This window comes from Cupriavidus phytorum, assembly GCF_003254285.1.
GTDB classification, from domain to species: domain Bacteria; phylum Pseudomonadota; class Gammaproteobacteria; order Burkholderiales; family Burkholderiaceae; genus Cupriavidus; species Cupriavidus phytorum.
Genome location: NZ_QKZN01000015.1, coordinates 1 through 83356 on the forward strand (window position 1 = coordinate 1; position 83356 = coordinate 83356).

76 protein-coding genes and 1 rRNA gene are annotated in these 83356 nt (G+C 68.7%); 50 read left to right on the forward strand and 27 right to left on the reverse strand.

Going from position 1 to position 83356, the window contains the following annotated elements; genetic code table 11:
- Nucleotides 1-179: 179 nt before the first annotated feature.
- A 5S ribosomal RNA gene (gene rrf / locus C7416_RS25490) occupies nucleotides 180-292 on the forward strand.
- 126 nt (nucleotides 293-418) lie between these two features.
- Nucleotides 419-706, forward strand: a complete 288-nt coding sequence (locus tag C7416_RS25495) for a GIY-YIG nuclease family protein (RefSeq protein ID WP_111521464.1) — start codon at nucleotides 419-421, stop codon at nucleotides 704-706.
- A gap of 62 nt (nucleotides 707-768) precedes the next feature.
- On the opposite strand, the gene C7416_RS25500 is transcribed toward C7416_RS25495, so the two are convergent.
- Nucleotides 769-1191 carry an organic hydroperoxide resistance protein gene (locus tag C7416_RS25500; RefSeq protein ID WP_012355022.1) on the reverse strand — a complete coding sequence of 141 codons (423 nt, stop codon included), beginning with the start codon at nucleotides 1189-1191 and terminating at the stop codon, nucleotides 769-771.
- Between the two features lie 51 nt (nucleotides 1192-1242).
- Nucleotides 1243-1719, reverse strand: coding sequence for a MarR family winged helix-turn-helix transcriptional regulator (locus C7416_RS25505; RefSeq protein ID WP_111521465.1), 477 nt, complete (start codon nucleotides 1717-1719; stop codon nucleotides 1243-1245).
- Between the two features lie 177 nt (nucleotides 1720-1896).
- Between C7416_RS25505 and C7416_RS25510 the strand changes: the two genes are divergently transcribed.
- Together C7416_RS25510 and C7416_RS25515 are read left to right on the forward strand one after the other, a co-directional pair.
- Nucleotides 1897-3363, forward strand: a complete 1467-nt coding sequence (locus C7416_RS25510) for a DegQ family serine endoprotease (protein WP_111521466.1) — start codon at nucleotides 1897-1899, stop codon at nucleotides 3361-3363.
- A 284-nt stretch (nucleotides 3364-3647) separates the two neighbouring features.
- On the forward strand, nucleotides 3648-3980 hold the full coding sequence (locus tag C7416_RS25515; RefSeq protein ID WP_018004792.1) for a hypothetical protein: 333 nt from the start codon (nucleotides 3648-3650) through the stop codon (nucleotides 3978-3980).
- Nucleotides 3981-4209: 229 nt separating this feature from the next.
- Here C7416_RS25515 and C7416_RS25520 read toward each other — a convergent pair whose 3' ends face one another.
- The 3 genes from C7416_RS25520 to C7416_RS25530 are packed head-to-tail and all read right to left on the reverse strand — an operon-like array spanning nucleotide 4210 to nucleotide 8140.
- Nucleotides 4210-6180: a transglutaminase TgpA family protein gene (locus C7416_RS25520; RefSeq protein ID WP_111521467.1), complete on the reverse strand. Its 1971-nt coding sequence runs from the start codon at nucleotides 6178-6180 to the stop codon at nucleotides 4210-4212.
- Entirely contained in the window at nucleotides 6177-7208 is a 1032-nt protein-coding gene (locus C7416_RS25525; RefSeq protein ID WP_111521468.1) for a DUF58 domain-containing protein, read from the reverse strand. Before C7416_RS25525 ends, C7416_RS25520 begins: the two co-directional genes overlap by 4 nt.
- A gap of 5 nt (nucleotides 7209-7213) precedes the next feature.
- Entirely contained in the window at nucleotides 7214-8140 is a 927-nt protein-coding gene (locus C7416_RS25530) for an AAA family ATPase (RefSeq protein WP_111521469.1), read from the reverse strand.
- Between the two features lie 264 nt (nucleotides 8141-8404).
- Here C7416_RS25530 and C7416_RS25535 point away from each other — a divergent pair, with 264 nt between their 5' ends.
- Nucleotides 8405-9226, forward strand: a complete 822-nt coding sequence (locus C7416_RS25535) for a phytanoyl-CoA dioxygenase family protein (RefSeq protein ID WP_111521470.1) — start codon at nucleotides 8405-8407, stop codon at nucleotides 9224-9226.
- Nucleotides 9227-9242: 16 nt separating this feature from the next.
- Here the strand turns inward: C7416_RS25535 and C7416_RS25540 are convergent, their stop codons facing one another.
- Complete coding sequence (locus C7416_RS25540) at nucleotides 9243-10082, reverse strand: IclR family transcriptional regulator (protein WP_111521471.1); 840 nt, start codon at nucleotides 10080-10082, stop codon at nucleotides 9243-9245.
- Between the two features lie 117 nt (nucleotides 10083-10199).
- Nucleotides 10200-11810 (reverse strand): MFS transporter, encoded by a 1611-nt coding sequence (locus C7416_RS25545; protein WP_111521472.1) that lies wholly within the window; start codon nucleotides 11808-11810, stop codon nucleotides 10200-10202.
- Nucleotides 11811-11871: 61 nt separating this feature from the next.
- Between C7416_RS25545 and C7416_RS25550 the strand changes: the two genes are divergently transcribed.
- On the forward strand, nucleotides 11872-12870 hold the full coding sequence (locus C7416_RS25550; protein ID WP_111521473.1) for a LysR family transcriptional regulator: 999 nt from the start codon (nucleotides 11872-11874) through the stop codon (nucleotides 12868-12870).
- A 48-nt stretch (nucleotides 12871-12918) separates the two neighbouring features.
- Here C7416_RS25550 and C7416_RS25555 read toward each other — a convergent pair whose 3' ends face one another.
- Nucleotides 12919-13479: a YggT family protein gene (locus tag C7416_RS25555; RefSeq protein ID WP_111521474.1), complete on the reverse strand. Its 561-nt coding sequence runs from the start codon at nucleotides 13477-13479 to the stop codon at nucleotides 12919-12921.
- Between the two features lie 190 nt (nucleotides 13480-13669).
- On the opposite strand from C7416_RS25555, the gene C7416_RS25560 reads away from it, so the two are divergent.
- Together C7416_RS25560 and C7416_RS25565 are read left to right on the forward strand one after the other, a co-directional pair.
- Nucleotides 13670-14128 carry a MarR family winged helix-turn-helix transcriptional regulator gene (locus C7416_RS25560; protein WP_111521475.1) on the forward strand — a complete coding sequence of 153 codons (459 nt, stop codon included), beginning with the start codon at nucleotides 13670-13672 and terminating at the stop codon, nucleotides 14126-14128.
- 131 nt (nucleotides 14129-14259) lie between these two features.
- A complete protein-coding gene (locus C7416_RS25565; protein WP_111521476.1) occupies nucleotides 14260-14931 on the forward strand; it encodes a glycine zipper 2TM domain-containing protein in 672 nt (223 codons plus the stop codon).
- Between the two features lie 5 nt (nucleotides 14932-14936).
- Here C7416_RS25565 and C7416_RS25570 read toward each other — a convergent pair whose 3' ends face one another.
- The 3 genes from C7416_RS25570 to C7416_RS25580 all read right to left on the reverse strand — a co-directional run bounded on the left by C7416_RS25570 (nucleotide 14937) and on the right by C7416_RS25580 (nucleotide 18123).
- Nucleotides 14937-16484, reverse strand: a complete 1548-nt coding sequence (locus C7416_RS25570) for an acyl-CoA synthetase (protein ID WP_111521477.1) — start codon at nucleotides 16482-16484, stop codon at nucleotides 14937-14939.
- Nucleotides 16485-16586: 102 nt separating this feature from the next.
- Nucleotides 16587-17297, reverse strand: coding sequence for a dienelactone hydrolase family protein (locus tag C7416_RS25575; RefSeq protein WP_111521478.1), 711 nt, complete (start codon nucleotides 17295-17297; stop codon nucleotides 16587-16589).
- A 109-nt stretch (nucleotides 17298-17406) separates the two neighbouring features.
- Entirely contained in the window at nucleotides 17407-18123 is a 717-nt protein-coding gene (locus C7416_RS25580) for a phospholipase D family nuclease (protein WP_240988239.1), read from the reverse strand.
- Nucleotides 18124-18354: 231 nt separating this feature from the next.
- On the opposite strand from C7416_RS25580, the gene C7416_RS25585 reads away from it, so the two are divergent.
- Nucleotides 18355-18561 (forward strand): dodecin, encoded by a 207-nt coding sequence (locus C7416_RS25585; protein ID WP_018004776.1) that lies wholly within the window; start codon nucleotides 18355-18357, stop codon nucleotides 18559-18561.
- A gap of 13 nt (nucleotides 18562-18574) precedes the next feature.
- Here the strand turns inward: C7416_RS25585 and C7416_RS25590 are convergent, their stop codons facing one another.
- The 4 genes from C7416_RS25590 to C7416_RS25605 all read right to left on the reverse strand — a co-directional run bounded on the left by C7416_RS25590 (nucleotide 18575) and on the right by C7416_RS25605 (nucleotide 25387).
- Nucleotides 18575-19378 (reverse strand): tetratricopeptide repeat protein, encoded by an 804-nt coding sequence (locus tag C7416_RS25590; protein WP_111521480.1) that lies wholly within the window; start codon nucleotides 19376-19378, stop codon nucleotides 18575-18577.
- A gap of 84 nt (nucleotides 19379-19462) precedes the next feature.
- Nucleotides 19463-21670 (reverse strand): TonB-dependent receptor, encoded by a 2208-nt coding sequence (locus tag C7416_RS25595; protein ID WP_220085023.1) that lies wholly within the window; start codon nucleotides 21668-21670, stop codon nucleotides 19463-19465.
- A 284-nt stretch (nucleotides 21671-21954) separates the two neighbouring features.
- Nucleotides 21955-23622 carry a ShlB/FhaC/HecB family hemolysin secretion/activation protein gene (locus tag C7416_RS25600; RefSeq protein WP_111521481.1) on the reverse strand — a complete coding sequence of 556 codons (1668 nt, stop codon included), beginning with the start codon at nucleotides 23620-23622 and terminating at the stop codon, nucleotides 21955-21957.
- Between the two features lie 178 nt (nucleotides 23623-23800).
- Nucleotides 23801-25387, reverse strand: a complete 1587-nt coding sequence (locus tag C7416_RS25605; protein WP_111521482.1) for a collagen-like triple helix repeat-containing protein — start codon at nucleotides 25385-25387, stop codon at nucleotides 23801-23803.
- Between the two features lie 690 nt (nucleotides 25388-26077).
- Here C7416_RS25605 and C7416_RS25610 point away from each other — a divergent pair.
- From C7416_RS25610 to C7416_RS25675, 14 genes are all read left to right on the forward strand, one after another.
- Nucleotides 26078-27277, forward strand: coding sequence for a collagen-like triple helix repeat-containing protein (locus C7416_RS25610; RefSeq protein WP_111521483.1), 1200 nt, complete (start codon nucleotides 26078-26080; stop codon nucleotides 27275-27277).
- Between the two features lie 375 nt (nucleotides 27278-27652).
- Nucleotides 27653-27829: a Flp family type IVb pilin gene (locus C7416_RS25615; RefSeq protein ID WP_012355044.1), complete on the forward strand. Its 177-nt coding sequence runs from the start codon at nucleotides 27653-27655 to the stop codon at nucleotides 27827-27829.
- Between the two features lie 23 nt (nucleotides 27830-27852).
- Nucleotides 27853-28326, forward strand: a complete 474-nt coding sequence (locus tag C7416_RS25620) for an A24 family peptidase (protein ID WP_111521484.1) — start codon at nucleotides 27853-27855, stop codon at nucleotides 28324-28326.
- A gap of 72 nt (nucleotides 28327-28398) precedes the next feature.
- Nucleotides 28399-28875 carry a TadE/TadG family type IV pilus assembly protein gene (locus tag C7416_RS25625; protein ID WP_111521485.1) on the forward strand — a complete coding sequence of 159 codons (477 nt, stop codon included), beginning with the start codon at nucleotides 28399-28401 and terminating at the stop codon, nucleotides 28873-28875.
- Nucleotides 28876-28918: 43 nt separating this feature from the next.
- The gene (gene cpaB, locus C7416_RS25630; RefSeq protein WP_111521486.1) at nucleotides 28919-29869 is read left to right on the forward strand and encodes a Flp pilus assembly protein CpaB; all 951 of its coding nucleotides are present in this window, start codon (nucleotides 28919-28921) and stop codon (nucleotides 29867-29869) included.
- Nucleotides 29870-29888: 19 nt separating this feature from the next.
- Nucleotides 29889-31301: a type II and III secretion system protein family protein gene (locus tag C7416_RS25635; RefSeq protein WP_111521487.1), complete on the forward strand. Its 1413-nt coding sequence runs from the start codon at nucleotides 29889-29891 to the stop codon at nucleotides 31299-31301.
- Between the two features lie 47 nt (nucleotides 31302-31348).
- Nucleotides 31349-32608 carry a CpaE/TadZ family protein gene (locus tag C7416_RS25640; RefSeq protein WP_111521488.1) on the forward strand — a complete coding sequence of 420 codons (1260 nt, stop codon included), beginning with the start codon at nucleotides 31349-31351 and terminating at the stop codon, nucleotides 32606-32608.
- 1 nt (nucleotide 32609) lies between these two features.
- Nucleotides 32610-33926, forward strand: coding sequence for a TadA family conjugal transfer-associated ATPase (locus C7416_RS25645; protein WP_111521489.1), 1317 nt, complete (start codon nucleotides 32610-32612; stop codon nucleotides 33924-33926).
- Nucleotides 33919-34845 (forward strand): type II secretion system F family protein, encoded by a 927-nt coding sequence (locus C7416_RS25650; RefSeq protein ID WP_025582895.1) that lies wholly within the window; start codon nucleotides 33919-33921, stop codon nucleotides 34843-34845. Before C7416_RS25645 ends, C7416_RS25650 begins: the two co-directional genes overlap by 8 nt.
- A gap of 22 nt (nucleotides 34846-34867) precedes the next feature.
- Entirely contained in the window at nucleotides 34868-35944 is a 1077-nt protein-coding gene (locus C7416_RS25655) for a type II secretion system F family protein (RefSeq protein WP_111521490.1), read from the forward strand.
- Nucleotides 35941-36789 (forward strand): tetratricopeptide repeat protein, encoded by an 849-nt coding sequence (locus C7416_RS25660; protein ID WP_111521491.1) that lies wholly within the window; start codon nucleotides 35941-35943, stop codon nucleotides 36787-36789. Before C7416_RS25655 ends, C7416_RS25660 begins: the two co-directional genes overlap by 4 nt.
- Nucleotides 36786-37145, forward strand: coding sequence for a DUF3613 domain-containing protein (locus C7416_RS25665; protein WP_111521492.1), 360 nt, complete (start codon nucleotides 36786-36788; stop codon nucleotides 37143-37145). The genes C7416_RS25660 and C7416_RS25665 overlap by 4 nt, the downstream gene beginning before the upstream one ends.
- Nucleotides 37142-38848, forward strand: a complete 1707-nt coding sequence (locus C7416_RS25670; protein WP_111521493.1) for a TadG family pilus assembly protein — start codon at nucleotides 37142-37144, stop codon at nucleotides 38846-38848. Before C7416_RS25665 ends, C7416_RS25670 begins: the two co-directional genes overlap by 4 nt.
- A 38-nt stretch (nucleotides 38849-38886) precedes the next feature.
- On the forward strand, nucleotides 38887-40251 hold the full coding sequence (locus C7416_RS25675; protein ID WP_111521494.1) for a sigma 54-interacting transcriptional regulator: 1365 nt from the start codon (nucleotides 38887-38889) through the stop codon (nucleotides 40249-40251).
- 12 nt (nucleotides 40252-40263) lie between these two features.
- Here C7416_RS25675 and C7416_RS25680 read toward each other — a convergent pair whose 3' ends face one another.
- Complete coding sequence (locus C7416_RS25680) at nucleotides 40264-40620, reverse strand: YgiW/YdeI family stress tolerance OB fold protein (protein ID WP_111521495.1); 357 nt, start codon at nucleotides 40618-40620, stop codon at nucleotides 40264-40266.
- Between the two features lie 135 nt (nucleotides 40621-40755).
- Here C7416_RS25680 and C7416_RS25685 point away from each other — a divergent pair, with 135 nt between their 5' ends.
- The gene (locus C7416_RS25685) at nucleotides 40756-41904 is read left to right on the forward strand and encodes an exonuclease SbcCD subunit D (protein ID WP_111521496.1); all 1149 of its coding nucleotides are present in this window, start codon (nucleotides 40756-40758) and stop codon (nucleotides 41902-41904) included.
- Complete coding sequence (locus C7416_RS25690; protein ID WP_111521497.1) at nucleotides 41901-44963, forward strand: AAA family ATPase; 3063 nt, start codon at nucleotides 41901-41903, stop codon at nucleotides 44961-44963. The genes C7416_RS25685 and C7416_RS25690 overlap by 4 nt, the downstream gene beginning before the upstream one ends.
- Before the next feature lie 16 nt (nucleotides 44964-44979).
- Here the strand turns inward: C7416_RS25690 and C7416_RS25695 are convergent, their stop codons facing one another.
- A complete protein-coding gene (locus C7416_RS25695; protein WP_111521498.1) occupies nucleotides 44980-45198 on the reverse strand; it encodes a hypothetical protein in 219 nt (72 codons plus the stop codon).
- A gap of 526 nt (nucleotides 45199-45724) precedes the next feature.
- Here C7416_RS25695 and C7416_RS25700 point away from each other — a divergent pair.
- The 8 genes from C7416_RS25700 to C7416_RS25735 all read left to right on the forward strand — a co-directional run bounded on the left by C7416_RS25700 (nucleotide 45725) and on the right by C7416_RS25735 (nucleotide 52492).
- Nucleotides 45725-46387 (forward strand): 3-oxoacid CoA-transferase subunit A, encoded by a 663-nt coding sequence (locus tag C7416_RS25700; protein WP_092316195.1) that lies wholly within the window; start codon nucleotides 45725-45727, stop codon nucleotides 46385-46387.
- 22 nt (nucleotides 46388-46409) lie between these two features.
- Nucleotides 46410-47048, forward strand: a complete 639-nt coding sequence (locus tag C7416_RS25705) for a 3-oxoacid CoA-transferase subunit B (protein WP_111521499.1) — start codon at nucleotides 46410-46412, stop codon at nucleotides 47046-47048.
- Nucleotides 47049-47090: 42 nt separating this feature from the next.
- Nucleotides 47091-48293 carry a 3-oxoadipyl-CoA thiolase gene (gene pcaF, locus C7416_RS25710; protein WP_111521500.1) on the forward strand — a complete coding sequence of 401 codons (1203 nt, stop codon included), beginning with the start codon at nucleotides 47091-47093 and terminating at the stop codon, nucleotides 48291-48293.
- A 194-nt stretch (nucleotides 48294-48487) separates the two neighbouring features.
- Nucleotides 48488-49219, forward strand: a complete 732-nt coding sequence (locus C7416_RS25715; protein ID WP_062802297.1) for an SDR family NAD(P)-dependent oxidoreductase — start codon at nucleotides 48488-48490, stop codon at nucleotides 49217-49219.
- Between the two features lie 199 nt (nucleotides 49220-49418).
- On the forward strand, nucleotides 49419-50426 hold the full coding sequence (locus C7416_RS25720; RefSeq protein WP_111521501.1) for a Bug family tripartite tricarboxylate transporter substrate binding protein: 1008 nt from the start codon (nucleotides 49419-49421) through the stop codon (nucleotides 50424-50426).
- Between the two features lie 255 nt (nucleotides 50427-50681).
- On the forward strand, nucleotides 50682-51353 hold the full coding sequence (locus tag C7416_RS25725; RefSeq protein ID WP_111521546.1) for a CsgG/HfaB family protein: 672 nt from the start codon (nucleotides 50682-50684) through the stop codon (nucleotides 51351-51353).
- A gap of 42 nt (nucleotides 51354-51395) precedes the next feature.
- Nucleotides 51396-51839 (forward strand): DUF4810 domain-containing protein, encoded by a 444-nt coding sequence (locus tag C7416_RS25730; RefSeq protein WP_111521502.1) that lies wholly within the window; start codon nucleotides 51396-51398, stop codon nucleotides 51837-51839.
- A complete protein-coding gene (locus tag C7416_RS25735) occupies nucleotides 51836-52492 on the forward strand; it encodes a DUF799 domain-containing protein (RefSeq protein ID WP_111521503.1) in 657 nt (218 codons plus the stop codon). The genes C7416_RS25730 and C7416_RS25735 overlap by 4 nt, the downstream gene beginning before the upstream one ends.
- Nucleotides 52493-52526: 34 nt before the next feature.
- Here C7416_RS25735 and C7416_RS25740 read toward each other — a convergent pair whose 3' ends face one another.
- Together C7416_RS25740 and C7416_RS25745 are read right to left on the reverse strand one after the other, a co-directional pair.
- On the reverse strand, nucleotides 52527-53573 hold the full coding sequence (locus C7416_RS25740; RefSeq protein WP_111521504.1) for a phytoene/squalene synthase family protein: 1047 nt from the start codon (nucleotides 53571-53573) through the stop codon (nucleotides 52527-52529).
- A gap of 316 nt (nucleotides 53574-53889) precedes the next feature.
- Entirely contained in the window at nucleotides 53890-54546 is a 657-nt protein-coding gene (locus C7416_RS25745) for a dienelactone hydrolase family protein (protein ID WP_111521505.1), read from the reverse strand.
- A gap of 212 nt (nucleotides 54547-54758) precedes the next feature.
- Between C7416_RS25745 and C7416_RS25750 the strand changes: the two genes are divergently transcribed.
- On the forward strand, nucleotides 54759-55685 hold the full coding sequence (locus C7416_RS25750) for a LysR family transcriptional regulator (protein WP_062802302.1): 927 nt from the start codon (nucleotides 54759-54761) through the stop codon (nucleotides 55683-55685).
- Between the two features lie 11 nt (nucleotides 55686-55696).
- Here C7416_RS25750 and C7416_RS25755 read toward each other — a convergent pair whose 3' ends face one another.
- The gene (locus tag C7416_RS25755; RefSeq protein ID WP_111521506.1) at nucleotides 55697-57280 is read right to left on the reverse strand and encodes an aldehyde dehydrogenase (NADP(+)); all 1584 of its coding nucleotides are present in this window, start codon (nucleotides 57278-57280) and stop codon (nucleotides 55697-55699) included.
- 253 nt (nucleotides 57281-57533) lie between these two features.
- Nucleotides 57534-58466, reverse strand: a complete 933-nt coding sequence (locus tag C7416_RS25760; protein WP_111521507.1) for a dihydrodipicolinate synthase family protein — start codon at nucleotides 58464-58466, stop codon at nucleotides 57534-57536.
- A 113-nt stretch (nucleotides 58467-58579) separates the two neighbouring features.
- Between C7416_RS25760 and C7416_RS25765 the strand changes: the two genes are divergently transcribed.
- The 4 genes from C7416_RS25765 (at nucleotide 58580) to C7416_RS25780 (ending at nucleotide 62928) form a co-directional block, all read left to right on the forward strand.
- Nucleotides 58580-59536: a LysR substrate-binding domain-containing protein gene (locus C7416_RS25765; RefSeq protein ID WP_111521508.1), complete on the forward strand. Its 957-nt coding sequence runs from the start codon at nucleotides 58580-58582 to the stop codon at nucleotides 59534-59536.
- Between the two features lie 108 nt (nucleotides 59537-59644).
- Nucleotides 59645-60622 (forward strand): Bug family tripartite tricarboxylate transporter substrate binding protein, encoded by a 978-nt coding sequence (locus C7416_RS25770; protein ID WP_111521509.1) that lies wholly within the window; start codon nucleotides 59645-59647, stop codon nucleotides 60620-60622.
- A gap of 16 nt (nucleotides 60623-60638) precedes the next feature.
- Nucleotides 60639-61661, forward strand: coding sequence for a 4-hydroxythreonine-4-phosphate dehydrogenase PdxA (locus C7416_RS25775; RefSeq protein WP_111521510.1), 1023 nt, complete (start codon nucleotides 60639-60641; stop codon nucleotides 61659-61661).
- Between the two features lie 91 nt (nucleotides 61662-61752).
- Complete coding sequence (locus tag C7416_RS25780) at nucleotides 61753-62928, forward strand: L-rhamnonate dehydratase (protein WP_062802308.1); 1176 nt, start codon at nucleotides 61753-61755, stop codon at nucleotides 62926-62928.
- A 24-nt stretch (nucleotides 62929-62952) separates the two neighbouring features.
- Here the strand turns inward: C7416_RS25780 and C7416_RS25785 are convergent, their stop codons facing one another.
- On the reverse strand, nucleotides 62953-63894 hold the full coding sequence (locus C7416_RS25785; protein ID WP_111521511.1) for a LysR substrate-binding domain-containing protein: 942 nt from the start codon (nucleotides 63892-63894) through the stop codon (nucleotides 62953-62955).
- Between the two features lie 248 nt (nucleotides 63895-64142).
- Here C7416_RS25785 and C7416_RS25790 point away from each other — a divergent pair, with 248 nt between their 5' ends.
- Both C7416_RS25790 and C7416_RS25795 read left to right on the forward strand, forming a co-directional pair.
- The gene (locus C7416_RS25790; RefSeq protein WP_111521512.1) at nucleotides 64143-65888 is read left to right on the forward strand and encodes an IlvD/Edd family dehydratase; all 1746 of its coding nucleotides are present in this window, start codon (nucleotides 64143-64145) and stop codon (nucleotides 65886-65888) included.
- A gap of 67 nt (nucleotides 65889-65955) precedes the next feature.
- Nucleotides 65956-67299 carry an MFS transporter gene (locus C7416_RS25795; RefSeq protein ID WP_111521513.1) on the forward strand — a complete coding sequence of 448 codons (1344 nt, stop codon included), beginning with the start codon at nucleotides 65956-65958 and terminating at the stop codon, nucleotides 67297-67299.
- Nucleotides 67300-67339: 40 nt separating this feature from the next.
- On the opposite strand, the gene C7416_RS25800 is transcribed toward C7416_RS25795, so the two are convergent.
- Nucleotides 67340-67576, reverse strand: a complete 237-nt coding sequence (locus tag C7416_RS25800; RefSeq protein WP_018004736.1) for a hypothetical protein — start codon at nucleotides 67574-67576, stop codon at nucleotides 67340-67342.
- Nucleotides 67577-67855: 279 nt separating this feature from the next.
- Between C7416_RS25800 and C7416_RS25805 the strand changes: the two genes are divergently transcribed.
- The gene (locus C7416_RS25805) at nucleotides 67856-69001 is read left to right on the forward strand and encodes a hypothetical protein (protein ID WP_111521514.1); all 1146 of its coding nucleotides are present in this window, start codon (nucleotides 67856-67858) and stop codon (nucleotides 68999-69001) included.
- A 118-nt stretch (nucleotides 69002-69119) separates the two neighbouring features.
- On the opposite strand, the gene C7416_RS25810 is transcribed toward C7416_RS25805, so the two are convergent.
- Entirely contained in the window at nucleotides 69120-69341 is a 222-nt protein-coding gene (locus C7416_RS25810) for a hypothetical protein (RefSeq protein ID WP_018004733.1), read from the reverse strand.
- A 314-nt stretch (nucleotides 69342-69655) separates the two neighbouring features.
- Here C7416_RS25810 and C7416_RS25815 point away from each other — a divergent pair, with 314 nt between their 5' ends.
- On the forward strand, nucleotides 69656-70201 hold the full coding sequence (locus C7416_RS25815) for a PadR family transcriptional regulator (protein ID WP_111521515.1): 546 nt from the start codon (nucleotides 69656-69658) through the stop codon (nucleotides 70199-70201).
- Nucleotides 70202-70220: 19 nt separating this feature from the next.
- On the opposite strand, the gene C7416_RS25820 is transcribed toward C7416_RS25815, so the two are convergent.
- Both C7416_RS25820 and C7416_RS25825 read right to left on the reverse strand, forming a co-directional pair.
- A complete protein-coding gene (locus C7416_RS25820) occupies nucleotides 70221-71216 on the reverse strand; it encodes an NAD(P)H-dependent flavin oxidoreductase (protein ID WP_111521516.1) in 996 nt (331 codons plus the stop codon).
- A 68-nt stretch (nucleotides 71217-71284) separates the two neighbouring features.
- Nucleotides 71285-71713 (reverse strand): nuclear transport factor 2 family protein, encoded by a 429-nt coding sequence (locus tag C7416_RS25825; protein WP_111521517.1) that lies wholly within the window; start codon nucleotides 71711-71713, stop codon nucleotides 71285-71287.
- Between the two features lie 205 nt (nucleotides 71714-71918).
- Between C7416_RS25825 and C7416_RS25830 the strand changes: the two genes are divergently transcribed.
- Nucleotides 71919-72947 (forward strand): tyrosine-type recombinase/integrase, encoded by a 1029-nt coding sequence (locus tag C7416_RS25830; RefSeq protein ID WP_111521518.1) that lies wholly within the window; start codon nucleotides 71919-71921, stop codon nucleotides 72945-72947.
- 156 nt (nucleotides 72948-73103) lie between these two features.
- Nucleotides 73104-74123: a UDP-glucose 4-epimerase GalE gene (gene galE, locus C7416_RS25835; RefSeq protein ID WP_111521519.1), complete on the forward strand. Its 1020-nt coding sequence runs from the start codon at nucleotides 73104-73106 to the stop codon at nucleotides 74121-74123.
- Between the two features lie 82 nt (nucleotides 74124-74205).
- On the opposite strand, the gene C7416_RS25840 is transcribed toward galE, so the two are convergent.
- On the reverse strand, nucleotides 74206-74514 hold the full coding sequence (locus C7416_RS25840; protein WP_062802319.1) for an H-NS histone family protein: 309 nt from the start codon (nucleotides 74512-74514) through the stop codon (nucleotides 74206-74208).
- 544 nt (nucleotides 74515-75058) lie between these two features.
- Here C7416_RS25840 and C7416_RS25845 point away from each other — a divergent pair.
- The 6 genes from C7416_RS25845 to C7416_RS25870 all read left to right on the forward strand — a co-directional run.
- Nucleotides 75059-76882 (forward strand): methyl-accepting chemotaxis protein, encoded by a 1824-nt coding sequence (locus tag C7416_RS25845; RefSeq protein ID WP_111521520.1) that lies wholly within the window; start codon nucleotides 75059-75061, stop codon nucleotides 76880-76882.
- A 115-nt stretch (nucleotides 76883-76997) separates the two neighbouring features.
- Nucleotides 76998-78971 carry a putative bifunctional diguanylate cyclase/phosphodiesterase gene (locus C7416_RS25850; RefSeq protein ID WP_111521521.1) on the forward strand — a complete coding sequence of 658 codons (1974 nt, stop codon included), beginning with the start codon at nucleotides 76998-77000 and terminating at the stop codon, nucleotides 78969-78971.
- Between the two features lie 174 nt (nucleotides 78972-79145).
- Nucleotides 79146-79538, forward strand: a complete 393-nt coding sequence (locus C7416_RS25855) for a response regulator (RefSeq protein ID WP_111521522.1) — start codon at nucleotides 79146-79148, stop codon at nucleotides 79536-79538.
- Nucleotides 79539-79680: 142 nt separating this feature from the next.
- Nucleotides 79681-80157: a chemotaxis protein CheW gene (locus tag C7416_RS25860; protein WP_111521523.1), complete on the forward strand. Its 477-nt coding sequence runs from the start codon at nucleotides 79681-79683 to the stop codon at nucleotides 80155-80157.
- Nucleotides 80158-80276: 119 nt separating this feature from the next.
- Entirely contained in the window at nucleotides 80277-81920 is a 1644-nt protein-coding gene (locus C7416_RS25865; protein ID WP_111521524.1) for a methyl-accepting chemotaxis protein, read from the forward strand.
- 115 nt (nucleotides 81921-82035) lie between these two features.
- Nucleotides 82036-83356 (forward strand): methyl-accepting chemotaxis protein (locus C7416_RS25870; protein WP_111521525.1); only part of this gene is annotated, 1321 nt, incomplete at its 3' end.

The following is an 83356-nucleotide window of genomic DNA, read 5'->3' on the forward strand; positions in this document are numbered from 1 at the left end:
GCAGTAATGCGTTAAGCTAACCAGTACTAATTGCCCGTAAGGCTTGATCCTATAACCAGTGTGTTTCACCTGGTGTGTGTGATCGTGTCTGTGCCCCTCGGTTGGCACAATACGCACAACCCCAACTACATCCCGATTCGTGACGCTGTCCCAACCCGACAGCGCCACAACCCCTCATGCCTGGTGACCATAGCGAGCTGGAACCACCCCTTCCCATCCCGAACAGGACCGTGAAACAGCTCCGCGCCGATGATAGTGCGGATTCCCGTGTGAAAGTAGGTCATCGCCAGGCTCTTATACTGCAAAACCCCTCGACAGCGTGTGCTGCGAGGGGTTTTGTCTTTGACGCGGCCAGAACGCTGCGCTCGCTATTGCCGTAACGCCGTAATACCATTCCTGCAGTTCACCATTTCCGCCCATGTCAGCTGACTGCGCCTGGTACCTCTACCTGCTCGAATGCACCGGCGATTCCATTTACACCGGAATCACCACGGACGTGGCGCGCCGTTTTGCCGAGCACCAGTCCGGAAAAGGCGCCAAATATACGCGCTCGCGCAAGCCGCTTCGCGTGCTCGGCCAGTTGCGCTTCGCCACCAAATCGGAAGCGTTGAAGGCGGAGCTCGAAATCAAACGCATGAGTTCGGCGCAGAAGCGATCATTTTGCGCCCAGCTGCCGCCCCTAGCCGCGGAGCAGCAGACGGCGTGATATCAAGAAAAAACGGCCCGCATCGCGCTTGCGATGCGGGCCGTTTCTTTTGGCTTGCCGCTTCAGACCAGGGTCAGCGTAACGTCGATATTGCCGCGAGTCGCGTTCGAGTACGGGCACACCTGGTGCGCCTGCTCGATCAGCTTCTCGGCAGCTTCACGCTCGAAGCCCGGCAAGGAAATCTTCAGTTCGACCTGGATGCCGAAGCCCTGCGGGATCGGGCCGATGCCGACCGCGCCCTGGATCGATGCATCGGCGGGCACGTTGATCTTCTGCTGGCTCGCGACATAGCGCATCGCACCCAGGAAGCAGGCCGAATAGCCGGCAGCAAACAGCTGCTCCGGATTCAGGCCGTTGCCGGCGCCACCCATTTCCTTGGGCACCGCCAGCTTGGCGTCGAGCTGGCCGTCGGACGTGGTGGCACGGCCATCGCGGCCGCCGGTGGCGGTGGCATGGGCGGTATATACGACTTTCTCGAGTTTCATCTAAGGCTCCGGTTTGGTTGCCCGCAGGGGCGCCATCATTAATGCCCGCCGTCAGTCCGGCAAGCTGGAATCGGTCCGCGCTTGTTCGAGCGTCGACCGCAGTGCATGCAAGCGCCGCGTCAGTGCCTGGATCTCTTCGACCGGGCATTGCGTGGCACATAACATCTGTTCAGGAATCCCCTCGGCGCGCCGACGCAGCGCACGGCCGGCGTCAGTCAGGCTGACCAGAACCCTGCGCTCGTCAGCTGCGTCCCGCGTGCGGGTCACCAGACCTGACGCGGCGAGCCGCTTCAGCAACGGCGTCAGCGTGCCCGAATCCAGCGCCAGGCGGCTGCCCAGTTCCGAGACCGACAACGTTTCCGTCTCCCACAAGACCAACATCACAAGATACTGTGGATAAGTAAGCCCAAGCTCACTTAATAGTGGCTTGTACAGCTTGGTCATCGCCAACGAGCTCGAATACAGCGCAAAGCATAGTTGGTGGTCCAGCAAAAGCCAGTCGGTGGCGGCGTCGTTGTCGCGTTCCATAGCGATATATTAGACGCAATTAGATTGTGCGCAAGAGAAATTTTCGTGCGCCTCACAGGATGGCGCGTACGGAGACGTGGAAACCGAGCCTTAAGTCTGTTTTAAGTCTTGGTCGCTAGCATGACGGTGTTGCGTCGCATCGTGCCGACGCCAGATGCTAAAAGGAAAGGAACACCTATGATGCGCCAGACCATTGCTCGCACCGCCATTGGTATCGCAGCGCTGGCCGCGCTCGGCGGCGGCTATGCCTATCTGCAGCGGGAAGTCATCACCCCGGGCTACGCGGCTCCCACGCCCGTGGTCGCTGCCGCCCAGCCGGCGGCAGCCGTCGCCACGCCGATGGACTTCTCCGGCATCGTCGCCCAGTACGGGCCCGCGGTGGTCAATATCAGTGTCACCGCGCGCGCCCAGCGCACCGCGGTGCAGATGCCGCCCGGCATCGATCCGGACGATCCGCTGTTCCAGTTTTTCAAGCGCTTCGGGCCGCAGTTCCAGGGACCGCAGGGTGGCCCGCAGCAACTGGTGCGCGGGCAGGGCTCGGGTTTTATCGTCAGCGCGGACGGCCTGATCCTGACCAATGCGCACGTCGTCGACGGCGCGCAGGAAGTGACCGTCAAGCTGACCGACCGCCGCGAGTTCAAGGCCAAGGTGCTTGGTACCGATCCGCAGACCGACGTGGCAGTGATCCGCATCGATGCCAGGGACCTGCCGACCGTGCGCCTGGGCGATCCGTCGCAGGTGCGCGTGGGCGAGCCGGTGCTGGCGATCGGCTCGCCTTACGGCTTCGAGAACACCGTGACCGCGGGCATCGTCAGCGCGAAATCGCGCTCGCTGCCTGACGACACCTATGTGCCGTTCATCCAGACCGACGTGGCGGTCAATCCCGGCAACTCGGGCGGTCCGCTGTTCAACCAGCGCGGCGAGGTGGTCGGCATCAACTCGCAGATCTACAGCCAGACCGGAGGCTACCAGGGCCTGTCGTTCGCGATCCCGATCGACGTGGCGACCAAGGTGCAGCAGCAGCTGGTGGCGCATGGCAAGGTCACGCGCGGGCGCCTCGGCATCAGCGTGCAGGAGGTCAACCAGGCGCTGGCGCAGTCGTTCGGCCTGCCCAAGCCGACCGGGGCGCTGGTGAACTCGGTCGAGCCCGACAGTCCCGCCGCGCGCGCGGGACTGAAGCCCGGCGACGTCATCGTGCAGCTGGACAACGACGTGATCGATCATTCGGGCGACCTGCCTGAGCACGTGGCCGATATCAAGCCGGGCACGCAGAGCTCGCTGAAGATCATCCGCAAGGGGCAACCGATGACATTGTCGGTGACGGTCGGCACCGCGCGTGACCAGGCGGTGGCGCAAAAAGCGGGCGGCAAGGAGGCCAACGGGCGGCTTGGCCTGGCGGTGCGCCCGCTGTCGCCGGCGGAGAAGCGCGAAAGCGGTATCGAAGGCGGCCTGGTGGTCGAGGACGTGACCGGTCCCGCCGCGCGCGTGGGCATCCAGCCCGGCGACGTGATCCTGTCGCTCAACGGCACGCCGATCGCATCGGTCGATCAGCTGCGGACGCTGGTGGGCAAATCGGGCAAGCAGGTGGCGCTGCTGGTGCAGCGCGATGATGCGCGCATCTTCATTCCGCTCGATCTGGGTTGATCCTCGCGGGCACCGCTGTGTGCCCGCAAGTCGTTAACCAGCAAGGCTTTGGCGTCATCGCGGGTCGTATACCTGCACGTATACCGCCACGTTTACGAGTGGGTATACGGGCGGGTATACGGGCAGGTATACGGCCCGCTAAGCCTTACCGGAGGCGGGATTCAGCGCAACGAACTGCTTACAGAAAGCGCGCCAGCAGGTATCATCTCGACTGCGATGCACGAAGCATGCGGCGGCATGCCCCCGCCGGCCCTGGTTCTGCTGAATCGACAAAGAGGAAGTCTATGCAGTTGGATTTCACCCGTGCCCCGATGCCGGGTACCGATAGAGCGCGGCGACTGACGTCCACGACGTCAGCCACCGGCTCCGCGCCGAAGCCCCGGCGGCGCAAGAAAGAGGTCGCCCCCCACTGGGAGCGCGGCTACCGTTCGCACTTCTACCGCAACGAGCGCGGCGACAAGCTTGGCGAAGTGCGCCTGTCCGAACGCGGCGAGCTGCCGGTGGTCTACCACTGGGCCGCCGGCAATTACTCCGGCGCGGAAGGCTCGCTGGCCCACGCCCGTGCACGCGTGGAAGAGACCATCGGTTTCGGCATGCGCCAGCTGTCGCTGTTCTGAGCAGGATCTTCGCCGGTGCCGCATTCGCCGGCACTGCGACCCGTCCGCGCCCACCCTTCGCGCGCGGTGCCTTCGCTTCTCCCTGATCTTCCCGGTAGTTTCTGCAGTCCCCTGGCGTAGCCTGCGGCCGGCACAGTTCTGGCCAGTGCGGCAATCAGCCGATAGATATCCTCGCCAGCGATTGGTGTGGCCTGTTGCGTGATCGGCGCGACCAACATGCACGTGCCCGTTACCGACGCAATGCCGCCGAGATCCCGCGGATGCCCGCTCGCATCGACGCCAGAACCTGAGCCTGCGTGTCGGCCGGCAGGTTGCCGTAGCGCAGGCTGACATAGGCGGCGCTGACCGCGGCGATCGCCTCGCCGGCGCGTGGCAATTGCGTACTGGCCCGCGCCGCGAAGTCCTGCGGGCCTTCGGCCGGCGCGCGCGTGCAGCCGTGGCGGGCGAGTACGGCGCAGAAGCGCGCATAGGCCGCGCCGACCGGATCCGCGGGCGCGCGCCGCCGCCACAAGGGCACCAGTGCCAGCAGGCACAGCATGCCAAGCACGGCCGCCAGCAAAGGTCCGGCACCGGCGCTGGTGCCGAGCGCCTGCAGCAGCCGCTGCTGCCGCGCGTGGTCGTACTGCAGCACCCAGCGCTGCCAGGTGTAGACCATGCCCTCGTAGGCCCAGCGCAAATCCTTCAGCCATGCTGGCTGCCGCGACGGACGCCAGTCAGCGGCTTCGTTGCCGACCACCGCATCCAGCCCCTGCTCGATGCGGCTGGGCGCGACTGCGCTGGTCGGGTCCACGCGGATCCAGCCGCGGCCGTTGAGCCAGACTTCGGCCCAGGCATGCGCGTCGGACTGGCGCACCGCGTAGTGGTTGGCCATGGGGTTGTACTCGCCGCCCTGGTAGCCCGTGACCACGCGCGCCGGCACGCCGGCAGCGCGCATCAGGAACACGAAGCTGCTGGCGTAGTGCTCGCAGAAGCCGCGCCGGGTGTCGAACACAAAGCTGTCGATCTGTTCGGCGCCCAGCGGCGGCGGGGCGAGCGTATAGGCGAAAGGCGCCGCCGCGAACAGCCGCAGCGCGGCCTGCACGCGCGCCGCGGGATCGGCATGGCGCTGTGCCCATTGCGCGGCCAGTGCACGGGCGCGCGGGTTACCCGGCGGCAGGCTCAGCGCCAGCCGCAGCGTGGCCGGCGACAACGATTCGGCCGGCGGCGACAGCATGGAATGCGTGCGATAGCGGATGCGCTGCTCCACCGCCCGGCGTGCCATGAACTCGCCGTCGGCCGTGATGGCGGCATCCGCGCCGGTGGACAGTGCATGGCCGCGATCAAGCACGAACAGCCAGCGTTGCCGGCTGGGTTCCAGCGTGATGCTGATGTCGATGTCCGCAGTGCCGCCGGTGCCGGCCGCCGGGGCCAGTTGCTGCCGCCGCAGCCGCGACGGGTGCCAGGTGGTGCCGTCGTATTCCCACAGCACCAGCGCGCGCCAGTAGAGCGCGGACGCGGGCAACGGCGGGCCGGCGATTTCGGCACGCAGGGCGATTTCGGGCGAACGGATCAATTGCCCCACGCTGCCCGGGCGCATGGTGTCGCTGATGCCGGTGGTGCCGCTCTGCACCGATTGCGGCAGTTGCCACAGCGGGTGCTCCAGGCGCGGGAACAGCACGAACAGCGCCAGCGCCCACGGCAGGCCCAGCAGCGCCATGCGGCCCAGCAGCGGCCAGATCGCCAGCCGGCTGCGCGCCTCGGGGTGATGCAGCAACAGCCAGTTGCGCAGCACCCAGGCGCCGATCGCCAGGCTGTACAGCGCCAGCCAGAACGGCTGGTCGGACAGGTACAGCGTTAGCAGCAGGTAGAACGACAGCTGCGTGACCAGTGTGGCGTCCGACAGCGCACGGCATTCCAGCAGCTTGAGGATCACGAAGGCGCCCAGCAACGCCACCGCCAGCTCGCGCCCGATGCCGCCCCCGTCCTGCCACACCAGCGCGCATGCCACCAGCAGCACCAGCATCGCGGTGGTGCCGAGCATCCAGCGCGACGGCAGCGGCGCGCGCCGCCGCCACAGCAGCCAGCGCCACGCCAGCAACAGCACCAGCAGCAGGCTGACCGCCACCGGCAGCGTGCGGGCCTGCGGCGCCAGCACCAGCGCCAGCTGTCCTAGCAGCAGGCCGTGGTCTTCATGCCGCAGCGGCCGGGGCGCGGGTTTCATGCGTGTTCCGCAGCGCGCGCTGTGCCAGGACGCTGCGGCCACAAGGCCAGCGCCTCGAGGCACGCGCGCCGGTGACTGGCGCCGCGCGCCGGCGGCAGCTCGATGCCGGGCAGGCGCAGGCCGATCTCGGCCTCGTCGCCGGCGGCGAGCAGCCACGCGCATAGTCGCGACAGCCGGGCCTCGGACTCCATGCCGGCGGGCAGCGCGTGCCAGTCCAGCCAGCGCGCCGGCTGCCGCGGCGGATCGCCGGCGCGGCTGAGCCAGCGGCCGGTGCGCGCGCTGTGCTTCCAGGCGATGCGGTGCAGCGGGTCTCCGCTGCGGTAGCGGCGCAGCTGGTCGATGCCGTCTTCGCTGTGCGTTGTGCCGGGTCCAGCGCGCGCGTCGTCGGCATCGTCGGGGCGGTGCGCGGGCGGCGGCGGTGGGGCGTCGGCTTCCGGCGCGGGGTAGACCAGCGTCGACAATTCCAGGTCCGCATGGCTCCACACATGGAACAGGCCGAACGGAAAGCGGCTGGCGATCGTGACCCGCGGCAGCACCAGGCGGCCGCGCCGTGGCGCCGGCACGTGCAGCGCCAGCATGCCGCTGGCATTGGCATCGAGCGTCAGCGTTGCGGCGGCGACTTCCGGCATGGCGGACAGGCGCGCCTCGATGCCGATGCGCGCGTCGCCGCCACGGCTGTCGACGCGCAGGTGGAAGACGGCATCCTGCCCGGCATGGACCGCCGCCACCGGCCCCGCGGCCACGGCGAGGTCGAGCAGGTTGCGGTAGGCCAGCCACATGCACGACATGCCGATACCGGCGAGCATGAAGGTCAGCGCAAAACCCAGGCTGATGTTGTAGTTCAGCGAGGTCATCAGCATCGCGGCCAGCACCACCGCAAAGCCGACCCCGCCGCGCGTCGGCAGGATGTAGAGATGGCGGCGGTCCAGCAGCACCACGCCGCCAGCGTCACCAGCAGGGCGCCGGTCTGTGGCGCGGCGCCGGGCGAGGCGTGGCGTGCCGCCGAGCACGCCCTTGCGCGCCGCCATGGCGCTCAGGGGATCGCCACGCCGGCCAGCAGCGCGGCCAGCTGGCCGTCGACGGCGGCGTGGCCGCCGGCGCCGGCCGGCAACAGGCGGTGCGCGGCCACGGCCATGAACACCGCCTGCACGTCTTCGGGCAGCACCAGGTCGCGCTGCGCCAGCAGGGCCCAGGCGCGCGCGCATGCCAGCAGCGCCAGCCCGGCGCGCGGCGACAGTCCCGCGGCAAAGCCGCCGTGGCTGCGCGTGGCCTGCACCAGCGCCAGCACGTAATCGACCAGCGCCGGACTGGCGTACACCTGCGCCGCCGCTTCCTGCAGCGCCAGCACCTGGCTGCCATCCATCACCGGCGGCAGCTCCGCCGCGCTGGCGCCGCCCAGGTACAGCACGCGCTCGAAGGCGGGGTCGGGGTAGCCCAGCGACAGGCGCATGGTGAAGCGGTCCAGCTGGGATTCGGGCAGCGCATGGGTGCCGATCTGCTCCAGCGGGTTCTGCGTGGCGATGACGAAAAACGGCGACGGCAGCGCGTGCGTGGCGCCGTCATGGGTAACCTGCCCCTCCGCCATCGCCTCGAGCAGCGCGCTCTGGGTCTTGGGCGGCGCGCGGTTGATCTCGTCGGCCAGCACCACCTGCGCAAACACGGGGCCGCGATGAAAGCGGAATTCGCCGGCGTCGCGCACAAAGACCGACACCCCGATCAGGTCGGCCGGCAACAGGTCGCTGGTGAACTGCACGCGCTGGTAGTGCAGCCCCAGCGTACGCGCCAGCGCATGCGCCAGCGTGGTCTTGCCGACGCCCGGTACGTCTTCCAGCAGCAGGTGGCCGCGTGCCAGCATGCAGGCCAGCGCCAGCCGCACCTGTTGTGGCTTGCCAAGGACAATGCGGCCCAGCTGGGCCTGGGCCTCGGCCAGCGAAGCGACGATGCGGGGGCGTGCAGTCACGTGGGACCTCGGCGCGGAGCCTGAAAAAAATCGCGGTGGATGCAGGAATTATCGGGCAAAGACCAGCGCATTGTAGCGGCGCGCACCGCAGTCGCGACCGTCTGTTGCCGTACGCACGTGCCCGCTGGCCGGGGCGGAGTGCAGGCTGCGGATGCGGCGCCTGCGCCAGATGGCGCCGCTTCTGGCATCATGAGCCTGTCGGGCCACCGCGGCCCCTGTTTCTGTTTCCGCCTCTTTGCGCGGCCGTGCGCCGCACCTGCTGCAATGACCTCGCTGGATCCCTGCGCCGACCTGCCCGCCTCCACCCTGTCCGCCGATGCCGGCGCGCTGCCGCGCCTGGTGCAGGCCTTCCACGCCAACGGTTTCGTGATCCTGCGCGGCTTTGCCGACGAGCCGGCGTGCGCGGCACTGGAGGCGGTGACGCGCCAGCATCTCGCCGCGGCGGTGCCGCCGGTGGAGTTCGAGGCCGACCTCGGCTATCCGGGCGCCCCGGCCACGCGCGACGCCGCCGGCGGCGGCACGGTCAGGCGCCTGCGCCAGGCCTACGGGCGCGATGCGGTGTTCCGCCGCTGGGCCAGCGATCCCAGGCTGGTTGCGGTGGTGCAGGCCCTGCTGGGCGAGCCCGCCCGCATCACGCTGGCGCATCACAACTGCGTGATGACCAAGCATCCGCACTACGGCAGCCAGACCGGCTGGCACCGCGATACCCGCTACTGGTCGTTTGCGCGGCCGGAACTGGTGACGGTGTGGCTGGCGCTGGGCGACGAGGACGAGCGCAATGGCGTGCTGCGCGTCATCCCGGGTTCGCACCAGGCCAGGCTCGAGCCCGGCCAGCTGGACCCGGCCGAATTCCTGATCGAAGCGCACCCGGCCAGCCAGCCGCTGCTGGATGCCGCGCAGCCGCTGGCACTGCATCGCGGCGACGTGCTGTGCTTCGACAGCAGGCTGTTCCATGCGGCCGGCCGCAATGTGTCCAACGCGGTCAAGCTGTCGGTGGCGTTCGCGTATTTCGGCGCCAGCAACCGGCCGCTGGATGGCACGCGCTCGGCCGAGTTCGGCAGCGTCGAGCTGCCCGCGGTGGTCTGATCCGGCGCGGCTGCGCTCAGGTGCGCAGCCCGACCAGTCCGGAAATCTTCTCGGAAGCTTCCAGCAGCGGCGGCAGGAAGCGCTCCAGCATCTCCTGCGCGCTGGTGCGATTCGCCTGGCCGCTGATGTTGATGGCGGCGATGGTGTGGCCGGCGCGGTTGCGGATCGGCGCGGCCAGCGATACCAGCCCTTCCTCCAGCTCCTGGTCGTTCAGGGCCCAGCCGCGCTGGCGGACGTCGGCGACGATGGCCTTGAGCGCGTCCACGTCGGTCACGGTGCGCCCGGTGCGCGCGCGCAGCTCGGTGGCGCGCAGCACGCTGTCGAGCTCGGGCTCGCTCAAGCCCGCCAGCAGCACCCGTCCCATCGACGAGCAATACGCCGGCAGGCGGCTGCCGATCGACAGGTTGATGGTCATGATCTTGCGCGCCGGCACGCGCAGCACGTAGACGATCTCGGTGCCATCCAGCACCGAGATCGAGCAGCTTTCATGGACCTGCTGCGACAGCGTTTCCATGATCGGCTCGGCCAGGTTCCAGAACGGCATCGAGGTCAGGTAGGCGAAGCCCAGGTCCAGGATCTTGGGCGTGAGCCGGAACAGGCGCCCGTCGGCCTGCACATAGCCCAGCCCCACCAGCGTCAGCAGGATGCGGCGCGCGCCGGCGCGTGTCAGGCCGCTGGCCTGGGCGATTTCGGTCAGGGTCTGGGCCGGGTGCTGCGCGTTGAAGGCGCGGATCACCGACAGCCCGCGTGCAAAGGACTGCACATAGCTGTCGCTCGGCTTTTCGGGCGCGGCGGCGCTGTCGGCGGTCGGCGATGCTGGCGGCGGGGTCTGGCGGGAATCGGTGGGACTGGCCATCTGCGTAGCCCGGCGCGGTTCGCCGGATTGGCACGGAAAGGCCGAAAGGGTAGAGGAAATGCCGACATTGCGCCAGTGCCGGGCCCGGACGGGCCCGCGGCGGTCAGCCCCCCGGCCTCAGCGGAAACTGCGCTGCACCAGCACGAACACCGCCCCCGCCACGCACAGCGCGGCAAAGCCATGCAGCAGGTCCATACCGGCGAGCAGCGTCGCCTGCCGGTCGACTTCCTGCGACAGCTTGGCCAGTCCCGCAGCGGACAGCGCGTCGGGCATCTGCAGCGCCGGGTTGAAGCGGGTGATGTGCTCGGCCAGGTGGGTGCGGTGCTGCGCCAGGCCGTCCTGCATGAACACGCTCGCCAGCCCGGTGCCCATCGCCGAGGCAATCTGCTTGCACACATTCTTGAACTGGTAGGCGTGCGAGAAATCCTCGACCGGCACTTCCAGGTAGGTCATCGACGCCACCTGCACCATCAGCAGCACCGGTGTCAGTCCCTCCAGCAGCACCACTGGCACCAGCGCGTAGTCCGGCGCGCCCGGCATCAGCTGGGCCGACAGCAGCATCGCCGCGCAGGCGTAGACGACGAAGCCGATCGCGATCACGCGCCGCTTGCGGAATACCAGCGCCATGCCCAGCGTGATCAAGATGGCGCCGATGGCGGAGACCGTGCCGCTGGTCGACAGCAGCATGCAGGTGGTGCGGAAGGTCAGCCCGAGCCCGGTCTGCGTCAGCGTCGGCAGCAGGAACGACCACCCCGACGACAGCAGGTAGTACAGCGTATAGAAGCCCAGCCCGTACAGGTACTGGCGCCCGGCCAGGCGCGAGAAGTCGATCCACGGGTCCGGATGCCGATACAGCCGCCAGCCGCTGAAGGCAAACAGCGCCACGCCGCACAGCGCGGCCAGCGGCATCTCGAGCGAACTGAAGAAGCGCGTGTAGCGCATCTCCTGCAGCGTATGCAGGAACACCAGCGCGCCCAGCGCGGCGGCGATGGCGGCGGGCCAGTCCAGCGTCGACACCGGCGGATGCGGATCGCGCGGCGCGCGCGTGGGGTAGGTCAGCGCGACCAGCAGCAGCACCGGCAGCGCAATGCCGGCCTGGAACAGGAACACCGCGCGCCAGCCGATGTCGTCGAGGAAGATGCTGGTCAGCCACGGCGTGATCGCCAGCATGGAAAACGAGCCGCCGCCGAAGCGCAGCATCAGCGGGGCGCGTTCGGCCGGCGTCGACACCAGCTGGACCAGGATGCGCGAGGCCGCGAACAAACCGCCCGCGCCCAGCCCCTGCACCGCCTTGCCGGTGATCAGCCCGGCCGGGCTGGCAAACTCCGCGCAGATCAGCGAGCCGGCGATAAACACCAGCAGCGACACCATGGTGAAGCGCTTGTACGTGATGCGGCGCGCGAGCTGGTCCAGCACCATGTTCATCAGCACCGCGGTGGCGGCGTAGGCCGAGATCGCGTACAGGTAGTCTTCCGGCGCAGCGCCGACGCCGCCCTGGATATGCTGGCTGGCCACGCCCATCATCAGCGTGGACGAGAAGTCGATGCCGGTCACCAGACCCAGCGTCAGGCCGAACAATGAAAGACGCCAGTGACCCATCTCGGGGTGACTGGCGAGCTGCATGCGCGGGCGCTGGGAGGTCTTGGTGCCGGGGGTGGCGGGGGCGGGGATGGCTGGAATGGCGGGGGCTAGCGCGTCCGATCCGGCCGGGACAGGCGTTTGTTGCATCGCTCAAGCATAATGTAGGCCCACCGTCCAGAACTACAGGTTGCCAGGGAAACATTGTCCGGTGAACGAAACAATCCAATGGAATGACTGGGAGGCGTTCTGCTGCGTGGTCGAGCAGGGCACGTTCACGGCCGCGGCGGAGCAGCTCGACTGTCCCAAGTCACGCGTGTCGGCCGCGGTCGCGCGGCTGGAAACCGCCATCGGCGCCAAGCTGCTGGAGCGCACCACGCGCCGCATGCGCCTCACCGATGCCGGCAAGGCGGTCTATCGCGACGTCGCGCCGCTGTTCGCGCGGCTGCGCGAAATCCGCCAGGAAACGCTGGCGCGCGAAGAGCGCGTGCAGGGCGTGCTGCGCATCGCCACGCCCTATGAATTCGGCGCGCAGCAGCTCGGCGGCGTGATCTGCCGCACACTGGCGGCACACCCGGCGCTGGATGTGGCGGTGGAAATCACCCAGGGCCTGGTCGATCCGATCCGCGACGGCTACGACGTGGCCTTTGTCATCGTCGACGCCGACCTGCCTGACTCCGGCACGGTGGCGCGCCGGATCTACCATGTCGAACGCGGCCTGTTCGCCGCGCCGGCGCTGGCGGCAAGCCTGCCGGCGCAGCTGCGCCCGGAAGACCTGGCCAATATGCCGACGCTGACCACGCCCGGCGACACGGTGTGGGAATTCACCCGCGACGACCAGACCGTATCGGTGCCGATCCGCCCGCGCATGCAGACCCACAACGCCGAGCTGCGCCTGCAGGGCGCGCTGGCGGGGCTGGGCATCGCGCGGCTGTCGGTGATCTATTGCGAGGCCGAGGTCGCGCAGGGGCGGCTGGTGCGCGTGCTGCCCGACTACCCGCTGCCGCCGCTGCGCGTGTTCGCGCTGCTGCCGGACCGGCGCCTGCAGCCGCGCAAGGTGCGCGCCTTCATGGAAGCGATCGAATCGATGATGGTGTCGGAGCTGCCGCCGGAAGGGGATGCCGAGCCGGCGCGCGACGCGGGGCCGGATGCCGCCGCTGACGGGCTGGCTGACGGGCTGGCACCGGGAGAGGCCCGCACGGCGGGCTGAGGGCGCAGTCGGTGAAGGCGTTGCGCCGGTCCTGCGCCCCGGATGCCGTCAGTGCATGCCGATGATGCCCGCGCCCAGCCGCGCCAGGACCATCAGCAGGATCTGCGCGATCACGAACAGCACCAGCGGCGAGATATCGAAACCGCCCAGGCGCGGCACCACCCGCTGGATCGGGCGCAGCACCGGCGCGGTCAGGTGGTCGATGGCCGGGGTGATCGGCGAATGCGGGTTGACCCACGACAGGATCGCCATCAGCAGCGTGACCCACATCACCAGGCTGATGGACCACTTCAGCACATAGAGCACGGCGGTCAGCAGCATGGCGGGCACGAAGCCGGGCAGGTCGATGCCGCTGATCAGCGCGACCAGAGCCAGAAACACCACCGCGGTCAGCCACGCGGCCAGGATCGTGGCCCAGTCGATGCCGCCTACGCCCGGGATGATCCGGCGCAGCGGCCGCACCAGCCAGTCGGTGATCTGGAACACCCCCTGCGAGACCGGGTTGCGCGTGGGGAGCCGCGTCAGCTGCATCCAGACGCGCAGCAGCAGCGCCATGCCGAACAGGGTAAAGACGGTATCCAGCAGGAAGAGAGCGATTTCCGAGAACATCGGTGCGTTTTCCGGTGACGGGTGAAGGTGTCTGCAACCGCACAGATTCTGCCATAGCCGGGCGCGCGCACGGCGCAAACCGGGAGCGGCTGCCGGTGTGCCGCGCGGCCCCTATAATTGCGAGCGCCCCCGCCAGGGGGGCTTGCGCGGATTGCCGCGCCTTCATTCCCTTTCGCGTTTTCTGCCGCCCATGCCAAGCAAGTCCGCCTCGTCGCCGCAACCCGCTCCGCTCAGCAAGGCCGACTTCGAGGCACTGTCCGACTTCCGCTACCAGCTGCGCCGCTTCCTGCGGTTTTCCGAAGACGCGGCGCGCGAGGAAGGGCTGACGGTGCAGCAGTACCTGCTGCTGTTGCATATCCGCGGCTGTGCCGACAAGGACTGGGCCTCGATCGGCGAACTGGCCGAGCGCCTGCAGGCCAAGCAGCATGGCGTGGTGGCGCTGGTCAATCGCTGCGAGGCCGCCGGGCTGGTCAAGCGCCGGCTCAATCCCGAAGACCGCCGCGTGGTGCAGGTGCATCTGACCGCCAAGGGCGAGCGCTACCTGAACCGGCTGGCGATGCTGCACCGGACCGAGCTGGAATCGCTGCGCGGCGCGTTTCGCGTGGCCCGCATCACGCAGTTCAACGACGACGGCGCGGAGCGCGGCTGAGCGCGGCCACGCCGGCATCGCCACCCGTTACAGGCGGTTACCAATCACAAGCTCCGGTGACACCCACTGGCCGCCGGCGGCCCTAGACTCGCGCGCATTCCCCAACACGCGCAGCGCGCAGGAGTCCTGACATGTCCATCCCCTTTCGTTCGGTTGTGCTTGCGGTGCTTGGCGCCGGTGCGCTGGCCGGGTGTGCCACGCCGTATGGCTACGACAACGGCTATGGCACGGGGTATGGCGGGGGCTACGGCGGCGGCTATGGCAGCACGGGCTATGGCAGCGGCACCACCATCAGCGGTTACCCGCAGCAGGGCTATCCGCAACAGGGGTATCCGCAACAAGGCTATCCGCAACAAGGCTATCCGCAGCAGGACTACCCGCAGTCTTCATATCCGCAGCAGCCGTATCCGCAGCCGTCGTACCAGGACGGCAGCTATGGCAACGGCTACGGCAACCAGGCCTACGGCGTGCGCTACGGCTGGGTCGAGGGCATCGAGGTGGTGCCGGGCCAGCCGCCGTCGACCAGCGGCGCGGGCGCCGTGGTGGGCGGCATCGTCGGCGGGCTGCTGGGCCACCAGGTGGGCGGCGGCCGCGGCAATACCGTGGCGACCATCGGCGGCGCCGTGGCCGGCGCGGTGGCCGGCAACGAGGTCGAGAAGCGCACCGGCACCAGTGCCCCGGCCTACCGCGTGCGCGTGCGCACCAGCGACAACGCCTACCTGACGCTGACCCAGTCCAATGCCTACCAGATGCGCATCGGCGACCGCGTCCGCATCGAGAACGGCGTGGCCGTGCCGTACTGAGCGCGTCAGTCCGCGCCGAACAGTTGCGCGTAATCCTCGCGCAGCTGGCGCTTGAGCAGCTTGCCGGCGGTATTGCGCGGCAGGTCCGCGACGAACACGATGCGCTTGGGCACCTTGAACGGCGCCAGCGCCTGGCGCGCATGCGCGATCAGTTCCTCCTCGGTGGCATGCTCGTGGCCGCGCTTGCGCACCACGCACGCGGTCACCGCTTCGACCCACTTCGGATGCGGCAGCGCGAACACCGCGGCCTCGGCCACCGCGCCATGGGTGTACAGGCACTCTTCCACTTCGCGGCTCGACACCAGCACGCCGCCCGAGTTGATCACGTCCTTGATCCGGTCCACCACATACAGGTAGCCCTCGGCATCCATGTAGCCAAGGTCGCCGGAATGGAACCAGCCGCCGGCGAAGGCTTCGGCGGTCTGCTCCGGCTTGTCCCAGTAGTGCGTCAGCAACTGCGGCGAGCGATGCACGATCTCGCCCAGCTCGCCCGACGGCACGTCCTGCAGGGTTTCATCGACGATGCGGGTCTCGACGTTCAGGACCGGCCGTCCCGCCGAGGCTGGCCGCGCGGCGTGCTCGTCGGGTCCCAGCACCGTCGCCAGCGGCCCGATCTCGCTTTGTCCGTAGCAGTTGTAGAAGCGCAGCGCCGGCAGCTTCTGCTGCAGCTCCAGCAGCACCGGCACCGGCATGATCGAGGCGCCGTAGTAGGCCTTGGTCAGCGTACCCAGCCGGGCCGGGTCGAACTCCGCATGGCGCAGCAGCGCGATCCAGACCGTCGGGGGTGCAAAGAAGCTGGTGATGCGCTCGGCGTGGATGGTGCGCAGGCAGTAGCCGGCCTCCGGGCTGTCGGCGATCAGCGTGGTGCCGCCGCACAGCAGCAGCGGCATCAGGAACACATGCATCTGCGCCGAGTGGTACAGCGGCAGCGCGGCCAGCGAATAGTCCGACGCGCGGATATCGCAGGCGGCGATGGTGCTGAAGTATTCAGCCAGCAGCGCGCGATGCGTCAGCACGGCACCCTTGGGCGCTGAGGTGGTGCCGGAGGTGTACAGGATCTGCGCGGGCGTGGACTCGGCGAGTGCATCGGACACGGGCACGGCGGGGCCGTCGGCGGCCGCGGCCAGAATATCGGTGCGGCGATCGCCGCCATGCAGCGTGCCGCGGATCTTGCACGGCAGGCCGTCGACGCGCTCGGCCAGCGCCGGGTCGGAAAAGATTGCGCTGGCGCCCGCTTGCGTGACGATGTACTCGGCCTCGGCCCGCGTCATCGAGAAATTCACCGGCACATGGATCAGGCCGCTGCGCAGGCAGGCCAGCCACAGCAGCACATAGGCGTCGGAGTTCTTGCCGAAGGCGGCGACGCGGTCGCCGGGACGCAGGCCCCACTGGGCCAGCGCGCCGGCCACGCGCGCGGTGGCGTCATCGAGTTCGCGGTAGCTCCAGCACCGCTCGCCGAAACGGATCGCGGTCTTGTCCGGACTGCGCCGCACCGCGCGGGCAATGGCGTCGGGGATGGTGTTGCGCAGGGCGCGCTGCTGCTCTGACTGCATGGTGGTCTCCATTGTTATGGTTGGGGTCCAGCAAGTCTTGAAGCCAAGCGCCGAGGATAAGGCGTGCCGGCTTGCCATGGCAAGCCGCACGCCTTGGGCGGACTACAGCGCTGCCGACAGGAACACCAGCGCGCGCCCGTGCGCCAGCGCGGCGCTGGGCTGGTGGTAGGAGCCGCGCGCCCAGCAGTTGAAGCCGTGGTCGGCCTGCGGGTAGACGTGGATCTCGGTGGCGGGTTTGCCGGCCATCGCGTCGCGCACCGCCTGCACGGCGTCGGACGGGATATGCGCGTCGAGCGCGCCGTAGTGGAACTGCACCGGCACGCGGATGTTGGTGGCTTCCTGCAGCTGGTTCTGGATGCCGCCACCGTAGTAGGGCACGGCGGCATCGACCAGACCGCGCGCCGCGCTCAGGTATGACAGCAGGCCGCCGAAGCAGTAACCCACCGCGGCCACCTTGCCGGCGCCGGTATGCTGGCGCAGCACCTGCACCGTGGCCGCGATGTCGTCGAGCGCGGCGGACACGTCCACGGCCTTGCGCAAGGCCATGGCGCGCGCCATGTCGTCGCCCTCGTAGCCCAGCTGCACGCGCGGGGCCTGGCGCCAGAACACGTCCGGCGCCAGCACGGCATAGCCGTCGGCGGCGTACTGGTCGGCCACCGCGCGGATATGCTCGTTCACGCCGAAGATCTCCTGCAGCAGCACGATGCCCGGCGCGCCGGGCTGCACGCCCGCCGGCGGCAGGCTCAGGTAGGCATCGAAGCTGCCCACGGCGGTGTCGACGCGGATCCACTGGCTGTCGGGAATGGCTGTCATGGCGAAGGGTTCTCCGGAAAGGGCTGGGCAAGGTTGCCGCAATGTTGAGCCCGCCAGTGTGCCATCGCGCGCCGCATCGTGCAGGCAATGCCGTGCGCCGGCCCTCGCTTCAGTACGCGCGCGACTGCCGGTAGCGCTTGTGCCAGTTGTCGGTATAGGCCTTGACCACCGCCGCGTCGCCGCGGATCAGCATGCCGTTCTCGGCGTTGCGCTCCTGCGCCGACTTGGTGAAGTTGAAGGAGCCGGTGAAGACCGCCTGGTCGTCGAACACCATCACCTTGTTATGGGCGATCGCGGGCTTGTTGTCGATCACCACCGGCACGCCGGCGTGCTTGAGGAAGGTGGCGCTGGTATAGCGCTCGCTCTGCTGGCTCTTGTCCAGGATCACGCGCACGTCGACGCCGCGCCGGTGCGCCTGCGCCACGGCCTCGGCAATCGGCGCGCTGGTGAACGAATAGGCCTGGATCAGCAGGCGCTGGCGCGTGCTGCGGATGGCATTGATCAGCAGCGCCTGGCAACTCGCGCCATCCGGCACGAAGCACAGCGTGTAGCCGCTGCCATCGGCAAAGGGCTTGGCGGGCAGTGGCCTGGCATCGGGCGGCTGGGCCGGTTGCGCGGGCTTGCCGGCGCGCGACGGAAAGTGATTGGCGACGGCCTCGTTGAAGGTCTCGCTGATGCTGTTGGCGATGGTCTCGGAGACCTCGTCGAAGGTCGAGGTCGAACGGGCGTGCGCCAGCAGCGCGAAGGGACTGAACGAAGTGAAGGCCGACACGGCGGCGGCCAGGCCCAGGCCCAGCACGGCCCGGCGAACGAAGCGATAAGTCACGGCGGATCTTGGCGTCGGTGAAGGACAGCGTGCGCGCGCCGCGCGCCGCACCTGTCCGGGGGCGGGACGCAGCGTAGCAGCCGCATACGCCACTGGCAAAGCGGGATTGTGTAACAGGATCTGTGGCCGGTGTTGCGGTGTGTATGGCGTCGCGCCGCAGCCTTGGGACTATCCGCGGCCGGCGCCTATGATGGATGCAACCCATGCGGCCGCGGCCGCCAAGGAGAGGCAATGACGAACCACACCTACAAGCTGGTCGAGATCGTCGGCTCTTCGCCCGACGGCTGCGACCAGGCCATCCAGAGCGCCATCGCCAAGGCCGGCGAGACCATCAAGAACATCGACTGGTTCGAAGTGGTCGAAACGCGCGGCCATATCCAGAATGGCAAGATCGCGCACTACCAGGTCACGTTGAAGGTGGGTTTCCGCGTGACCTGATCCCTCGCTGCGTTCAGGCGGCGGCAGCGGCCTGCGGTTCAGGCTGCGTGGGCTGTACCAGCTGCGCGGCCTTGCAGGCATGCGCGTACAGGCGCTGCAGCGCCTGCTGCGGCGCGTCGCGCAGGAACGCGAGCATCTTGTCGATAAAGGCCGCGGTGGCGGTCTGCGGCACCAGCCGGATCCACTGCTGCGCTTCGGCCTCGCGCCCCGCCAGCGCCAGCATGCGCGCATAGTTGAACTGGCCGCGGAAGTCGCCGCCTTCGGCCGCCTGGCGGTAGTACGCGACCGCGCGCGCCGGATCCTGCGCCACCTCCCAGCCGTCTTCGTGGAAGCCGCCGAGGATATTGAGCGACTTGACATGGCCCAGCGCCGCCGCGCGCTGGTACCAGCCGAGCGCGGCGCGCCGGTCGGCGGCGACGCCGCGGCCCAGCACCAGCGCCGTGGCCAGGTTGTACATGCCCCAGTCCGACCCGCGCTCCGCCGCCAGCGTGTACCAGTGCGCGGCGGCGCGCGCGTCCGGCGCGGTGCCCCAGCCGTTCTCATAGCAGCGGCCGGCCAGGTTGGCCGCGCCCGCGTGGCCGGCGTGCGCCGCGTGCTTGAACCACGCGAACGCCTGCCCCGGGTCGCGCGCGACGCCATGGCCGGCCAGGAACCACTGGCCCAGCACCATCTGCGCGTCGAGGTGGCCTGCCACCGCGGCGCCGCCCAGCCACGGCAGCGCCAGCTGCGGCGGGCCGGCCAGCTTGTCGCGCAGTCCGGCGGGACCGAGTTGTTCGAGTTCGACCGGCGTGGCGACGCGAAAGGGCAGGGTATCCATACAAGGGGCTTCGGTTGCAGGCAAAGCGGCACGCGACCGGAGCCGGCCGCGTGCCGCGTGGTGCGGCCGTGGCGGCCGCCGCGCTCAGTAGCGCAGGTTCAGGTTCAGCACCGCGGTGCGGCCCGGGGCCACGGTCGCATAGTGCGAGGTATAGGCCTGGCTGTAGTACGTCTTGTCGGTCAGGTTCTGCACGTTCAGCTGCAGCGCCACGTTCTTGTTGATGCGATATGCGGCCATCGCATCGAAGCGCCAGTACGGCGGCACCCACTTGTTGGTGCCCTGGTTGCCCCAGATCTTCGACACGTAGTACGCGCCGCCGCCGATGGTCAGGTTGGGCAGCAGCTGGTACGTGGTCCACAGGCTGAAGCTGTCTTCCGGCGTATTCGGGAACGCCTGGCCGTTGGTCTGGCCGAAGGCCGAGCCGGCGCCGCCGTTGTTGCGCAGTTCGCTCTTCAGGTGGGTGTAGCCGCCGAACATGGCCCACTTCTCGGTCAGGTTGCCGGAGAAGCCCAGCTCGAAGCCGTCCACGCGCTTGTTGCCGGCCATGGCGGCAGTGCCGTCCTGCTGCACGATGCGGGCGTTGGTGGTCTCGATGCGGAAGATCGCCGCGGTCAGGGCCAGGCGGTTCTTCAGCACGTCCCACTTGGTACCCAGTTCGAACGAGCGGTTCTTTTCCGGCGCCAGCTGGTCGCCGCGGTTGCCGCTGCGGTCCGGGGCCAGGCCGTTGGGGTCCGAGCCCTGCGCCAGGAACGCGCCGGCGGGAGTCGACGAAGTGCCGTACGACACGTAGAAGCTGGCGTTTTCCACCGGCTTGTACACCACGCCCAGCTGGTAGTTGAACAGGTTGTCGTCGCGCGAATATTCGGCACGCGAGCCGTTGGCGGCGCGTGCCGCGGTGAAGCTGGTGCGGTAGCTGTCGAAGCGCACGCCGCCATTGACGATCCACTGCTTGCTCAGCTCGACCGAGTCGAACAGGTACACCGACGCCGTGTTGGTTTTGGCGTTGGTGGGGTTGTTGGCGCGCGCGATGCTGCCGCGCCACGGGTCGTTGGGGTTGGGGTTGAGCAGCGTGGTGCAGTTGTAGCCGCCGGCCGCGCCCGCGCCGTTGGGGCAGCTGCTGTTGCCGGTGTCGACGTTGTAGCTGTCGTTCTCGCTCTTTTCCTGCGAGAACTCGACGCCGAAGACGTACTTGTGCTTGATTGCGCCGGTCAGGAACTCGCCCGACAGGTCGGTCTGGTTGGCCACCGTGCGTGCGGTGGAATAGCGCGTGTTGACGCGACGCCAGAGCAGGTCGTAGTAGATGTTGCCCTTGCTGTCGTCCGGCTGCGTGTAGATGTAGTCCTGGTTGGTGCGCGAGAAGCGGGTCTGGTTGCGGAACTTCAGCGCCGGCGAAAAATCGTGCTCGAAGCGGATCGTGCCCATGTCGGCCTGGTCCTTGCGGAAGTCGCGGTCGAGCAGGCCGTAGTAGGTGCTGCGCGGCACGTTGACCGGCGAGCCGTCGCCGGCCTGGCGTGTGCGCGGGCGGCCGTCGCGGCGCGCGGTGAAGGCCGGGTTGTTGTACGGGATGCCGACGTCGGGAATGTCGTCGGTCTGCATGTGGTAGTACGACAGCGTCAGGCGCGTGTCGGTGCCCAGGCCGAACGCCACCGACGGCGCCACGCCCCAGCGCTTCTGGTGCACGGCATCGCGGCCGGCGACGTCCTGGTCGTGGAACATCGCATTGAGGCGGAACGCCGCGTGGTCGGCGAACTGCCAGTTGCCGTCGGCGGTGCCGCGCACGTACTGCGCGTTGCCGACGCCGATATTACCTTCGGAAAAATTGCCCAGCCGGGGCGCCTTGCTGGTGATATTGATGCTGCCGCCGGCGGAGCCGCGGCCGTCGTAGGCGCCGGCCGGGCCCTTGGTCACTTCGACATTCTCGACGTTGAACAGCTCGCGCGACTGCGCCCCGATATCGCGGAAGCCATCGAGGAAGGTGCTGGCCTGCGCGTCATAGCCGCGGATAAACGGCCGGTCGCCGACCGGGTTGCCGCCCTCCCCCGCGCCGAACGCAATCCCCGGCACCGTGCGCAGCACGTCGGTCAGCGTGGTCGAGCCGGTGCTCTGGATGACTTCCTGCGGAATCACCGTGATCGAGCGCGGGGTGTCGCGCAGCGGCTCGGGATTCTTGATCGACGACGAGCTTTCCGCCTTGAAACCGCTGTCGCCGGTGACCGTCACCTGCGGCAGGTTGACCGGCTTGGGCGCCTCTTGCGCGGCGACCGGTGCCGCGGCAACCGCTGCGCCGACCATGCCGGTCAATCGTGGAATGGCACCCAGCTTGCCGTGGCTCTTTCTTGTTATGACTGCCGAATACTGCACTTTGACCTCTCGTATCGCAAAACTAAACAATAATGAGAAGGATTATCATTTGGTTACGATTGACTGGTCAAGATTGACAATTGCGTACATGACAAAAATGTTGCGGAGTTGCGGCACGTAACTCGCTGCGTTGCGCCGCCAAAAAAAATCGGCCGGCGCTGAACTGCCGCCGGCCGTGCAGGGAACCTTGGAAAACCAGGACTTAGGGCCGGGCCTCAGTCGAACTGGTAGGAATAGATCATGTTGATGCGCGGCGAGCGGCGGCTGGCGTTGGTCGGCTTGTCGCCGACCGGCTGCGCCAGCGACAGGTCCAGCGTGTAGTAGCGCCGGTCCGAGAAGCGCGCCCCCAGCGCCACCGACGACAGGCTGCGGTGCGACAGCGACACGCTGTTCGAATACACGCGCGCCACGTCGGCGGACACATAGGGCTGGATCGTGCGCAGGTAGGTCAGGTCCGGCAGGAACAGCCGGCTGATCTCCGCCGACGCGCCCCAGCCCTTGTCGCCCGCGACTTCGCCGGCGGGGTAGCCCAGGCCGAAGAAGCGTCCGCCAAAGCTGATCTGCTCGCCCGAAGCCAGCCGGTCGCCGCTGTACTGGCCGGCGGCGGCCAGGGTCAGGCCAAAGCCCGCGGGCAGGTCCTTCGATTGCGACAGCAGCAGCCGCGTGCGGAAGAAGCTGAGGTCGTTGTTGTTGTTCTGGCGGCTCGCGCCCAGCGCATCGAAGCCCTTGTACAGGCCCAGCGTGGCGTTGCGGCTGACGCCTTCGCCGCGTTGCAGATAGGTCAGCTCCGCCGTGGCCACGCGCACGTTGGTGCCGAGCGTCACGCGCGTGCCGGTGGCGGTATGGGTATAGCGCTCGAACTGGTCGGCGCCGTAGACGCCGCCGGTCAGCGTCAGCGTATGCGCGTTGGACAGCAGCAGCGGATAGCTCAGGGTGCCGCCGATGCGCTTGGTGTCGTTGACATAGCGCGGGTTGAAGCCGATCGGCGCCAGCGTCGCGTTCTGCGGCACGCCGCGGTAGTGCGAGGCATTGAGCCGCGCCACCATGCCTTCGGTGCCGAGCGGCTGCGCATAGCTGGCGGCATAGTATTCCTCGCTGTCGCGGCCCTTGGGAAACAGCGCCGACACCGAGATCTGCTCGCCCAGCGGGGTCAGGCTGTTGGTGGTGGCCGTGGCGATGGCGCGCAGGCCTGGCGACATGTATTCGATGCCGGTGCCGAAGGTGAAGGGCTTGCGCTTGACCTCGAGCACCATCTCGCAGGCGCCGTCGGTGGTGGTCGGTGGTTGCACCGTCGCCGCCACCTGCAGCCCGGGCTGCAGCGCCAGCGCGTTGACGTAGTGCTCGAAGCGGTCCTGGCGCAGCGGGCGGTCCTGCTGCAGCTTCTCGGCGATGGCGCGCAGGCGGCGTTCGGCCGGGCCCGCCTTGCCGGTCACCGTTACCTTGGCGACGTAGCCTTCCACCACCGAGACCAGCACATCGCCGTTGGCAAAGTCCTGCGCGGGCACGAACGCGAACGACAGCGGGTAGCCGCGCTCCTTGTACATCTGCGTCACCGCATTGGCGGCTTCCAGCAGCTGCGCCACCGTGATCTCGCGGTTGGCCAGCGGCTGGAACTGCGCGGCTACTTCGTCGAACGGCAGCGTTTTCGCGCCCTCGATGCGAAAGCGCCGCGGCGTCAGGCGCGCGTTGAGCAGGTCCTGCATGGCGGGCTGCGGCCGCTCGACCTGCACGGTCACGCGGCTGTCGGGCCGGGCCGGCGCAATCTTGGGAAGCGTCTGGGTTGGATCGCCCTGGACCGGGCTGCGCGGATCGGCCTGGACCAGGCCGTGATGGAACGCGCCGACGCCGACCAGCAGCGCGGCAACGCGATGACGTGCACGCATGGCAAAACCCCTGTAAGAAACACTGCGGCTATTGACGTCGCGTGCCACCGGCGTGGGGATTGCCGCTACCCCCGGGCGCCTGCTGGCCGATATTGCCGGTCAGCGCGTGGCCGCTACGTTGAATCAGGTGAGCACCGCTGCCCGCGATCGCGATCGCCGGGCAGCGGCCAAGGCAGGATTACTTCTGGCCGAGCGCGCCGGTCAGGCCGCCGAGCAGACCGCCGACCAGGCCACCGATGGGCCCGGTGGTCGAGCCCTTGGTGGTGGTGCTGCCCGCGGTGGTGGCGCCGCCGGTCACGGCGGAGACGACATTGGTGACCGGTGCCAGCGGACTGGTGGAGCCAGTGCCGCTGGTTGCGCCGCCAACGCTGCCGACCACGCCACCGACGACGCCATTCACCACGCCGCTCACCGCGCCGGTGACCGGTGCCAGCGGCGTGCTGGCCGTGGCGGAGGCCAGGCCGCCGGTGACGGTGCTGACCAGGCTGGTGACGGGCGCCAGCGGCGAACCACCGGTACCGCCAGTGGCGCTGCCCAGGCCGCCCACCGCGCCACTGACCAGCGACGTGACCGGAGCCAGCGGCGTGTTGGCGGTGGCGGCGGTCAGCCCGCCGGTGACGCTGCCGACCAGGCCGGTGACAGGCGCCAGCGGCGAACCCGTGCCGCCGGCGCCTGCCCCGCCTGTCAGCCCCCCCGCCAGCGTGGTAACCGGTGCCAGTACCGGACCCAGCGCGCCCAGCCCGCCGCCGCTGGCAGGGCCGTTGACCGCGCCGCCGAGCGAGGCCACCGTGGTGCCGGTGGCGTTGACCACACCGCCGACGCCCGCGACCACCGGCGTGTTGGTCTGTTGCAGCCTGGTGCCGGCGGTGGCCAGCGCGCCGCCCACGGTCGCGAGCAGGCTGCTGGTCGGCGCGCTCAGGCCGGTGGCCGCGCCCAGTGACTGTGTGGTGCTGGTCAGTTGCGAGGTGATCGGCACGATCAGCTTGCTGGTGGTGATGGTCACCTGCTCGACCGCGCCGCTCGACAACACCGAGGTCAGCGTCCCGCCGGTGTTGCTCACGGTATTGCCGAGCGTGCCGACCACCGCGCCCAGCGGCGAAGTCAGCGGCGCCAGCGGTGCCAGCTGGCCGGTGCCCAGGCCGCTCACCGCAGTGCCGGCGCTGGTCACCGCCTTGCCCAGCTCGGTCACCACGTTGCCGGTGCTGGCGACGGTGGTGCCGACCGGGTTGGTCGAATTGGGCATGCTGCCCAGGCCGGATTGCAGGCCCGTGGCCAGCGCGCCGACGGCATCGCCGGTCGAGGCCACCACGCCGCCCAGCCCGCTTTGGGTCTGGCCCGGCACCAGCGGCAGGTTGGCATTGCCAAGCTGGTTGCCAAGGTCGGTGACAGCGCTGCCCGTATTGCCCAGCACCGTGCCGGCGTTGTTGATCACCGTCGCGGTCGGGGTCAGCGCGGTGGGCGTCTCGCCACCGCCGGTATTGCCACCGTTGTTGCCGCCGGTGTTGCCACCATTGCCACCACCGGTTCCGCCGCTGCCGCCACCGGTGCCGCCCGTGCCCCCGGTGCTGCCACCGGCCAGGTCGGTGCCGCCACCCGTGCCGCCGGTGCCTCCGTTGTTGCCGCCATTGGTACCGCCGTTGGTACCCCCATTCGTGCCAGCGGTATCGCTGGTGCCCATCGACGTCGATCCGCTGCCGCTGGCGCAGCCGCCCAGGGCCAGCAGGGTTGCGAGGAGTGCCGTTACGGCGAGTTGTTGTTTGCGCATGGTCTCTGTTCCTTCATTCCCGTCGTTTCAATCGCTCGGCCGCGCAACGCGTTTGTCTGCTGCGTGCGGCGGTGACGGTGATGGCGCAATCGGTATGCCAGCCCTTTGGCGTGCTACCGCACAGACCCCGCCGAAGTCGGGGGTGATGCCCGCCAGGCCTTGCGGCATGCGGCCTGCGTGCTGTTCGCGGCAAGCGCCGCGAGACCTGGCGGCACATGGGCGGGGAGGGCGTGGCGCGTTACGCGTTACGTAACGTGTGTCGTGCGCGGGGAACAAAACAGCGCGGGCAAGGCGGCGCGCAACCGGCTGTTGCGCGCCCTCCGCGCTGCCGTTGCGTGTTCCCGCTTGTCCGGAACACGTTACGTAGCACGTAACACGTCCGCACCCCGCAGCGATGCTGCGCGCGCGTGCTTCGCGGCCACCTCGATTCGCCCTGCAAGCCGCGCTGCGCAAGGCCTGCAAGCGGCTCGCCGGTCTGTGCGCCGGTCCACCTTGCCGCGCTGGCACGCGCCTTGCCATTTGCTCTCCCGACGCGCCGACGATTTCGCGTGCCACCGTGTTGCCATGACTGATGGGGATGGCAGGCAGGTGCCACAAAGCGGGACACCGGGGGGGCTCGTCGGCATTCCATGCGGTTCACAAGAAAAGACGGCCCGGCAGCGCCGTGGCCAACCAGACAGGAGAAGGACAATGAAGACCAAGCATCCCGCACCGCTATCCATGACCTCGCTGGCTGCGGCCGGCATGGCCGCCCTTGCCTTGCTGATGTCGGGCTGCTCGTCGAGCGGCGGCGGCAGCGGCGCCAATCCGCAGCCCAGCGGCGGTGGCGCCGATACGCCGGTCACGCCGCCGCCGCCGGCCGCAGCCCAGACCACGCCGACCGGCAAGGTCACCGAAGGCGCGGGCAACACCGTGGTGTCGGCAGGCAATGCCGTCAGCGAGATCGGCAGGTCGATCCAGGACGCACCGCTGCCGTTGCTGCCCACCGACGCACGCAAGGGCGCGGGCGGCGTGGTGGTCAATGCAGGTGAAGCAGTCGGCGCGCTCGGCGCCGGCGTGCGCGACGGGCTCGGGCAGATGGGCTCGGTCGACAACCCGGTCGGCGTGACCGTGTCCAGCACCGGCAACGTGGTGCGCGAAGTGGGCGACGCCGTGGTCAGCGGCGGCGCGCTGGTGAAGGGCCTGGGCACCGAGAAGCTGGCGCCGCTGGCACCGCTGACCACGCCGGTGGGCGGCCTGGTCAAGAAGGTCGGCACGGTGGTGCAAGGCGGCGGCGACAAGCTGCAGACGGTGCTGTCCGATGGCGCCGTCGCACAGGTCACCAACTCGCTCAGCAAGGTCATCGTGCCGCTGACCAGCAAGGTCACCGACGGCACCCAGACGCTGGGCGCCGCCACGCGCCTCGGCGCTCCTGTCGACGGTCTGCTCTACAAGGTCGGCAATACGGTGGCCACGGGCGGCAGCATGCTCAGCAATACGCAGGCCCCGGTGGTCTCACCGCTTGGCGGCGTGGTGACCGAGGCCGGCAAGACCGTTGCCGCGGTCGGCGTGCTGGTCAACGGCAATGGCCAGACCGGCGGCAACCCGCTGGGGGGCTTGTTGAATAACCTGCCGCTGGCCGGTGCCGGCAACGGCCAGGGCGGCGATGGCGGCCACGGCGGCAATGCGCTCGGCGGCCTGCTCGGCAGCCTGCCGCTGGTCAAGCCCGGCAGCGGCGATGGCGGTGCCGGTGGCGGCGGTGCGCTGGGCCCGGTCGGTGCGCTGCTGGCGCCGGTCACGGGTCTGGTCGGCGGCATCAAGAGCGGTGTCGGCGGCAGCGCCGGTGGCGGCTCTGGCGGTGGCGACGGCAAGCCGCAACTGCCGATCCTGGGCGGACTGCTCCACCACTGAAATGTCTCAACCCGCATAGGTGTTTTCACGGTGCGCTGTCGCTCATCACCCCGTCGCAGCGCATCTTTTTATTCCACCTGGCCGCGCGGCTGAAATGCCGGCATGGCCAGGCTGCGGGCCGGTTTACGCCGGCCCGCATGCTCTTTAACAAGCTGCGATCCGGGGCGTGCCGGGTCGTTTCAAACGGGTGCTTTAACCCCTTCGGGTCATTACTATCACCCGAGGGAGGGGTATGGTTGAGACATACCATGTCTTATAAAAAAAGCGCAGCAAGCGTGAAAAGTCGATAAAAGAGCGGGCCACAGAGCACCGTGATAATCGAACGGGGGAAGCGTGATCGCGGCATCATCAGATCACTCGGGAGTGTCAAAAATCATGAAACGACTCATTGCACGCTTTATTAAAGATGAGCGCGGGGCGACGGCTATTGAATATGGGCTGATCGTGGGACTCATTGCCCTTGGGCTTACTGTCGGCGCCGGCAAGCTTGGTGACGAACTCAACCTGAGTTACGAACGACTATCGGTCAAAATTTCGGGCTGGTTTAAGTAACTGGTCGAAAGCAGAAGACCGTCGTGATTGCCGCGCTCCTCTGCGCGGCGACCCTCTACACAGACTTCGCTTACCGGCGGGTTCCGAATCTCCTGCTGGCGATCGCCGTGCTGGCCCTCGGGCTGGCACTGATCGCCGGACAGGCTACGGAACCGCCGCTGGCCGCGCGCCTGACCGGCGCGGGGCTGGGTCTTGCCGTCACCTTACCGGTCTACGCCCTCGGGCGCATGGCCGCGGGCGATGTCAAGTTCCTGACGGTGGCGGGGTTGTTCACCGGTCCGCAAGGGCTGGTGGTGGCATGGGTCGTCGGCAGCCTGCTCGGGCTGGTGCACGCGCTGCTGGCGCTGGCACTGGCGCGCCGCACGCCGGCCGCGGATCACGCTTTGCATTCCCAGGACCAGTCCCTTCCAACGGCGCAGTTTTCGCCGGCGCGCGGCATCCCGTATGCGGCGTACCTGGCCGTGGGGGTGCTGTTCTGGATGGCTGCAGGCCAATAGCCCGAATGGCTTGAGGCCAGCAGGCCGCGCCGCCGGTCGGCGCGGCGGAACACCAAGAGACCGGGGTTTCAGATGTTGCTGCACGCAAGGGTCAACAGGAAAACCAGCCGGCGCCGCCACGGTGCCGGCAGCGCCGCGATCGAATTTGCCATCGTGGCGCCGGTGCTGGTCACCATCGTGATCGGCATCGTCTATTACGGCGTGATGCTGGCGCTGCAGCAGGTGCTGACGCTGGCCGCCGAGGAAGGCGCACGCGCCGCGCTGCGCTATCCCGCAGGGGTTTCCGGCACCAGCCTTGCAGCCACGCAGCAGGCACGTGTCGATGCCGCGGCCGCGATGGCGCGCGGCACCTTGCCCGCATCCATTCGTGACCTGATTCCCGCCGCCGGCGTCGCCGCGGCCGTGCCGTGCGCGGCCGGCTCGGCCGACGTCTGCGTGCAGGTCACGCTGACCCTGACCACCACCAACATCATGCCCGCGGTGCCGATGGTGCCGCTGCCGGCCGCGCTGTCGGGTTCGGCCATGGTCCAGCTCTCTCCCGATATCTGATGCGCATGACCAACTGCCCCATGCCCGAACCAAGGATTTCCGCATGACCAGCAAGCAGATCCGATTACTGGCCATCGTGCTGCTGGGCCTGGCCCTGCTGCTGGCGCTGCTGGCGTGGCAGGTGGGACGCCAGCCGGCCCAGCCCGAGACATCGGCAGGCGCCAGGCCGCTGCACCCCGTGGTGGTCACCACGCGCCCCGCGGAAGCCGGCAAGCCCCTCGATGCCGAGGCGCTCAAGGTGGAGATGCTGCCGATCGATCCCGCCGGCGCCTACCGCGACGTGGCGCGCGTGACCGGGCAGGTGCCGCTGGTGGCGCTGGGCGCCAATGTGCCGGTGCTGGAAAGCCAGCTGCTGTCCGGCCTGGCCGCACAGGTGCCGGAAGGCGAGCGCGCGGTGGCGGTGTCGGTCGATGAAGTCATCGGCGTCGGCAACCAGGTGCAGCCGGGCGACTATGTCGATGTATTCCTGGTGCTGCGGCGCGACCAGCAGGAAATCCCCGACAGCCAGGCGCGCATGCTGCTGTCGCGCCTGCGCGTGCTGGCCTACGGCGTGGCCTCGGTCAACCGGCCGCAGGCGGTCAAGCCGGAACAGATGATGGCACGCCAGGAAGGCGCCAAGACCGCGGTGCTGTCGGTGCCGCTGGAGCAGGTCAGCCGGCTGGCGATGGCGCAGCAGTCCGGGCGCCTGATGTTGGCGCTGCGCAATCCGCAGGACGAAGCCATGCCGAGCGACGGCATGTTTGCCGAGCCGCCGCCCGCGCTCGCCGCACGCGCCGGCGCCCCCGCCGACGCAGCGCGCGCCGCCACCGACAAGGCCACCGCCGGCGTGCTGTTGTCCGGGCTGGCCGCCAGCAACGGCGCGCCGGCTGCGCGCGCACCGGCGGCAGCGCCGGCGCCGCGGCCGCTGCAGGTGGCCGCGCCGCCGGCGCCGGCACAAGCCAGGGAACGCGCTGGCGTGGAAGTGATCCGCGCCGGCAAGCGCGACATCGAATAAGAACGTGGGCGCCCATCGCATGCCAATCCAGAACACACCCGCCCATGCCGTGACGCTGCGCCGCCGGCTGATGCAGCTCACGCTTGCCGCCATCATCGCCACCACCGCATGGTGCGCGCTGGCGCCGCGCGCGCAGGCGCAGGACGCCGCCACCGCGCGGCAGTTGCGCCTGATGGCCGGCGCGCAGAAGGAACTGCGCAGCGCGCAGCCGGTCGAGCGCGTCGCCGTGGGCAACCCCGCGGTGGCCGATGCGCTGATCCTGCGCACCCGCGGCGCGCCCAGCGTGCTGCTGGTGGCCAAGCAGCCTGGCGTGACCGACGTGATGGTGTGGACGCGCGGCAGCGCCGAGCCGCAGAGCTACAGCGTGCAGGTCGATGCCATCGCGCCCGATGCCAACGGCGCGCAGCTGGGCTACTCGGCCGCCGGCGCCACCATCACCGGGCAGTCGCCCGACGCCTATGGCGCCGCGCGCGCGCAGGCGGCGGCGCGTGCGGCCACCGCGGGCAAGACCGACGGCAAGCCGGGCCTGGTGGTGGACCGCTCCACCGTGCCGCTGAGCGGCACCGTGCAGGTCGACGTCAAGGTGGTGGAGATCAGCAAGACCGTGCTCAAGGAAGTCGGCATCAACTTCTTCCGCAACAACTCCGGGTTCGCCTTCGGCACGTTCTCGCCGTCGACGCTGAACAAGTTCACCTTCACGCCGGGTAGCGGCGGCGCGCCCGGCAGCTTCAGCGCCGATATCGCGTCGCCGATGAGCAATGCCTTCAACCTGGTGGCGGCGTCGCTCACGCACGGCATCTTCGCCAACATCAGCCTGCTGGAAGCCAACGGCCTGGCGCGCGTGCTGGCCGAGCCCAGCCTGGTGGCGCTGTCGGGGCAGAGCGCCAGCTTCCTCGCCGGCGGCGAGATCCCGATCCCGGTGCCGCAGGCGTTGGGCACCACCACGATCCAGTTCAAGCCGTTCGGCATCGGGCTGACGGTGTCGCCCACGGTGCTGTCGGCCGACCGCATTGCGCTGAAGGTGGCGCCCGAGGCCAGCGACCTCGACCCGTCGCGCGGCATCTCGATCAACGGCGCGGTGGTGCCGGCCATCGTCACGCGCCGCGCCGACACCACGGTCGAGCTGGGCGATGGAGAAAGCTTCGTGATCGGCGGGCTGGTCAGCCGCAACACCGTCAGCAACGTCAACAAGGTGCCGGTGCTGGGCGACCTGCCGGTGATCGGCGTGTTCTTCAAGAACCTGAATTTCCACCAGGAGGACCGTGAGCTGATGATCGTCGTCACGCCGCGCCTGGTGAAGCCGATGGCGAAGAACGCGCCGGCGGCGCAGGCCGTCGGGGCCGATGGCCGCACCAGTGCCAGCCCCAATGTGTGGGGCTGGTATGTGATGGGTGAGTACGCGGACCCGACTTTGCCGGGTTTCTCGAAATAGCCGCCGGCCATGCCGGCTGGCATGGCCAACAGCTTTGAGGCGGAGAGATGGACTATTTTCTGTTGCACGCAACGCAGGGCGAAGTCAGGGACTGGCTGGGGAAGGTCATCGGCGCGCTCGGCACGCTGGTAGCCGATGGCGGCGCCCAGGAAGGCTTTATCGAGCGCGTCTCCGAGCTGCGCCCGGGCCTGGTGTTCCTGCATTTCTCGGCGGAACTCGCGGCGCCGTCGGCGCGGCTGGCCGAGCAGCTGCAGCGGCTGTTCCCCGGCCTGCCGCTGGTGGCCGTGGGCCATGCCGGCGAGCCCGGCGTGATGCTGGCCGCGCTGCGCGCGGGCGTAAAGGACTTCATCGACCTGCGCGACGCGCCGGCCGAAGCCGAGGCCGTGGTCAAGCGCCTGGCGGTACCGGGCGAGCAGGTGCGTCCGGCCGAGGCTGCGCGCCAGGGCAAGATCGTCGCGCTGCTGGGTGCGCGCGCCGGCGTGGGCGTGACCAGCCTGGCGGTCAACCTGGCCGCGGCGGCGCGCCGCCACCTGCCGCGCCACGCCAAGACCGATGCCCGCGCCGAAGTGCTGCTGACCGACCTGGGCCTGCCGGCGCGCGACGGCGCGCTCTACCTGAACCTGAGCCCGGGCTTCCATTTCGTCGAGGCGGTGCGCAACCTGCGCCGCTTCGACCAGGTCTTCGTGCAGACCGCGCTGACGCGCCACGGCAACGGCGTATGCGTGCTGCCGCTGCCGGCCGCGCTGAGCGAGCTGCGCGACATCTCGTACGCCGATGCGATTGGCCTGCTCGAGCGCCTGCGCGCGTTCTTCGACCTGCAGATCGTCGACCTGGGCGGCTTCGGCAATGCCGAGTTCACCGCGCAGATCGTCAAGGCCGCCGACAGCGTGGTGCTGGTGGCGGACCAGAGCGTGGGCGCGATCGTGTCGGCGGCGGAGCTGGTGCATGAACTGCGCGCGCGCGAAGTCGAGCGCGACGACCTGCACCTGCTGGTGTCGCGCTTCGACGCGCGCCTCGGCGTCGATGCCGCGCAGATCGCGCGGCGCGTGGGCGTGGAGTCGGTGGCGACGCTGCCGGACAGCCGCGAGGCGCTGGTGCTGGCGATGAACCGCGGCGCGGTGCTGGCCGACGACGACCCGCACTGCCCCTATGTGCGCGCGCTGGCCGAGCTGCTGGCACGGCTGGGCTACCGCACCGCCGCGGCCAGGGACGCCACGCTGCTGGCGCGGATCAAGGACAAACTGCCCGGGGCGCTGCGCGCAGCGCTGGTAGCGCGCGGCGCGCGCACGGCTCGCACTGGAAGCTGACATGACCCAAGCGATCGAATTCTCCGATAACGCCCCCGCACCGTTCCCGGTGTCGCAGGAGTTCCACAACATCAAGGAAGCCGCGCACGAGCACCTGCTGACGCGCATCGAAGAACTGGGCGCCGAGTTCGGGCGCTGGTCGCGCACCGCGATCCAGCGCTTCGTCGACCTGGAGCTGGAGAGCTTTACGCGGCTGCGGCGCATTCCCATCAACGAGGCCGAGCTGCGCCAGATCGCCGAGGCGCTGACCAAGGAGCTGGCCGGTTTCGGCCCGATCGAGGACCTGCTCAACGATCCCGCGGTCGAAGACATCCTGGTCAACGGCCACCTGGACGTGTACGTGTCGCGCCATGGCGTGCTCGAACGCATCCCGGTGCGCTTTGCCGACAGCGGCCACCTGCTGCGCATCGTGCGCCGCATCCTGGCGCCGATCGGCCGGCGCCTGGACGAGTCCAACCCGATGGTCGACGCGCGCCTGCCCGACGGCGGCCGCATCAACGTGGTGATCCCGCCGCTGGCGCTGGAAGGCCCGGTGGTGTCGATCCGCAAGTTCCGCAAGGACCCGATGACGCCCGCCGACCTGCAGGCGCTGGGCACCATGAGCCCCGAGATCTGCGACCTGCTGCAGGCCGCGGTGCAGGCGCGCTGCAATATCCTGGTGAGCGGCGGCACCAGCTCCGGCAAGACCTCGCTGCTCAATGCGCTGGCCACCTTCGTGCCGCCTACCGAGCGCGTCATTACCATCGAGGATACCGCCGAGCTGGCGCTGAACCATCCACACGTGGTGCGGCTGGAAAGCCGTCCTGGCGGCTTCGAGGGCACCGGCGTAGTGTCGATCCGCGACTTGCTGCGCAACAGCCTGCGCATGCGCCCGGACCGCATCATCGTCGGCGAAGTGCGCGGCGGCGAGGTGCTGGAAATGCTGCAGGCCATGAGCACCGGCCACGACGGCTCGATGGGCACCATCCACGCCAGCAGCCCGCGCGAATGCCTGTACCGGCTCGAGATGCTGGCCGGCTTCGCCGGCTTCCAGGGCAGCGAGATGAGCCTGCGGCGCCAGATCGCCAACGCGATCGACTTCATCGTGCAGATCGCGCGGCTGTCCAACGGCAAGCGCCGCATCGTCTCGATCACCGAGGTCACCGGCCTGGGCGACAACATCATCTCGACCCAGGAGCTGTACCGGCACGAGCCGTTCGTCAACCCCGACGGCACCGAGACCGACCGCTGGCTGTCGCTGGGCCTGCTGCCGCATTCGCCGAAGCTGGCGCGCATGCGCGCCCCGGGCTTCATGCTGGATGACCGCTTCGATGTCTAGCGCCACGCTGCTGCTCGCCGCGCTCGCCCTGGTCATCACCGGCCTGGGGCTGCTGCTGCTCGCCGGCGCGCAGTCGCGCGCGCGCCGCGAACAGCAGCAGGCGTTCCTGCAGGCGCAGACCGAGCAGGTGCGGATGCGCTACACGCAGGCGCCCGACCCGTCCCTGCAGCTGCCGGCGCGCGACCTGCGCCGGCGCTGGGACGACTTTCTGCGCCGCGCCGACCTGGCGCCGACGCGCCGCACTGCGCTGCTGTGGCTGTCTCCGCTGGTGCTGTGCACGCTCGCCGGTGCGGTGGCGGGGCAATGGCTGGGCGCGGTGTCGGCGCTGGTCGTGGCGCTCGCGGTGACGGCGTGCGCGGCCTGGCACCGCGTGCGCCGGCTGCACAAGAAGCTGCTGTCGCAGCTGCCCGGCTTCCTGGATGGCGTGGTGCGGCTGATGACCATCGGCAGCAGCGTGCCGGCCGCGTTCCAGAATTCCATCGCCAATACCGAGGCCCCGCTGCGCCAGTGCCTGGTGCAGGCGGTGCACCTGCAGCGCGCCGGCAAGGAGCTGGACCAGGCGGTGCTGCAGGTGGGGCGCGCCTACAAGGTCGAGGAACTGGTGCTGGTTGCTTCGGTGCTGCGCCTGTCGGTGCGCTACGGTGGCCGCGCCGACGTGGTGATGGAGCGCACCGCCACCTTCATGCGCGACCGCGAGCAGGCGCAGCGCGAGCTGATGGCGCTGTCGGCCGAGACCCGGCTGTCGGCCTGGGTGCTGGGCCTGCTGCCGCTGGTGGTGGCCGGCGGCCTGTTCACGCTGAACGCGGGCTACATCCTGATGATGTGGAAGGACCCCACCGGCAAGACCATGCTGCTGTCGGCCGCGGCGCTGGAAGTCGCCGGGGCGCTGATGCTGTACCGGCTGGCCAAGTCGATCTGAAGGCAACGATGACATCGCCCCCATGGACCGCCTGACGCTGATCTCGCTGAGCCTGCTCATCGCCGCCTGCGGTGTCGGCGTGCTGGCCTTGCCGCTGCTGCGCGACTGGCGCCAGCGTCGGCTGTCGACCCGTACCATCGACGCCGCGCTGGCGCGCCAGCGCGCAATGGAAGCCGCGCAGAACGCACAGGCCGCCCAGGCCGCGCCCGCTGCCGCACCGCGTGCGCAGGGCGTGCCCGGCGTGCCGGGTACCGCGGGCGCGCGCGCGGCGGCCCACGCCGCGACCCCTGCGGCAGCGTCCGGCGTTGCCACCGCGCTCGGCGCCCAGCTGGGTGCGCGCGTGGGCGAGCGCTTCGATGCCCACTGGCTGGAATCGCGCCTTGGTCGCGCGGTGGTGACGCCGGAAGACCAGCAGCTGCTGGAGCAATGCGGCTGGTATGGCCTGCAGGCGCGCGTGCTGTTCGGCGTGCTGCGGCTGGGCCTGCCGCTGGCCTTGTCGGTGCTGGCGATGCTGTGGCATCTCGGCGCCAGTGCCTTCATGGTGGTGGCATGGGGCTTCGGCACCTTCGCCGTGGCCTACCTGGCGCCCAAGTGGTACCTGCGGCGCCGCGCCGCCGCGCGCCTGCGCATGGTCGACGACGAGCTGCCGGTGCTGATCGACATGCTGCGGTTGCTGCAGGGCGTGGGTTTGTCGATCGACCAGAGCCTGCAGGTCATCGTGGCCGAGTTCGGCAGCATGCTGCGCGTGCTGGGGCCGGAGCTGGCGCGCGCCAACCAGCAGTTCGCGTCGGGCCGCTCGCGCGAGCAGACCCTGCTGCGCATCGGCCGGCTGTTCGACAGCGAAGACCTGAAGAGCCTGATCACGCTGCTGACGCAGGTCGACAAGCATGGCGGCGCGGTACAGGAGCCGCTGCGCCAGTTCGGGCTGCGCATGCAGGAAGCGCGCAAGTCGCGCATGAAGGACGAGATCGGCCGCCTCACGGTCAAGATGACCGCGGTGATGGTGGTCAGCCTGTTGCCGGTGCTGCTGATCCTGACCGCGGGCCCCGGCTTTCTCGGGGTGATCCGCATGCTGGCAAACATGGGAGGAACGCGATGATGGGTTTCATGGCGCGCCCGGCCGCGTGCGTGCTGCTGACCGCGCTGGCCGCGCTGTCGGGGTGCGCCGCCGGCAACAACGGCGCCACGGCCATGCGCGAGCAGGCCGAGGCCCAGGTGGAACTGGCGAAGTTGCGCGACAAGACCGCGCGCGCAGAATACAGCGAACAGGCGGTCTACCTCGGCCTGATCCGCAAGATGCAGCAGGACGGCCTTTACTTTGCCTCGCTCGCGCATATCGAGGTCTATGTGCAGCGCTTCGGCACTGGCCCGGACATCCAGGTGATGCGCGCCGATGCGCTGCGCGAAACCGGACAGGACCAGGCCGCGATCGAGGCCTACCAGGCGCTGGCGGCCACCGCGAAGGGCGCGGAGGCCGCGCATGCGCACCACGGCCTTGGCCTGCTGGCCGGGCGCCAGGATGACTTTGCGCGCGCGGTCACGGAATTGCGCGCCGCCGCCGCGCTGGACCCGGTCAACGCCCGCATCGCCAGCGACCTGGGCTATGCGCTGATGCGCGCCGGCGCGCTGCAGGACGCGCGCGTGCCGGTGATGCAGGCGCTCGAGCTGGACGCGCGCAACCCACGCGTGATCAGCAACGCCGTGGTGTGGCTGATGGCCGATGGCAAGCGTGCCCAGGCCAACGCCATGATGCAGAAGGCCGCATTGCCTGAGCCCACGCGCAGCGCGATCCGCAAGGAAGCCGACCGCATCGCCCGCGCCGCCGCCGCGCGCGACCGCGCCGCGGCGCGCCCGGGCCAGCCCAAGCCAGTCTCCGCGCCCGCCGCCGTGGCGGTCGTGGCCAAGCCAATCGCCATCGCCGCGCAAGCCGGCGCTACACCATGACAGCCAATCTTCTTGTTGCCATCCGAAAGGGTGCCGCGTGCATCGCACTCTGCGCGTGGGCGCTGACCCCGCTTGCGCATGCGCAGGGCGACGCCACGCCGACCGAAGCCGCCGGCATGCCGCCGGCGCGGCCCGCGCAGCGCGAGATCGGCGCCGACACCCGCACGATCCTGGCGATCCAGCGCGAGGGCACGCAGGCCGGACCGCTGCTGCCGATGCACGGCGAACAGGCCGCGCTGGGCTACGAGCGTTACCTGAACAGCTTCCGCTTCGCGCTGCCCGAGTTCTACACCGGCCAGGCCAACGCCAGCACCACGCGCGCCGGCTCGGCCGGGCAGATGCTGGGCGGAAAATGAGCCTGCGCCAGCCGCCGGTGCCCCGCACCCGTCGCTCCGCACGCGGCGCCGTCAGCGTGATGGCGGCGGTGCTGATCGCCACCGTGGCGATCGCCGCGCTGGTGTCGATCGACGTCGGCCATGTGTTCATGCGCCAGCGGCAGCTGCAGAACATGGTGGACCTGGCGGCGATGTCGGCGGCGCAGCAACTCAAGCGGGCGGATAGCCCAACGATGGCTACCCCCGATCAAACGAATCTGAACAACGCCGTACTCGGTACCGTTGCCAACATCAGTGCGAAGAACGGATACCCGGCGGGCAGCGCGTTGGGTTGCGGCGAAGCTACGGGTGGCAAGGCTGATGCAATGATGGCTTGCCTGGGCATGTGGGATCCGGCTGTCAATGCCGCACCTCGTCATTTCACTTCGACCTATACAGCCGACAAGGAATCGCCCAATGCTGTGCGTGTGCAGGCCACGCAGACAGTGCCGATATTGTTTGTGTTACCGGGCGGTGCCGGGCGACAGTTGTATGCCGAAGCCGTTGCCAGTGGGAGCCCGCCGGTGGCCTCATTCTCGCTGGGGTCCGGCGTGTTGACTGCCGACACGGCGAAGAGCGTGCTGGCCCCACTTTTAGGCAATGCACTGGCTGCAAGTATCGATTGGAACGGGTTGCTGAATACGACGGTGACGCTAGACCAGTTGCGGATCCAGGCGAAGGCCGGCACCGTTCAGGGTCTGCTTGGCACGACAGTGGCATTGGCGGATTTTTATGCCTTGATACTTGAGGCAGCTGGTCGAAATCGAGTCGTGGACGCCTGGGTGTTGAATGTGCCGGCGAAGCTCGGCGCTGCCGCGGCGACAGTGCGGCTTGACCAACTGCTCGACCTGGATCTGCTCGCGCCGACCGGTTCATCCGCCGCACAAGTCGGGCTGAATGTGGCACAGCTGATTCTTGCGGGCGCACAAGTTGCCAGTGCCAATGCCGCCCTGTCGGCAACGGTGCCCGTACCGGCGCTACCGCTCGGGCTGGGGGGCGCCACGGCCAGCTTGAAGGTAATCTCACCACCTGTGACCGCGGTTGGGCCGGCACGGCAACTGTCCGACGGTTCGTGGCAGACGTCGGCAAACACCTCGCAAGTCAGCCTGAAGGTGAGTGCGGAGATCAATGTCGGTGCGCTTGCACCGCTAGCCAATATCAAGCTGAACTTGCCCTTGCATATCAGCGTAGGCAAAGCCCGAGCCAACCTGAAGGCGTTGCAGTGCGCTGCCAGGCCCGAGGACCGCCTGGCAATCCTGGAGGTCAAGCCCAGCGTACTCACGGTTTGCATGACGGATCAATGCACAGCTTCTAAGGTTTCTATAGGTCAAGCCTCGGCTCTTACCATACCGTTGCTAGACCTCGTTGTCGTTGATGATCCCAAGACGCGCAGCATCGGCCAGGAAGTAACTGATGTTGCGCTGGCACCGGGCGGGCACAAATCGCTGCAGTCTGACACGCCGCTCACCGGAATCCTCACGCAGGTGCTGGCACTCAAAGTCGCCCCAGAGGTAATGGGAGTGCAAGTGTTGCCGACGATGGACTTCAGTGCAATTCTCTTGCCCGTCATCGCTCCGCTAGACACGTTGCTGACTTCGTTGTTGCTAAGTCTCGGCATCCGGCTCGGCAACGCCGACCTCTGGGTCCACAGCATCGATTGCAACAACGCTGAACTGGTGTACTGAGCCATGATCGCGCCAAACCGCCTGATGGCAGAAACAGAATGAAGACAGACCGCTGGGCCTACGAAAACCTTGAAGTCTATGTGTGGGAAGGCAAGTACGAGATTGCCGACCGCGTCACGCGTTTCCTGGCGCCGCTGGGCGTGGACGTAATCCGCGCCGGCGCGCTCGAGGCCTTGCCGGCCGAGCCGCGCCTGAAGCCGTGCATCGCGGTGATCAGCGTGTCGGTGATCGGCGCCGCGCGCTTCTCGCTCGACTGGGAGGCCGCGCATGGCATGCCGGTGATCTGGGTGGCCGGGCCGGGGCGCGAGACCGACCCGGGGCGCTTTCCGCCGGAGTACGCGCATATCCTCGCCGATGACTTTACCGGCGCCGACCTGCGCAGCCAGATCGGCAAGCTGCTGCCGCAGCTGCTCGCCACCGAGGCCACCGGCGAGCGCGAGGCCGACCTGGTGGCCGGCTCGCCGGCGATGCGCCAGCTGCTGCAGCATGTGGAAACTTTTGCCGACTTCGGCAGCAATGTGATGCTGTACGGCGAAACCGGCGCGGGCAAGGAGCGCATCGCGCGCCTGTTCCATGAGCGCAACGGCACCTACGGCAAGGGCCCGTTCGTCGCGGTCAACTGCGGCGCGATTCCCGACGGGCTGTTCGAGTCGCAGTTCTTCGGCCACGCCAAGGGCGCGTTTACCGGGGCCTCGTTCGCGCATCGCGGCTACTTCGAGCAGGCCAACGGCGGCACGCTGTTTCTCGACGAGATCGGCGACTTGCCGCTGTTCCAGCAGGTCAAGCTGCTGCGCGTGCTGGAAGAGAACGTGATCACCCGGCTGGGCTCGACGCTGGCGGTCAAGCTGGATTTCCGGCTGGTCGCGGCGACCAACAAGGACCTGCGCGATGCGGTGCGGCAGGGGCGCTTCCGCGCCGACCTGTTCTTCCGCCTGGCGGTGATCGAGATGCGCATCCCCAGCCTGGAAGAGCGCGGCCCGGCCGACAAGGTGGCGCTGCTGCAGTCGTTCCTGCGCCATATGCTGGGCGCCTCCGGCTATGACGCCTTGCCGCCGATGCCGGACTGGCTCAAGGGCGCGGTCGGCACCGCCTACTTCACCGGCAACGTGCGCGAGCTGCGCAACCTGGCCGAGCGCGTCGGCATCACCGTGCAGCAGACCGGGCACTGGGACGAGGAGCGCATCCGGCCGCTGTTCCGCGCGCTGCATCCGGGCGCCTTCGATGGCGGCGAGCGCGCCGACCTGCGCGGCGACATGGAAGAACGGCGCCGCATCCTGGCCGCGCTCGACGCCAACGGCTGGCGGCGGCAGGACACGGCGGCCAGCCTGGGCATCAGCCGCAAGGTGCTGTGGGAAAAAATGCGCAAGTACCAGATCGCCGACAGCGAGGCCGAGCCGGCCTGAGCGCCGCGCGCATCAGGGCAGGCGGATCTCCTTCACGTCGAAGTGCGATTCGCCGATCAGTTCCTTGTCGTATTCGCCGACCAGTTCCACCGTGGTCTGCGCGTCCACCGGCTTCTGCGCGGGCCAGGTCCTGGCCTTGATCTTCACCTTGATCTGGCCGGTGCCGTCCGAGAACAGGTAGCGCTCGTCGCCGACGCTGCTGACGATCTTGCCGCGCAGCACGGCCTGCTGGTCGTCCTTGCCGTCGGCCTGCAGCGCCTTGACGGTCATCACGGGCACTGTGGAGGGCCCGGTGTACTGGGCGCTGGCGCCGGCTGCGCCCAGGCCCAGCGCCAGTGCGAGGGTGGTGGTGGTCAGGATGCGTTTCATGTGCGTTCTCCGTTGAGAGGGATCGAGGGGCGACTGCGGCCATGATGCGCGCGTCCGCCTGAACCGGTGCTGAACAGGTGGCGGCCTGCGACGCATTATGATGCGGGTTTCGCCGATACTTCAACGGATCCCGGATTGCGTTTCCTTCACACCGCCGACTGGCATCTCGGCCGCCTCTTCCATGCGCGCAGCCTGCTGGAAGACCAGGCCCACCTTCTCGACCAGTTTGTCGAACTGGTCCGCGCCGAGCGCCCGGATGCGGTGCTGATTGCCGGCGACGTCTATGACCGCGCCGTGCCGCCGCCCGAGGCGGTGGCCCTGCTCGACGACGTGCTCGGCCGCATCGTGGTCGATGCCGGCGTGCCGGTGGTGATGATCGCGGGCAACCACGACAGCGCCCAGCGGCTGGAATTCGGCGCGCGCCTGATGCGCGCGCAGGGCCTGCACGTGGCCGGCCGCACGCTGGCCGAGGCCAGTTGCGTGAGCCTGCACGATGCGCACGGCGAAGTCCGCGTCTATGCGTTGCCATATGCCGAGCCCGCCGTGGTGCGCGATGCGACCGGCACCGACATGCCGTCGCACGAAGCCGCGTTGCGCGCGCAGCTCGATGCCATCCGCGCGATCCATCCGCCGGGCGTGCGCGCGGTGGTGGTGGGCCATGCCTTCGTGGTGGGCGGCGCGGCCAGCGAATCGGAGCGGCCGCTGTCGGTGGGCGGCAGCGGCGCGGTAGCCGCGGAGCTGTTCGCCGGCTTCGATCTGGTCGCGCTGGGCCACCTGCACCGGCCGCAGACGCTGGGCGGCGGACGCATCCACTATGCTGGCTCGCTGCTGAAATACTCGCTGTCGGAATGCGCGCACCAGAAGTCCGTCTCGCGCATCGAGCTGGACGCGGACGGGACCGTCGCCATCACGCCGCTGACGCTGCAGCCGCTGCGCGACGTGCGCGTGCTCGAGGGCGAGCTGGCACAGTTGCTGGTCGCCGGTGCCGAGGACCCGCGGCGCGACGACTACATCCACGCGCGCCTGACCGATTCCGGCGCGCTGCTGGACCCGATGGCCCGGCTGCGCCAGGTCTATCCCAACGCGCTCGCGATCGAGCGCACGGTGCTGGCGCGCACCGGCATGGCGTCGGAAGCGGGGCGCAAGTTGCGCCAGCTGGGCACCGGCGAGCTGTTCGCCAGTTTCTTCCGCGAGGTGGCCGATGCCGAGCTGGACCCGGACCAGCGTGCCGCGCTCGACCAGGTGCTGGCGGGCATCGCCGCGGCGGAACGGGAGTCGGCATGAGACCGCTGCACCTGACGCTGCAGGCGTTCGGCCCCTTTGCCGCGACCGAGGAGATCGATTTCACGCGGCTGGGCGAGCAGGCCTTCGTGCTGATCCATGGTCCCACCGGCGCGGGCAAGACCACGCTGCTCGATGCCATCTGCTTTGCGCTGTACGGCGACACCTCCGGCGGCGAGCGCAGCGCGCAGGCGATGCGCAGCGCCAATGCGGCGGCGGGCTTGCGCACCGAGGTGACGCTGACCTTCAGCCTGGGCGCGCAGCGCTGGCGCGTGGTGCGTTCGCCGGTGCAGGAACGGCCCAAACAGCGCGGCGAGGGCTGGGTCACCGAGCCGGCCAGGGCGCAGCTGGACCTGCACGACGGCAACGGCTGGGTCAGCAAGGCCAGCCAGCCGGGCAAGGTCAGCGATGCCGTGCGCGACCTGCTGGGTTTCGACAGCGCGCAGTTCCGCCAGGTCATCGTGCTGCCGCAGGGACGCTTTCGCGAACTGCTGACCGCCAGCTCGCAGGCGCGGCAGGCCATCCTGGAACGGCTGTTCCGCACCGAGCTGTACCGCCGCGTGGAAGAGCTGCTGAAGACCGAGGCCGCCGGCATCCGGCGCGACGCCGAGCGCATCACGATCCAGCGCGACGAAGCGTTGCGGCAGGCCGGCGTGGAATCGGCACAAGCGTTGGCGGACGGCATCGCGGCCATGCAGGCCGAGCTGCAGGCGCTGCAAGGCCAGGAGCAGGGCGCACGCGCCGCGCAAGCCGCTGCGCAGGCCGCGCTTGCGGCGGGCGAGCAGGTGGCCGCGCGCTTGCTGGAGCGCCAGCAGGCGCAAGCGGCCCATGCCGCGCTGCTGGCGCGGCAGCCCGCCATCGACGAACAGCGCGGTCGCTTGCAGGCGGCCCAGCGCGCCGCGCGCGTGATGCCGTCGGTGCAGGCCGCACAGGCGGCGCAGCGCGATCACGCCGCCGGCGCTGCGGCATTGGCGCAGGCGACAGAACACGCCGCGCGCGCTGGCCAACGAGCCACGCAGGCCGCCGCGGCCTTGCAGGCGCAGGTGCAGCAGGCCGACGTCCGCCAGGCCGCACAGCGCCGTGTGACGCAACTGGAAGCAATGCTGCCGCGCGCGCAGCGGCTGGGGGCGTTGCAGCGCGCCTTGCACGAGGCCGAAGCCAGGCAAACCACCGCCGCCACCGCACGCGAGCGCGCCTTGGCGCAGGTCGAGACATGCCGCGCCGCCGCCGTGGCCGCCGAATCGGCACTGGGACAGGCACAGCTCGCCGCGGCGCAGGCACAGGCAACCGCCTTGCAGCTGGCCGCGCTGCAGGAGCGCGCGCGGCAATTCGAACGGTACCGGCAGGCGGCGCATGCGCTGGACGCCGCGAACACGCAGGCCGCCGGGCATGCGCAGGCCGAACAGCAGGCGCTGCATCAGCGCGACCGCTGCCGAAACGCGCTGGCCGAAGCCGAAGCCGCGTGGCGCGCCGGCCAGGCCGCGCGCCTGGCGCAGACGCTGGCGTCTGGCGATGCCTGCCCGGTCTGCGGCAGCACCGCGCATCCCGAGCCGGCCCGGCACGTAGCACAGCCGCTGTCGGACCTGGCACTGGAGGCCGCGCGCCAGGCTCTGCTGGAAGCGGAGGCCGATGCCGTGCGCTGTGCCGGCCAGCACCAGGCCGCGCAACTGGCGATCGCACAGGCACGCGAGCGGCTGGAAGAACTGGCCGCCGCACTGGGCGATGCCAGCGAGGCAGCGGCCGCCGGCGTCAACGCTGACATCGAAGCGCGGCAAGCGGCGCTGGCACAGCAGCGGCAGGCCGCGGCAAGCCTGGCGCAGCGCGAAGCCGCGATCGCGACCTCGCGCGCGGCGCGCGACAGCGCCGAAGCCGCGCAACGCGATGCCGTTGCCGCCGCCGATGCCGCCGCGCAGGCACTGGCGCACTGCCGCGGCGAATGGCAGGCCGAGAGCGCGCAGGTCCCAGAGGACTCGCGCGATCCGGTAGCGCTGAACGAGGCACTGCGCCAGGCGCAGGCCGCGCTGGCAGGGTTGGAGCAGGCGTTGGTCACGGCGCAGGCCGCCGAAAGACAGGCCGCAGCTGAGGATGCGGGTGCGCAGGCCGCGCTGGTGTCGGCACGGCAGTCGCAGGCGCAGAGCGCCGAACGCCTGGCCAACGCCGACGCGGCCTTGGCGCAGGCGCTCGCGCAGCAGGGCTTTGCCGATACGCGGGCGCACGCCGACGCCTGCCTGGACGATGACGCGATGCAAGCGCTCGACGCCATGCTGCGCACGTTCGATAGCCAGCTGGCCGCCGCCGCGGACCGGCGCGAACGCGCGGAAGCTGCCGCGCAAGCGCTCGATGCGCCTGACCTGGATGGGCTGCGCGCGGCGCTGGCGGCTTCGGCGGCGATGGTGGAAGAACTGGTGCGACAGCAGGCCGAGCGCGCCCGTTCCCGCGACGCGCTGCTGCAATGTCAGCAGCGGCTGCAGCAGCTGGACCAGGCAGGTCGCGACATCGAAGCCCGCTTTGCCGTGCTGGGCCGGCTGGCCGAAGTGGCCAATGGCAACAACCCGCGCCGCATGACGTTCCAGCGCTTCGTCCTGGCCACGCTGCTAGACGAGGTGCTGGAAGCCGCCTCCGCGCGCCTGCTGGCGATGAGCCGCGGCCGCTATGTGCTGCAGCGTGTGCGCGAGCAGGCCGACCAGCGCAGCGCCGGCGGTCTCGATATCGAAGTGTTCGACCACGACACCGGCGCGGCGCGCCCGGCCAATACGCTGTCAGGCGGTGAAGGTTTCCTCGCGTCGCTGTCGCTGGCGCTGGGCCTGGCCGACGTGGTGCAGTCGCGCGCGGGCGGCATCCAGCTCGACACGCTGTTCGTCGACGAAGGCTTCGGCACGCTGGATCCCGAAAGCCTGGACTTCGCGCTGCGCACGCTGCTCGACCTGCAGCAGGCAGGGCGCCTGGTCGGGATCATCTCGCACGTGACCGAGTTGCGCGAGCGCATCGACGTGCGGCTGGAAGTGCGGCCCGGCACGGGCGGCAGTCGCGTGCTTTTGACCGGGGTGCCGGTAGCGGCCTAGACGGAGAAGGGCAGGGTCAGGCGACGACGGCCTGGCGGCAACGGATCGCCATCACCTGCGCCTCGAACGCGCGGGCAGCCGAACGGGCCAGGCGCGCGCGGCGCGATAGCGGCAATGCGGGAGTCAGTGTGGCGGGGTGACGATCCAATGCCCAGGCACTGCGTGTGACATGCAGGATGCGCGCGAGCGCTGCTGCATGGGGCGTGGAAGAAAACGGGACGTTGGCGATGGCCATGATGACGGGCTCCTCGTTCTTGTGTGTTGCCAGGCGAGGCCGGCTCAGCCGGGTGGTCCGGAGGCTGCTGTGCGGCGCTGCCTTGTTCTGCTTCAACGATAGGCAGGGCCGGCGTCGCACCATATCCCGCGCGAGCCGATTGTGATGTCGGCTCTGTCCTACACAGAGGGTGTCGGCGTCACCTTGCGCGCTGATCGCACAAACTGGTTGGCCGACCGCCCGGTCGGCTTGACCGTCGCCGACGGCCAGGTGTAATCTGTTCATTCTGCGAATTCAAGTTCGTATATCGAACATTTCGGTCTGCCCGGGTTTTTTCCCGGCTTAGCCGAAGGTCCGATCGACGAGTGCCTGGTCCACTGCGGCCAATGCAGAGCACGCGCAGACTGCTGGACTCGTTCACCGGGCAGGCCACGCCGCCCGCCGCAACGGACATCCTTCCGGCAGGACTACCGGAGACCGTCTTTCATGCGCCGCGGCTTGCGGCCCGCTCCGGTAAGCCTGGCGGATCTTCCGACCTGGAACGCAAGTGATCAACAAGCTATACGACTCGGTGGAAGCGGCAGTTGCCGGCATCCACGACGGCGCCACCATCCTGACCGGCGGCTTCGGCCTGGCAGGCATGCCCGCGGAACTGATCGACGCGCTGATCGCGCAGGGCGCGCGCGACCTTACCATCGTCAACAACAATGCCGGCAATGGCGACACCGGGCTGGCCGCGCTGCTGAAGACCAAGCGCGTGCGCAAGATCATCTGCTCGTTCCCGCGCCAGGCGGATTCCTACGTGTTCGATTCGCTCTACCACGCCGGCGAGATCGAGCTGGAGCTGGTGCCGCAGGGCAACCTGGCCGAGCGCATCCGCGCCGCCGGCGCCGGCATCGGCGGCTTCTTCACCCGCACCGCCTATGGTACGCCGCTGGCCGAAGGCAAGGAAACCCGCATCATCGACGGCCAGGGCTATGTGTTCGAAACCCCGATCCACGCCGACTTCGCACTGATCAAGGCCGATACCGCCGACCGCTGGGGCAACCTGACCTACCGCAAGACCGCGCGCAACTTCGGCCCGATCATGGCGATGGCCGCCAAATGCGCGATCGTGCAGGTCAGTCGCGTGGTCGAGCTGGGCGAGATGGATCCCGAGCACATCGTCACGCCGGGCCTGTTCGTCAAGCGTGTCGTCAAGGTCGCCTGAGCGCGAATACAGGAGAAACAGCATGCAACGCCTGACCCGCGATCAGATGGCCGCCCGCGTGGCCAAAGACATTCCCGACGGTGCCGTGGTCAACCTCGGCATCGGCCTGCCCACCCTGGTCGGCAACCATCTGCCGGCCGACAAGGAAATCCTGCTGCACAGCGAGAACGGCCTGCTCGGCATGGGCCCCGCGCCCGCCGCCGGTGAAGAGGACGGCGACCTGATCAACGCCGGCAAGCAGCCGGTGACGATCAAGCCGGGCGGCTCGTACTTCCACCACGCTGATTCGTTCGCGATGATGCGCGGCGGCCATCTCGACTTCTGCGTGCTGGGCGCGTTCCAGGTGTCGCAGCAGGGCGACCTGGCCAACTGGCACACCGGCGCACCGGGCGCCATCCCCGCCGTGGGCGGCGCGATGGACCTGGCGATCGGCGCCAAGCAGGTGTTCGTGATGATGGAGCACCTGACCAAGCAGGGCGAAAGCAAGATCGTGCCGAAGTGCACCTATCCGCTGACCGGCATTGGCTGCGTGACGCGCATCTACACTGACCTGGCCACGCTCGACGTCACCGCCGACGGCCTGGTCGCGCGCGACCTGGTCGAGGGCCTGAGCTTTGACGAACTGCAGCGCCTGACCGGCGTGCCCCTGAAGCAGGCCTGAGCGCCGGCATCGACATCCATCACAACGAGAGAGAGACGCACCATGACCGAAGCCTTTATCTGCGACGCCATCCGCACCCCCATCGGCCGCTACGGCGGCAGCCTGTCCGCGGTGCGCGCGGACGACCTCGGCGCGGTGCCGCTGAAGGCGCTGATGGCCCGCAACGCCAACGTCGACTGGAAGGCCATCGACGACGTGATCTACGGCAACGCCAACCAGGCCGGCGAGGACAACCGCAACGTGGCGCGCATGTCGTCGCTGCTGGCGGGCCTGCCGCAGGACGTGCCGGGCGCCACCATCAACCGCCTGTGCGGCTCCGGCATGGACGCCACCGGCACCGCCGCGCGCGCGATCAAGGCCGGCGAGGCCCACCTGATGATCGCCGGCGGCGTGGAAAGCATGAGCCGCGCCCCGTTCGTGATGGGCAAGGCCACCAGCGCGTTCTCGCGCGATGCGCAGATCTTCGACACCACCATCGGCTGGCGCTTCATCAACCCGGCCATGCGCGCGGCCTACGGCGTGGACTCGATGCCCGAGACCGCCGAGAACGTCGCCACCGACTACAAGATCAGCCGCGAAGACCAGGACCTGATGGCGCTGCGCAGCCAGGAAAAGGCCTCGCGCGCGCAGGCCGACGGCACGCTCGCACAGGAAATCACCGCGGTCACGATTCCGCAGAAGAAGGGCGATGCCATCGTGGTCGAGCGCGACGAACATCCGCGCGCCACCAGCATGGAAGCGCTGGCCAAGCTGCGCGGCGTGGTCCGTGCTGACGGCACCGTCACCGCCGGCAATGCCTCGGGCGTGAACGACGGCGCCTGCGCGCTGCTGCTGGCGAGCGAAGCCGGCATCAAGCAACACGGCCTGACCCCGCGCGCGCGCATCGTCGGCATGGCCACCGCCGGCGTGGCGCCGCGCGTGATGGGCATCGGCCCGGCACCGGCAACGCAGAAGCTGCTGAAGCAACTGGGCATGACGCTGGACCAGATCGACGTGATCGAGCTGAACGAAGCCTTCGCCGCGCAAGGCCTCGCCGTGCTGCGCGAACTGGGCATCGCCGACGACGACAAGCGCGTCAATCCCAACGGCGGCGCGATCGCGCTGGGCCACCCGCTCGGCATGAGCGGCGCGCGCCTGGTCACCACCGCGATGTACCAGCTGCATCGCACCGGCGGCCGCTTCGCGCTGTGCACGATGTGCATCGGCGTGGGGCAGGGTATTGCGATGGTGATCGAGCGCGTCTAAGCGCGGCGGTTGTGAATTGCTGAGTGTTGTCTCCCCTCTCCCGCTTGCGGGAGAGGGGCCGGGGGAGAGGGCAGGCGCAGGTCAAGCACGACAAGCCTGCACTCCGTGGCGGCTCCCGCCCTCTCCCCAACCCTCTCCCGCAAGCGGGAGAGGGGAGCAGGACAGCGGTAGTTTTTATTGAGTGAGTCCCAAAGATGTCCCTCCCCGTAGCCACCCTCGTTACCGGCGGCAGTTCCGGCATCGGCCGCGCCATCTGTGAAATGCTGCTGGCCGATGGCGTGACCCAGGTGGTCAATGTCGACTACGCCGAGCCGGCGTGGTCGCACCCCAACCTGAGCTTCTTCCAGGCCGACCTGACCGATGCCGAGGCCACCCGCGCCGTGGCCGCGCAGGTGACGTCGCGCTTCGCCGTCACGCGCCTGGTCAACAACGCCGGCGCCACGCGCCCCGGCACCGCCGACACCGCCACCGTCGCTGACCTGGACTACGTAACGGGGCTGCACCTGCAGGCCACCCTGCTGCTGACGCAGGCGTGCCTGCCGGCGATGCGCGCCGCGGGCTTCGGCCGCATCGTCAACATGGCGTCGCGCGCGGCGCTGGGCAAGGCAGAACGCGTGGTGTATTCCGCCACCAAGGCCGGCCTGATCGGCATGACCCGCACGCTGGCGATGGAACTGGGCGGCGACGGCGTGACCGTCAACGCCGTGGCGCCGGGCCCGATCGCCACCGAGCTGTTCCGCAAGAGCAATCCGGAAGGCGCCGAACAGACCAAACGCATCCTCGCCAGCATCACCGTCAAGCGCATGGGCACGCCCGAGGACGTGGCACGTGCCGCGCTGTTCTTCCTGTCGCCCGACAACGGCTTCGTCACCGGCCAGGTGCTGTACGTGTGCGGCGGCACCACGCTGGGCGTTGCGCCGGTGTAAAGACCGGCCGGCCTGCGCGATTCAAGCATTCAACAAGAAGAGACGTTAACCAAGCGTCACGCATGGCGGCCCATAAGCGGGCCGCCCACCGGAAGCGCGCGTGTGCGCGCTCCGTTCGGGAACGGCAATCACGCCATTCAGCACAACCTCCCGCGGTACCCGATCACCGCCGGAACGACATAGCACCGGAGCTTTACCGATGAGACAAGATTCCCAGACCTCCACCACGCGCCGCCGCCTGCTTGCCGCCGGCGTGGCACTGGCCACCACCCTCGCCGGCTTCGCCGGCGCGGCCCATGCGCAGGGCGGCTATCCGACCAAGCCGATCACGCTGATCGTGCCGTTCTCGGCCGGCGGCACCACCGACATCCTGGCCCGCATCGTCGGCCTGCAGCTGGGCAAGGCGCTCGGCCAGCCGGTGGTGATCGACAACCGTCCGGGCGCGGGCGGCAACATCGGCGCCTCGTTGGCCGCCAAGGCCCCAGGCGACGGCTACACGCTGTTCATGGGCACCATCGGCACCCACGCCATCAACCAGTCGCTGTACTCCAAGCTGCCGTACGACCCGGTCAAGGACTTCGCGCCGATCAGCCGCGTGGCGATGGTGCCGAACCTGGTGGTGGCCAATCCCAAGGTACCGGTCAACAACATCAAGGAACTGATCGCCTACGTCAAGGCCAACCCGGACAAGCTGTCGTACGGCTCGTCGGGCAGCGGCTCGTCGATGCACCTGTCGGGCGAACTGTTCAACTCGATGACCGGCCTGCATATCCAGCACATCCCGTACAAGGGCAGCGCCCCGGCCGTCAACGACCTTCTGGGCAACCAGATCGGCCTGATGTTCGACAACATGCCGTCGTCGTACCCGCACGTGAAGGCAGGCAAGCTGCGCGCGCTGGCGGTGACCTCGGCCAAGCGCTCGCCGGCGCTGCCCAACGTGCCGACCGTGGCCGAATCGGGCGTGCCCGGCTATGAAGCCACCTCGTGGTTCGCGCTGTACGCCACCGGCGGCACGCCGCAGGCCATCGTCGACCGCCTCAACGCCGAAATGGTCAAGATCCTGGCCATGCCGGACGTGAAGAAGCAGATGGCCGACCAGGGCGCCGAGCCCAACCCGGAAAAGCCGGCCCAGCTGGCCGCGTTCATGAAGTCGGAAACGGCGAAGTGGGCGAAGGTGGTGAAGGCTTCGGGGGCGACGGTGGATTGAGTCTCCGCCAGCCTTTGCTGTCCGCAGCATCGAACCGGCCCCTGGGCCGGTTTTTTTTCGCCTGCCGCCGCTAAGGATCTGCCAATTCCTGCCGTAACACAGGACTGCGATCCGTGTATCCGCCGCGCCAGCCTGTTGACCCAGATTGACTTTCCTTCGCAGGACACGGTGTAGCATGGCGCGCCGCGGGCCGCCATGGCGCGCCCGGACCATGGCATCCGCTCAATCACAACAGGGAGAAACCAAGTGAAGACCATGAAATCGTGCTGCCTGCTCGGCGCGGCCGCTGCCGCGCTGCTGCTGGCAGGCTGCGCCACCGAGACCTCGACCGCCTTGCCGGTGCAGAAGGTGGAAAGCGCCAGCCGGCCATATAACGGCGTGCGCACGCCGATCGCCGTCGGCAAGTTCGACAACCGCTCCAACTACATGCGCGGCGTGTTCTCGGACGGCATCGACCGCCTGAGCGGGCAGGCCAAGACCAGCCTGGTGACCCATCTGCAGCAGACCAACCGCTTCAATGTGCTGGAGCGCGAGAACCTGGCCGAGATCAAGCGCGAGGCGGCGATCAAGAACCAGGCACAACGCCTCAAGGGCGCTGACTATGTGGTGACCGGCGATATCACCGAGTTCGGCCGCAAGGAAGTCGGCGACGTGCAGCTGTTCGGCATCCTGGGCCGCGGCCGCGAGCAGGTGGCCTATGCCAAGGTCAATCTCAACATCGTCAACATCAACACCTCGGAAGTCGTGTATGCCACGCAAGGCGCGGGCGAATACAAGCTGTCGAACCGCGAGGTGATCGGCTTTGGCGGCACGGCCAGCTACGACTCGACGCTCAACGGCAAGGTCATGGACCTGGCCATGCGCGAGGCCGTGAACAACCTGGTCAGCGCCATCGAAACGGGCGCCTGGAAGCCGGCCCAGCAGTAAGCGCGCGGTCGCGTCGCTGAGTCCAACGCAACGAGAACAACAATGATGAACACGGTCATGCTGCATCGCGCAGCATTATTGTCGGCCGCCGGCAGCATCCTGCTTGCCGGCTGCGCGGCGCCCAAGCCCATGTACCAGTGGGAGGGCTACCAGACGCAGGTCTACGAGTATTTCAAGGGCGAATCCAGGGAGGCGCAGATCACGGCCCTAGAGGGCGGGCTGCAGAAGATCCAGGCGCAGAGCGGATCGGTGCCACCGGGCTATCACGCCCAGCTTGGCTTGCTGTACCTGAACATCGGCAAGGGCGACCAGATGATCAAGGAATTCCAGACCGAGAAGACGCTGTTTCCGGAATCGGCGCCTTATATGGATTTCCTGCTCAGGAACATGAAGAGCGACACCCGCACCGAGATCAAGACCGGTGCCGCCGCCGGCAAGGACGCTGCCACCGCCAGTACTGCCAGCACCGCAGGGAGCCCCCAATGATGCGCCGACTCCTCACCTATCTCGCGGGCGTGACCATCGTCATGCTGTTCGCTGGCTGCGCCGTGCCGACCAAGCAGGTGGATTACGCCGCTTTCAAGGCCATCCGGCCGCGCTCGATCGTGGTATTGCCGCCGCAGAATACGTCGCCGGACATCAAGGCCACCTACGCCATGCTGTCGCAAGCCACCTTCCCGCTGGCGGAATCGGGCTACTACGTGCTGCCCGTGGCCGTGGTCGATGAAACCTTCCGGCAGAACGGACTGACGATTCCGGACGAGATCCATGCCGTGCCGGTGGCCAAGCTGCACGAGATCTTTGGCGCCGATGCCGCGCTGTACGTCACCGTGACCGACTACGGATCGAAGTACCAGATCCTCAGCAGCGTGACCCGGGTAGCGGCAAATGCCAAGCTGGTCGACCTGAAGAACGGCGACGTGCTGTGGTCCGGCACCGCGGTGGCTGCCACCGACAGCTCCAGCAGCGGCGGCGGCCTGATCGGCATGCTGATCAGCGCGGCCATCACGCAGGCGATGAACCATTCGATGGACGCCAGCTACGCCGTGGCGGGCAGCACCAGCTACCGGCTGCTGGCAGCGGGCCAGCCCGGCGGCATCCTGTACGGGCCGCGCTCGCCGAAATACCAGTCGGACTGAGTTGTCTGATCCAGGCGGCACAACACGTGCCGCCTTAGCCGATGATGGCAGCGATATCGCGCTTCTGGCGAGCAAACCAGAGCCGCAACAGCCGGTTCGACAGCACCGCCGGCAGCGAGCCCGCCAGGATCCGGTAGACCCCGCTGCGGGGCAGCCGCGACGCCCTGGCGGGATCGAGCCAGTCGTCATTGCGCACCAGGCGCTTCAGCGTCTCCATGCCAATCAGCACCGGCCACAGGCACGCCAGCCGCAGCCTGACGAAGCGCGCCGGGATGGCCAGCGTATAGGCCAGCGCCTGTTCGAAGTGCTTCAGCGTGAAGCGCACCAGCTCGAACATCAGCGGGCGCGCTAGCGTGGAGGCGTCCGGGCGCAGCAGGTCCTGCGGCTGCAGACCGTGCCGCTCCAGCATCGTCTCGGGCAGGTAGCAGCGCCCGATGCGCAAATCCTTGCCGCAATCGCGCAGCACGTTGGTCATCTGCAGCGCCTTGCCGAAGCGGACACCGCGGCGCAGCATGTCGTCGACATTGCCGATGGCGCCGGGCATGTGGGCGGCAGCCATGCGGGTCCAGAACTCCCCCACGCAGCCTGCGACCAGGTAGGTGTAGCGGTCTAGCTCTTCCACCTCGCGCAGCGCGACGATGCGCCCCGCGCGTTCATCGGGGAACGTGCGCAGGTCGAATTCCATCCCTTCGGTCAGCGTCGACACGATCTGCCGTACCGCGCTGCGGTCTGCCGGCTCCAGTTGCGCCAGCACCGCCAGCGCGTGTGCAAGCGACTCGAGCAGGATGCGTTCGTCGGACTGCTCCTGCCGGCTTGCCACTTCCGCGGCGAAGTCGGGAATCGATGCCGCCCCGGCATGCGCGCCGTTGACCTGCTCGCGCAGCGACAACAGCAATGCCAGCCGCCGTTCCGGAGCGATCAGCGCGGTATCCGCAATGGTGTCCGCGGCGCGTGCAAGCAGGTAGGCCAGCCCGACCGGGTCTCGCATGCGTGCGGGCAGCACGCGCAGCGTCAGGTAGAACGAACGCGACACGCCTTTGAGCAGCGGACCGAGGAGGAATTCCCGGCTGGTGTCGCGCATGGGTGGTGACCTGTCCCTTGAGAAATTGGCGTGGATGCGCCCGCCCGGCAAGGCCGCGGGCCGGCACATTGTACCTGCGGCGTCGCTCGCGCCTTGTCACAAAGGGGAAAGTCCGGGGCAGGCAAGGGAAAGCGGAAAGCGGCACCGGGCCGGATGATTCCATCGTCGCGAAGGACATGCAGCCATCCATCGCGGACGACGCGTCATAGCAGATGGAGAACAGGCGACAACGTGGCGAAAGTCAACCTGCTTACTTTGCAGGGACATTGACTTGCCAGTTGGCGACACTCGGGGCGCAGGCGTCCCCACACCGTGCTCAGGGCGATGCCTTGCACAGATAGCGCTCGAACCATTGCGCCGCCAGGCGGGCCACCGACTGCAGTGCGCCGGGCTCTTCGAACAGATGGGAAGCGCCGGGCACGATCACCAGCTTCTTTGGACATGTCAGCGCGGCGAAGGCGGACTCGTTCCGTTCCAGCACGCTGACATCGAGCCCGCCGACGATCAGCATGGTCGGGGTCGGCAGGCTGGCAAGGGCGTCGGCGCCTGCCAGGTCGACCCTGCCGCCGCGCGAGACGATGGCGCCGATCGGGATTGGCGACAGGCTCGCGGCGCGAATCGATGCGGCGGCACCAATGCTGGCACCGAAATAGCCCAGCCGAGCTGGCATGCCGGCCTGCTGCGTGACCCAGGTGGTGGCATGGGCAAGCCGCTCGGCCAGCAACGCGACGTCGAAGCGGATCGCCTGCACCTGGTCTTCGTCGGGCAGCAGCAGGTCCATCAGCAGGGTTCCCATGCCGCCGCGATTGAGTTCGGCGGCCACATAGCGATTGCGCGGGCTATGGCGCGAACTGCCGGTGCCGTGCGCGAACAGTACCAATGCCGCGGCGCCCGGTGGCAGCGCGAGGACGCCTTGCAGGATCACGCCGGCGGCCGGGATGGTCACCTCGGTGATGTTGGCATCGCCATGCATGGTGCTGGCCTCCCATGGATGTAACGGATGCGGCCCCGAAGTGCAGGGCGTGAAAATCGGCCGCATCGCCATTCACTATAGGGCGGGCATGGCAGCGAGGCCAGCCACCGGTAGCCCAGCGATATCTGCAGGTTGACCATCCTGGGCAAAGCGATAAGAATTTGCGATCACAGGCGCGAGCCTGTCCTTGCATCCCCGCCTTCGTCCTTCCCATGATCCCACCCGTCAGCACCCTCCACGGCCGCCTCAAGATGCAGCACCTGCGCCTGCTGCTTGCCGTGGAAGAGCGCGGCTCGCTGCGCCAGGCCGCGGAAGCGCTGACGCTGACCCAGCCCGCGGTCAGCAAGATGCTGCAGGACATGGAAGACCTGCTCGGCGTGCCGCTGTTCGAGCGCCATGCGCGCGGGCTGCGGCCGACGCGCTTCGGGCTGGCGGCGACGCGCTATGCGCGGCTGGTGTTTGCGGATATGGGTGGCTTGCGCGACGAGCTGGTGGCGCTCGAATCGGGCAAGATCGGGCGCGTGCGTGTCGGCGCGGTGATGGCGCCGACACCGGGGCTGCTTGCCGACGTGATCCGGCAACTGAACCGCGATCATCCGCGGCTGGAGGTGGCGGTGCATGTCGAGACCAGCGACGTGCTGATGCCGCAGCTTGAGCGCGACCAGCTCGATCTCGTGCTGGGCCGGGTGCCGGATGGCTGGGACAGCAGCGGGCTGGAGTTCGAGCAGCTGGGCGACGAGGGCCTGGCGATCGTGGTCGGGCCGCAGCATCCGCTGGCGCGGCGGCGCAAGCTGTCGTTCGCCGAGCTGACCCGCTACCCGTGGATCATGCAGCCGCGCCCGAGCCCGATGCGCGCGCTGATCGACCGCTCGTTCGAGGATGCCGGCGTACCGGCGCCGCCGTCGACCATAGAGACCGCGGCCGTGCTGATGACCACCTCGTTGCTGGCGGACAGCGAGCTGATCGCGGTGTTGCCGGAGTCGGTGGCGGCCTACTACGGCCGGCTCGGGGCGCTGGCGGTGTTGCCCTTGCCGCTGCCGCGCAAGCTGGGGCCGTATGGCATCGTCACGCGGCGCGGCCGCCCGCCGACCGCATCGATGAGCCTGCTGATCGATGCGTTGCGGGCGCGGTCGCGCTAGCGCGCTGGTGTTTAGTCGGCGCTGCCGGGCAGTTTGCCGTCGACGCGCCAGTGGTGCCGCTGCGGGCTGTCCGGGCGCAGCGAAGCGGGCAGCAGCCCGGCCGGCATGTCCTGGTAGCTGACGGGGCGCATGAAGCGCGCAATCGCCAGGCTGCCGACCGAGGTGCTGCGGCCGTCCGAAGTCGCCGGCCACGGTCCGCCATGCACCATCGCATGGCCGACTTCCACGCCGGTGCCGAAGCCGTTGACCAGGATGCGTCCCGCCAGCCGTTCCAGCGCGGGCAGCAACGGACGGGCGGCATCGTGGTCGGCGTCGTCGAGATGCAGCGCGGCGGTCAGCTGGCCTTCCAGCGTATCGATGATGCCGCGCACCTCGGCGAGGTCGCGGCAGCGCACCACCAGTGCGGCGGCGCCGAAGACTTCGTGGCGCAGCGCGGGGTCGGCGAGGAAGGCCGCGGCGTCGGTGGCGAACAACGCGGCCTGTCCCTGCGTGGCCGATCCCGCCGGACCGCGCGCGACGGTCTGTACCTGGGCGTGCCCGGCGAGCGACGCCACGCCGGCGCAATAGGCGCGATGGATGCCGGGGGTCAGCATCGTCGCTGCGGGCAGCGTGGCCAGCCGCGCCGAAGCGGCCTGCAGGAAGCGGTCGAGGTCGTCCCCTTCCACGGCCAGAACGAGGCCGGGGTTGGTGCAGAACTGTCCGGCGCCCAGCGTCAGCGAATCGGCGAAGGCGGTGCCGATGGCTTCGGCGCGCCGCGCCAGCGCATGCGGGAACAGCAGCACCGGGTTGACGCTGCTCATCTCGGCATAGACCGGGATCGGTTCGGCGCGCGCGGCCGCGATCGCCATCAGCGCCATGCCGCCGGTGCGCGAGCCGGTGAAGCCGACGGCCTTGATGCGACGATCCGCCACCAGCCCTTGTCCGATCTCCACCCCGGTATCGAACAGCAGCGAGAAGGTGCCCTCGGGCAGGTCCAGATCGTCGACGGCCTTGCGGATCGCGCGGCCGACCAGCTCCGACGTGCCGGGGTGCGCGGGATGCGCCTTGACGACGACTGGGCAGCCGGCGGCCAGCGCCGATGCGGTGTCGCCGCCGGCGACCGAGAACGCCAGCGGAAAGTTGCTGGCGCCGAACACCGCTACCGGACCCAGCGGGATATGGCGCAGGCGCAGGTCCGGGCGCGGCAGCGGCTTGCGTTCGGGCTGGGCCGGGTCCACGCGCAGTTCCAGGAAATCGCCCTGGCGCAGCATGTTCGCGAACAGCCGCAGCTGGCCCACGGTGCGGCCGCGCTCGCCTTCGATGCGGGCGCGCGGCAGGCCGGATTCGGCGACGCAGCGGTCGACCAGCGCATCGCCCAGCGCCAGGATGTTGGCGGCGATGGCTTCAAGGAAATCGGCGCGGCGCTCGGGGGCGGTCTCGCGGTAGGTGTCGAACGCCTGCCAGGCGAGGGCGCAGGCGTGGTCGAGCTGATCGGGCGTGGCGCCGCCGAAGGCGGGCTCCAGTTGGATGCCGGTGGCGGCGTCGATGGCGTGGAGGGTGCCGTGGGTGCCGCGTAGTGATTGGCGGCCGATCAGAAGGTTGCCGGTGAGGGTCATGATGGGATTTGGGAGGACGTTGGCAGGCGTGCGTTCAGAACGGGGAGGGGGCTGGCGTGCGCCGTGACTTCGTGGCGGCTCCGGCCCTCTCCCCAACCCTCTCCCGCAAGCGGGAGAGGGAGTACACAGCCGGGTGTTTTAAGGACAGTGGTGGTCTCGCGTGCTGGCGGGTTGCTCCCCTCTCCCGCTTGCGGGAGAGGGGGGGGAGAGGGCCGGCGCCTCTCGATGCCAGGCGCTGGCATGGCCGAAATCCTCACCGCCCCCACCGCAACACCAGCGGATCCAGCCGCCGCGCGATCCGCAGCAGCCCTTCGCGCGTGGCCGGGTGCATCGGCTGCAGCGGGTGGCGTACCGCGTCCGACGCGATCACGCCGCCTTCCTGCATCAGCACCTTGCTGGTGGCCAGCCAGCCCTGGCGGTTTTCGTAGTTGATCAGCGGCAGCCATTGCTGGTAGCGCTGCGCGGCCAGTTCCGCGTCGCCGGCCTGCCAGGCATCGAGGATCTGGCGGATGCCGTCGGGAAAGCCCGCGCCGGTCATGGCGCCGGTGGCGCCCGCTTCCAGGTCGGCCATCAGCGTGATGGCCTCTTCGCCGTCCCACGGGCCGACGATGGCGTCGCCGCCCAGCTCGATCAGCTCGCGCAGCTTGGCCGCGGCCTGCGGCACCTCGATCTTGAAGTACGACACATTGCCGATCTCGCGCGCCATGCGCGCGAGGAACGGCGCGCTCAGCGTAGTGCCGCTGACCGGCGCGTCCTGGATCATGATGGGGATGTCGATCGCGTCCGAGACCGTGGCGAAGAACTCATAGATGCTGCGCTCGGGCATGCGGATGGTGGCGCCGTGGTAGGGCGGCATCACCATCACCATGGCTGCGCCCGCGTCCTGCGCCGCGCGGCTGCGCTCGGCGCACAGGCGCGAGCTGAAATGCGTGGTGGTGACGATCACCGGCACGCGGCCGTCGACGTGTTCCAGCACGGTCTTCATCAGCACGTTGCGCTCGTCGTCGCTGAGCACGAACTGCTCGGAGAAATTGGCCAGGATGCACAGGCCGTGCGAGCCGGCATCGATCATGAAGTCGATGCAGCGGCGCTGGCCGTCCAGGTCGAGACCGCCTTGTGCGTCGAAGATGGTGGGTGCCACCGGGAATACGCCGCGGTAGACGGTGGGGGTTGGGCTGCGGGTCATGGTCTGTCTCCGGGCTGTCGATCAAAGGGTCGGGCCAATATACGAGCCGTCCGGCGGGCTGTATATTGAAACCTTTCCATCTGGTGATCGCTTTTACGACTCACCCGCCTGTCATGAAATCCACCCTTGAGACCGTCATGGGCCGCTTGCGCGTCAAGCAGCTGCAACTGCTGATCGCGCTGGACGAACACGCCTCGCTGCACCAGGCGGCCGCGGCCATGGCGATGACCCAGTCCGCGGCCAGCAAGTCGCTGCAGGAACTGGAAAGCATGCTTGAGGCACCGTTGTTCGAGCGCTCGCGGCGCGGCATGCGGCCCAACGCCTTCGGCCATTGCGTGATCCGGCACGCGCGCCAGCTGGTGGCGGACCTGGGCGCGATGTGCGACGAGGTCGCCGGCATCCGCGCCGGCAGCGGCGGGCGCGTCGCCGTGGGCACCATCATGGGTGCAGTGCCCGACGTGCTGGTGCCGGCGCTGGCGCAGTTGCGCCAGGCGCACCCCGACCTGGCGCTGGAAGTGATCGAGGACACCAGCCGCCGCTTGCTGGAACTGCTCGATGACGGCCACCTGGACCTGGCGATCGGCCGCTCGCTGGTCAGCGACGAGCCGGCGCGTTACCACTACCACCCGCTTGGCGACGAGCAGGTGGCGGTGGTGGTGGGCCGTTCGCATCCGGCGCCGCGCGCGGCTGCAATGGGATTTGCCGACCTCGCGGGATATCGCTGGATCACGTATGCCGGCCATATGCCGATGCATGCGCTGCTGCAGCGCGAACTGGACCTGGCTGGCATGAGCTTTCCGGCCAATGCGGTGTCGACCTCGTCGGCGTTCGTCACGGTGGCGATGCTGCAGGGTGATCCCCGGCTGGTATCGCTGCTGCCGGCGGGCGTCGCCGCCATGTTCGAGCGCCAGAAGATGCTGCGCATCCTGCCGGTGCGGTTGCAGTCGCGCCAGCAGACCTTCGGCATCGTCACCCGGCGCGGGGGCGGCCTGTCGGCGGCGGCGCGGCAGCTGGTCGCTATCCTGAAAGCGGGTCCGGCCACGTCCATCGGGGCCGGCACCAAGGTATAACGCCAGGTGATCGCCAGTTCAAAAAACATCAGTAGTGGCGAATCACTGATGCTCCTATAGTCTGGCCATCCGCGCCGCAGAGCCGGACAGCAAACGACGGAGACAGCAATGAAGACATGGATCGCCGGCACACTCGCCGGCCTCGCCACGGTGGCCGCGGTGGCCGCGACAGCAGGTGCGGCATGGGCCCAGGACACGCGCCCGGTGCGGCTGATGGTGGGCGCCGCCCCGGGCGGCGGCACCGACGTGATGGCGCGTATCGTCTCCGACAAGCTTGCCGCGCAGCTGAAGCAGCCGGTGGTGGTGGACAACCGCCCCGGCGCATCCAACACCATTGCCGCGGACATTACCGCCAAGGCGCCGGCGGACGGCAATACGCTGCTGATGGGCGTGGTCACCTCGCAGGCGATCGCACCGCACCTGCTAAAGCTGCAGTTCGACCCGCTCAAGGACCTGGCGCCGGTGGCGCTGGTGTCGACCGTGCCCAATGTGCTGGTGGTCAACAGCCAGGTGACGGCGCGCGACGTCAAGGCGCTGGTGGCGCAGATCCAGGCCAGTCCGGACAAGTTCCGCTACAGCTCGTCGGGGGTCGGCAGCACCCAGCACCTGGCCGGCGCGGCCTTTGCGCGCCAGATCAAGGGCAAGCTGCTGCATGTGCCGTACAAGAGCAGCAGCAGCGCGCTGGTCGACCTGATGGGCGGGCAGGTGGATATGAGCTTCGAGACCATGCCGTCGGTCATCGGCCATATCAAGGCCGGCAAGCTGCGCGCGCTGGCGGTGACCGCCGACCAGCGCTCGGCGCTGCTGCCCAACGTGCCCACGCTGGCCGAAGCCGGCGTGCCGGGCATCCAGATGAGTGCGTGGTACGGGGTCTATGCCCCGGCCGGCACGCCGCCCGCGACACTGCAGAAGCTGGGCGGCGCGCTGGCGACGGTGCTCAAGGACCCCGACACCGCGCGCCGGCTGGCCGACGTGGGCGCGGTGCCAGGCGCGCTGAGCGCCGCGCAATTCGATGCGTTCTCGCGTGCCGAATATGCGCGCTACGGCAAGCTGATTGCCGAACTGGGCGTCAAGCTCGACCAATAACCTCTACGGAAGCCTCATGCATTCCCGTCCAAGAATCGCCATGGTGCTGGGCGACCCCGCCGGCATCGGTCCCGAACTGATCGCCCGGCTGCTGGCCGATGCCGGCACCGCCGCGCAGGCCGAGATCCTGCTGATCGCCGACCGCGCCGAATGGCGCCACGGCATGCAGCTCGCCGGGGTCGAGCTGGCGCTGGCCGAGACCGATGTGCCCGCCTTCGCCGCCGACGGCCAGCCGCGCCTGTACCACTGGCAGCTGCCCGACAGCCCGGCCTATGCGCGCGGCGTCGCCAGCGCCGAAGGCGGGCGCTACAGCCTGGGCACGCTGAAGCTGGCGCTGGATCTGGCGCAGGCCGGACAGGCCGATGCGATCCTGTTCGGGCCGCTCAACAAGAGTTCGTTGCACGCCGCCGGCATGGCGCATAGCGACGAGCTGCACTGGTTCGCCGAGCAGCTCGGCTACCACGGCGATTTCTGCGAGTTCAACGTGCTGGACGGACTGTGGACCTCGCGCGTGACTTCGCACGTCGCGCTCAAGGACGTGCCGGCCATGATCACGCCGGCGCGCGTGGGCGGTGCGATCGACCTGATCGACCAGGCGCTGCGCCGCGCCGGCATGGCCAGCCCGCGCATCGCGGTATGCGGCCTGAACCCGCACAACGGCGACAACGGCGCCTTCGGCCGCGAAGAGATCGACGTGATTGCACCGGCCGTCGCGGCGGCGTGCGAGCGCGGCGTCGATGCGCAGGGCCCGTTCCCGGCCGACACCATCTTCCTGAAGGTGCAGGGCGGTCCGTCACAGCGGCAGTTCGACGCCATCGTCACCATGTACCACGACCAGGGCCAGATCGGCATCAAGCTGATGGGCTTCTCGCGCGGCGTGACGGTGCAGGGCGGGCTGCCGGTGCCGATCACCACGCCTGCACACGGCACCGCGTTCGACATCACGCAGCAGGGCCGCGCCGATCCCGGCGCCACGCTGCAGGCGTTCCAGATCGCCTGCCGCATGGGTGCGCAACGGCGCGCCGCCACGCAAGCGTAGCCGCCCCTCCATCCCTAACGGAATCCAGCATGACCGCCCCCGGCGCGGCCGGGGCGCGTTCGCGCCCACGCATTGCCATCAGGAGCTGAATATGAAGATCACCAACGTCCGCGCCCGCGTTTTCGAATGGAAGGGCAAGACCGTGCCGCCGCAGGCGCATTTCTGCACCAACGCCACCGACATCCTGTACGAGCGCGGCGACGCCATGGGCTCGTTCCGCTTCCACGGCTGGATGGTGGTCGAGATCGAGACCGATACCGGCCTGGTCGGCATCGGCAACTGCGCGCTGGCGCCGCGCGTGGCCAAGCAGATCGTCGACCAGTACCTGGCGCCGGTGGTGCTCGGCCAGGACCCGTTCGACAACGAATACCTGTGGCAGAAGATGTATCGCCGCACCCACGCCTGGGGCCGCAAGGGCATCGGCATGGCGGCGATCTCGGCGGTGGATATCGCGCTGTGGGACCTGATGGGCAAGGCCGTCGGCAAGCCGGTGTTCAAGCTGCTGGGCGGGCGCACCAAGGAAAAGATCTGGTGCTATGCCTCCAAGCTCTATAACAACGACGACCGCGATGCCTTCCTGGCCGAAGCGCAGCGCTACCTCGACCAGGGCTTTACCGCGATGAAGATGCGCTTCGGCTACGGCCCCAAGGACGGCCCCGCCGGCATGCAGAAGAACCTCGAGCAGGTGCGGCTGCTGCGCGAGCTGGTCGGCGACGGCGTCGACATCATGCTGGAGTGCTACATGGGCTGGACCCTCGAATACGCGCGCCGCATGCTGCCACGCCTGGCCGAGTTCAACCCGCGCTGGCTCGAAGAGCCCGTGATCGCCGACGATATCGAAGGCTATGTCGAACTGAAGAAGGCCAGCCCGTTCCCGATCTCCGGCGGCGAGCACGAGTTCACCTCGTACGGCTTCAAGGACCTGCTGGAGCGCCGCGCGGTCGACGTGATCCAGTACGACACCAACCGCGTGGGCGGCATCACCGCGGCGCAGAAGATCAACGCCATGGCCGAGGCCTGGTCGGTGCCGGTGATCCCGCACGCCGGCCAGATGCACAACTACCACCTGACCATGGCCTCGACCGCGTCGCCGATGGCCGAGTACTTCCCGGTGCACGACGTCGAGGTCGGCAACGAGCTGTTCTACTACATCTTCAAGGGCGACCCGGCACCGGACAACGGCTACCTGCAGCTCGACGACAACCTGCCGGGGCTGGGGCTGGAACTGAACCAAGCGTATTTCGACCAGTTCGACATCCTCGGCTGACGCCGGCAGCAGGCACGCGCCATTTCACCCCGGCGCGTGCCCGCCATAGATCGCCTGCGCGGCCTCGCGCAGCGCCTCGGCGACCAGCAGCGCGCCGGGCGACATCAGCCGGTCGGTCGGCGTGATCAGGCCGAAGTCGTCCATATGGCAGGGCATCGCCATCGGCAGGATCTCCACCATGCCGAACGCGGCGTAGTACTGCGCCACGTCGGCGGTCAGCACCGCGATCATGTCCGACTGCGTCACCATGCGCGTCAGGAACAGCAGCGCGGCGGTCTCGACCACATTGACCGGCGGCGCCAGGCTGGCGCGCTGGAACATCAGCTCGAAGCGGTGGCGCAGCACGGTGCCGGCCGGCGGGATCAGCCACGCGGCATCGGCGGCATCGGCCAGTGACAGGCCGCGCGCCGCCAGCATCGGATGGCCAGGCCGCACCACCGCGCACACGGGCTCCTGCGCCATCGGCTCGTAGCGCAGCCGGCCCTTGTCGTGCTCGGGAAACAGGCGCGCCACCACCATGTCCAGCTTTTCCTGCCCCAGGCGGTCGAGCAGCACATTGCTGTTGTCGATGTCGACCGAGACCCGCAGCCCCGGATAGCGCGCCTTGACCTGCGCGATCGCCGCGGGCAGTAGCCGCACCCCGGGCGAGGTGATCGCGCCGATCGCCACATGGCCGAGCCGCCCGGCCTTCAGCGCCAGCACTTCTTCACGCGCCTGGTTCAGGCTGCCCACCACCGCGCGCGCGTGACGGATCATCGCGTGGCCGTAGTCGGTCGGCGCCATGCCGCGCGGCAGGCGCTCGAACAGCGGCACCGACAGCAGTTCCTCCAGCTCGCGCAGCAGCTTGGACGCGGCCGGCTGCGTCATCGCCAGCCGCTCGGCCGCGCGGTGGATGCTGCCTTCGTCGGCCACGGCCAGCAGCAGCAAGAGCTGGCGGGTCTTGAGGCGGGTGTGGTTGTGCCACATGGGCAGGACCTCGGCGGCCGGGGAAGTAGTGGAGGAAGCGGGGGCAGCGGGCATGGCTAGGGTTAATACTGATGCCGTAATCGATATGGCAAAGGCCGAACTCTTCATTAGTAGCATATCGGCAAGCTGCATACACTGCCTCCCACAAAACATAACGACCGGAGACAGCGTGGTGCCGCGCCCGCCGCTGGATCCGTCGTCCCTGCCATTCCCGCCGCCAGCGATGGTGGCCCCGCACCAGGAACAACATGTCGGATTCCAACGACAAGCAACGCAAGCCGCTGCGCTCGACCGCGTGGTTCGGCACCGCCGACAAGAACGGCTTCATGTACCGCAGCTGGATGAAGAACCAGGGCATCCCCGACCATGCCTTCGACGGTCGCCCGGTGATCGGCATCTGCAACACCTGGTCGGAACTGACCCCGTGCAACGCGCACTTCCGCAAGCTGGCCGAGCACGTCAAGCGCGGCGTGTACGAAGCCGGCGGCTTCCCGGTCGAATTCCCGGTGTTCTCCAACGGCGAATCCAACCTGCGTCCGACCGCGATGCTGACGCGCAACCTCGCCGCGATGGACGTCGAGGAAGCGATCCGCGGCAACCCCATCGATGCCGTGGTGCTGCTGACCGGCTGCGACAAGACCACGCCCGCGCTGCTGATGGGCGCGGCCAGCTGCGACGTGCCGGCCATCGTCGTTACCGGCGGGCCGATGCTCAACGGCAAGCTCGACGGCAAGGACATCGGCTCGGGCACCGCGGTGTGGCAGCTGCATGAATCGCTGAAGGCAGGCGAGATCAACCTGCACCAGTTCCTGTCGGCCGAGGCCGGCATGTCGCGCTCGGCCGGCACCTGCAACACCATGGGCACGGCCTCGACCATGGCCTGCATGGCCGAGGCGCTAGGCACCTCGCTGCCGCACAATGCCGCGATCCCGGCGGTCGATGCGCGCCGCTACGTGCTGGCGCACATGTCCGGCATCCGCATCGTCGAGATGGCGCGCGAGGACCTGACGCTGTCGAAGATCCTGACGCGCCAGGCGTTCGAGAATGCGATCCGCGTCAATGCGGCTATCGGTGGCTCGACCAACGCGGTGATCCACCTGAAGGCGATCGCCGGCCGCATCGGCGTGCCGCTGGAACTGGAAGACTGGAGCACGGTGGGGCGCGATACCCCGACCATCGTCGACCTGATGCCGTCGGGCCGCTTCCTGATGGAAGAGTTCTATTACGCCGGTGGCCTGCCCGCGGTGCTGCGCCGCCTGGGCGAGGCCGGGCTGCTGCCGCATCCCGGCGCGCTCACCGTCAACGGCAAGGCGATCTGGGACAACATCAAGGACGCGCCGATCACCAACGATGAAGTCATCCGCCCGCTGCATCAGCCGCTGATCCGCGACGGCAGCATCCGCATCCTGCGCGGCAACCTGTCGCCGCGCGGCGCGGTGCTCAAGCCGTCGGCGGCAACACCGAAGCTGCTGCGCCACCGCGGCCGCGCGGTGGTATTCGAGAACCTGGAGCACTACAAGGAACGCATCGTCGACGAGTCGCTCGAGGTCGACGAGAACTCGGTGCTGGTGCTCAAGCGCTGCGGGCCGCGCGGCTACCCGGGCATGGCCGAGGTCGGCAACATGGGCCTGCCGCCCAAGCTGCTGCGCCAGGGCGTCAAGGACATGGTGCGGATTTCCGACGCGCGCATGAGCGGCACCGCCTACGGCACCGTGGTGTTGCACGTCGCGCCGGAAGCCGCCGCCGGCGGGCCGCTGGCGATCGTGCGCGACGGCGACTGGATCGAGCTCGACTGCGAGGCCGGGCGCCTGCACCTGGATATCGACCCCGCCGAGTTCGAACGCCGCATGGCCGACGTGCAGCCGCTGCAGGCGCCCGCCGACGGCGGCTATCGCAAGCTGTACGTGGACCACGTGCTGCAGGCCGACGAGGGCTGCGACCTCGACTTCCTGGTGGGCTGCCGCGGCCGCGAGGTGCCGCGCCACTCGCACTGAGCCACTGCACCCCAGCGCCGACCGCCAGACGCGGCGGCCACGACAAGACAAAACAAGGAGACCCGCCATGCAAGGCACCCAGACCGCGCCGATGGAGCGCGCCGCCCCGACCCGGGGAGAAACTTCACAAGCCGCGGAGGAGCACCGCATCATCGGCATGCTGGTGCGGCGCCTGATCCCGTTCCTGGCGCTGATCTACGTGGTCGCGTATATCGACCGCTCGGTGGTCGGCTTCGCCAAGCTGCACATGAACGCGGCCATCGGCATCAGCGATGCGGCCTATGGCCTGGGCGCGGGCCTGTTCTTTATCGGCTACTTCCTGTGCGAGGTGCCGAGCAACCTGGCGCTGGAACGCTTTGGCGCGCGCCGCTGGTTTGCGCGCATCCTGTTCACCTGGGGCGTGATCACCATGGCGATGGCGTTCACGCAGGGCGCGCACAGCTTCTATGTGCTGCGCTTCCTGCTGGGCGCGGCCGAGGCGGGGCTGTATCCGGGCATCCTCTACTTCCTGACCAAGTGGTTCCCGATGCGCCATCGCGCCCGCATCATCGGCTTGCTGGTGCTGGCGCAGCCGATCGCGCTGATCATCACCGGTCCGCTTGCCGGGCTGGTGCTGTCCACGCACGGCCTGTTCGGCATGAGCAACTGGCAGACCTTATTCGTGCTGAGCGGGCTGCCGGCGGTGCTGCTGTGCCTGCCGACGCTGAGGCTGCTGCCGGAGTCGCCGGCCAGCGCCGCGTGGCTGGCGCCGGCCGACCGCGCCTGGATCGAGCGCGAGCTGGCTGCCGACCAGGCCGCCTATGCGCTGAAATCGCATGGCAATCCGCTGCAGGCGCTCAAGGACAAGCGCGTGCTGCTGCTGTCGCTGCTGTTCCTGCCGTTTCCGCTCAGCATCTACGGGCTGTCGCTGTGGCTGCCGACCATCATCAAGCAGTTCGGCGTTACCGATGCGATGACCGGCCTGCTGTCGGCCGTGCCCTACCTGTTTGCCGTGGTCGGGCTCTGGCTGGTGCCGCGCCACTCGGACCGCGAGCGCGAGCGCTATGGCCATATCGTGGTGGTGTCGGGCATGGCGGCCATCACCATGGCGCTGAGCGCGTGGGTGCAGTCGCCGGTGCTGCAGTTCCTGTTTATCTGCCTGACCGCGTTCTCGATCTATTCGATCCAGGCGGTGGTGTGGGCGCTGCCCGGCGAGTTCCTGACCGGCGCCAGCGCCGCGGTGGGCATCGCCACCATCAACTCGCTGGCCAATCTTGGCGGCTATTTCGGGCCGTATGGTATCGGCGTGATCAAGGACGCCACCGGCAGTCTTGCGGCCGGGCTGTACTTCCTGGCGGCGATGCTGCTGTTTGCGGTGCTGATGGCCTTCGTCGTGCGCGCCGCGCTGCGGCCCGCGGCAGCGCGCGCCTGAGCGCGCCGCATCAAACCGGATCGAACCGGATCGAATCGGATCAGGGCCGCCGCTTCTTCCACTCGTAGTCGGGCGGCGGATCGGCCGCGCCGGCACGGCCGACCGAGTCGGGGTTTTCCGAGCACAGGGTGACAAAGCTGACCGCCTCGCCCGCGTGCTGGCGCTGGCGCAGCGCCTCGGTAAAGCGCAGCGCCTCGCGCATCGCGTCGCTGGGGAACGACTGCGCATGCGGCGTCAGTCCTGTGCCGAGGGCTTCGGACCAGTAGACCATGTACATAAGGCTTCCTTTTGCTTGCGCGGGGTGTGCCAGGGTTGCTGCAACCTTCGTTCCCGCTGCCGCGGCGGCGCGCAAGGGAAGGCCGGGTGTGCCGGGGACCACGATTGCAAACCCTTCCTCTGCCTTTTGCAAGCTTTGGCATGGCACGGGCGCGCCTTATGTGCCGCGTCTTGCGGCCCGCACTGCTTCCGCTGTGTCTTTCCCGGCTCGTGCCAGGCGTTGCCATGCCGCGTGCCATTGGCCTACCATCGCCGGCATGCCAACCGGAGACCACCTGCCATGACGCCATCGATCGCTCGCCTGCCGCAGCCCGCCCGTTCGCGCGTGACGCACGCCCTTGCCGCCGCCACCGTTGCGGTGCTGGCCGGTTGTGCCGGTAAGCAGGTGCCGCCCGCCGCAGGCAAGCTGACCGGTCCCGCCGCGGCCACGGCGAACACGCCGCAGTGGCAGCGCGTGCATCTCGGCGCGGGCGCCGGCTATGACTTCCCGGTCTACGCCAGCCACCGGCTCGACGGCGACCTGTCGCGCATTCGCGAAGTCGTGCTGGTCCAGCATGGCCTGCAGCGCAACGGCGACGACTACTTTGCCGCCGGCGCGGCACTGCTGAAGTCCAGCGGCCGCAACCCGGACGAAGTGCTGCTGGTGGCGCCGAATTTTCCCGGCACGCCTGACCGCAACAAGGGCTTTACCAGCATGCCGCACTGGTCGGTGCAAGGCTGGCTGAGCGGCGAGGACGCGCTCGAGGGCCCGGCGCGCGTCAGCTCCTTGCAGGTGCTGGACGACCTGCTCGCGCGCTTCACCGACAAGACGCGGCTGCCGCAGGTGCGCAAGGTGACGGTGGCCGGCCACTCCGGCGGCGCGCAGATCGTGCACCGCTACGCGGTGCTGAACAATGTCGACGAGCGCATCCGCGCGGGCGGCATCGAACTGCGCTACGTCGTGGCCAATCCGTCCTCGTACCTGTATTTCACGCCGGTGCGGCCGGCTGGCGCCGATGGCAAGTCGTTCGCGCCGTATGACGTGGCCCGTTGCCCGGACTACGACAAGTACCGCTACGGCATGCAGGACATGGTGCCGTATGCCAAAGGCGCCGACGGCATGGCGCTGTACCGGCGCTATGCCGCGCGCCAGGTGACCTATCTGGCCGGCACCGAGGACAACGATCCCAACCATCGTGTGCTCGACAAATCGTGCGGCGCCGAGGCCGAGGGCGCCACGCGGCTGCAGCGGGCGCGCGGCTACCTGCGCTATGAGCGATACCTTGCGGGTCCGGGCCTCGTCATGCACCACCAGGCGTATGAAGTGGTAGGCGTGGGGCACGACCAGGCGCGCATGTTCGGGTCCCAGTGCGGGGCGCGGGCCGTGTTCGGCATGCCCGAGGCGGACAATGCCGGCGGCGCCGCCTGCCGCGCGCCGCAGCTCTGAGGTAGGCAGGGCCGATACCATCAAGGCAAGAAAAAACCCGCGAAGCTCGCGGGTTCAAGTCCCTGCCCGCAGGATCGGGCTTGGAGGAGACAACCACAGGGAAAACGGTGGCGCGGGATCAGCTCAGGTTGTATTTGACGACCTGTTCCTCGACGCCGACAAAACGCACCAGCTGGCGCAGGCCGCTGGGATATTCCTTGATATGGTGCCCGTCAGGCGTATCGGGCAGCCGGTAATAAACTGGCGCCTTGTCGTGCACTGGCGCCAGCAGGCCGAGCGGACGCGCGTCAGCCTCCCAGGGCACGTCGCGGTCTTCGGCAAGCAGGATTCTTCCGGTCATGGACACACTCCAAAGTTCTGCATGGTGCGGCCGGGGGCGGATCGTTTTTGCTCGCACAGCGTCAATGTATGGAATGTATGGCACAGCGGCCGGAAATGCCATTCAGCATTTTTTAATTCTGTCTGGTGGGAAATTTCTTAACTGACAAAATCGACGAATATATCGTTACCCGTCATATCGCGGGCGTGCCTCGGGCACCGGCCCGGCATTGCGCTACCATAGCGCCAGTTTTTGAAAGTGCGGTGACCGGCGCGCCTGCCGGCACGCTGCGCTGTCCGAATCCACTCCGATCATTCCCGCGCCCCAGCAGACGCATGTCGACCCAGCACGCCTTGTTGATCTCCCTGATCGAAAAGCCCTCGTCCGGCTACGACCTGGCGCGGCGCTTCGACCGCTCCATCGGCTATTTCTGGCATGCCACGCATCAGCAGATCTATCGCGAGCTGGGCCGCATGGCGGACAGCGGCTGGATTGCCGCCGATGAAAGCGACGCGGCGGAAGGCGAGGGCAACGCCGACCGGCGCAACCGCAAGAAGGTCTACCGGGTGTTGCCGGCGGGCCGTGAGGAACTGGCGCGCTGGGTGCTGGCGCCGGGCGCGGGGCTGGATCAGCGCGAGGAGATCCTGGTCAAGCTGCGCGCCGATGCGGTGATCGGCCCGCTTGGCCTGGGCGACGAGATGCGGCGGCTGATCGCGCTGCACCGCGCCCGCCTTGAGACCTACCTGGCCATCGAGCGGCGCGACTTCTCGGCGCCAGACATGGACCGCGCGCAGCAACTGCGCTATGCGCTGCTGCAGCGCGGCATCCGCTTTGAAACCGACTGGGTGGCCTGGGGCGAGGCCTTGCTGCCGCTGCTGTAGCGGCAGCAAGGGTGCGCGCTCAGGCCAGGTCGACGGCGCGCGCGCCGGCCGGGCTGGCTTCGCCCAGTCCCAGGCGGCGGCGCGCCAGCGCGTACTCCTCGGCAAAGCGGCGCACCAGTTCGGCGGCCGGCACCACGCGCTTGATCGCGCCGACGCCCTGGCCGGCGCCCCAGATGTCCTTCCACGCCTTCACGCTGGTCGAGCCGAAATTCATCTTCGACGGGTCCGATTCCGGCAGCGCGCTCGGGTCCAGCCCGGCGCGCTCGATGCTGCCGCGCAGGTAGTTGCCGTGCACGCCGGTGAACAGGTTGGAATAGACGATGTCGTTGGCGGTGCTGTCGACGATCATCTGCTTGTAGCCGTCCTGCGCGTTGGCCTCATGCGTGGCGATGAAGGCCGAGCCGATATAGGCCAGGTCGGCGCCCGCGGCCTGCGCGGCCAGGATGGCGTCGCCGCTGGAGATCGCGCCGGACAGCAGCAGCGGGCCGTCGAACCATTCGCGGATCTCGTGCAGCAGCGCGAACGGCGACAGCGTGCCGGCATGGCCGCCGGCACCGGCCGCCACCGCCACCAGGCCATCCGCGCCTTTTTCGATCGCCTTGCGCGCGAAGGTATTGTTGATGACGTCATGCAGCACGATGCCGCCGTACGAGTGGACCGCGTCGTTGACTTCCTTGCGCGCGCCCAGCGAGGTGATCACGATCGGCACCTTGTAGCGCACGCACAGTTCCAGGTCATGCTCGAGCCGGTCGTTGGACTTGTGCACGATCTGGTTGACCGCGAACGGCGCCGACGGGCGCTCGGGGTGCTTCGTGTCGTGTTCCGCCAGTTCGGTGGTGATGCGGTCCAGCCATTCCTCCAGCTTGGGCGCGGGGCGCGCGTTCAGCGCCGGGAACGATCCGACCACGCCGGCCTTGCACTGGGCGATGACCAGGTCGGGGTTGGAGATGATGAACAGCGGCGAGCAGACCACCGGCAGCGAAAGCCGGTTCTGCAGCTGGGCGGGAAGGGCCATGGGGAAGTCTCCTGGGTAATTCCGAACAATTCGGTGAAGCAATACGGTGGCGCCGCGGCCGGCGCGCGTCAGGCGCCGGTCAGCACATGTTTCTGGCTCGCCAGGCGCGCGGCCATGGCGGCGGCCAGCGCCTCCAGGCCGGAGCGCGGGCGCACCATGACCTCGAATTCGGCAATGCGGCCGGCGTCGTCGAAGCGGATCATGTCAATGCCCTTGAGCGCCTTGCCGTCCACGCTGGCGCTGAATTCCAGCACCACGCTGTGGCCGTCGTCGCTGACAAAGCTGCGGTGATAGCGGAAGTCCTGGAACACCTGGTTCACCGTGGTCAGCACCAGGGCGATGGCGGCGCGGCCGGGATACGGCGTGTGTGCCACGGGGGAACGGAACACCACGTCGTCGGCGACGATGGCATCGAGCCCGGCCATCGACTGGGTGGCGATCATCTGGTGCCAGGCGTCGAGCGAAGCCTGGGCGGCGGGGATCAGGGCAGTGGTCACGGGAGGTCTCCTGGCGTGGCGCTGTAGGTTTGCTGCGATCTCTTCCTGGCTTTATGCAACCAGTTGCATAGTGGGTCGAAAGGTAGCATGCCGCGCGGCCCGCTGCAAGCTCGGCGCGTGGACCGCGGCGCGCAGTGACGCGTTGTCTACAATAGTCGGAATCGTCCGCCGGCCGCCGGCCTGATGCGGCAGAGCAGGAGAGTCCGTGACCACCAAGCCCAGCGCCGCCCAACTCGAGCAGGCGGCCTTGTTCGATGCCGACCTGGCCGCCTGGCGCGACCACCCCGAGCGCGCGTTCGACGGCTGGCTGGCGCAGCACGGTTTTCGCCACGGCACCAGCGTGGTGTACCGCGCGATGTGGGGCAAGCTGCTGCGCTGGTCGGCCGAACGCGGGCTGCCGCCGCTGAGCTGGTCGGCCGAGCAGATCGGCGAATTCCTGGATGCGCAGCAGCTGCATAAGTCGCACCGCTACCGCTATGCGCGGCTGATCGAGCGGGTCTTTCACCACCTGTCCCGCTTGCGCGAGGGCATGCACAACCCGGGCAGCCAGGCGGTGCGCGCCCATCTGGCCGAGGGCGAGAACGATCCCACCGCCTTCCTGCTGCCCGGCGAGCGCGACCTGCTGGTGGCGCGCATCCTCGGCCCGGCCGGCGCGCCCGCTGGCGATACCGGCGCGGCGTCCCCAACGCAATGGAAGCGCGCCCGCGACGCGGCGCTGCTGGCGGTGCTGCTCGGCGGCGGCCTGAAGGTGGCGGAGGCGCGCGCGCTGCGCACTGACGTAATCGCAGACATGGCCGACAGCAGGCCCGGGCGGATGGCGCTGCGCATGGTGCGCCCGGACAACGGCCGCGCCTACACGGTGCCGCTGTTTCCGCTGGCGCATGCGCCGCTGCGCGCCTGGCTGGCACTGCGCGAGGCCTCGGGCACGCTCGGCAACCTGGTGTTTCCGGCCATGCCGACGGGGCGGCCGATGCATGCGGCGTCGGTCTACCGGCGCGTGGAGATCCTGCTGGACGAAGCCGGCGTGCTTGCCGGGCGCAGCGAGCGCGCGTCGCCGCAGACCTTGCGCAATACCTGCGCGGCCATGCATTTCGAGGCCGGCACGGCGCCCGCAGAGGTGGCGCAGTGCCTGGGCATGCGCGACCTGGAATCGGGCTGGCGGCTGCGGGCGGCGTATGAAGCCTGGCAGGCGCGGGCCGGGCTGGTGGTGCCGCTTTCCGCGGCCTCTGACTGAAGTTGCGGCACGGGCCGCCGGGCCGGGCGCCATGGCGCATCGTGGATAATAGGCACTTTCGCGGGCCGGGCGCCGTGGTGCAGGTTATTGATCGCGCACATGGCGCGCCGGCCGCCGTCCGCAAACGCTGAATCAAATAGACCGACGCCACACGCAATGCCTGAAACCCTGCTGCTGACCGGTGCCACCGGCTATATCGCCTCGCATACCTGGGTTGCCCTACTCAATGCCGGCTACCACGTGATCGGCCTGGATAATCTGTGCAACAGCAGCCCGGCCGTGATCGACCGGCTTGCCACCATTACCGGCCAGGCCCCGCATTTCGTGCAGGGCGATGTGCGCGACCGCGCGCTGCTGGACCGGCTCTTTGCCGAACACCGCATCAGCGCGGTGATTCATTTTGCCGCGCTCAAGGCGGTGGGCGAATCGGTCAGCCAGCCGCTGGCCTATTACAGCAACAACCTCGATGGCCTGCTGACGGTATGTGCCGCCATGGGCGCGGCCGGGGTGAAACAGCTGGTGTTCAGTTCCTCGGCCACGGTTTATGGCAATCCGCACACCGTGCCGATCCTGGAGGATTTCCCGCTGTCGGCGACCAACCCCTATGGCCAGACCAAGCTGATGGGCGAGCAAATCCTGCGCGACCTGGAAAAATCCGATCCGGCCTGGCGCATTGCCTACCTGCGTTATTTCAATCCGGTCGGCGCGCATGAAAGCGGCCTGATCGGCGAAGACCCGCGCGGCATTCCCAACAACCTGATGCCTTATGTGGCGCAGGTGGCGGGCGGGCGCCGCGACCAGTTGATGGTATTCGGCGGCGATTACCCGACCGTCGACGGCACCGGCGTGCGCGACTATATCCATGTCTGCGACCTTGCCGACGGCCACCTGGCGGCGCTCAATTACCTGGGCCGGCAGGGCCGCGGCATGACCGTCAACCTGGGCACCGGGCGTGGCTACAGCGTGCTGGAGGTAGTGCAGGCTTACCAGCGCGCCAGCGGCAAGCCGGTGCCGTACCAGATCGTGGACCGGCGCCCGGGCGATATCGCCGCCTGTTACGCCGACCCGGCGCTGGCCCATGAACTGCTGGGCTGGCGCGCGCAGCACGACCTGGACCGCATGTGCCAGGACTCGTGGCGCTGGCAGTCGATGAACCCGCACGGCTTCGACGCCTGAGCCCGGCCAGGCTTTCCGCCAGGCAAAACAAAAACGCCACGGATGTCTCCGTGGCGTTTTGCCGTCTGCCGGATCGCGTGTTTCAGCGGATCAGGAAGTCCTCGACCGATTTGCCCTGGGCCAGGGCCTGGGTCAGCCAGCCCGGGCGCTTGCCGCGGCCGGTCCAGGTATTGCCGGCGTTGTCGCGATAACGCACCGGCACCTTGCGGTTGGCCGCCTTCTTGCCGGCCGGGGCCTTCGCGCCAAAACCCAGGTCTTCCGCGGTCAGGCCATATTGCTCGATTTTCTCGCGAATATCCGCGATCACGGCGGATTGTTCACGCGCCTTGATTTCCTCGGCTTGCTTCTGCAGTTCGCTGATTTTCTGAACGATTTCCTGATACGTCGCCATTGCGTCCTCGGTTTCCGGTGATTGAATTGCGCTGGGTGCGCTGGTGGGCGGGGGAAAATGCTGAAAACAATTATAACGGGCCGGCTGCCGGCTGCAAATCCTGGTGGCGTAATCCCGGACGGTTTTTGCGAAAATTCTTGCTGCTGATAATTGTGTGAACTTTCAGTGTCAGGGCGAGTCGCCGCGGATTTTGCCGCGTGCCGGCGGTACTGCGACGGTTGAGCCGTGCCGAAAACCCGGCGGTATTCCCTACCGGACCGTCTGTCGTCGTTGTGTGCGGATACCGGCCATGCCATTAATCGCGCCGGCATTTACGGACAGGCGGCAACCCCGTTTCAGGCCATACCCGCCAGCCCACCCCCTCTACGTGGCTGATATCCGACATGGCGTTTATCGCCGATTCACCATAACCGTGCGCGCCGGACGGCGACTCAAGGATGAGGGGGGCACGCCGTTATCCGGGCAGGGCGGATCAATGCGGTAACGATCCTGCCGGACCGGGGCAAGGGGTGTGTCCCGCGGATTGCCTAAGTCTTATTTCATCATGTCCTTCCACAACAATATTCAGATCAAGACCCTGCTACGGGGCGCCATGGGAATCCTGTCGCTGCTGCTGTTGCTGGTCGGCGGCGCCGGCCTGTACGGCATCTCGCAGAGCAACGACGCGCTCAAGGATACCTATGCCAACCAGCTTGGCTCGACCGTCGCGCTCAGCGACGCGATGCTGGCCACCACGCGCATGCGCCTGGCGCTGGACCGCAACGTGATGCAGGGCGAGCAGGACGATCCCAAGGTCAACGTGGATCGCTCGCGCGTGTTCGTGGAGGCGTCGGACGCGGCGTGGAAGCGCTATATGAGCCTGCCGCAGAATGCCGAGGAACAGGCCTTGGCGACCGAACTGGGCAAGCAGCGCCAGGCTTTCATGGAGCAGGGCGTGCTGCCGCTGCAGGCGGCGTCGCTGGCGGGCAACCAGGAAGAGGCGGTGCGGCTGGCGAAGAAGGTGCTGCCCGACCTGCAGCGCAGCATGTCGAGCGCGCATGAAAAACTGCAGAAGTTCCAGATGGCGGCGGGCGAGGCCAATTTCGGCGCGGCGCAGGCAAGTTTTGCCCGCATCCGCATGCTGTCGATCGTGATGATCGTGCTGGGCCTGGCGCTTGCCGCGCTGTGCGCGGTCGCGCTGAACCGCGCCATCGTCGCGCCGGTGCAAGAGGCGCTGGCGGTGTTCGAGCGCATCGCCCGCGGCGACCTGACCGCGCGCATCACCAGCATCTCGAAGAACGAGATCGGGCGCATGATGCAGGCGCTGGCCGCGATGCAGTCGAGCCTGTCGGGCATCGTCGCCGAAGTGCGCAGCGGCGCGGATTCAATGGCGTCGGCCACGCAGCAGATTTCCACCGGCAACCTGGACCTGTCGCAGCGCACCGAGGAACAGGCCTCGTCGCTGGAGGAGACCGCCGCGAGCATGGAAGAGCTGACCACGGTGGTGCGCCAGAACGCCGACAATGCGCGCCAGGCCGGCGTGCTGGCGGGCGAGGCCTCGCAGATCGCGCTCAAGGGCGGCGAGGTGGTGGGCCGCGTGGTCGACACCATGAACGAGATCAACGGCGCCTCGCGCAAGGTGGTGGAAATCATCAGCGTGATCGAGGGCATCGCCTTCCAGACCAATATCCTGGCGCTCAATGCCGCGGTCGAAGCCGCCCGGGCCGGCGAGCAGGGGCGCGGCTTTGCGGTGGTGGCGGGCGAGGTGCGCAGCCTGGCGCAGCGCTCGGCCTCGGCCGCCAAGGAAATCGAGGCGCTGATCAGCGAGTCGGGCCAGCGCGTGGAGAGCGGCACCCGGCTGGTGGCCGAAGCCGGCCAGACCATGGGCGAGATCGTCCAGGCGGTGCGCCGGGTCACGGACATCATGAACGAGATCGGCGCGGCATCGCAGGAGCAGACCAGCGGCATCGAGCAGGTCAGCCAGGCCGTGACCCAGATGGACCAGGTGACCCAGCAGAACGCCGCACTGGTCGAAGAGGCCGCGGCGGCGGCGGGCGCGCTGGAAGAACAGGCGCAGAAGCTGAAGAACGTGGTCTCGGTGTTCACCGTCAACACCGCGGCGGAGCCGGCGATCACGGCCCACGTCGGTGGAAGCGCCGCAGCCAAGACGTCGGCAAAGGCAATGGCATCCTCCACGCCGGCGACCCCCGCCGTCGCCAGTGCCAGCGTGGCCGCGCGCACCACGACGGTGCGTAAGGTGCCGGTTGCAGCGGCGGCGCGGCCCGCGGCCAGGCCGGCGAGCAGCCCGGCAACCCCCCCTGCAGCGCGATCCGCAGCGCGTCCGGCAGTGGCCGCGGCCGGCGGCGATGATGACTGGAGCGCGTTCTAACACCCTGCGTTCGAGTCATTGCCTTGTTCACACGGCGACTGCAAGATGACATGATGCGGGGTTTGCCCCGCGTCCTGACCGTCTTCGCGCATCTTCATCATCATCGCGCAGCCTAATGATTGCCCTGAGTTCCGTCCTGTTGCTGCTGGCTGCCCTGCTGGGTGTAGCCGCCGCCCTCGGCGTTCGCGCCGGGCGCGCGGACCAGCCGGCCGGCAGCCGGTCGCTGCGCGTGCTGACGTGGTCGGCGGCGCTGCTGTCGCAATTGAGCATCGGCATGCCGGTGCTGGTGGTGGGCCTGTCGGGCAGCGTGCCGGCCGTCAGCGACACCGCGCAGCTGGCGGCCAGCTTTGCCGCCGCGGCGGCGGCCACCACGGCGGTCAAGCTGCTGGTGCAGTGGCTGCGCCAGGGCGCGCGCCTGTGGCGCGGCGCGGCGCTGATGGCGGTGGTGGCCGGAGCCGGGCTCGTTGCGGCGGCCGGCACCCACCTGGGCCGCTCGTGTGGCGCCGGCACCGTGACCGCGCGCGATTGCATCGACGCCGCCGGCCTGCCGCACCCGGCCTGGCTGGCGGGCGGGCTGACCGCGCTGTGCGCGCTGCTGTTCGCCGTGCATCGGGCCCAATCGCGCGGCTGGCTGCCGGCGCCGGCACGCGCCGACGCCACGCTGGCCGACGAACTTGCCGATGACCTGCCGGTGCTGCATCGCGGCGCCGAGCCGCGGCTGGCGCGGCGCGGCGCGCGCATCCCCGGGCGCCCGGGCCGGCTGACCGTGCGTGCCGCCGCGCGCGGGCAAGACACGGTGGGGGAATACAGCGTGGCGACCGTGATGCCGGACCGAGTCGCCTTCGGCCGCTGGCTGGACCAGGCCATCAGCCAGGCCCGGCTGGCCGAGACCGGCTGCGCCGTGCTGCTGATCCATATCGCCGACTACCGCGAAGTCGACGAAGTCTTCGAAGTGCGCGCCGACGACATCCTGGCGCAGGACGCCGGCGCGCTGGCGCAGGCCGTGCTGGAGCCCCACGACTTCCTGGCGCGGCTGGCGCGCGACGAGTTCGCCGTGGGCGTGCCCGAACTGGTCCACCATGGCCGCGCGCAGGAACTGGGCTCGCGCATGCTGGGCTCGCTGGCCGAGTTCATCGCCGCGCGCGGGCTGCAGATGCAGATCGGCGTCAATATCGGCATCGCCATCTATCCGCGCGACGCACAGACGTCCGAGGCGCTGATGCAGGCGGCCCGCGTCAGCCTGGCCGAAGCCCGCCAGAGCGGCTCGAACCAGGTGCGCCTGTTCAACAGCGCCGCCGGCGAACGCGCGCGCCGCACCCGCGTGATCCGGCGCGACCTGTGGGTGGCGATCCAGGACGATACCCTGTCGCTGCAGTTCCAGCCCAAGTACGACGCGCGCCGCCGCACCGTGGTCGGCGCCGAGGCCCTCTGCCGCTGGCGCCATCCCGCGCTGGGTCAGGTCAGCCCAGCCGAGTTCATCGCCGTGGCCGAACAGTCCGGGCAGATCGACAAGCTCGACGACTGGGTCCTGACCAGCGTGTGCCGCCAGGTGCGCCAGTGGCGCGACGCCGGCGTGCCGACCGTGCCGGTGGCGATCAATGTCTCGGGGCTGCGCTTTGCCAGCCGCAATTTCCCGCAATACCTGCTCGAGCAGATCCACCAGCACGACATCCCGCCGTCGGCGATCACGCTGGAGATCACCGAGACCGCGGCGATGAAGGACATCGGCAAGTCGCTGGAAACGCTGGCCGAGCTGCAGTCGCTCGGGATCCAGGTGGCGCTGGACGATTTCGGCAGCGGTTATTCCAGCCTGGGCTATCTCAAGCGGCTGCGCGTGGGCACGCTCAAGATCGACCGCACGCTGATCGGCGGGCTCGATACCGATGCGCAGGGCCGCGCCATCGTCGGCTCGATGGTGGCGCTGGCGCACGAGTTGCGCATGAAGGTGGTGGCCGAAGGCGTAGAGTCGGCCTCGCAGCTGGACATCCTCAACCAGATGGGTTGCGACGAGGTGCAGGGCTACCTGCTGTCGCTGCCGCTGGACGCCGCCGGCTTCGGCGACGCCCTGCGCGCGCAGGCCGCGGCCTGACGCCCGGTTTGCCTCTCGATGGCTAAAGCCCGGCGGCCGCGCCGCCGATAACGGGTCTGGCAGGCTGGCCCGCGTTGGCGCTAGCCCTGTGCCGGCCCGTCCGTCGCCGCCGCGTTGCCCGTGTCATCGATGTTCCTGGCGGACCCACCCGTTCCTGCACCTCCGGAGGCGCCCATGTCATTGCCCAGCATCCTCGTCGTCGACGATTCTCCCTCGCTACGCCGCATGATCGGCGCCTGCCTGCGCGCCGGAGGATTCGACGTGACCGAGGCCGCTGACGGCGACCAGGCGCATGCGCTGGCGCTCGCGGGCCACTTCGGCATGCTGGTCACCGACCAGGTCATGCCCGGCATGGACGGCCTCACGTTGATCCGCAGCCTGCGCGCGACGCCGCGCTACGCGCGCATGCCGATCTTGATGCTGACCACCGAGCAGGACGGCAGCATCCGCGAACAGGCCCGCGCGGCGGGCGCATCGGGCTTCCTGCCCAAGCCGTTCGACCCCGACGGGCTGATGCAGGCCGTGGCCGCGCTGCTGGAAGCGGCATCCCCTACCTCGGAAGGGTAAGGAAAGCGGCGGCGTCGCCCTTCAGTCACCCCGGATCCTGCCGTAAACACTGGTGGGCGAAGTCACGCCCCGGCGCAGCCAGCGACCCCGGCCGCTGCGGCGCCAGAGAAACCAGCATGAGCCAAATTTGGGGGGCTAGACGATGCAGCACATCGACAAGGCAGACGGCGCGGGCGAGGAGTTCCTGGCCTTTACCCTGGGCCGCGAGGAATACGGCGTCGATATCCTGAAGGTGCAGGAGATCCGCGGCTACGAGTCGGTCACCCAGATCGCGAATGCGCCCGACTACATCAAGGGCGTGATCAACCTGCGCGGCATCGTCGTGCCGATCATCGACCTGCGCATCAAGTTCCGCCAGCCCAATGTCAGCTACGACCAGTACACGGTCGTGATCATCGTCGACCTCAACGAACGCACCACCGGCATCGTGGTGGACGGCGTCTCCGACGTGCTGACGCTGAGCGCCGCGCAGATCAAGCCCACGCCGCACTTTTCCGGCGAACTGGCGACCGACTATATCCGCGGCCTGGGCTCGGTCGAGCAGCGCATGCTGATCCTGGTCGATATCGAGAAGCTGCTCAATACCGAAGAACTGGCCGCACTTGAAGCGGTGTCCTGATCCTGCAATAGCGCCCCCCGCCGTCCGGCACGCGCCACCCGCGCGCCGGACCGAACCCGCCCGCGGTGCGCACCGCATGGACCCATGCGGCGCGCCCCAGGCAAGCAGTACAGACTTAGATGCGAAACAACCAACCCGTTACGCAGCGCGAGTACCCGCTGTCTCCGTCCGACTACCTGATCTCGCGCACCGACCTCAAGGGCCGTATCACCTTTGCCAACCGCACCTTTATCGAGGCCAGCGGCTTTACGGCGGAAGAACTGCTGGGCGCGCCGCATAACCTGGTGCGCCACCCCGACATGCCGCCCGAGGCGTTCGCCGACCTGTGGCAGGACCTGCAGGCCGGGCGCACATGGATGGGCGTGGTCAAGAACCGCCGCAAGAACGGCGACTTCTACTGGGTCAATGCGACCGTGACGCCGACGCGCGTCGACGGCCGCGTGGTGGGCTACACCTCGGTGCGCTCGATGGCAACGCGCGAGCAGGTGCAGGCCGCGGGCGCCGCCTATGCGCGCTTTCGCGCCGGGCGTGCCGACGGGCTGGCGATCCGCCACGGCGCGGTGGTGCGCACCGGCCTGCGCGGCCTGGTGCAGGGGCTGCTGCGGCTGAACCTGAAGCGCCGCATCCTGTGGGCCCAGGCTGGCGGGCTGGTGTGGTTCCTGGCCGCGCTGCTCGCGGTGGAAGCGCTGGGCGGCACCGCCGTGGCCAGCTTGCGCCCGTGGCTGTGGGGCGGCTTTGCACTGGCGCTGGCGTCGTCCTTTGCCGCCGGCACCATGCTGCTGGCGCGCGTGAACCGGCCGGTGCGCGACATGCTGGACTTTGCGCTGCGCATGGGCGCGGGCGACCTGACCACGCGCTTCGAGCACCGCAGCGCCGACGAGATCGGCGCGCTGGCGCAGGCGATGCAGACCATGCAGCGCAGCCTGCTGTCGGTGGTGCATGAAATCCAGGAAGGCATGGCCAGCATCTCGACCGCGACGCGCCAGGTGGCCGCCGGCAACAACGACCTGTCGCAGCGCACCGAGCAGCAGGCGGCATCGCTGGAGCAGACCGCGTCGAGCATGGAAGAGCTGACCAGCACGGTGCGCCAGAACGCGGACAACGCGCGCCAGGCCAGCGGGCTGGCCGCCAATGCTTCGGATACTGCCTTGCGCGGCGGCGAAGTGGTGGGCCGGGTGGTGCAGACCATGGATGAGATCAACGATGCGTCGAAGAAGATCGTCGACATCATCGGCGTGATCGAAGGCATTGCGTTCCAGACCAATATCCTGGCGCTGAACGCCGCGGTGGAAGCCGCGCGCGCCGGCGAGCAGGGCCGTGGCTTCGCGGTGGTGGCGGGCGAGGTGCGCAGCCTGGCGCAGCGCAGCGCCAACGCGGCCAAGGAGATCAAGGGGCTGATCGGCGATACGGTCGAGCGCGTCGACAACGGCTCGGCGCTGGTTGGCCAGGCTGGCCAGACCATGGAAGAGATCGTGCAGGCGGTGAAGTCGGTCACCGACATCATGGCCGAGATCAGCGCGGCATCTGCCGAGCAGAGCTCGGGCATCGAGCAGGTGAACCAGGCCGTGGCACAAATGGACGAGGGCACGCAGCAGAACGCGGCGCTGGTCGAAGAAGCGGCCGCCGCGGCGGGCGCGCTCGAAGAACAGGCGCTTCGGCTGCGAGATGCGGTGGCGACGTTCCGCGTCAGCATGCAGGCGGAGGTGCGGCCGCAGCGCCAGCCAGCGCAGGCGCGCGGCGATGCGGTGCTGGCACGCGCGTAGGCGCGGCACCGGCACGTTGGGATCGAAGTGAAGGCAGGCGCGGCATGCCGCGCCGCCAGCGTACACAGGGTGCGGCAGGCCGTGCCCGAGGCTTCAGTTACAAGGGGGAGTTGCTATGCATTGGTTCAATCAATTGCGCGTCACGACCAGGCTGGTTGCCGGATTCCTGGTGGTCGCCGTGATCGGCGCCGTGATGGGGCTGCTGGGCGTCGTCAACATGGGCCGCATGGCCGACTGGACCGGCAAGATCTACAACGACGACCTGCGCGCGCTGAAGGCGGTGCAGGACGCCAACATCAACCTGGTCTACGCCAGCCGCTCGCAGATCGCGCTGCTGTCGGCATCGACCATGGGCGAGCGCACGGTCGAGAAAGAACAGATCGCCAAGTCGCTGGCCGCGATGGACGAACGCATCCGCCAGGTGGCCGGCGCCTTCGAGAAGCCCGAGGGCAAGGCGCTGGTCAAGCAGTACCAGGACCTGTCGCCGGCGTTCCGCGCGCGCATGGAAAAGTATGTCGAGCTGGTCAGCAAGCAGCCGCTGGATACCTCGCAGTTCGAAAGCCAGGTGTTCTCCGAAAGCGCAGACCTGCTCAAGGACAGCCACGCGCTGGAAGCGGTGATGCTGCAGATGGTCAAGCGCCGCGACGACCGCGCCCGCAACAACATGGAAGAAGCACGCAGCGTCTACGACGAAACGCGCCTGTGGATGCTGGGCCTGGTGCTGGGCGGCCTGACGCTGTCGGTGCTGCTGGGCGTGCTGCTGGCGCGCGCGCTGTCGCGCCAGCTGGGCGGCGAGCCGGCGTATGCCGCGGCCATCGCCGCGCGCATTGCCGAGGGCAATTTCTCGCAGCCGGTGACCACGCGCGCCGGTGACAAGAGCAGCCTGGTCTTTGCGATGCAGCAGATGCAGCAGCAGCTGTCGCGCATGGTGCGGGATTTCAAGGCCTCGGCCGAATCGATCGGCAGCGCGTCGCGCGAGATTGCCGCCGGCAACAACGACCTGTCGCAGCGCACCGAGCAGCAGGCGGCGTCGCTGGAGCAGACCGCATCGAGCATGGAAGAGCTGACCAGCACCGTGCGCCAGAACGCGGACAACGCGCGCCAGGCCAGCGGGCTGGCGGCCAACGCGTCGGACACGGCGCTGCGCGGCGGCGAAGTGGTGGGCCGGGTGGTGCAGACCATGGACGAGATCAACGATGCGTCGAAGAAGATCGTCGACATCATCGGCGTGATCGAAGGCATCGCGTTCCAGACCAATATCCTGGCGCTGAACGCAGCGGTGGAAGCTGCACGCGCCGGCGAGCAGGGCCGTGGTTTCGCGGTGGTGGCGGGCGAGGTGCGCAGCCTGGCGCAGCGCAGCGCCAACGCGGCCAAGGAGATCAAGGGGCTGATCGGCGATACGGTCGAGCGCGTCGACAACGGCTCGGCGCTGGTCG

Bases quoted from the DNA above. Each gene is read 5' to 3' on its own strand.
- cpaB (WP_111521486.1), top strand. From the start codon at position 28,919: ATGACCAGCAAGCAGATCCGATTACTGGCCATCGTGCTGCTGGGCCTG.
- C7416_RS25675 (WP_111521494.1), top strand. From the start codon at position 38,887: ATGAAGACAGACCGCTGGGCCTACGAAAACCTTGAAGTCTATGTGTGG.
- C7416_RS25500 (WP_012355022.1), bottom strand. From the start codon at position 1,191: ATGAAACTCGAGAAAGTCGTATATACCGCCCATGCCACCGCCACCGGC.
- C7416_RS25520 (WP_111521467.1), bottom strand. From the start codon at position 6,180: ATGAAACCCGCGCCCCGGCCGCTGCGGCATGAAGACCACGGCCTGCTG.
- C7416_RS25680 (WP_111521495.1), bottom strand. From the start codon at position 40,620: ATGAAACGCATCCTGACCACCACCACCCTCGCACTGGCGCTGGGCCTG.
- C7416_RS25670 (WP_111521493.1), top strand. From the start codon at position 37,142: ATGAGCCTGCGCCAGCCGCCGGTGCCCCGCACCCGTCGCTCCGCACGC.
- C7416_RS25815 (WP_111521515.1), top strand. From the start codon at position 69,656: ATGTCGACCCAGCACGCCTTGTTGATCTCCCTGATCGAAAAGCCCTCG.
- galE (WP_111521519.1), top strand. From the start codon at position 73,104: ATGCCTGAAACCCTGCTGCTGACCGGTGCCACCGGCTATATCGCCTCG.
- C7416_RS25790 (WP_111521512.1), top strand. From the start codon at position 64,143: ATGTCGGATTCCAACGACAAGCAACGCAAGCCGCTGCGCTCGACCGCG.
- C7416_RS25775 (WP_111521510.1), top strand. From the start codon at position 60,639: ATGCATTCCCGTCCAAGAATCGCCATGGTGCTGGGCGACCCCGCCGGC.
- C7416_RS25635 (WP_111521487.1), top strand. From the start codon at position 29,889: ATGCCAATCCAGAACACACCCGCCCATGCCGTGACGCTGCGCCGCCGG.
- C7416_RS25720 (WP_111521501.1), top strand. From the start codon at position 49,419: ATGAGACAAGATTCCCAGACCTCCACCACGCGCCGCCGCCTGCTTGCC.
- C7416_RS25730 (WP_111521502.1), top strand. From the start codon at position 51,396: ATGATGAACACGGTCATGCTGCATCGCGCAGCATTATTGTCGGCCGCC.
- C7416_RS25765 (WP_111521508.1), top strand. From the start codon at position 58,580: ATGAAATCCACCCTTGAGACCGTCATGGGCCGCTTGCGCGTCAAGCAG.
- C7416_RS25615 (WP_012355044.1), top strand. From the start codon at position 27,653: ATGAAACGACTCATTGCACGCTTTATTAAAGATGAGCGCGGGGCGACG.
- C7416_RS25695 (WP_111521498.1), bottom strand. From the start codon at position 45,198: ATGGCCATCGCCAACGTCCCGTTTTCTTCCACGCCCCATGCAGCAGCG.
- C7416_RS25715 (WP_062802297.1), top strand. From the start codon at position 48,488: ATGTCCCTCCCCGTAGCCACCCTCGTTACCGGCGGCAGTTCCGGCATC.
- C7416_RS25505 (WP_111521465.1), bottom strand. From the start codon at position 1,719: ATGGAACGCGACAACGACGCCGCCACCGACTGGCTTTTGCTGGACCAC.
- C7416_RS25865 (WP_111521524.1), top strand. From the start codon at position 80,277: ATGCGAAACAACCAACCCGTTACGCAGCGCGAGTACCCGCTGTCTCCG.
- C7416_RS25780 (WP_062802308.1), top strand. From the start codon at position 61,753: ATGAAGATCACCAACGTCCGCGCCCGCGTTTTCGAATGGAAGGGCAAG.
- C7416_RS25740 (WP_111521504.1), bottom strand. From the start codon at position 53,573: ATGCGCGACACCAGCCGGGAATTCCTCCTCGGTCCGCTGCTCAAAGGC.
- C7416_RS25745 (WP_111521505.1), bottom strand. From the start codon at position 54,546: ATGCATGGCGATGCCAACATCACCGAGGTGACCATCCCGGCCGCCGGC.
- C7416_RS25535 (WP_111521470.1), top strand. From the start codon at position 8,405: ATGACCTCGCTGGATCCCTGCGCCGACCTGCCCGCCTCCACCCTGTCC.
- C7416_RS25555 (WP_111521474.1), bottom strand. From the start codon at position 13,479: ATGTTCTCGGAAATCGCTCTCTTCCTGCTGGATACCGTCTTTACCCTG.
- C7416_RS25495 (WP_111521464.1), top strand. From the start codon at position 419: ATGTCAGCTGACTGCGCCTGGTACCTCTACCTGCTCGAATGCACCGGC.
- C7416_RS25665 (WP_111521492.1), top strand. From the start codon at position 36,786: ATGACAGCCAATCTTCTTGTTGCCATCCGAAAGGGTGCCGCGTGCATC.
- C7416_RS25725 (WP_111521546.1), top strand. From the start codon at position 50,682: ATGAAATCGTGCTGCCTGCTCGGCGCGGCCGCTGCCGCGCTGCTGCTG.
- C7416_RS25735 (WP_111521503.1), top strand. From the start codon at position 51,836: ATGATGCGCCGACTCCTCACCTATCTCGCGGGCGTGACCATCGTCATG.
- C7416_RS25840 (WP_062802319.1), bottom strand. From the start codon at position 74,514: ATGGCGACGTATCAGGAAATCGTTCAGAAAATCAGCGAACTGCAGAAG.
- C7416_RS25760 (WP_111521507.1), bottom strand. From the start codon at position 58,466: ATGACCCGCAGCCCAACCCCCACCGTCTACCGCGGCGTATTCCCGGTG.
- C7416_RS25570 (WP_111521477.1), bottom strand. From the start codon at position 16,484: ATGCAGTCAGAGCAGCAGCGCGCCCTGCGCAACACCATCCCCGACGCC.
- C7416_RS25645 (WP_111521489.1), top strand. From the start codon at position 32,610: ATGACCCAAGCGATCGAATTCTCCGATAACGCCCCCGCACCGTTCCCG.
- C7416_RS25785 (WP_111521511.1), bottom strand. From the start codon at position 63,894: ATGTGGCACAACCACACCCGCCTCAAGACCCGCCAGCTCTTGCTGCTG.
- C7416_RS25750 (WP_062802302.1), top strand. From the start codon at position 54,759: ATGATCCCACCCGTCAGCACCCTCCACGGCCGCCTCAAGATGCAGCAC.
- C7416_RS25755 (WP_111521506.1), bottom strand. From the start codon at position 57,280: ATGACCCTCACCGGCAACCTTCTGATCGGCCGCCAATCACTACGCGGC.
- C7416_RS25585 (WP_018004776.1), top strand. From the start codon at position 18,355: ATGACGAACCACACCTACAAGCTGGTCGAGATCGTCGGCTCTTCGCCC.
- C7416_RS25850 (WP_111521521.1), top strand. From the start codon at position 76,998: ATGATTGCCCTGAGTTCCGTCCTGTTGCTGCTGGCTGCCCTGCTGGGT.
- C7416_RS25650 (WP_025582895.1), top strand. From the start codon at position 33,919: ATGTCTAGCGCCACGCTGCTGCTCGCCGCGCTCGCCCTGGTCATCACC.
- C7416_RS25640 (WP_111521488.1), top strand. From the start codon at position 31,349: ATGGACTATTTTCTGTTGCACGCAACGCAGGGCGAAGTCAGGGACTGG.
- pcaF (WP_111521500.1), top strand. From the start codon at position 47,091: ATGACCGAAGCCTTTATCTGCGACGCCATCCGCACCCCCATCGGCCGC.
- C7416_RS25510 (WP_111521466.1), top strand. From the start codon at position 1,897: ATGATGCGCCAGACCATTGCTCGCACCGCCATTGGTATCGCAGCGCTG.
- C7416_RS25565 (WP_111521476.1), top strand. From the start codon at position 14,260: ATGTCCATCCCCTTTCGTTCGGTTGTGCTTGCGGTGCTTGGCGCCGGT.
- C7416_RS25525 (WP_111521468.1), bottom strand. From the start codon at position 7,208: ATGGCGGCGCGCAAGGGCGTGCTCGGCGGCACGCCACGCCTCGCCCGG.
- C7416_RS25625 (WP_111521485.1), top strand. From the start codon at position 28,399: ATGTTGCTGCACGCAAGGGTCAACAGGAAAACCAGCCGGCGCCGCCAC.
- C7416_RS25770 (WP_111521509.1), top strand. From the start codon at position 59,645: ATGAAGACATGGATCGCCGGCACACTCGCCGGCCTCGCCACGGTGGCC.
- C7416_RS25595 (WP_220085023.1), bottom strand. From the start codon at position 21,670: ATGGTCGGCGCAGCGGTTGCCGCGGCACCGGTCGCCGCGCAAGAGGCG.
- C7416_RS25800 (WP_018004736.1), bottom strand. From the start codon at position 67,576: ATGTACATGGTCTACTGGTCCGAAGCCCTCGGCACAGGACTGACGCCG.
- C7416_RS25515 (WP_018004792.1), top strand. From the start codon at position 3,648: ATGCAGTTGGATTTCACCCGTGCCCCGATGCCGGGTACCGATAGAGCG.
- C7416_RS25605 (WP_111521482.1), bottom strand. From the start codon at position 25,387: ATGCGCAAACAACAACTCGCCGTAACGGCACTCCTCGCAACCCTGCTG.
- C7416_RS25795 (WP_111521513.1), top strand. From the start codon at position 65,956: ATGCAAGGCACCCAGACCGCGCCGATGGAGCGCGCCGCCCCGACCCGG.
- C7416_RS25600 (WP_111521481.1), bottom strand. From the start codon at position 23,622: ATGCGTGCACGTCATCGCGTTGCCGCGCTGCTGGTCGGCGTCGGCGCG.
- C7416_RS25660 (WP_111521491.1), top strand. From the start codon at position 35,941: ATGATGGGTTTCATGGCGCGCCCGGCCGCGTGCGTGCTGCTGACCGCG.
- C7416_RS25540 (WP_111521471.1), bottom strand. From the start codon at position 10,082: ATGGCCAGTCCCACCGATTCCCGCCAGACCCCGCCGCCAGCATCGCCG.
- C7416_RS25820 (WP_111521516.1), bottom strand. From the start codon at position 71,216: ATGGCCCTTCCCGCCCAGCTGCAGAACCGGCTTTCGCTGCCGGTGGTC.
- C7416_RS25560 (WP_111521475.1), top strand. From the start codon at position 13,670: ATGCCAAGCAAGTCCGCCTCGTCGCCGCAACCCGCTCCGCTCAGCAAG.
- C7416_RS25575 (WP_111521478.1), bottom strand. From the start codon at position 17,297: ATGACAGCCATTCCCGACAGCCAGTGGATCCGCGTCGACACCGCCGTG.
- C7416_RS25860 (WP_111521523.1), top strand. From the start codon at position 79,681: ATGCAGCACATCGACAAGGCAGACGGCGCGGGCGAGGAGTTCCTGGCC.
- C7416_RS25810 (WP_018004733.1), bottom strand. From the start codon at position 69,341: ATGACCGGAAGAATCCTGCTTGCCGAAGACCGCGACGTGCCCTGGGAG.
- C7416_RS25805 (WP_111521514.1), top strand. From the start codon at position 67,856: ATGACGCCATCGATCGCTCGCCTGCCGCAGCCCGCCCGTTCGCGCGTG.
- C7416_RS25705 (WP_111521499.1), top strand. From the start codon at position 46,410: ATGCAACGCCTGACCCGCGATCAGATGGCCGCCCGCGTGGCCAAAGAC.
- C7416_RS25655 (WP_111521490.1), top strand. From the start codon at position 34,868: ATGGACCGCCTGACGCTGATCTCGCTGAGCCTGCTCATCGCCGCCTGC.
- C7416_RS25845 (WP_111521520.1), top strand. From the start codon at position 75,059: ATGTCCTTCCACAACAATATTCAGATCAAGACCCTGCTACGGGGCGCC.
- C7416_RS25855 (WP_111521522.1), top strand. From the start codon at position 79,146: ATGTCATTGCCCAGCATCCTCGTCGTCGACGATTCTCCCTCGCTACGC.
- C7416_RS25610 (WP_111521483.1), top strand. From the start codon at position 26,078: ATGAAGACCAAGCATCCCGCACCGCTATCCATGACCTCGCTGGCTGCG.
- C7416_RS25545 (WP_111521472.1), bottom strand. From the start codon at position 11,810: ATGCAACAAACGCCTGTCCCGGCCGGATCGGACGCGCTAGCCCCCGCC.
- C7416_RS25590 (WP_111521480.1), bottom strand. From the start codon at position 19,378: ATGGATACCCTGCCCTTTCGCGTCGCCACGCCGGTCGAACTCGAACAA.
- C7416_RS25690 (WP_111521497.1), top strand. From the start codon at position 41,901: ATGAGACCGCTGCACCTGACGCTGCAGGCGTTCGGCCCCTTTGCCGCG.